101 protein-coding genes, 1 tRNA gene and 1 pseudogene (1 of these 103 running past the window's edge) are annotated in these 115,343 nt (G+C 69.0%); 55 read left to right on the forward strand and 48 right to left on the reverse strand.

Annotated features, from left to right (window positions below; all coding sequences use genetic code 11):
* Positions 1-81: 81 nt before the first annotated feature.
* The gene (locus tag RS883_RS14820; RefSeq protein ID WP_315760954.1) at positions 82-858 is read right to left on the reverse strand and encodes a formate/nitrite transporter family protein; all 777 of its coding nucleotides are present in this window, start codon (positions 856-858) and stop codon (positions 82-84) included.
* 113 nt (positions 859-971) lie between these two features.
* On the opposite strand from RS883_RS14820, the gene flgM reads away from it, so the two are divergent.
* The 8 genes from flgM (at position 972) to RS883_RS14860 (ending at position 8,749) form a co-directional block, all read left to right on the forward strand.
* The gene (flgM, locus tag RS883_RS14825; RefSeq protein ID WP_315760955.1) at positions 972-1,280 is read left to right on the forward strand and encodes a flagellar biosynthesis anti-sigma factor FlgM; all 309 of its coding nucleotides are present in this window, start codon (positions 972-974) and stop codon (positions 1,278-1,280) included.
* Positions 1,267-1,572: a flagellar protein FlgN gene (locus RS883_RS14830; protein WP_315760956.1), complete on the forward strand. Its 306-nt coding sequence runs from the start codon at positions 1,267-1,269 to the stop codon at positions 1,570-1,572. Before flgM ends, RS883_RS14830 begins: the two co-directional genes overlap by 14 nt.
* A gap of 171 nt (positions 1,573-1,743) precedes the next feature.
* Positions 1,744-2,637 carry a lytic transglycosylase domain-containing protein gene (locus RS883_RS14835; RefSeq protein ID WP_315760957.1) on the forward strand — a complete coding sequence of 298 codons (894 nt, stop codon included), beginning with the start codon at positions 1,744-1,746 and terminating at the stop codon, positions 2,635-2,637.
* Positions 2,637-4,715 carry a flagellar biosynthesis protein FlhA gene (flhA, locus tag RS883_RS14840; RefSeq protein WP_315760958.1) on the forward strand — a complete coding sequence of 693 codons (2,079 nt, stop codon included), beginning with the start codon at positions 2,637-2,639 and terminating at the stop codon, positions 4,713-4,715. The genes RS883_RS14835 and flhA overlap by 1 nt, the downstream gene beginning before the upstream one ends.
* Positions 4,712-5,440, forward strand: coding sequence for a sigma-70 family RNA polymerase sigma factor (locus RS883_RS14845; RefSeq protein WP_409977354.1), 729 nt, complete (start codon positions 4,712-4,714; stop codon positions 5,438-5,440). Before flhA ends, RS883_RS14845 begins: the two co-directional genes overlap by 4 nt.
* A 444-nt stretch (positions 5,441-5,884) precedes the next feature.
* The gene (locus RS883_RS14850) at positions 5,885-6,631 is read left to right on the forward strand and encodes a TonB family protein (RefSeq protein WP_315760959.1); all 747 of its coding nucleotides are present in this window, start codon (positions 5,885-5,887) and stop codon (positions 6,629-6,631) included.
* 123 nt (positions 6,632-6,754) lie between these two features.
* Entirely contained in the window at positions 6,755-7,687 is a 933-nt protein-coding gene (locus RS883_RS14855) for an alpha/beta hydrolase (RefSeq protein WP_409977355.1), read from the forward strand.
* A gap of 45 nt (positions 7,688-7,732) precedes the next feature.
* Positions 7,733-8,749, forward strand: coding sequence for a LacI family DNA-binding transcriptional regulator (locus RS883_RS14860; protein WP_315760960.1), 1,017 nt, complete (start codon positions 7,733-7,735; stop codon positions 8,747-8,749).
* Between the two features lie 107 nt (positions 8,750-8,856).
* On the opposite strand, the gene RS883_RS14865 is transcribed toward RS883_RS14860, so the two are convergent.
* Both RS883_RS14865 and RS883_RS14870 read right to left on the reverse strand, forming a co-directional pair.
* On the reverse strand, positions 8,857-10,473 hold the full coding sequence (locus RS883_RS14865) for a glycoside hydrolase family 43 protein (protein WP_315760961.1): 1,617 nt from the start codon (positions 10,471-10,473) through the stop codon (positions 8,857-8,859).
* Positions 10,470-11,711: an MFS transporter gene (locus tag RS883_RS14870; protein WP_315760962.1), complete on the reverse strand. Its 1,242-nt coding sequence runs from the start codon at positions 11,709-11,711 to the stop codon at positions 10,470-10,472. The genes RS883_RS14865 and RS883_RS14870 overlap by 4 nt, the downstream gene beginning before the upstream one ends.
* Before the next feature lie 345 nt (positions 11,712-12,056).
* Between RS883_RS14870 and RS883_RS14875 the strand changes: the two genes are divergently transcribed.
* From RS883_RS14875 to RS883_RS14890, 4 genes are all read left to right on the forward strand, one after another.
* A complete protein-coding gene (locus tag RS883_RS14875) occupies positions 12,057-15,035 on the forward strand; it encodes a TonB-dependent receptor plug domain-containing protein (RefSeq protein WP_315760963.1) in 2,979 nt (992 codons plus the stop codon).
* Between the two features lie 124 nt (positions 15,036-15,159).
* A complete protein-coding gene (locus RS883_RS14880) occupies positions 15,160-16,581 on the forward strand; it encodes an aldehyde dehydrogenase (protein WP_315760964.1) in 1,422 nt (473 codons plus the stop codon).
* A 241-nt stretch (positions 16,582-16,822) separates the two neighbouring features.
* A complete protein-coding gene (locus tag RS883_RS14885; protein WP_315760965.1) occupies positions 16,823-18,508 on the forward strand; it encodes a carboxylesterase/lipase family protein in 1,686 nt (561 codons plus the stop codon).
* Positions 18,509-18,606: 98 nt separating this feature from the next.
* The gene (locus RS883_RS14890) at positions 18,607-19,245 is read left to right on the forward strand and encodes a GntR family transcriptional regulator (RefSeq protein ID WP_315760966.1); all 639 of its coding nucleotides are present in this window, start codon (positions 18,607-18,609) and stop codon (positions 19,243-19,245) included.
* A 202-nt stretch (positions 19,246-19,447) separates the two neighbouring features.
* Here the strand turns inward: RS883_RS14890 and RS883_RS14895 are convergent, their stop codons facing one another.
* Positions 19,448-22,156 carry a TonB-dependent receptor domain-containing protein gene (locus tag RS883_RS14895; RefSeq protein WP_315760967.1) on the reverse strand — a complete coding sequence of 903 codons (2,709 nt, stop codon included), beginning with the start codon at positions 22,154-22,156 and terminating at the stop codon, positions 19,448-19,450.
* Positions 22,157-22,173: 17 nt separating this feature from the next.
* Complete coding sequence (locus RS883_RS14900; protein WP_315760968.1) at positions 22,174-23,934, reverse strand: CocE/NonD family hydrolase; 1,761 nt, start codon at positions 23,932-23,934, stop codon at positions 22,174-22,176.
* A 197-nt stretch (positions 23,935-24,131) separates the two neighbouring features.
* On the opposite strand from RS883_RS14900, the gene RS883_RS14905 reads away from it, so the two are divergent.
* The 9 genes from RS883_RS14905 to RS883_RS14945 are packed head-to-tail and all read left to right on the forward strand — an operon-like array spanning position 24,132 to position 34,604.
* On the forward strand, positions 24,132-25,247 hold the full coding sequence (locus tag RS883_RS14905) for a CapA family protein (protein ID WP_315760969.1): 1,116 nt from the start codon (positions 24,132-24,134) through the stop codon (positions 25,245-25,247).
* A complete protein-coding gene (locus RS883_RS14910) occupies positions 25,237-25,716 on the forward strand; it encodes a TRAP transporter small permease (protein WP_315760970.1) in 480 nt (159 codons plus the stop codon). The genes RS883_RS14905 and RS883_RS14910 overlap by 11 nt, the downstream gene beginning before the upstream one ends.
* A complete protein-coding gene (locus RS883_RS14915) occupies positions 25,716-27,026 on the forward strand; it encodes a TRAP transporter large permease (RefSeq protein WP_315760971.1) in 1,311 nt (436 codons plus the stop codon). The genes RS883_RS14910 and RS883_RS14915 overlap by 1 nt, the downstream gene beginning before the upstream one ends.
* Positions 27,014-28,054, forward strand: coding sequence for a 2-hydroxyacyl-CoA dehydratase family protein (locus RS883_RS14920; RefSeq protein WP_315760972.1), 1,041 nt, complete (start codon positions 27,014-27,016; stop codon positions 28,052-28,054). Before RS883_RS14915 ends, RS883_RS14920 begins: the two co-directional genes overlap by 13 nt.
* Positions 28,054-30,168 (forward strand): CaiB/BaiF CoA-transferase family protein, encoded by a 2,115-nt coding sequence (locus RS883_RS14925; RefSeq protein WP_315760973.1) that lies wholly within the window; start codon positions 28,054-28,056, stop codon positions 30,166-30,168. The genes RS883_RS14920 and RS883_RS14925 overlap by 1 nt, the downstream gene beginning before the upstream one ends.
* Positions 30,165-31,454, forward strand: coding sequence for a 2-hydroxyacyl-CoA dehydratase family protein (locus RS883_RS14930; protein WP_315760974.1), 1,290 nt, complete (start codon positions 30,165-30,167; stop codon positions 31,452-31,454). Before RS883_RS14925 ends, RS883_RS14930 begins: the two co-directional genes overlap by 4 nt.
* Positions 31,451-32,491, forward strand: coding sequence for a TRAP transporter substrate-binding protein DctP (gene dctP / locus RS883_RS14935; protein WP_315760975.1), 1,041 nt, complete (start codon positions 31,451-31,453; stop codon positions 32,489-32,491). Before RS883_RS14930 ends, dctP begins: the two co-directional genes overlap by 4 nt.
* Complete coding sequence (locus RS883_RS14940) at positions 32,488-33,681, forward strand: CoA transferase (RefSeq protein WP_315760976.1); 1,194 nt, start codon at positions 32,488-32,490, stop codon at positions 33,679-33,681. The genes dctP and RS883_RS14940 overlap by 4 nt, the downstream gene beginning before the upstream one ends.
* A gap of 11 nt (positions 33,682-33,692) precedes the next feature.
* Positions 33,693-34,604 carry a hypothetical protein gene (locus RS883_RS14945; protein ID WP_315760977.1) on the forward strand — a complete coding sequence of 304 codons (912 nt, stop codon included), beginning with the start codon at positions 33,693-33,695 and terminating at the stop codon, positions 34,602-34,604.
* 105 nt (positions 34,605-34,709) lie between these two features.
* Here RS883_RS14945 and RS883_RS14950 read toward each other — a convergent pair whose 3' ends face one another.
* The 4 genes from RS883_RS14950 to RS883_RS14965 form a co-directional block, all read right to left on the reverse strand.
* Entirely contained in the window at positions 34,710-34,958 is a 249-nt protein-coding gene (locus RS883_RS14950) for a hypothetical protein (protein WP_315760978.1), read from the reverse strand.
* Between the two features lie 398 nt (positions 34,959-35,356).
* The gene (locus RS883_RS14955; RefSeq protein WP_315760979.1) at positions 35,357-36,040 is read right to left on the reverse strand and encodes a 2OG-Fe(II) oxygenase; all 684 of its coding nucleotides are present in this window, start codon (positions 36,038-36,040) and stop codon (positions 35,357-35,359) included.
* A gap of 74 nt (positions 36,041-36,114) precedes the next feature.
* Positions 36,115-37,257, reverse strand: coding sequence for an RcnB family protein (locus RS883_RS14960; protein ID WP_315760980.1), 1,143 nt, complete (start codon positions 37,255-37,257; stop codon positions 36,115-36,117).
* A gap of 106 nt (positions 37,258-37,363) precedes the next feature.
* Positions 37,364-37,918, reverse strand: coding sequence for a (2Fe-2S)-binding protein (locus RS883_RS14965; RefSeq protein ID WP_315760981.1), 555 nt, complete (start codon positions 37,916-37,918; stop codon positions 37,364-37,366).
* A gap of 97 nt (positions 37,919-38,015) precedes the next feature.
* Here RS883_RS14965 and leuC point away from each other — a divergent pair, with 97 nt between their 5' ends.
* The 11 genes from leuC (at position 38,016) to RS883_RS15020 (ending at position 46,779) form a co-directional block, all read left to right on the forward strand.
* Positions 38,016-39,455 carry a 3-isopropylmalate dehydratase large subunit gene (gene leuC / locus RS883_RS14970; protein WP_315760982.1) on the forward strand — a complete coding sequence of 480 codons (1,440 nt, stop codon included), beginning with the start codon at positions 38,016-38,018 and terminating at the stop codon, positions 39,453-39,455.
* Positions 39,456-39,488: 33 nt separating this feature from the next.
* Complete coding sequence (locus RS883_RS14975) at positions 39,489-39,623, forward strand: hypothetical protein (RefSeq protein WP_315760983.1); 135 nt, start codon at positions 39,489-39,491, stop codon at positions 39,621-39,623.
* 66 nt (positions 39,624-39,689) lie between these two features.
* Positions 39,690-40,505: an N-acyl homoserine lactonase family protein gene (locus tag RS883_RS14980; protein WP_315760984.1), complete on the forward strand. Its 816-nt coding sequence runs from the start codon at positions 39,690-39,692 to the stop codon at positions 40,503-40,505.
* 2 nt (positions 40,506-40,507) lie between these two features.
* Positions 40,508-41,140, forward strand: coding sequence for a 3-isopropylmalate dehydratase small subunit (leuD, locus tag RS883_RS14985; protein ID WP_315760985.1), 633 nt, complete (start codon positions 40,508-40,510; stop codon positions 41,138-41,140).
* Positions 41,103-42,101, forward strand: a complete 999-nt coding sequence (locus tag RS883_RS14990) for an NADPH:quinone oxidoreductase family protein (RefSeq protein ID WP_315760986.1) — start codon at positions 41,103-41,105, stop codon at positions 42,099-42,101. Before leuD ends, RS883_RS14990 begins: the two co-directional genes overlap by 38 nt.
* A 78-nt stretch (positions 42,102-42,179) precedes the next feature.
* Positions 42,180-42,503: a DUF1476 domain-containing protein gene (locus RS883_RS14995; protein ID WP_315760987.1), complete on the forward strand. Its 324-nt coding sequence runs from the start codon at positions 42,180-42,182 to the stop codon at positions 42,501-42,503.
* Between the two features lie 3 nt (positions 42,504-42,506).
* Positions 42,507-42,743, forward strand: coding sequence for a BolA family protein (locus tag RS883_RS15000; protein WP_096343839.1), 237 nt, complete (start codon positions 42,507-42,509; stop codon positions 42,741-42,743).
* 5 nt (positions 42,744-42,748) lie between these two features.
* On the forward strand, positions 42,749-43,078 hold the full coding sequence (grxD, locus tag RS883_RS15005; RefSeq protein WP_315760988.1) for a Grx4 family monothiol glutaredoxin: 330 nt from the start codon (positions 42,749-42,751) through the stop codon (positions 43,076-43,078).
* A 41-nt stretch (positions 43,079-43,119) separates the two neighbouring features.
* The gene (locus RS883_RS15010; protein ID WP_315760989.1) at positions 43,120-44,424 is read left to right on the forward strand and encodes a glycosyltransferase; all 1,305 of its coding nucleotides are present in this window, start codon (positions 43,120-43,122) and stop codon (positions 44,422-44,424) included.
* Between the two features lie 259 nt (positions 44,425-44,683).
* Positions 44,684-45,052 carry a BlaI/MecI/CopY family transcriptional regulator gene (locus RS883_RS15015; RefSeq protein WP_315760990.1) on the forward strand — a complete coding sequence of 123 codons (369 nt, stop codon included), beginning with the start codon at positions 44,684-44,686 and terminating at the stop codon, positions 45,050-45,052.
* Positions 45,049-46,779, forward strand: a complete 1,731-nt coding sequence (locus RS883_RS15020) for a M56 family metallopeptidase (RefSeq protein WP_315760991.1) — start codon at positions 45,049-45,051, stop codon at positions 46,777-46,779. The genes RS883_RS15015 and RS883_RS15020 overlap by 4 nt, the downstream gene beginning before the upstream one ends.
* Before the next feature lie 73 nt (positions 46,780-46,852).
* Here RS883_RS15020 and RS883_RS15025 read toward each other — a convergent pair whose 3' ends face one another.
* A complete protein-coding gene (locus RS883_RS15025) occupies positions 46,853-47,068 on the reverse strand; it encodes a hypothetical protein (protein ID WP_315760992.1) in 216 nt (71 codons plus the stop codon).
* Positions 47,069-47,083: 15 nt separating this feature from the next.
* The gene (gene tgt, locus RS883_RS15030) at positions 47,084-48,241 is read right to left on the reverse strand and encodes a tRNA guanosine(34) transglycosylase Tgt (RefSeq protein ID WP_315760993.1); all 1,158 of its coding nucleotides are present in this window, start codon (positions 48,239-48,241) and stop codon (positions 47,084-47,086) included.
* A 98-nt stretch (positions 48,242-48,339) separates the two neighbouring features.
* On the opposite strand from tgt, the gene RS883_RS15035 reads away from it, so the two are divergent.
* From RS883_RS15035 to RS883_RS15065, 7 genes are all read left to right on the forward strand, one after another.
* On the forward strand, positions 48,340-48,501 hold the full coding sequence (locus RS883_RS15035) for a hypothetical protein (protein WP_315760994.1): 162 nt from the start codon (positions 48,340-48,342) through the stop codon (positions 48,499-48,501).
* Positions 48,502-48,786: 285 nt separating this feature from the next.
* Positions 48,787-50,544 (forward strand): single-stranded-DNA-specific exonuclease RecJ, encoded by a 1,758-nt coding sequence (gene recJ / locus RS883_RS15040; protein WP_315760995.1) that lies wholly within the window; start codon positions 48,787-48,789, stop codon positions 50,542-50,544.
* 59 nt (positions 50,545-50,603) lie between these two features.
* Positions 50,604-50,678: transfer RNA gene (locus RS883_RS15045), tRNA-Glu, on the forward strand.
* A gap of 131 nt (positions 50,679-50,809) precedes the next feature.
* The gene (locus RS883_RS15050; protein WP_315760996.1) at positions 50,810-51,043 is read left to right on the forward strand and encodes a DUF6180 family protein; all 234 of its coding nucleotides are present in this window, start codon (positions 50,810-50,812) and stop codon (positions 51,041-51,043) included.
* Positions 51,044-51,422: 379 nt separating this feature from the next.
* Positions 51,423-52,097: a spermidine synthase gene (locus tag RS883_RS15055; RefSeq protein ID WP_315760997.1), complete on the forward strand. Its 675-nt coding sequence runs from the start codon at positions 51,423-51,425 to the stop codon at positions 52,095-52,097.
* Positions 52,098-52,236: 139 nt separating this feature from the next.
* Positions 52,237-52,377 carry a hypothetical protein gene (locus RS883_RS15060; RefSeq protein ID WP_315760998.1) on the forward strand — a complete coding sequence of 47 codons (141 nt, stop codon included), beginning with the start codon at positions 52,237-52,239 and terminating at the stop codon, positions 52,375-52,377.
* Positions 52,378-52,597: 220 nt separating this feature from the next.
* A complete protein-coding gene (locus RS883_RS15065; protein ID WP_315760999.1) occupies positions 52,598-53,287 on the forward strand; it encodes a DUF2490 domain-containing protein in 690 nt (229 codons plus the stop codon).
* 19 nt (positions 53,288-53,306) lie between these two features.
* On the opposite strand, the gene RS883_RS15070 is transcribed toward RS883_RS15065, so the two are convergent.
* The 5 genes from RS883_RS15070 to RS883_RS15090 form a co-directional block, all read right to left on the reverse strand.
* Positions 53,307-53,534 carry a hypothetical protein gene (locus RS883_RS15070; protein ID WP_315761000.1) on the reverse strand — a complete coding sequence of 76 codons (228 nt, stop codon included), beginning with the start codon at positions 53,532-53,534 and terminating at the stop codon, positions 53,307-53,309.
* Positions 53,535-53,575: 41 nt separating this feature from the next.
* On the reverse strand, positions 53,576-54,589 hold the full coding sequence (locus RS883_RS15075; protein ID WP_315761001.1) for an anion permease: 1,014 nt from the start codon (positions 54,587-54,589) through the stop codon (positions 53,576-53,578).
* A 6-nt stretch (positions 54,590-54,595) separates the two neighbouring features.
* Complete coding sequence (locus tag RS883_RS15080; RefSeq protein ID WP_315765162.1) at positions 54,596-55,723, reverse strand: DUF47 family protein; 1,128 nt, start codon at positions 55,721-55,723, stop codon at positions 54,596-54,598.
* A gap of 100 nt (positions 55,724-55,823) precedes the next feature.
* Positions 55,824-56,144, reverse strand: a complete 321-nt coding sequence (locus tag RS883_RS15085) for a hypothetical protein (protein ID WP_315761002.1) — start codon at positions 56,142-56,144, stop codon at positions 55,824-55,826.
* Positions 56,145-56,168: 24 nt separating this feature from the next.
* Positions 56,169-56,393, reverse strand: coding sequence for a hypothetical protein (locus RS883_RS15090; RefSeq protein WP_315761003.1), 225 nt, complete (start codon positions 56,391-56,393; stop codon positions 56,169-56,171).
* A 121-nt stretch (positions 56,394-56,514) separates the two neighbouring features.
* Between RS883_RS15090 and RS883_RS15095 the strand changes: the two genes are divergently transcribed.
* The 6 genes from RS883_RS15095 (at position 56,515) to RS883_RS15120 (ending at position 61,973) form a co-directional block, all read left to right on the forward strand.
* The gene (locus tag RS883_RS15095) at positions 56,515-57,351 is read left to right on the forward strand and encodes an exonuclease domain-containing protein (protein ID WP_315761004.1); all 837 of its coding nucleotides are present in this window, start codon (positions 56,515-56,517) and stop codon (positions 57,349-57,351) included.
* A 151-nt stretch (positions 57,352-57,502) separates the two neighbouring features.
* Positions 57,503-58,270, forward strand: a complete 768-nt coding sequence (locus RS883_RS15100) for an SDR family NAD(P)-dependent oxidoreductase (protein ID WP_315761005.1) — start codon at positions 57,503-57,505, stop codon at positions 58,268-58,270.
* A gap of 98 nt (positions 58,271-58,368) precedes the next feature.
* Positions 58,369-59,199 carry a glycosidase gene (locus RS883_RS15105; protein WP_409977419.1) on the forward strand — a complete coding sequence of 277 codons (831 nt, stop codon included), beginning with the start codon at positions 58,369-58,371 and terminating at the stop codon, positions 59,197-59,199.
* Positions 59,200-59,307: 108 nt separating this feature from the next.
* The gene (locus RS883_RS15110; RefSeq protein ID WP_315761007.1) at positions 59,308-59,520 is read left to right on the forward strand and encodes a hypothetical protein; all 213 of its coding nucleotides are present in this window, start codon (positions 59,308-59,310) and stop codon (positions 59,518-59,520) included.
* 477 nt (positions 59,521-59,997) lie between these two features.
* Positions 59,998-60,666 (forward strand): response regulator transcription factor, encoded by a 669-nt coding sequence (locus RS883_RS15115; RefSeq protein WP_315761008.1) that lies wholly within the window; start codon positions 59,998-60,000, stop codon positions 60,664-60,666.
* A complete protein-coding gene (locus RS883_RS15120) occupies positions 60,663-61,973 on the forward strand; it encodes a HAMP domain-containing sensor histidine kinase (protein WP_315761009.1) in 1,311 nt (436 codons plus the stop codon). The genes RS883_RS15115 and RS883_RS15120 overlap by 4 nt, the downstream gene beginning before the upstream one ends.
* Positions 61,974-61,992: 19 nt before the next feature.
* Here RS883_RS15120 and RS883_RS15125 read toward each other — a convergent pair whose 3' ends face one another.
* A complete protein-coding gene (locus RS883_RS15125) occupies positions 61,993-62,787 on the reverse strand; it encodes a ThuA domain-containing protein (RefSeq protein ID WP_315761010.1) in 795 nt (264 codons plus the stop codon).
* Between the two features lie 130 nt (positions 62,788-62,917).
* On the opposite strand from RS883_RS15125, the gene RS883_RS15130 reads away from it, so the two are divergent.
* The 5 genes from RS883_RS15130 to RS883_RS15150 all read left to right on the forward strand — a co-directional run bounded on the left by RS883_RS15130 (position 62,918) and on the right by RS883_RS15150 (position 69,396).
* Positions 62,918-66,472, forward strand: coding sequence for a hydantoinase B/oxoprolinase family protein (locus RS883_RS15130; protein ID WP_315761011.1), 3,555 nt, complete (start codon positions 62,918-62,920; stop codon positions 66,470-66,472).
* A complete protein-coding gene (locus RS883_RS15135) occupies positions 66,472-67,125 on the forward strand; it encodes a DUF969 domain-containing protein (RefSeq protein ID WP_315761012.1) in 654 nt (217 codons plus the stop codon). The genes RS883_RS15130 and RS883_RS15135 overlap by 1 nt, the downstream gene beginning before the upstream one ends.
* On the forward strand, positions 67,122-68,060 hold the full coding sequence (locus RS883_RS15140) for a DUF979 domain-containing protein (RefSeq protein ID WP_315761013.1): 939 nt from the start codon (positions 67,122-67,124) through the stop codon (positions 68,058-68,060). Before RS883_RS15135 ends, RS883_RS15140 begins: the two co-directional genes overlap by 4 nt.
* Positions 68,044-69,051: a DUF2891 domain-containing protein gene (locus RS883_RS15145; protein ID WP_315761014.1), complete on the forward strand. Its 1,008-nt coding sequence runs from the start codon at positions 68,044-68,046 to the stop codon at positions 69,049-69,051. The genes RS883_RS15140 and RS883_RS15145 overlap by 17 nt, the downstream gene beginning before the upstream one ends.
* 84 nt (positions 69,052-69,135) lie before the next feature.
* Positions 69,136-69,396, forward strand: a complete 261-nt coding sequence (locus tag RS883_RS15150; RefSeq protein ID WP_315761015.1) for a hypothetical protein — start codon at positions 69,136-69,138, stop codon at positions 69,394-69,396.
* Positions 69,397-69,522: 126 nt separating this feature from the next.
* On the opposite strand, the gene RS883_RS15155 is transcribed toward RS883_RS15150, so the two are convergent.
* The 7 genes from RS883_RS15155 to RS883_RS15185 all read right to left on the reverse strand — a co-directional run bounded on the left by RS883_RS15155 (position 69,523) and on the right by RS883_RS15185 (position 78,819).
* Positions 69,523-70,569, reverse strand: coding sequence for a LacI family DNA-binding transcriptional regulator (locus RS883_RS15155; protein WP_315761016.1), 1,047 nt, complete (start codon positions 70,567-70,569; stop codon positions 69,523-69,525).
* Between the two features lie 3 nt (positions 70,570-70,572).
* Positions 70,573-72,069 carry a tryptophan halogenase family protein gene (locus RS883_RS15160; RefSeq protein WP_315761017.1) on the reverse strand — a complete coding sequence of 499 codons (1,497 nt, stop codon included), beginning with the start codon at positions 72,067-72,069 and terminating at the stop codon, positions 70,573-70,575.
* Positions 72,066-73,082, reverse strand: coding sequence for a cupin-like domain-containing protein (locus RS883_RS15165; protein ID WP_315761018.1), 1,017 nt, complete (start codon positions 73,080-73,082; stop codon positions 72,066-72,068). The genes RS883_RS15160 and RS883_RS15165 overlap by 4 nt, the downstream gene beginning before the upstream one ends.
* Entirely contained in the window at positions 73,075-73,779 is a 705-nt protein-coding gene (locus tag RS883_RS15170; protein ID WP_315761019.1) for a SapC family protein, read from the reverse strand. Before RS883_RS15170 ends, RS883_RS15165 begins: the two co-directional genes overlap by 8 nt.
* Positions 73,779-75,308 carry a tryptophan halogenase family protein gene (locus RS883_RS15175; RefSeq protein ID WP_409977420.1) on the reverse strand — a complete coding sequence of 510 codons (1,530 nt, stop codon included), beginning with the start codon at positions 75,306-75,308 and terminating at the stop codon, positions 73,779-73,781. The genes RS883_RS15170 and RS883_RS15175 overlap by 1 nt, the downstream gene beginning before the upstream one ends.
* A gap of 72 nt (positions 75,309-75,380) precedes the next feature.
* Complete coding sequence (locus RS883_RS15180; protein ID WP_315761021.1) at positions 75,381-78,404, reverse strand: TonB-dependent receptor; 3,024 nt, start codon at positions 78,402-78,404, stop codon at positions 75,381-75,383.
* A 175-nt stretch (positions 78,405-78,579) separates the two neighbouring features.
* Entirely contained in the window at positions 78,580-78,819 is a 240-nt protein-coding gene (locus RS883_RS15185) for a hypothetical protein (protein WP_315761022.1), read from the reverse strand.
* A gap of 187 nt (positions 78,820-79,006) precedes the next feature.
* On the opposite strand from RS883_RS15185, the gene RS883_RS15190 reads away from it, so the two are divergent.
* Entirely contained in the window at positions 79,007-80,200 is a 1,194-nt protein-coding gene (locus tag RS883_RS15190) for an MFS transporter (RefSeq protein ID WP_315761023.1), read from the forward strand.
* Here the strand turns inward: RS883_RS15190 and RS883_RS15195 are convergent.
* Together RS883_RS15195 and RS883_RS15200 are read right to left on the reverse strand one after the other, a co-directional pair.
* Positions 80,197-80,697 carry a DNA starvation/stationary phase protection protein gene (locus tag RS883_RS15195; protein ID WP_315761024.1) on the reverse strand — a complete coding sequence of 167 codons (501 nt, stop codon included), beginning with the start codon at positions 80,695-80,697 and terminating at the stop codon, positions 80,197-80,199. The two genes, RS883_RS15190 and RS883_RS15195, sit on opposite strands and share 4 nt — an antisense overlap.
* 98 nt (positions 80,698-80,795) lie before the next feature.
* Entirely contained in the window at positions 80,796-81,365 is a 570-nt protein-coding gene (locus RS883_RS15200; RefSeq protein ID WP_315761025.1) for a hypothetical protein, read from the reverse strand.
* A 150-nt stretch (positions 81,366-81,515) separates the two neighbouring features.
* Between RS883_RS15200 and rpmG the strand changes: the two genes are divergently transcribed.
* Positions 81,516-81,683, forward strand: a complete 168-nt coding sequence (gene rpmG, locus RS883_RS15205) for a 50S ribosomal protein L33 (RefSeq protein ID WP_315761026.1) — start codon at positions 81,516-81,518, stop codon at positions 81,681-81,683.
* 90 nt (positions 81,684-81,773) lie between these two features.
* Here the strand turns inward: rpmG and RS883_RS15210 are convergent, their stop codons facing one another.
* The 7 genes and pseudogenes from RS883_RS15210 to RS883_RS15240 all read right to left on the reverse strand — a co-directional run bounded on the left by RS883_RS15210 (position 81,774) and on the right by RS883_RS15240 (position 91,586).
* Complete coding sequence (locus tag RS883_RS15210) at positions 81,774-82,520, reverse strand: Crp/Fnr family transcriptional regulator (protein ID WP_315761027.1); 747 nt, start codon at positions 82,518-82,520, stop codon at positions 81,774-81,776.
* Between the two features lie 98 nt (positions 82,521-82,618).
* Positions 82,619-84,132: pseudogene (rpoN, locus tag RS883_RS15215) on the reverse strand (RNA polymerase factor sigma-54).
* Positions 84,133-84,210: 78 nt separating this feature from the next.
* The gene (gene lptB, locus RS883_RS15220) at positions 84,211-84,987 is read right to left on the reverse strand and encodes an LPS export ABC transporter ATP-binding protein (protein ID WP_315761028.1); all 777 of its coding nucleotides are present in this window, start codon (positions 84,985-84,987) and stop codon (positions 84,211-84,213) included.
* A 160-nt stretch (positions 84,988-85,147) separates the two neighbouring features.
* On the reverse strand, positions 85,148-86,332 hold the full coding sequence (gene metK, locus RS883_RS15225; RefSeq protein ID WP_315761029.1) for a methionine adenosyltransferase: 1,185 nt from the start codon (positions 86,330-86,332) through the stop codon (positions 85,148-85,150).
* Between the two features lie 69 nt (positions 86,333-86,401).
* Positions 86,402-87,973 carry an apolipoprotein N-acyltransferase gene (gene lnt / locus RS883_RS15230; protein ID WP_315761030.1) on the reverse strand — a complete coding sequence of 524 codons (1,572 nt, stop codon included), beginning with the start codon at positions 87,971-87,973 and terminating at the stop codon, positions 86,402-86,404.
* A 239-nt stretch (positions 87,974-88,212) separates the two neighbouring features.
* A complete protein-coding gene (locus tag RS883_RS15235) occupies positions 88,213-90,279 on the reverse strand; it encodes a S9 family peptidase (protein ID WP_315761031.1) in 2,067 nt (688 codons plus the stop codon).
* Positions 90,280-90,287: 8 nt separating this feature from the next.
* Entirely contained in the window at positions 90,288-91,586 is a 1,299-nt protein-coding gene (locus RS883_RS15240; protein ID WP_315761032.1) for an APC family permease, read from the reverse strand.
* Positions 91,587-91,654: 68 nt separating this feature from the next.
* Here RS883_RS15240 and RS883_RS15245 point away from each other — a divergent pair, with 68 nt between their 5' ends.
* A complete protein-coding gene (locus tag RS883_RS15245) occupies positions 91,655-93,451 on the forward strand; it encodes an aminopeptidase P family protein (RefSeq protein ID WP_315761033.1) in 1,797 nt (598 codons plus the stop codon).
* A 218-nt stretch (positions 93,452-93,669) separates the two neighbouring features.
* On the opposite strand, the gene pgi is transcribed toward RS883_RS15245, so the two are convergent.
* The 9 genes from pgi to RS883_RS15290 all read right to left on the reverse strand — a co-directional run bounded on the left by pgi (position 93,670) and on the right by RS883_RS15290 (position 106,054).
* Entirely contained in the window at positions 93,670-95,154 is a 1,485-nt protein-coding gene (pgi, locus tag RS883_RS15250) for a glucose-6-phosphate isomerase (protein WP_315761034.1), read from the reverse strand.
* A 55-nt stretch (positions 95,155-95,209) separates the two neighbouring features.
* Positions 95,210-96,250 carry an alanine racemase gene (locus RS883_RS15255; RefSeq protein ID WP_315765164.1) on the reverse strand — a complete coding sequence of 347 codons (1,041 nt, stop codon included), beginning with the start codon at positions 96,248-96,250 and terminating at the stop codon, positions 95,210-95,212.
* A 163-nt stretch (positions 96,251-96,413) separates the two neighbouring features.
* Positions 96,414-98,039 carry an MFS transporter gene (locus tag RS883_RS15260; RefSeq protein WP_315761035.1) on the reverse strand — a complete coding sequence of 542 codons (1,626 nt, stop codon included), beginning with the start codon at positions 98,037-98,039 and terminating at the stop codon, positions 96,414-96,416.
* Positions 98,040-98,228: 189 nt separating this feature from the next.
* On the reverse strand, positions 98,229-101,006 hold the full coding sequence (locus RS883_RS15265; RefSeq protein ID WP_315761036.1) for a valine--tRNA ligase: 2,778 nt from the start codon (positions 101,004-101,006) through the stop codon (positions 98,229-98,231).
* Positions 101,007-101,041: 35 nt separating this feature from the next.
* The gene (locus RS883_RS15270) at positions 101,042-102,655 is read right to left on the reverse strand and encodes a histidine kinase famiy protein (RefSeq protein ID WP_315761037.1); all 1,614 of its coding nucleotides are present in this window, start codon (positions 102,653-102,655) and stop codon (positions 101,042-101,044) included.
* A 61-nt stretch (positions 102,656-102,716) separates the two neighbouring features.
* The gene (locus RS883_RS15275) at positions 102,717-103,223 is read right to left on the reverse strand and encodes a DUF2497 domain-containing protein (protein WP_315761038.1); all 507 of its coding nucleotides are present in this window, start codon (positions 103,221-103,223) and stop codon (positions 102,717-102,719) included.
* Between the two features lie 35 nt (positions 103,224-103,258).
* Positions 103,259-104,854 (reverse strand): TolC family outer membrane protein, encoded by a 1,596-nt coding sequence (locus RS883_RS15280; RefSeq protein ID WP_315761039.1) that lies wholly within the window; start codon positions 104,852-104,854, stop codon positions 103,259-103,261.
* A gap of 68 nt (positions 104,855-104,922) precedes the next feature.
* Positions 104,923-105,609, reverse strand: coding sequence for a protein-L-isoaspartate O-methyltransferase (locus RS883_RS15285; protein WP_315761040.1), 687 nt, complete (start codon positions 105,607-105,609; stop codon positions 104,923-104,925).
* A gap of 151 nt (positions 105,610-105,760) precedes the next feature.
* Positions 105,761-106,054: an Hpt domain-containing protein gene (locus RS883_RS15290; protein WP_315761041.1), complete on the reverse strand. Its 294-nt coding sequence runs from the start codon at positions 106,052-106,054 to the stop codon at positions 105,761-105,763.
* A 77-nt stretch (positions 106,055-106,131) separates the two neighbouring features.
* Here RS883_RS15290 and RS883_RS15295 point away from each other — a divergent pair, with 77 nt between their 5' ends.
* Positions 106,132-108,417, forward strand: coding sequence for a hypothetical protein (locus RS883_RS15295; protein WP_315761042.1), 2,286 nt, complete (start codon positions 106,132-106,134; stop codon positions 108,415-108,417).
* Positions 108,414-109,187 (forward strand): DUF1080 domain-containing protein, encoded by a 774-nt coding sequence (locus tag RS883_RS15300; protein WP_315761043.1) that lies wholly within the window; start codon positions 108,414-108,416, stop codon positions 109,185-109,187. The genes RS883_RS15295 and RS883_RS15300 overlap by 4 nt, the downstream gene beginning before the upstream one ends.
* A gap of 168 nt (positions 109,188-109,355) precedes the next feature.
* Here RS883_RS15300 and RS883_RS15305 read toward each other — a convergent pair whose 3' ends face one another.
* The 6 genes in view from RS883_RS15305 to RS883_RS15330 are tightly spaced (at most 57 nt apart) and all read right to left on the reverse strand, a layout consistent with a single transcriptional unit that may run on beyond the window.
* Positions 109,356-109,619 (reverse strand): DUF1467 family protein, encoded by a 264-nt coding sequence (locus tag RS883_RS15305; protein ID WP_315761044.1) that lies wholly within the window; start codon positions 109,617-109,619, stop codon positions 109,356-109,358.
* A gap of 8 nt (positions 109,620-109,627) precedes the next feature.
* Positions 109,628-111,268 (reverse strand): ribonuclease J, encoded by a 1,641-nt coding sequence (locus RS883_RS15310; RefSeq protein WP_315761045.1) that lies wholly within the window; start codon positions 111,266-111,268, stop codon positions 109,628-109,630.
* A gap of 57 nt (positions 111,269-111,325) precedes the next feature.
* Positions 111,326-112,120 carry a type III pantothenate kinase gene (locus RS883_RS15315; protein ID WP_315761046.1) on the reverse strand — a complete coding sequence of 265 codons (795 nt, stop codon included), beginning with the start codon at positions 112,118-112,120 and terminating at the stop codon, positions 111,326-111,328.
* 13 nt (positions 112,121-112,133) lie between these two features.
* On the reverse strand, positions 112,134-112,778 hold the full coding sequence (locus tag RS883_RS15320) for a biotin--[acetyl-CoA-carboxylase] ligase (RefSeq protein ID WP_315761047.1): 645 nt from the start codon (positions 112,776-112,778) through the stop codon (positions 112,134-112,136).
* Positions 112,779-112,831: 53 nt separating this feature from the next.
* A complete protein-coding gene (gene nuoN, locus RS883_RS15325; protein WP_315761048.1) occupies positions 112,832-114,277 on the reverse strand; it encodes an NADH-quinone oxidoreductase subunit NuoN in 1,446 nt (481 codons plus the stop codon).
* Positions 114,277-115,343, reverse strand: the 3' portion of a protein-coding gene (locus RS883_RS15330) for an NADH-quinone oxidoreductase subunit M (protein ID WP_315761049.1). It continues 541 nt past the right edge of the window; the window shows 1,067 of its 1,608 coding nt (coding positions 542-1,608); its start codon lies off the right edge, out of view — the gene reads right to left on this strand; its stop codon occupies positions 114,277-114,279. Before RS883_RS15330 ends, nuoN begins: the two co-directional genes overlap by 1 nt.

The following is a 115,343-nucleotide window of genomic DNA, read 5'->3' on the forward strand; positions in this document are numbered from 1 at the left end:
TTTCATCCAGCCAAGTTGTCCAGCAAGAGCGATGTCTGCAAATGGGCGTAAGCAGACATCCGGCTTACAGATGCCAGCCCTTCACCGCCCACCCAACTGCGCATGCCCGAACGCCAGCGCCACGCCCATGCCGCCGACGATATTTCCCGCCGTCGCCAGCGCCAGGTTGCGCCACATCCCCGCTATCGTGATCGCCCCGCCGTCCTGAAGCAACCAGCCGATCGTCAGCAGCGACTGGTTGGCGATCAAGTGCTCCAGCCCCGCCGCGACGAAGACGGTGATCGGGCCGACGATCGCGACGATCTTGCCCGCGACCGACTGGGCGCCCATCGCCATCCATACCGCCAGGCAGACGAGCATGTTGGCGAGCACCGCCGACGCCAGCAACGCGACCATGTCCTTGCCGACCTTGGTCGTCGCGGTCTCGACCGCCGCGGCGGCGACGCCGTCCTCCACCCCTGCCCCGCCGCCCGCCGCGACGAACAAGGCGGCGACGAGGACGCTGCCGACCAGGTTGCCGATCCAGACGATCGTCCAGGCGCCCAGCATCCGGCCGATGCCCACCTCGCCGCGCTCGGCGGCGAGCACGAACATCGTGTTGCCCGTGAACAGCTCGGCACCGGTGATGCTGACCAGGATCAGTCCAACCGAGAAGGCGAGGCCCGACAGGAGCTGCGTTGCGCCCGACGCTGGCCCGCCGCCCGCCTGTGCCACCAGATAGCCGATCGACCCGAACGCGATGAACGCGCCCGCCAATACGGCTAGCAGCGCCATCCGCATCGGCGGCGCCTCCGCCTTCTTCTCGAACGCGTCGGGCGCCTTCTTGGCGATGTCGGGTCCGATCGCGTCGTCGCTCATTAAAGGCTCCCTTCCGGCTTGATCCAGATGAACGAAGCCCGCGTGATTTCGCGCCCTAATTTTTTCCTAAAGTCCCGCGCACACCGGTCGTTACCCCCATTTGTCAGGCACGCATGGAAAGCGAATTGACGATGGTGGACCCAATCGGTTCGAAGTTCGGCAACGTGGCGGCGGCAACGCCGGTCTCGCCGTTGCGCCCGGTACAGCGCGTCGCGAACGCGACGAAGCAGGCGGAGGCGAGCGTCGCCGCCGCCTCGCTGGTGACGGCGCGCGACCTGGCGGCCAAGCCGCCGGTGGACGCGGACCGCGTCGCCCGGATCAAGAAGGCGGTCGAGGACGGCAGCTTCCCGATCGTGCCCACGACCATCGCCGACCGCCTGCTCGCCTTCAAGCTCAACTGGAAACCCGATGAACCGGCGTGACGCCCTGATCCAGGTCATCGACTGTCTTCATGCCGAGATCGCGGCACTGAAGACCAACGACGCGCGCGCGCTGGAGCGGGCGACCGCGGCCAAGCTCGGCCATATCGACACCGTCGCCGCGTGCGAGCACGAGCCGATGACCGACGAGGTTCGCGCGCTGGCGCAGGAAGCGCAGCGGCTGAACGAGACCGCGCGCATCTACGTCAACCTGATGGCGGCAAATGTCCGCCGCCGGCTGCAATCGCTTGCCGGCCAGACCGTCGCGCCATACGCGGTGGGGGCGTACGCGTAATTGGTTAGATTGCCGTTCGTGCTGAGTAGGGACTGAGCGAAGGCGAAGGCCCGTATCGAAGCAGCCCTTCGATACGCTGTTTCGACAAGCTCAACAGCTACTCAGGGCAAACGGTTTCGGTTCTGGCACGCCCTTTGCTGATGCTCCCGCACACACGGGGGCAATACCGCAATGAACATGCGTGCCGCAGCGGCGGCGGACATTCCGATGACGTCCAGCCCGCATTCGGCGATCGCCGAGGCGAGCCGGCGCACGGGCATCGACTTCTCCTACCTGCTCGGTCAGGCACAGATCGAAAGCGGCATGCGCGCCGGCGCCCGCGCGCGCACCTCCTCGGCGACCGGCCTCTACCAGTTCATCGAACAGAGCTGGCTGGGCGTGATGAAGGAGCATGGCGCCGAGCACGGCATGGGCTGGGCCGCCGACCGGATCCAGCGCGGGTCGAACGGCCGCTATTACGTCGCCGACGCCGGCACCCGCCAGACGATCCTGGGCCTCCGGAGCGATCCCCGCGCCGCATCGCTGATGGCCGCCGAGCACGCCGCCGACAACAAGGCGGAGCTCGAGAACCAGCTCGGCCGCGAAGCGACGGGCACTGACCTCTATATGGCGCATTTCCTGGGCATCGGCGGCGCCAAGAAGTTCCTCGGCGCGATGCAGGCCGCGCCCGACCGCACCGCCGCGTCGATGTTCCCCGCCGCCGCGCGCGCCAACCGCACGATCTTCTATGCCGAGGGCGGCCGCCCCCGTTCGCTCGGCGAGATCTACGACCGCTTCGCCGGCAAGCTTGACCGCGGCGCCGAAATGGCATCGCGCGCGCTGCCGGACGGCATGCAGCTGGCGCAGGCCGACACCAGCCCGCGCATTCCCGGCCTCGACGTCATCCTCGGCAACGAGGCGGAGGGCGGCGACGACACCTGGCTCGAGACGACACTCGCCAACCTCAACGTCGTGCGCGGCCGGTCGCCCGCGGGTGAGCGCACCGCGTCCGCGGCCAGCGCCTATCGCCCGACGCCCGAAACCGCGCGTCTCGCCTATCTCATGCTCGCACGGCTGGGGGCCTGATGTTCGCTTCCTTCGCAAAGGGCGGCGTTGCCGGCGCCACGCGGTCGATGGCGCTGCCGGGCGCGATCCTGCTGCTCGTCGTGCTGATGGTCGTGCCGATCCCGGCGGCGCTGCTCGACGTGTTCTTCATTGCCAACATCATGCTCAGCCTGGCCGTGCTGATGGTGGCCCTGAACGCGCAGAAGCCGCTCGACTTCTCGTCCTTCCCTACCGTCCTCCTCTTCGTCACCCTTTTCCGCCTCGGCCTCAACGTCGCCTCGACGCGCGTCGTGCTCGTCCACGGGCATGAGGGCGAGGCGGCGGCGGGCCATGTGATCGAGGCGTTCGGGACGTTCCTGATCGGCGGCGACTATGTCGTCGGCATCCTCGTCTTCGCGATCCTGATGATCATCAACATGATCGTCGTGACCAAGGGTGCGGGCCGCGTGTCCGAAGTGTCGGCGCGCTTCACGCTCGACGCGCTCCCCGGCAAGCAGATGGCGATCGACGCCGACCTCAACGCCGGGCTCATCACCCCCGACGAAGCGCGGGCACGCCGCGTTGAGGTGTCGACCGAGGCCGATTTCTACGGCTCGATGGACGGTTCGTCCAAGTTCGTGAAGGGCGATGCCGTCGCCGGCCTGCTGATCCTGGCGATCAACATCGTCGGCGGGCTGATCCTGGGCGTCGTCAGCCACAAGCTGTCGGTGTCCGAAGCCGCCTCGCACTATATCCTGCTGGCGATCGGCGACGCGCTCGTCGCGCAGATCCCGGCGCTGATGCTCTCGATCGCCGCCGCCGCGATCGTCACCCGCGTCACCTCCAGCCACGACCTGTCGGGCCAGATCGGCAGCCAGTTCGCCTCGCACCGTACCTGGACGCCGGTGGCGGCGATCCTGGGCCTGCTCGGTCTGCTGCCCGGCATGCCCGCGCTCGTCATCCTGCCGGCCGCGGCGGCCGCCGGATACGGTGCGTGGCGCCTCAAGAAGATCGCCGACCGCCCGCCCCCGCCCGAGGCGCCCGCCCCTGCGCCCGACCTGTCGCGGATCGGCTGGGACGAGGTGGTCGACGGCATGCAGGTCACGCTCGACATCGGTTACGGCCTCGTGCCGCTCGTCGACGAGCGCAAGGGCTCGCCGCTGATGAGCCGGATCACCGGCGTGCGCCGCCAGCTGTCCAAGGAACTCGGCTTCGTCGTGCCGCAGGTGCGGGTGCGCGACGACATCAACCTGGCCCCCTTCACCTATCGCATCGTCGTCGGCGGCGTCGTCGTCGGCGAGGATCAGGTGAGCCCCGACGAGATGCTGGCGCTCAACACCGGCACCGGTGTCGGCCAACTGCATGGCAAGGCGGCGAAGGACCCGACCTTCGGCCTCGACGCCACCTGGATTGCCGCGGGCGATGCGGATGCGGCAACGGGCATGGGCTATCTGGTCGTTGATCCCGGCACCGTGATCGCCACGCACCTCAACCACCAGTTGATCCAGCATGCCGCCGACCTGCTCGGCCCGGACGAGGTCCAGTCGCTGCTCGACGGCCTGAAGGAGCGCGCCGGCGCGCTGGTCGCCGCGCTCTGCCCCGCGCCGCTGCCGCTCACGACGCTGACGCAGGTGCTGCGCGGGCTGCTGGCCGAGAACATCCCGCTCAAGGAGTTCCGCCGCATCGCCGCCGCGATCGCCGTCGCATCGCAGCGCACGCTCGACGCCGACGAATTGATCGAGGCGATCCGGCCCGAGCTCGGCGCGCTGATCGTCCAGAAACTGTGCGGCGTGCGCGAACCGCTTCGCGTCATGACGCTGGAGGGCCAGCTCGAAGCGCTTCTGGGTCAGGCGATGCGCGCCGACGTCCATCGCCGCCACACGATCGAGCCCGATCTCGGCCGCCGCATCGTCGACGCGCTCCAGCACGCCGCCCAACCGCTGATGGCCGAGGCCAAGCCCTTCGCCCTCGTCGTCCAGCCCTCGATCCGCGTCGCGATCCGCAAGCTCGTCCGGTCCTGCCTGCCCGACACCCCGGTGATGAGCTTCTTCGAAGTGCCCGAGGACAAGGCGGTCGAGGTCGTCGCCGTGATCGGCGCGCCGGGGGCGCTGCCGGCATGAACGACATGACGCCCTTCACCTATGCCCGCACGACCCCGCCCGCGGTGCGCGACGTCGAGGCCCAGGTCCGCGCCGAACTGCCGATGGTCCGCCGCGTCGCCTGGCACGTCCATGGCAGCATGAGCAGCATCGTCGAGGTCGAGGACCTCGTCCAGATCGGCATGATCGCCCTGGTCGAGGCGGCACGCAGCTTCGAGGATCGCGGCGAGACGAGCTTCCGCAACTTCGCGATGACGCGCGTGCGCGGCGCGATGATCGACGAGCTCCGGCGCCAGGCGACGCTGACCCGCGGCGCGATGAAGCGGCGGCGGCGCTATCAGGACACGCTCGCCGCACTGACCCACGCGCTGGGCCGCGCGCCGCGTGAGGAAGAGGTCGCCGAGCGGCTGGGCGTGACGATCGAGAAACTGCGCCTCGATTACGCGACGGCAGAGGCGGTGCGGTTCGATTCGATCGACGAGGTCTATTCGGACGAGCTGTCCTGGTTCGCCGACGACGAGGCCGATGCGTTCACCGCACTCGCCGAGATGGGCACCCGCGACGCGCTCGCCCGCGCCATCGCCGACCTGCCCGAGCGCGAGGCGCTGGTGATCCAGCTCTATTATGTCGAGGAACTGAACCTCGAGGAGATCGGCCAGGTGGTCGGCGTCGGTGCCGCACGCATCTGCCAGATCAAGGCAAGCGCGCATGCACGGCTGAAGAAGGCGCTCAAGGGCCGCGTCTGAAATCCACGTCTCGCCAGTGACATAGGCGGGCTCTAGGCTCTCACCCGAACTGAGTCGGGAGGGTGCGTGTCCAATCCTGCGATCTTCGTCGTCGTCGTCGCCGCGTTCGTCCCGCAGGCCGTCGCCCCGCTCGTATCCCCGATGTTCGATGACAATCGTCAGCCGGCACTCGCGCCAGTGCAGCTGACCCGCTGGCTACCCGGCCCTGTTCGCTGCGCCGGGCAGGAAGTGACAGGGACGCCGATCCGGCGCCCGAACAATCTCTTATTCTATCCACGCGCGTTGGTTCGGCCCGATACGGTGACGCTTCGGTTTGTCATATCATCGGATGGGCGACCGCTTTCGATTGATCGTGAAGGCGCGGGCGTCCCGGCGATTGCGGACGATGCCGCTGCCGCCCTAGCTGCCAGCCGCTTCGCCCCGCGCGAACGTCGCGATTGCACCGTGACCTACTCGCCGCAGCAGAGTCCGCTCGATGAGGCGCCGGTCGAGGATCTCGTCTCCTACACCATCTCGCCGCGAACCGGCCGCCTGCCCCAGGCCGGCTGGAACCGGCTAAGACCCGAGGGGAATTGCGCCGACCGCCCCCGTCCCGCCGCGCTGACCCGCGTGATGCCCGACTTCCCTAAGGTGGCGGCGACGCCGGGCGTTCAGGACTGGTCGCTCGTCGCCTATGACACCGATCGATCGGGCAAGCCGATCAACGTCCGCTCGTCGATGGGCACCGGCAACCGGGCGCTCGACGCCGCCGCGATCAAGGCGATGCGCGCGTCGCGCTTCTCGGGCGGCGCGCGGACGGGGTGCGTCTATCCCTATTGGCGCAGCGCCGGCACGCTCGCCGCGCCGCCGATGCGCGAGGCGATCGCCGATTCCCCGCCGAGCTGCCCGGATGGCCGCGACTGGACGCAGCCGCCGACGCTCCGCTTCCCCGAACCCTATCGCCGGCGCCGGATCGAGGGCTGGGCGATCGTCCGCTACGACGTCGCGCCCTGGGGCCAGATCGGCAATGCCTCGGTCATCGAAGCACAACCCACCGCCGACTTCGGTCGCCAGGCGACACAGATCCTAAGCCAGGCGCGCCTCGCGCCGTCGGCGCAGGGCCGCACGGGGTGTGTCGACCGCGTCAAGTTCGTGATGGCGCCGACAGACGCGCCGCCGGCCGATGCGGACGATGCGGCGCGGTTCTACTGACACGATTGTCCCTGCCCTTGAGGCAAAAGCCGCGCCGGTACCGACCTCGAATCGCGATGACAGCCGGCGCGCATTTTTGTAGGAGTAAAGAACAACAATCGAAATCGATGACGGGAGAGCATGATGAAGGGGTTCGGAAACAGGCTGCGGCTGGTCGCGGCGGGGCTGATGCTGGCGGCGGGGACGCCCGCGCTCGCACAGAACGACAAGATGACGCCGATCGCCATCCCGGCGCAGCCGACCGCGATCACGCTCGACACCGGCGAGCTGCCGGGCGCGACCGCCAAGGAATCGTGGCACAGCCAATATGGGAGCGTGTTCGCGCGCAACGTCACCGTCGCGACGCTCACCCCCTTTCTGCCCGACCCGGCCAAGGCGACCGGCGCCGCGGTGGTCGTGACCCCCGGCGGCGGCTTTCGCACATTGTCGATGGAGAATGAGGGCTGGGACGTCGCCAAGGCGCTGGCCGCGCAGGGCGTCGCGGCGTTCGTGCTCAAATACCGCCTGAACCAGACGCCCGCCGACATGGCCGGGTTCGAGCGGTCGATGACGCAGATGTTCTCGGCCGCCGCGCGTCCCGCCAGCCGCCCCAGCCCGGAGGCGGCGATGGCGAACCTCGCGCCCCAGATCGCCGACGCCCGCGCCGCCTTCGCCCTCATCCGCCGCCGCGCGGGCGAGTGGAAGATCGATCCCGACCGGATCGGCATGGTCGGCTTTTCCGCAGGCGCGATGCTGACGATGGCGACGGCGCTGCGCGGGCAGGATGCCAAGCCCGCCTTCCTCGGCAACATCTATGGCCCGCTCGGCGCGATGCCGGCACCCGCCGATGCGCCGCCGATGTTCGTCGCGCTCGCCGCCGACGATCCACTGTTCGGCGAGCCGCAATATGGCCTGATCGACGCCTGGCGGACTGCCAAGCGCCCGGTGGAATTCCACCTCTACGAAAAGGGCGGCCACGGCTTCGGCATGTACCAGAAGGCGACGACCAGCACCGGCTGGTTCGACGCGTTCAGCAAATGGCTGGGCATGCACGGGTTCCTGGCACCCAAGCGTTGAACATCCGCTTGTCCGGCCGCGCATCTTCGCACTAGACGCGCGGCCGTGAAGAACGGAACTCGCGGCGCGCGCGGCGCGACGATCATCGACGTGGCGGCCGAAGCGGGCGTCTCGCCGATGACGGTGTCGCGCGTCATCAACGGCAAGAGCGGCGTCGCAGCGGAAACCCGCGCGGCGGTCCAGCGCGCCATCGACGCGCTGGACTATACCCCCAACGTCGCCGCGCGCAGCCTGGTCACCTCGACCGAGCTGCGCGTCGGCGTGCTCTATTCCAATCCCAGCCGCGCGTTCATGAGCGAGTTCCTGACCGGCGTGTTCGAGGAAGCCTCGACGCGCGGCGCGCGCATCATCCTGCTGCGCGGCGAAGCGGGACACGCGCCGCCGCTGTCGGCGATCGAGGACCTGGTCGAGACCGGCGTCGCCGGGTTCGTGGTCGCCCCGCCGCTCGGCGAATCGCTGCCGGTGCTCGGCATCCTGCGCCGCGCGGGCTGTCCGATCGCGGCGGTGGGCGCGCACAGTGTCGCGGGCGCGATGTGCGTGCGGATCGACGACCGGCTCGCCGCCTACGAGATGACGCGCCACCTGCTCGCACTCGGCCATCGGCGACTGGGCTTCGTGCTCGGCAATCCCGACCAGGCGGCAAGCGCCGAGCGCATGGCCGGCTTCTACGCCGCGGTTCGCGAGGCGGGCGGCGTCGACGTCCGTGTGGCGCAGGGCGACTTCAGCTATGCCTCCGGCCTTGCCGCGGGCGAGCATCTGCTGAGCGCCGAGCGGCCGCCGACGGCGATCTTCGCGAGCAACGACGACATGGCCGCGGCAGTCGTGTCAGTCGCGCACCGTCGCCATCTGGACGTGCCGGGCGAGCTGTCGGTGGTCGGCTTCGACGATACCACCGCGGCAGTGACGCTATGGCCGCCGCTGACGACGGTCCACCAGCCCGTCCACCGTCTGGCCGCCGAAGCGATGGCGCTGGTGCTGAGCGACGGCGCCGCGGGCGAAGGCGGCGACCGCATCCTCGAACACGAGATCGTCACGCGGCAGTCGGCGGCAACGCCGGCCTAGCCGTGCTCCCGCGACTCTCTTCCCGTTCGTCCTGAGCTTGTCGAAGGGCGTGTAACAGGCGCCACGCTTGCGGCCCGTGCTTCGACAGGCTCAGCACGAACGGATCGCTAGTCCAAGCCCTCGTACTTGAAGAACGCGAAGTCTGCCGGCGTTCCCCGCCCGCTCATATCCTGACACGCAACCCCGACGAACGTGCCGGTGAAGTTGGGCAGGCCCGGCAGCGTCGCCTCGTCCGACAGGATGCTGGCGTCGAGCGCCTCGCCCGCCGGTTGCCAATTGCCGCCCTCACCCGCGCGCCAGAAGAACCGGAGCGTCACGTTCTCGACCTCCAGCGACAGCTCGACAGGGCCCTCCGGCAGCGTCGCGAGCATGCTCATGCCGACCGTCCCGCCGGCAACCTCCGGCGAGGCGCTCATCAGCTGGAGCGTGCGCTCGTCGCCGTCGCGGCTGATGTGGAGGTAGTGGAACTTGGTGCTGTTGTAATAGGCGATCAGCCCGGCCGCGGCCTGGAAATCGCGGGGTTCGAACTCGATGCGAGTCGATGCGCGATAGCGGAAGTCGGTCTGGCGGCGGGCGACCAGCGCCTGCTCGAACTGGCTGCCGACGGTGTCGCGGCCGTAGAGGCGCAGGAACCCCGGCCGCTCGGTCAGGCTGAACAGCCGCGCAGGCTCGGGCGTGCGCAGCCATTGCAGCGGCTGCGGCAATTCGGGCCCATCGAAGCCGCCGTCCCATTCGGGCTCCGACCAGGGCGCAGGCTCGAGTGCGGGTGCCGGCGGCGCCGGATCGGGCTCGGCATCGCCGGCGATCGTATAGAGCCAGCCATCCTCGCCCCAGCGCATCGGCTGGATCGCCGTCTCGCGGCCCAGGATGCAGCGTTCGCTCGACCCCACCGGACGGCCGCACAGATAGGCGATCCACGGCGTCCCGTCGGCAAGCTCGACCAGATCGCCATGGCCCGCCCGGGCGATCGCGCCCTCGCGCCGGCCATTGGCGGTCAGCACCGCGCCGTCGGGATGCACCTCGTACGGGCCGAGCAGGTCGCGCGAGCGTGCCATGACGACGGCATGGTTCCAGCCCGTGCCTCCTTCGGCGACGAGCAGATGGTACCAACCGTCCCGCTGATAGAGGTGCGGCCCCTCGGTAAACCCGCGCTCGGTCCCCTCGAAGATCATGTGCGGCTCGCCCACCAGCGCGGCGGCGTCGCGATCGTATCGCTGGATGACGATCCCGGCGAACCGCCCGCGACCGGGGCGGTGGTCCCACAGCATGTTCGCGAGCCAGGTCGTGCCGTCCTCGTCGTGGAAGAATGCCGGGTCGAAGCCGCTGGCGTTGAGGAAGACCGGGTCCGACCACTCGCCGTCGATCGTGTCGCAAGTGACGACGAAGTTACGGAAATCGCGCAGCGACACGCCGGTGGCGCCGTCCACGGTCGTCGTGCCGTAACGCTTCACGTCGGTATAGACGAGCCAGAACCGCCCATGTGCATAGGTGAGGTCGGGCGCCCAAACGCCGCACGAATCGGGGTCGCCGCGCAGGTCGAGCTGAGTCGGTCGCATCAGCGGGCGCGAGACGACTCGCCAGTTCACGAGATCGCGGCTGTGGTGGATCTGCACGCCCGGAAACCACTCGAACGTCGAGGTGGCGATATAGAAATCGTCGCCCACGCGCACGATTGAGGGATCGGGGTTGAAGCCCCGAAGGATGGGATTGCGAATGTGGCTCATCGCGGCTTGCGTACCAGCGTCCAGAGGAGAAGCGCGCCGATCAGATCGAGCACGCCGAGGATGACGAAGAAGGGCTCGTAGCCGACATCGTCGACCATCTGACCCAGGAGAAGCGAGAAGACGAGCACGCCCAGATTGCCCGCGAACCCCGCGAGGCCGGCGGCGGTCGCGACCTCGCTGCGGCGGAAAAGGTCGCTCGCCATGGTGATAACGGTGACCGACAGCGTCTGGTGCGCAAAACCGCCCAGGCACAGCAAGGCGATCGCGACATAGGGGTTGGTAACGATACCAACGAACGCCATGCCGGTCATCATCACCGCACCCACGGTGAACGCCCAGCGGCGAGCGTCGATCAGCTCGATCCCGCGCCGCTGAAGGAACGCGACGATCGCTGGCCCGAACAGACAGCCAAGGTCGGCGGCCAGAAAGGGCAGCCAGGCGAACAGCGCGATCTGCGTCAGATCGAAGCCGCGGACACGCGCCAGATAGAGCGGCATCCAGAAGCTCAGCATGCCCCAGACGGGATCGGCGAGCATTCGCGGCAGCGCGATCCCCCACAGGTCTCGGCGACGCAGCAGCGCCAGCATCCGCGGCTTGTCGCCGCCCGCCAGCCGAGCTTCCTGACCGCTGAGGATATAGTCGCGCTCCGCTGCGCCGAGCGCGAAATGGCGCTGCGGCGAGCGGAACCACAGGAACCAGAACAGCGCCCAGACCAGCCCGATGCCGCCGGCGACGACGAAGGCCAGTCGCCAGCTTTGCGTCATCACCGCCCAGGCGACGAGTGGCGGCGCGAACACCGCGCCGAACGATGCGCCGATATTGTAGATGCCGCCCGCGACGCCGCGCTCCTTGGCGGGAAACCATTCGGCGATCAGCTTCTGGCCCGCGGGCTGCGCCGATCCCTCGGCCAGGCCCAGCGCGCCGCGCAGCACCGCAAAGCCCATCCACCCGCTCGCGAACGCATGCGCCATGGTGATGAGCGACCAGGCGGCGACGAACATCGCAAATCCGGCGCGCAGGCCGATCGCATCGAGCGCGTAACCGGCCAGCGGCTGGAACATGACGCCAATCTGGAAGGCGCCGGTGATCCAGCCATATTGCTCACTCGAGATGCCCTGCTCGGTCAGGATCACGGGCGCGGCAACGCCCAGCACCGACCGCGCCAGATAGTTGATGACCATGGCGCCGACGAACAGCGCGATGATCGTCCACCGCAGCCGTGGAATCGTCCTCGTCATCAACCCCTCCGTTAACGTCATCATCGATTCGCATGCGCAAATCGCTGCTGACGCCTACCCTGTCGACCTGCCGCTAAACTGCGGAAGCCGCGCTTGTTATGGCTTTTGCGTCACGCCGTGCCCTCGCCGTTCATCCAAGTATAGTCGGACTATTGACATTGGCAACGCGCCTTCGCATGAAGCCAATGGTAGCGTTATCTATTCGGACGCGGCAAGCATCAAAATCGCTTGGCAAGCCCGGGTATCATATCGTATATGATCTGTGTTCGTTGCTGCAGGAGGGCGGCTTCGAGCGCTGCGGCAACCGCCGTCAACAAGGCCCTAAGGGTCACAGGGAGAGATATCATGGCTGTTCGAACAACCGATCGCTTCGGTGCGCCGTGGCGCCGCCTTGGCACCGCCAGCTTCGCCGCCCTCGCCGTCTGCATGATCGCCGCGCCAGCCTACGCGCAGGACGCCGCCGCGCCGGCCCCGGCCGAGCCGCAGGCGCTTCCGCCCGCCGAGCAGACCGACAACAGCGGCGCCGCACAGGACATCGTCGTCACCGGCTCGCGCATTCAGTCGAGCGGCTTCAACGCTCCGACGCCGACCACGGTGATTGGCGAAGAACAGATCGCCGCCAACGCGCAGCCGAACGTCTTCACCACCATCGCCCAGCTCCCCTCGCTTCAGGGTTCGAGCGGCACGCAGACCAACACCTTCTCGACCTCGAGCGGTCAGCAGGGCCTCAGCTCGTTCTCGCTGCGCGGCGTGGGCGCGATCCGCACGCTGACGCTGCTCGACGGCCAGCGCGTCGTCGGTGCGAACGTTACCGGCGTTCCCGACGTCAGCCTGTTCCCGCAGCTGCTCATCAAGCGCGTCGACGTCGTGAACGGCGGCGCGTCGGCTTCCTATGGTTCGGACGCGGTCGGCGGCGTCGTCAACTTCATCACCGACACCCGCTTCGAGGGACTGAAGGGCAACGTCCAGGGCAGCATCACCGACTATGCCGACGACGAGACCGTCCTCGTCCAGCTGGCCGGCGGCAAGAGCTTCCTGAACGACACGGTGCACCTGGTCGTCAGCACCGAATATGGCAACGAGGCGGGCGTCGGCCCCGGCCCCTACGGCATCGGCCTGGCCGGTGGCCGCGACTGGTTCACGCAGCGCACGCTCGTCAACCGCAACATCACCAACGACGGCAATCCGCAGCTGGTGCTGCGCGACTTCGCGCAGTCGATCGGCTTCACCAAGTACGGCCTCATCACCGCCGGCCCGCTTCAGGGCATCGCCTTTGATGAGGCGGGCAACCCGTTCCAGTTCCAGTACGGCTCGAACGGCGTGCCCGTTCGCGACGCTGCCGGCACCGTCCGCGGCTGCGACTTCGGCTTCTGTCAGGGCGGCGACGTCTCGGGCAACGTCGACTCGGGCCGCTCGATCAAGTCGAGCATCGAGCGCCTGAACGCCTATACCCGCCTGGGCTGGGACTTCGCGCCGAACAACGAGCTGTATGTCAGCGTCAACATTGGCCAGGTGAAGACGCAGAACCAGCCGATCAACGGCCAGAACCGCCCCAACCTGACGATCCAGTGCGAGAATCCGTTCGTGCCGCAGATCGTCCGCAGCCAGTGCGCCGCGGCCGGCATCACCAGCTTCCGCTACGGCACCAGCAATGCCGCGCTCGGCAGCACGCAGGTCCATACCGATCGTCGTCAGTATCGCTTCGTCGGCGGCGCCAAGGGCAAGCTGCCCGTGTTCGGCGGCGACTGGAACTACGACATCTATTTCGAGCACGGCACGAACTACACCGACATCGACGTCGACAACATCCACCTGTCGCGCCGCTTCAATCAGGCGATCGACGCGATCAGCTTGAACGGCACGATCGTCTGCCGCGACCCCGTCGCCCGCGCCAGCGGGTGCCAGCCGCTCAACATCATTGGCGGCAATCCGTCGGAAGCGGCGCTGCGCTATGTCCAGCCGGAGAACGGCCCGTTCCAGCGGACGCGCCAGACGCAGGACGTGGTCAGCCTGAACTTCTCGGGCCAGCCCTTCGACCTGTGGGCCGGCCCGGTATCGTTCGCGTTCGGCGGTGAGTTCCGTCACGAATACTACCGGGTCTACGGCGATCCCTATGGCGGCGGCGTGGGCAATGCGCCTGACAACGCCAACTACCCCGTCGATCCGGTGCTGCTGCCGGGCGGTGCCAACTGGTACGCGGGCAACTACTATCCCGGCACCGGCGCCTACAGCGTCCGTGAGGCGTTCGTCGAAGTCGACCTGCCGATCATCAACTCGGACGGGCTGGGCCGCGCGAACATCAACGGTGCGGCTCGCGTCACCGACTATTCGACCTCGGGCACCGTCTGGGCGTGGAAGATCGGCGGCACCTGGGAGCTTCCGATCGAAGGCCTGCGCATCCGCGGCGTGACGTCGCGCGACATCCGCGCGCCCAACCTGTCGGAGCTGTTCGCTGCGCCCGTCACGACGACGCTGCCGAACTTCTTCGACCCCTTCAACAACCGCAACGTGCTGGCGCTGCAGTACACGGTCGGCAACCCGGCGCTCACGCCGGAGCTGGCGCGGAACACCACCGCGGGCATCGCGCTGTCGAACCCGTCGTGGCTGCCGGGCTTCAGCGCCTCGTTCGACTGGTACAAGATCAAGATCGACGACGTCATCGGCAGCCTGGGTGCAGGTGACATCGTCAACTACTGCTTCGGCAACATCCTTCCGCAGACGTGTAACTCGTTCAACCTGAACAACCCGAACGGGCCGAACTTCATCAACGTGCAGTCGTTCAACTTTGCGTCGATCGAGACCGAAGGCTTCGACATCGAGGCGAGCTACCAGTGGCGCAATCCGCTGGGCCTGCCGGGTCAGTTCGTGCTGCGCGGCCTTGCGACGCACGTTGCCAAGTATGTCAGCGACACCGGTCTGCCCGGCACCATCCCCAGCGACTCCGCCGGCCAGAACTTCGGCGCGACGCCGAACTGGAAGTGGCTGGTCACGCAGAGCTACTCGAACGACCAGTTCTCGCTGCTGCTCCAGGAGCGCTGGTTCACGAGCGGCGTCATCAACACCAACTATGTCGAGTGCGATCCGGGCAGCTGCCCGATCTCGACGCCGATCCGTCAGACGATCAGCCCGCAGGACAACTTCGTCCCCGGCGCCTTCTACATGGACGTGGGCGGCACCTATAACCTGACCGAAGAGGTCACCGCCTATTTCAAGGTCGACAACCTGTTCGACGAAGATCCGGCGCTGTCGCCCTTCTTCTCGAATCCCGCACTCTACGATGCGCTTGGCCGCACGTACCGGGTGGGCGTCCGCTTCAAATTCTGAGCCCCCGCCGCACGGCGAACCTTGGAGGGTGGTCGCGCTTCGGCGCGGCCACCCTTTCTTCTTGGGCGCTTGCAGGCGGATCAGCGCGGAGTTATGACCCATAACAAATAACGCGAGAGGACTCATGACCGAGCTTGCCGAAGCGCCTGCGCGCACCTTCGATCGCCTCAACCCCGTCACGGGCGAAGTCGCCACCACCGCCAGTGCCGCCACGGTCGCCGACGCGAACGCGGCCGCCGAAGCCGCCGCGGCCGCCTTCCCCGCCTGGAGCGCACTCGGCCCCAACGCCCGCCGCGCGGCACTGACCAAGGCCGCCGACGCGCTCGCGGGCAAGGCCGACGCCTTTGTCGACGCGATGATGGGCGAGATCGGCGCGACCGAGGGCTGGGCCCGCTTCAACCTGATGCTCGCGGTCGGCATGGTGCGCGAGGCGGCCGCGCTGACGACGCAGATCGGCGGCGAAGTCATCCCCTCCGACAAGCCGGGCTGCATCGCGATGGCGATCCGCGAGCCCGTCGGCGTGATGCTCGGCATCGCGCCCTGGAACGCACCGATCATCCTGGGCGTGCGCGCGATCGCCGTGCCGCTCGCCTGCGGCAACACCGTCGTCCTCAAGGCGAGCGAGCAGTGCCCGCGCACCCACTCGCTGATCGCAGAGGCGTTTGCCGAGGCACTGCCGGCGGGCGTCGTCCAGATCGTCACCAACGCTCCCGCCGATGCGGGCGAGATCGTCGGCGCGCTGATCGACAACCCGCATGTGCGCCGCATCAACTTTACCGGCTCGACCGCGGTGGGGCGCATCATTGCCAAGCGCGCGGCCGAGCATCTGAAGCCGGTGCTGCTCGAACTGGGCGGCAAGGCGCCGCTGATCGTCCTCGACGACGCGGACCTGGACGAGGCGGTCAAGGCCGCGGCGTTCGGCGCGTTCATGAACCAGGGCCAGATCTGCATGTCGACCGAGCGGATCATCGTCGTCGATGCCGTGGCCGACGCCTTTGTCGAGAAGTTCGCCGCCAAGGTCGGGACGATGCCGGTCGGCGACCCGCGTGAGGGCAAGACCCCGCTCGGCGCCGTCGTCGACGCCAAGACCGTAGACCATGTCCGCAGCCTGATCGCCGATGCGGTCGGTGCGGGCGCGGTCCAGGTCAATGGCGGCGAGGCGAACGGCGTGCTGATGCCCGCGCACGTCATCGACAAGGTGACGCCGGAGATGAAGCTGTTCCGCGACGAGAGCTTCGGCCCCGTCGTCGGCGTAATCCGCGCGCGTGACGAGGCGCATGCGATCGAGCTTGCCAATGACACCGAATACGGCCTGTCCGCCTCGGTCTTCACGCGCGACACCGCGCGCGGCCTTCGCGTCGCCAAGCGGATCAAGTCGGGCATCTGCCACGTCAACGGTCCGACCGTGCACGACGAGGCGCAGATGCCGTTCGGCGGCGTCAAGGCTTCGGGCTATGGCCGCTTCGGTGGTCGCGCGGGCATCGACGCCTTCACCGAGCTGCGCTGGATCACGATCGAGACCGAGCCCGGGCACTACCCGATCTGAGATTAGCCACCAACGCACCCGTGCTCCCGCCTGCGCGGGAGCACTCACCCTTGTTCGTCACCCCGGACTTGTTCCGGGGTCCACCTTTCCGCAAGCCAAGCCGCCGCTGAGTTCGCGGGTCCGTGGACCCCGGAACAAGTCCGGGGTGACGATAGAACGGGTATTTACTCCGACACAAACCTAGCGCCCCACCCCCGCATCTGCCATGCTGATCCTATAGGATAGCAACGGGAGAGGATGGATGAAGCGGACGGGCATGAACCTCGATCGGCGGGCATTGCTCGGCGCGGCGCCGGCTGGCCTGCTGCTCGCGAACGCCGGCGTCGCCGAGGCGTCGGACAGCGTCAAGGTCGGCGCGCACAGCGGCCCGGGCGGCGCCTCCACCCCCCGCAACGCGATCGCCCGCACCCGCTACGGCCCCGTCCGCGGCTTCATCGCGGGCGACGTCTACCACTTCAAGGGCATCCCTTACGGCGACGACACGGGCGGCGCCAATCGCTGGCTGCCAGCCAAGGCGCCAAAGCCCTGGACCGATCCGTACATGGCGCTCACCTATGGCGCCAACTGCCCGCAGGGGCTCCACAACTTTCGCGCGATCGAGCACACCTTCCTACAGGACTGGGACGACGGCTTCCTCGGCGAGGACATGCTGAAGCTCAACGTCTGGACCCCTGCCCTTACCGGCAACCGCCCGGTGATGGTCTATTTTCACGGCGGCGGCTTCGCCTTCGGCTCGGCCTATGAGCTGCCGAGCCACGAGGGTGCGCAGATGGCGCGCAACCACGACGTCGTGCAGGTGTCGGTCAACCACCGCCTCAACGTGCTCGGCTTCTTCGATGTGTCGGAGCTTGGCGGCGATCCCTATGCCGACAGCGTCAATGTCGGGATGACCGACCTGACCGCCGCGCTCGCCTGGGTGCAGGAGAACATCGCTTCGTTCGGCGGCGATCCCGACAAGGTGATGATCTATGGCCAGTCGGGCGGCGGGTCCAAGGTGACGACGCTGCTCGGCATGGAGAGCGCCAAAGGCCAGTTCGGCCGCGCGATCGTCATGTCGGGCGGCGGCGGCAACATCCCGAGCGGCGACCAGTCGCGCGAGTTCGCCCGCGCCGTCATCAAGCGGCTCGACATCGGCAGCGGCCGCCGCGCGATCGAGGCGCTCCAGAAGATGGAGTGGGCCAAGCTCAACGAGGTCGGCAGTGCGGTGGCGGGGGAGATCAACGGGCCCAATCGCGGGCTTCCCGGCCCCGGCGGCCCACCGCCGGTCACGCCGCGGGTCGGCTGGGGTCCGACGATGGACGGTCGCTCGATTACGCTGCGCAGCTACTACGACGCCGCGCCCGATGCGTCGCGCAGCGTCCCCGTCGTGATCGGCGGGACCAGCGAGGAGGGCATGCGCTTTAGCCAGAACCCGACCGAGGCCGAATGGCGCGCCCAACTCGCGCAGTCGATGGGCGAAACGCGCGCGGGCGCGCTGGTCGACGCGATGAAGAAGGCTCATCCGGAGAAAGCGATCCGGACGCTGAGCTACGGCGTGCAGGGACTCACCATGCGCAACAACGTCCAGCGCATGGTCCGCCTGAAGCACGAAAAGGGCGGTGCGCCCGTCTATCAGTATCATTTCCAGTGGCAGTCGCCGCAGCTCGACGGGTTTGCCGGTGCGTGGCACACCGCCGAGCTCGCCTTCTTCTTCGACAATACCAAGCGCTGCGAGCAGGGGACGGGCGACACGCGGGAGGCGCGCGCGCTGGCGACCAAGTGCGCGCGATCATTCGCCAATTTCGCGCGGACCGGCAATCCCAGCCAGCCGGGCCTCGCCTGGGCGCCGACCGATCCGGTACGATGCCAGACGATGGTGTTCGACAATCGCTGTCGCATGGTCGACGACCCGGAGGGCGCCGCACGGCGCATCCTGCTGACGACCTGAACCCGACGGTCCGCCGCCCGCGCTTGCTTGGGCGGCGCCGATCGTGACATTGTGGGCCGATGGAGGAAGCTTCATCCCTGTCGGCCCGCAGTGAGGCGGTGAGTTCGCGTGACGTCGTCGAGTGGCTGCGCGACCGGATCCGCCGTGGCCGCTTCGTCCCCGGACAGCGTCTGATCGAGGCGGACGTGATCCGCGAGACGGGCGCGTCGCGCAGCCGCGTGCGCGAGGCGATGCAGCGGCTCGAGTCCGAAGGCCTGCTCGTTATCGAGGAGTTTCGCGGCGCCTCGGTCAAGCGCTTCGGCATTGACGAGCTGCGCCAGATCTATCGCGCGCGCATGGCGCTCGAGGGGATGGCGGCGCACGACTTCGCAGCGTTCGGCTCACCCGAGCTGAAGGCACAGCTCGGCGACCTGCAGGAGGCGCTGAACGGCTGCGAGCACGGCGCCAACCACGAGCAGTTCGCCGCGCTCAACGACGAATGGCATCGCCTCATCATCGACGGCGCCGACAACGAATATATCCGCGGCTTCCTGGAGCGGCTGCGCGTCCCGCTCTATCGCCTGCTGTTCCAGAGCTTCTACGCCTCTGACCGCATCGACCTTGCCAATGCCGGCCACCGGCGCATCACCGCGGCGATCCTGGCGAACGATGCCGATGCCGCCGAGCGCCTGATGCGCGACCACATCGCCGAAGGCCTCGACGCGCTGAGCGCGCTCGACACCGAATTCCACCGGTAGGGGTCACTCGTTCGGTCACCCATTCCTAGCTTGTTCCCCGGCGAAGGCCGGGGTCCAGTTGGGAAGGCCCGTGCTGCGTAGCTCAACGTCTAACCGAAACGTGCCTCAACCGGCCCCCGGCCTTCGCCGGGGAACAGAGGCAAGAAAAACCCCGGCACGATGGCCGGGGTCAAGTTGGGGAAGTCCCTGAACGGCTTGGCGGTCACCAGGTCTTGCGCAGGCTCACCGAGATGAGGCGACCGATCGGGTTGGCGACGGTCGCATCATACCCGCCGCTGCCGTTGCCGGAGGGCGCGAGGTTCACATAGGGCGGCTTGCGGTCGAACAAGTTCACCGCCTCGATCCCGAAGGTGAAGCCGTTGTCGAAGAAGCCCGACGCCTGGGGGTCGCCGACGACGAAATTGACGCCGAGATCAAAGGTGGTGAACGACTTCACGTCCTCCACCGGCGTGATGAGGATGTTCTCGTATCCGCCGACATGCGTGACCTGAAGCCGGGCGCTGACGTCGTCCAGATCCCAGACCACCGATCCGCGGGCGCGGAAAGTGAGCGGGTTGAAGATCGTGTTGCGTCGGTCGCGGGCGACCCCGTCGGGCGTCACCGACAGCTTGTATTCGGTCAGATAGGTGCCGTTGGCGTTGAGCGTGAACGCCCCCGCGCCCGCGGTCTCCAGCCGGTACATCGCCTGGAAGTCGATACCCTTGGTCGTCGAACGGCCCAGGTTGAAGTTGCGCCCGTCGATATAGAGCGTGACCGGCGACGGCGGCACGCCCAGGATCGGGATGCCCGAGCCCGTCAGCCGCGCGACCTCCGCCGCTGCCGCCTCGCCGCGGAAGATGATGCCGGTGCCGGCGAAGTCCGCCTCGTTGCCGAGCAGAGTCAGGTCGGAGAGATAGCCCGCGACCTGCCCCTCATACAGGACGTCAAAATAGGTGAGGCTGAGCTTGGCATTGGGCGCGGGCTCCCAATCGGCACCCACGGTCCAGGTCGTCGCTTCCTCCGGCCCCAGGTCCAGGTTCGGCCCCGAACGGGCAAGCCCCGTCACCAGCGCCGAACCCTGCGTCGGGTCGACATAGCGCTGAACGAACAACGCGTTCGAATTGCCATAGATCTGCGAGAAGATCGGTGCGCGGAACGACGTGCCATAGCTGCCGCGGAAGGTGAGCCCGCGCACCGGCGACCAGATCGCGCCGAACTTCGGATTGGTTGTCGAACCGACGTCGCTGTAGCGGTCGTGGCGGATCGCGGCATTCAGGATCAGCCGCTCGAAGCCCGGCGTCGCGTTGGCCGCGCCGAAGATCGGCACGTTGAGCTCGCCATAGAAGCTGTCGACCTGACGATCAAACGTCCGGAAGGTGAGCGCCGAAGTCGGCGCGCCGCGCTGGCTACCCAGGTCAGTGACGATCTCCTGCCGTTCATAGCCCGCGGCGAAGCGGATGTCGTTGCCGCCCAGCTTGAACAGCGGACCATCCAGATTGGCCTGATAGACGGTCAGCTTGTTGAACGTCGGCGCGTAGAACACCTGGTCCGAGATTGCGTCGAGCACCGCTTGGCTGGTCCGGCCGAGGCCAAACGGATCGAACGCCGTTGCCGGGTTGCTGCTGGCCAGCGCGGCGTTCAAGGCGGCGTTGTTGATGCCGTTGCGGCTGTCGGAGATGTCGCGCGTCTTGCCGTGGCTGACCTGCGCGTTGAGGCGCCAGTCCCAGGGCAGCTTGACGCGGAGGCCGCCTGTCACCTGCCACGTCTCGGTAAAGCCGAACGAGGCGTCGCGCTCCAGATCGTCGGCGAAGTTGTAGCGCACCTGCACCGAACTGGGGTTGGTCCCCGGCGGCGCGACGAAGAAGGCGTTGGTGTTGGGCACCGTCAGCGTGCCGACCGCATAGGCCGGGTTCCGGAAGAACTCCCGGTGCGAGAAATAGCCGTCCGCCAGCACCGTCAGCCAGTCGGTGATGTCCTGGCTGAACGTGCCCGCCACGCTGTGATAGTCGGTCTGCGGGAACAGGTCCTGACCTGCGGCAGCCTCGCAGCGATTGGCCGTGCCGGCGACCAGAGCGCCCGCATTGGCCGGGGTGACGCCGCCCTGCGGGATCGCATAGCTGACGCCGCCCGCGACGATGTTGCCGGGCGTGCATTCCTGGACGCGATAGTCGCGGCCGCCGAAGCGGCGCTGGTCGCTGGTGAAGAAGTCGCGATCGTCGCCCGACAGGTTGGAGCGATAGACGCGCTCATAGGCGAGCATCGCCTGGCCGCCGGTCCAGCGCTTGCCGAGCGCGATGCCGTACTGCTCCTCGTGGAAATTGTCGGCAACGCCCATCCGCGCCAACGCCTCGATCCCGTCGAGCGAGCGGCGCGGGATCAGGTTGACGACGCCCGCCACCGCATCCGACCCATAGATGGCGGACGAACCGTCGGCGACGACCTCGACCCGCTCCAGCGCCAGCGTCGGGATGATCGACGGGTCGGCCGAGCGGCTGTTGCCGACGACCCGGTGCCCGTCGACCAGCAGCAGCGTCGCATAGGGGCCGATGCCGCGCAGGTTGACGCTGTTGCCATAGGTGATGTTGCTGTTGCCGCCCGACTGGCCGCGCGAGTTTTCGGAGACGCCCAGGTCGAATACCTGCGGCAGTTCACGCAGCAGGCGGTCGGTGGTGACCGCGCTCGACGCACGGATTGCGCCGCGGTCGAGCGTCAGCTGCGGCGATCCTGCCGCCGCCACGCCGCGGATGCGCGTGCCGGTGACGACGATCTCGCCGTCATTGGGCGACGCTTCCCGCTGGGGCGCGGGCTCGGTCGAGGTGTTCTCCGCCTCGTCCGGCACCGCTTCCTGCGCGAGCGCGGGCATGGCCGCCAGCATCGCGATCGCCGCCGTTCCGAGCCGGAGCGCGGCCGGCATTCCCTTCAGATCTCGCATGTGTCTCTCCCCTCGTCTTATTTCGTGGTCGCGAAGCGGATCGGCTGCAGCGCCGGCACCTCGACGCGGGTGGCGCGTCCGCGCTCGATCGTCATCGTCTCGGCGGGCTTGCGCTCGATCTCGGCGATGTTGCGCTGGCGCGGATCGGCGCCGCGGATCGAGAAGCGCAGGCGATGACCGGCCCGGAACCGCTTGGCCGTGGGCGACAGCGCGATGGCGAGATCGTATGCCTCACCCGGCTTCACCGGCATGACGTCCGCCTGTCGCCCCGAATGCCAGGGCAGGCCAAGCGTGTCGTAGGGCGCCTTCGACAGCTTGCGATTGGCGAGCGCCAGGCGACCGAAGGCGACGTTCTCGGCCTTCCCGTCCGGCGCGACCTCCTCAAGGAACACGAAGACGTTGCCCGCGGGCTGGTCGCTCGACACGCGGACATGCGCGATCGGGAAACCGGTGACGGTGACGTCGGCGGCGAGCGGCGGACTGGTGTAGGTCAGCCCCTTTTCGTCCAGCACCGCGGGCCAGAAGGGGAAATATTCCTTGCTCGCCACATCATAGTCGGTGGTGAAGGCGTCGCGGCCGGCAGCGCCTGCGCCCATGCCGAGCATGCCGTCATTGGCCGACCGCACCGTCCCACTCTTGCCGCCGACGGCATAGAGCGCGGTCCGCGTCACGCCAACGCCGGGCAGCGTGTCGCTCTCCACCCAACGCTCCGCCTCCGGCGCGTCGAGCACCCACCAGCGATAGCGCTTGGTGCGGTCGATGCCGCTGTCGAGCCCCTTCAGATGCTTGTCGAAGAAGGCGCGCTGGACCTGGCCCAGATCGACGCCCGGCGGCGGCTCGCAATGGCTGCCGGGGCCCATGAGGAGTCGCCCGTTGAGGTTCGCGGCGGCGATGATGACCTGCGCCGCGGGCTCGTCATGCCAGGTCGCCCAATTGTAGAAGGCGATGCCCGAGCGCTTGAGCGTGTCGAGATAGGTGTACGGCCCCACCTCTTCCCAGAAGCGCGTCTGCGTATAGCGCGACACGCTGTCGCGATGGGGCATGGTGTTCCAGAGAAGCGCCATCGGATCGTTGGCGGCATGCTGAGCGACCGCGGCCTTGAGCAGGCTGCCGTCCTTGTCCTCGTCGAGCGGCAGTGTCGCGAGATCGACCGACAGCGGGTCTTCGGGCCGAGTGTTGAACTGGCCGGTGATGCCGCCCGCGCGCACGAACTCGTATTTGTCGAAATCGCTGGCGCCCGCGAACACCGCCTTCAAATGCGGCGGCGCGGTGCTGGCGGTCTGGACCGTAGTGCCCCCCAAATACGAGCAGCCGGTCATTCCGACCTTGCCGCTGGACCAGGGCTGCGCCGCCAGCCATTCCACCAGATCGCGGCCGTCCTGCGCCTCGGTCCGATCCTGCATGCCGCGGCGACGACCGAACGAAGCGCCCTTGCCGCGAATGTCGGCGACCGCGACGACATATCCGTGGTCGGTCATGCCCTTCAGCCCGAGCTCGGCCGACTGTGCGGTCTCGACGATCTTGCCGTCCTTGTCGCGGAAGCGCCCGCGATAGGGGGTGAAGGCAAAGATGACGGGCAGCTTCTCCGCCACCGGACGCCCATTCACCGCGGGGCGATAGACATGCATCGCCAGCCGCGTGCCGTCGCGCACGGCGATATAGCGCGAGCTTCGCACGACTTCGGAATAGCGCGGCGGCGCCTCCTGCGCAGCCGCAAGCACCGGCGCGGCAACCAGCAGCGCGGCAAGCGTGGCGTTCCGGCTCGACAGGCCCAGCATCGCTCTCCATCCCGAACTTGCCCGCGTTGGCGCGGGTCGTCGTGCCGCGAAAAAGCGGCGTCGGGCAGCGTGATGAGCTAGGTCGACAGGATTGTCAACAAAATGGTTGACGCTCAAACCTGTGATCTTTAGCGCTGCCGTCAGTAGAGCAGCGGCGCCCTTTGTCATGCAAGGGGAAGCACGCAGGGCGGGAGCGGATGGTGGCGACAGGCGAGGCACGCGAGAGGCTGAAGCTGGTACTGGCCGGCGACCTCGTGCTCGACGAACCCGATCCCGATCACTGGCTGTCGGGGATCGCGCCGGCGTTCCAACGCGCCGACCTCAGCATCGCGCATCTGGAAGTCCCGCATACCCATGCGCCCTCCTCGTTCGACGGCGACGTGCCGGCGCCCGGCGCCGACCCTGCGCACCTGTCCGCAATCGCGCGGGCGGGCATCGACATGGTCTCGCTCGCGGGCAACCACATGGCCGATTGCGGCGCGGCGGGGATCGCCGACACGATCGCCGGCCTGGATGCGAGCGGTATCGCCCATGCCGGCGCCGGCGCGACCCTGACCGCCGCCCGCGCGCCCGCGGTCATCGAGCGCAAGGGCTGGCGCATCGGTTTCCTGAGCTACAACTGCGTGGGGCCGGCAGCGGGCGTCGCGACCGCCGATTGCGCGGGCTTCGCATCGCTGCCGATTGCCACGTCTGACGGATCGCCGGTCGCCCCCGCCGCCGATCTCGTCCAACTGACGTTGGAAGCGACCGAGATCCTCGCTGCCGATATTGCCGCGCTCCGCCGCGAGGCCGACCTGATCGTCGTGGCGCTGCACAAGGGGATCGTCCACACACCCGCGCGGCTCGCCCCCTATGAGCGGCCGGTCGCACACGCCGCGATCGATGCAGGCGCCGACATCGTCGCCGCGCACCACGCGCACATCGTCCGCGGGATCGAGCTTTATCGCGGCAAGCCGATCTTCCATGGCCTCGGCAACGCCTGCGTCGTCACGCGCGCGCTGTCGCCCGATCAGGACCATCCCGCCCGCGCCGAATGGGCGGAGCGGCGCAAGCGGCTGTTCGGGTTCGAGCCCGACCCCGCCTATCCCCTTGCCCCCTTTCACCCCCAAGCGGTCAACGCGATGTTAGGGACGGTCGAGATCGAGGCGGACGGGACGCTGCGCACCGGCATGATCGCCGTCGACGTGCTACCGCCCGGCCGACCGGTGTTGGCGACGGGTGCGCGCGCTGTCGAAATTCACGACTATGTCGCCGCGATTGGGCGAGAGGCAGGCTTGCCCCCTGCCCCGCTGTTGCTGGAGGGTGCGGCATGAACGCCGATCCCGCGCCCACCACCCCACCGTCCGCCTGCTCAGCATCGTCGGCGGCGTCGCGCTGCTGTTCGCGATGGCGGTCGACGTAGTTTCCGTCATCGGCCGGCACATCAAGCTGCCGCTGCTCGGCTCGATCGAGCTCGTCCAGGCCGCGGTTGTCGTGTCGGCGAGCGCCGGGATGATCGTCGCCACGATCGCGCGGTCGCATGCGGTCGTCCATCTCGTCGTCGATCGGCTGTCGCCCGGCGCGAAGGGCGTGGTCCTGCGCGTGGCCGCCGCGCTGTCGGCGCTGTTCTTCCTCGCGCTCGCGATCGGCAGTGGCTGGGTCGCGGCGGACATGATGGGCGGACATGAGGAGAGCGAGTTGCTCCACATCCCCTATGCGCCGCTCCGCTTCGTGCTCGTCGCCGCGACGCTGACGGTCGCCGCGATCTTTGCCGCGCAGGCGATCGGGCGGGTGCGCCGATGATGAGCTTCGCCACCCCCGCGACCGGCATGGCCGGGGTCGCGATCCTGTTCCTCCTGCTGCTCGCGGGGGTGCCGATCGGGGCTTCGCTGGGCCTCGTCGGCGTCGCGGGCCTCGCGATCGTGCTCGGCGGACTGGAGCCGGCGCTCATCAAGTCGAGCGTGACGCTCCTTCATGCCGCGACCAGCTACGAGCTCGGCACGCTGCCGCTGTTCCTCCTGATGGCGCATCTGTGCTTCTCGGCCAATGCCAGTCGCGACCTGTTCGACGCCGCCGCGTCGTTGATCGGGCATCGCCGCGGCGGCCTTGCCTCCGCATCGGTCGGCGGCTGCGCGGCGTTCAGCGCGATCAACGGATCGAGCCTCGCCACCGCCGCGACCATCGGTCTGGTCGCGCTGCCGGAGATGCGGCGGCGTGGCTATTCGGATGCGCTGGCGACGGGCAGCGTCGCGGCGGGTGGGACGCTCGGCCAGATGATCCCGCCCTCGGGCGCGCTCATCGTGTTCGGCATCATCGCCGAACAGTCGATCGGCACGCTGTTCACCGCCGCGCTGATCCCCGGCATTACCCAGTTCCTCTTCTACCTCCTCGTCATCGCGCTGATCGTCCGCTGGAAGCCCGACCTCGCCCCGCCCAGCGAGCGCGTGCCCTGGCCGCAGCGCTGGGCCGCGCTCGCGCGTGTCGCCGACGTGCTCGCGCTGATCGCGCTCGTGATCGGCGGCATCGCGATCGGCTGGTTCACCCCGACCGAGGCCGCGTCGATCGGCGTCGCCGGCGCCATCGCCATCTCGGCCTTTCGCCGCCGTCTCACCTGGGCATCGATGCGCACCGCGATGGAGGAGACGCTGCGCACCAGCGGGCTCATCTACATCGTCGTCGTCGGCGCGTTGATCTTCTCGGTGTTCGTCAGCGCCACCGGATTGGCCGACTCGCTGGGCGATGCGGTCAAGTCGGCGGGCGGTGGGCCGACGATGACGCTCATCATCATGGCGGTGCTGCTGCTCCTGCTCGGCTCTGTCCTCGACGGGCTGGCGCTGATGCTGCTGACGACGCCGATCCTGCTGCCGATCGTCACCAGCCTGGGACTGTCGCCGATCTGGTTCGGCATCTTCCTCGTCCGCGCGATGGAGATCGGGTTCGTCCACCCGCCGATCGGCATGAACCTCTATGTCATCCAGCGGATCGCCGGCGACGTGCCGATCGGCCGCATCTTCCGCGGCGTCATGCCCTTCCTCGTGTCGGACCTCATCCATTTGCTGCTGCTGATCCTGTTCCCCGTCATCGCCCTGGGCCTGCCGCAATGGCTGAGCTAGACACCGCGGTCGCGGCGATCCTCGCCGATCCGATGGCGCACGCGCGCAAGGCGCCGCGAGCGATCGGCTTCGTCGGCGACGTGCCCGCCGACGTGCTCGCCGCGCCCGGCCTCACCGCCGTCCATCTGCCCTGGCGTGTCGCCGAACCCAGCGAACGATCGCAGCAATGGGTGGAGCCAAGCTTCGGTCCGCATGTCTGGGCGATGATCGAGGATTGGGCCGACGGCGCCTATGACTTCATGGAAGCGGTGGTGTTCGGCCGCGGCGACGACAGTGCGCAGCGGCTCTATTACTATATCTGCGAACTCCAGCGTGTCGGCGAGCTCAAGGGGCCACGCCCGCTGATCTGGGACGCCGCATTCATCCCACGGCCGTCGAGCGAAGCGCACGCCGCACGCGCGGTCCGCAAGCTGGCGGAGCAGCTCGGCGTGGATGACGCCGGTCTTGCGGAAGGCATCGTCAACGCCGACCACCGCCGCGAGTGGCTCGCCGCGGCACAGGCCTCGCGCGTCGGCGACGGCGCCCGCTACGAACGCCTTGCCCGCGCCAGCCTCTATGCGCCGGTCGAGGACCTGCCGCTGCCCGAGGCCGGCACCGCCGCGACCGGACGTGTGCTCCTCGCCGGATCGGCACCCGCCGACGACACGCTCCATGCCGCGGTCGATGCGACCGGCTGGGCGATCGTCGCGGAGGATCACCCGCTCTCGCTCGCCCGGCTCGGCGCGCCGATCGGCGACGCGAGCGACCCCGCCGCCGCCATCGCCGCGCATGCGCGCGCCGCCTCGGCCGCCAAGCGCGGCTTCGGCGACCGCGCTGCGCACATCGTCACCGCCGCTCGGGAGGCGAAGGCAGACGCCGTCATCCTGTGGCTGATCGAGGAGGAGGAGGCGCTGTCCTGGCACCTTCCCGCCCAGGCGGCCGCGCTCGATGCCGCCGGCATCCCGCACCTCATTCTCACGCGCCGCGCCTGGCATGGCCGCGACGGTGCCGGCGACACGATCGCCCGCTTTCTCGAAGGACTGACCTGATGACGTTGCTCGCCGGCCGCCGCGTGCTCGCGCTCGGCACGATGGAGGGGCGTCCGCTGTGGCGCTACCTCCAGTCGCTGGGTGCCGAGTCGACCGAGCGGCTTGAGGACGCCGATTTCCTGATCGACGATGCCGGTCCCGACACCGCCGCCGCGATCGGCTGGCCGCGCGATCGGATCGAACGCGAGTTGCCCGCTCTCGTCCACGTCTCCGTCACCCCCTTCGGCAGCCACGGCCCGCGCCGCGACTGGCGCGGCAGCGAGCTCGTCGCCTCGGCGATGGGCGGCACGCTGCGCCTGACCGGCAATCCCTACCGCCGGCCGGTCAAAGAAGCGCTCGACGCCTGCGGCTTCCATGCCGAGATGATCGCCGCGGCGGGCGCGATGGCGGCCCATCATGCACGGGTCGCGCACGGTCACGGCCAGCATGTCGACGTGTCGGTGCAGGAGGCGGCGTTCAACCGCGGCGTCAGCTCGATCGTCAGTTGGCAGTTCGACCAGCGCAAGCTGGCGCGGAGCGGCGGCGCGCTCAACTATGGCCGCGCGACGGTGCGGTGCATCTGGCCGCTTGCCGACGGGCATTGCTTCCATTCGCTGATGACCGGCCGCTTCGGCGCGCCCGCCAATCAGGGGCTGTCGGACTGGATCGACGAGGTCGGGATGCCCAACCCGCTCGCCGGCACCGATTGGCTGAAGTACAACCGCTCGACGCTCGACCCTGCGATCCGCGCCACCTGGGAGGCGGCGATCGAGGCGTTCTTCTCGACCCGCACCAAGGCGGAGATCGCGACCGAGGGCCGCCGCCGCGGGATCAACGCCTGTGTCGTCGCGATGCCCGCCGATGTGCTCGCCGATCCGCATCTCGCTGCTCGCGACTTCTGGACCGAGGAAGCGGGGGCCAAGCTGCCGCGCCGCTATGTCGCGCTCCGCGACGGTCCCGCCGCAGCCGTTCGCCCGGCCGCAGAGGCAACGCGCCCCGGCCCGCTCGCGGGCGTTCGCGTGCTCGATTTCTCCTGGGCGCTGGTCGGGTCGATCACGTCGAAGACGCTCGGCGATCTGGGGGCCGAGGTGGTGAAGGTTGAAAGCCGCACCCGCCCGTGCCTGTCGCGCATCGACGTCCAGGTCGCCGCCTCGCGCGCCGACAGCTTCGACGACAAGCCGTGGTTCGCGCACCTCAACAGCTCGAAGCACAGTCTGGCGCTCGACGCCAAGCGGCCCGAGGCGATGGAGGTGCTGGGGCCGCTGATCGACTGGGCCGACGTGGTGGTCGAGAATTTCTCGCCGGGCACGATGGCCAAGCTCGGCCTCGACTATGACGCGATCGCCGCGCGCAATCCGGGCATCGTGATGGTGTCGGGCAGCGTCTATGGCCAGACCGGGCCGCTCGCGCACGAATGGGGCGTCGACGGGACGGGCGGCGCACTGTCCGGCCGCACCGCGCTGACCGGCTGGCCCGATCGCGATCCCGTCGTGCCGGGGGCGGTGCCTTATGGCGACGTCATCGTCCCCTTCGTCATGGCCGCCAGCGTCGCCGCCGCACTCGCCCGCCGGCGCGAAGGCGGCCCCGGCTGCCACATCGACGCGTCGATGTACGAGATTTGCGTCGAGCAGATGCGCGGCGCCTTGATGGCCGAACAGCGCGGTACGCCGCCGCACCGCATGGGCAATGCCGACCCCGATTGGTACGCGCAGGACGTCTATCCGACGATCGGCGAGGATCGCTGGATCGCGATCGGCGCGCGGGACGAAGCCGAATGGCGGACGCTCACCGGCCTGGCGGGCGGCGAGGACATCGCCGCCTGGACCGCCGTTCAGGAGGCGCATGCGCTTACCGACCAGCTCCAGCAGCTCGGTCTCGCCGCCGGCGTCGTGCAGGATATCGAGGAGTTGATGGTCGATCCGCAGCTTGCCGCACGCGGCGCGCTGGTGACGCTCCCCCATCCCGCGCTTGGGGCTTTCGGCCATGTCCGCACGCCGATCGACTTCTCGCGCGACAAGCCCGAACCCTTCCGCGCGCCCGCGATCGGCGAACATGCGCGCGACATTGCGGTGGATCTTGCCGGCATGGCGCCCGACCGCTTCGAAAGCCTGATGGCCGAAGGACTGTTCCGATGACCACCGCAGCCACCGGCCAGCGCAGCCGCAAGCTGCTCGCCTGCACCGCCGACGCCACCGCCTATCAAAAGGCGTTCGGCGCCGACCTCAAGCGGCGCGTGGTGGACGAGGGCGAGCCCTTCGTCGTCGCGCAGGCGGATACCCCGCACGAGATCTTCCACGCGATGGACATCCCCATCGTCAGCAACCAGTGGTGGTCGGCCTACATCTCCGCCAAGCAGCTGTCCGGCCGCTATTTCAAGGCGCTGACCGACAAGGGCTATCCCGAGAACAGCTGCAAATACTGCTCGCTCGGCCTTGCCTGCACGCTCGCCGACGATCCGGCCAGCGCGCCCTGGGGTGGGATGCCGAAGCCGACGATGCTCGTCGCACGGCTCACCTGCGATTGCATCCAGGGGGTGTTCGGTCATTGGGCAGAGGCGCTCGGCACCGAGTTCTTCCCGATGGAGGCGCCCGCCTGGGAGGACAAGGACCCCGCCTGGTTCGCCTCCTCGCGGACCGAGTGGGAGCGGGTCTATCAGCCCGACCGCATCGCGCTGATGGTCGACGAGCTGCACGAGATGATCGCGGTGCTGGAGGCGCGCACCGGCCGCCGCTTCGACATGGACCGGCTCGAAGCGCTGATGCACCGCATCAACGAGCAAGAGGGCTATATTGCGGAAGCGGCGACGATGATCGGCGCCGCCCGCCCCTGCCCCGTCGGCATCACCGACCAGATGCCCAACACAATGATCCCGCAATGGCATCGCGGTTCCGACTGGGCGGTGGCACATGCCAAGCGCTTCCGCGACGAGGTTGCCGAGCGCGTCGCCGCGGGCGCGGCGGCGAGCGACAATGAGCGCATTCGCCTGATGTGGATCGGCGCCGGACTGTGGCACGATCCGGGCTTCTATCAGGCGCTGGAGGCGCGGCTGGGCGCGGTGTTCGTCTGGTCGATGTACATGCCCTTCGCCGGCCCGCAGTATATCCGCGAGATGAAGGGCAAGCCGATGGAGGCGCTCGCCAGCCGCATCTGCTCGATGAACGAGGTGCTGCACCTGCCGCCCTGGATGAACGGCTGGATGGTGAGCGAGGCGGAGCGGTGCGGCATCGACGCCGCGGTCGTGCTGATGCCCCCGCGCAACCGGCTGTCGCAATCGGGGACCAACCTCACCATCCGCGCGCTCAGGGCAGCTGGCGTGCCCGTCCTCGCGCTCGATGCCGACATGGTCGATGCGAGCAAATGGGACCATGACCGCGTCGTCGGCCAGGTCGAGGACTTCCTTCGCGAGGCCGACCTCGCATGAAGCGGGCGGGCCTAGTCCTTGCCGCGGCGCTGGCGCTCGCCGGGTGCGGCCGTGCGGCGCCGCCGGGCGTGACCGAGCTGGTCTATGCCTCTCCCTACAGCCCGCGCCATCCGTTCAGCCGCGCGGACCAGGCGTGGATGAAGTTTGTCGAGCAGCGATCGGGTGGGCGCATCCGCATCCGCCCCAACTGGTCGGGGGGGCTCCTCTCCTCCGAAGAGTCGATGACCGAGCTTCGCCACGGCGTTGCCGATATCGGCCTCGTCACGCCGATCTATGTGAAGGGCGGCGCGCATCTGCTGCGCACCCAGACCGGCCTCTATTCGGGCGTTCGCGCGATCGAGGATCAGGTCGCGCTCTATCGCTGCATGGCGGCGACCAGCCCGCAGATCCAGGGCGAGCTTGCCGGCCTCCACATTCTCGCGGTCCAGGGCGGCGTGCTGCCGGGGATCGTCACGCGTGACCGGCCCGTGCGCTCGATCGCCGACCTGCGCGGCCTGCGCATCCGCGCGCCGGGCGAGCTCCTGCCTGTTCTGCGCGAGCTAGGCGCCGATCCCGTCAACATGCCGATGGGCGACGTCTATTCGGCGATGGCCAAGGGCGTGATCGACGGCGTGATCGCGCCCGAGGACACGTTCAAGTCGCTGCACCTGGCCGAGATCGCCAAGCATTTCGCCAGCCTCGACATCCCGCGCGGCGCCTATCCCGCGCGCGCGATCAGCGACAAGCGCTGGGCCGAGCTGTCGCCGGAGGTGCGCCAGGTGCTGAGCGAAGGCACTGCCGTCTGGGAAGCCGCACTTGCCGACGAGAACCGGCGCGAACAGGAGGCCGGGCGCAAGCTTGCCGCGGAAGAGGGCGTCGCGTTCACGACGATCCCGGCGGCCGACCAGGCGCGGTTCGCCCAAGTCTATACCCGCGATACGCTTCGCAATGTCGAGAAGCTGCAGCGGCTTGGGATCGACGGGATGCCGACCGCACGGCTTGCGGCGGCGAGTATCGGGCCGGGGGGCCGTGTCGCGTGCAGGGGGACTATCGCATGAGCCAGCCGCTTGCCGGCATCCGCGTTGCCGACTTCACGCATGTCATGGCGGGTCCGTTCGCCACGCACCTGCTGCGGCTGCTCGGCGCCGAGGTCATCAAGATCGAGAGCCCCGGCCGCGGCGACGCGATGCGCTATTACGGCGCCGACCGCGCCTATGACGGGATGGCGCCCGCCTTCATCGGCGTGAACTGCGGCAAGAAGTCGATCGCGCTCGACCTGAAGGACCCCGACGAGCTGGAGCTCGCGCGCGGCATCGTCGACCGATGCGACGTGCTGGTCGAGAATTTTCGACCGGGCGTGATCGGGCGGCTGGGCCTCGGTTACGAGGACGTGGCCGCGCGCAACCCGTCGATCGTCTATTGCTCGATCTCGGGCTACGGCCAGTCCGGACCACTGCGCGATTGGCCCGCGATCGACAACATCGTCCAGGCGACCAGCGGGATGATGAGCCTAGGCGGCAATCCCGGCGACCCGCCGATGCGCGTGGGCTTTCCCGTCGTCGACACGCTGACCGGCCAGACCGCGGCGTTCGCGATCCTGGCGGCATTGCTCCGGCGTGAGCGTGGCGGCGGCGCGGGCGAGTTCATCGACGTGGCGATGCTCGACGCCAGTATCGCGTTCATGACCTCCGCGGTGGTTCCCTTCCTCGTCACCGGCACCCCGCTCGAGCGGACGGGCAATGTCGGCTATAGCGGTCAGCCCACGGCCGCCTTGTTCGAATGCGGCGACGGGCGGCTGGTGTCGCTGGGCGTCGTCCAGCAGGCGCAGTTCGAGGCGCTGGCGCGCTTCCTCGACCGCACCGACTGGCTGGCCGACCCGCGGTTCGGCGACCCCGACCTGCGCCGTGCCAATGCCGCCGACATGCAGGCCGAGCTCGACGCCGAGCTTCGCCGCCGCCCCGCCGCCGAGTGGGAGCAGGCGATGAGCCTCAAGGGCATTCCCTGCGGCATGGTCCGCGGCGTCGACGAGGCGGCGATGCTGCCGCATCTGGCCGGGCGCGGTGCCAAGCTGCCCGTCACCATCGCCGGACTGCCCGGCGGCAACGAGGCGGCCGAGATCGTCAACGCCGGCTTCTCAATGCGCGAAGACGGACCGCGCGTCGATCAGCCACCGCCGCGGCTCGACGAGCATCGCGCCGAAGTGCTCGACTGGCTAGGATCGAACGAGCGCCGCCGCGCCAACGGGTGAAGGGGAGAAAGATGAAGAGGTTGCTGACCGCATCGCTGATGATGCTCGCTTTGCCCGCGGTCGCTCAGGACGCGGCGCCCAAGCCCGAGCCGGTGACGACGCCGGGCTCGGGTCGCTGGCCCGCCAGATTCGAGCGGGCGGCGAACCTGCCTGACCATGTCGTCTATCGCCCCGGCGACCTGTCGGCGCTCGGCAAGCGCAAGCTCGGCGTCTATGTGTTCGGCAATGGCGGGTGCAGCGCGGACGGGACGAGTTCGCGCAACCACCTGCTCGACATCGCCTCGCACGGCTATCTGGCGATCGCGCCGGGGACGATCCCCGATCCGGCCGCCCGGAAGGAGGCGCCCACCGCTCGCCCGCCGGGCCAGCTGTCGGCACAGACTCCGGCTTCCTCGCTAAAGGCGGCAATCGACTGGGCGGTCGCGGAAAATGGCCGCGCGGACAGCCCCTATCGCGGACGCATCGACACGTCGCGCATCGCCATTTCGGGCTTCAGCTGCGGCGGGCTTCAGGCGCTGATGAACGCGGACGACCCCCGCGTGAAGACGATCGTCGTGATGAACAGCGGCGTCTTCAACGAAGGCGGCAGCCGGATTACCGGGATCGAGGTGGGCAAAGACGCGGTCGCGCGGCTGCGCGGGTCGGCGCTCTACGTCCTCGGGGGCCCGAGCGACATCGCCTATGCCAACGGCATGGACGATTACCGCCGGATCGCGGGCATCCCGGCCGCGGTGGTCAACATCCCCGTCGGCCATGGCGGCACGTACATGCAGCCCAATGGCGGCGTTGCGGCGGAGGTGGTGGTCGCCTGGCTCGACTGGCGCCTGTGGGGCGACAAGGCGGCGGCGGCAAAGTTCGTGGGCGCGGACTGCGGCTTCTGCCGAGACCCGCGCCTCACGATCGAGCGGAAGAACATCCGCTAGGCAGTTGTACCCCGGCGAAGGCCGGGGTCCAGTTGGGCAACCTTCGTTGGCTGTCCCATCCGGGCCTTCCCGACTGGACCCCGGCCTTCGCCGGGGTACGGCGGGTCAGCGCAGCGTGATCGGATCGACGCCCTGCTGGGCGATCCACTCGCCGCGCGTCTGGCAGACATTGTGGGCGATGCGCGAGCCGGTCAGCTGGACCTTGGCGCAGACCTTCTCGTCGGCGGCGACCGCGGCGGGCTTTGCGGCGGCGGTGACTTCCTCGGCGCTCGCGACGCCGGCGCAGAAGGTGGTGCCGGCGACCAGGCTGAGGGCGGCGAAGGCGGTGGTGGCGGCGATCGAACGGATGGTCATGGTGCTTCTCCCTACAAGTTCAGGCGATGCGCCTGCTTGTCCGGAGCTTTGCGAGGACCGTGCCAAGTTCGGTGAATGACGGTTTTCTGCGGCTTTCACGATGCCGGCGAGGCAAACTTCGCAAAGTTCGCCACCCGCTCCGCCAACGACTGGCGCATTTCGCCGACCAGCCTGTCCGCAATCGACCGCGTCCCCGTCCGGATTCGAACAGCGCAATCTTAAATCCTCCCCCGGCGGGGGAGGGGGACCGTTGCGCAGCAACGGTGGAGGGGTAGGTGGCCGCATGAGACGAGTTCGCGACCGGGCGCGTGCGGCGACTACCCCTCCACCATGCTTTGCATGGTCCCCCTCCCCCTCCGGGGGAGGAACTCAGCACCTCTCCCCTCCAGCGAAGGAACTCAAGCCGCCTTCAGCCACCTTCCTTCGCGGAACCACTTGGTGAAGATGTATTTGGTGCCCTCGACCACCGCCATCCCCTCGTGCAGCGTCGCTTCGTTGGGGGCGCCGTCGAGCTTCATGTTGTTCCAGATCAGCAGCATCCGCTTGCGCGGCGGGATGCGGATGCCCGCGTGCGGGAACCAGGTCGCCCCGCCCTCCTCGACCTCGTTGAGATAGGCCATCGCTGTCCAGGTGCGCTGCCCGCCCTGCGTCTGCATCGCGGCCCAATAGGGCTCGCTTTCGTGGAAGAAGTCGTGGTGCGCGCGGAACTGCTGGCCGGGGGCGTAACGCTGGCCCTGCATCGTCTCGCCATGTTCGGGCGCGATACCGAGCAGGTCGGCGACGCGCTCGTCGATCGGCTGAATGAGCGGCGAATAGCGGTCCATGTCGCAGCTCTCGCTCGTGCGAAAGCCGGGGTCCTTTGCCTGGCTGAGCAGCGTTGACGGCCGCCGTCCGGAATCGATCACGCGGATCAGCGTCGCGCATTCCTCGTCGGTGAGGAAGTCGAGCACGTAATAGACCTGCGCGACCTCCAGCGGCACCTTGGTGACGCGCGGGTTCGCCTCCAGCTTGGCCGCGGTGTTGAGGCCGAAGGTGCGGCGCGCGGGGCTTGGGCCGCCGGGGGATTTCGCTGCGGTTGCCATGCCGCTTTCCTGCCGCGCCGCCCGCCCAAAAAGCAAGAGGCCGGCGCGTTCCCGCACCGGCCTCTCGCCATCACTTACCAGAAGATGTCGTATTCGACATCGACGACTTCGCCGGTCTCCAGATCGACCAAAAGCGCATCGTTGTAATAGCGCACCCAGCGATACGGCCCATCGGCATCGGGCAGGCGATAGCTGAACGGATCGTCGATCCAGTAATCGGGCGCGAACAGCACGCTGCTCAATGTGAAGCCGATCCCGAACCGGCGATAGCCACCATAATAGCCGGACGGCGCATAATAGCGCGGCAGGCGATACAGGTTGCGGTTCGACTGGCGATAGCCGCGCCAGTCGTACCGCTGGTCACGCCGCCAGTCCCGGTCCCAGCCGCCGCGATTGTAGCCGCCGACGTTCCAGCCGCTCCGATCGCCGCGATTTCGGTTCCAGTCGCCGCGGTCGCGATCGCGACCCCAATTGTTGTCGCCATACCAGCGCCGGTCGCCCCGGTTCCACTGGCCGCGGCGATCGCCGTCGCGGCGCCCATCGCGGTCCACGCGCTCCTGGCGCTCGCGCAGAAAGCGGTCGCGATCGGCGGCGTTGCCGGGACGCCCGTCCCCGCGGTTCCAGTCGCGGCCGGCACGATCCTGGCGTTGCTGGATCCAGCGGTCGCGCTCGGCCGCGGCGCCGGGGCGCTGCCAGCCGGGCTGGCCGGGGCTGGTGCCCTGTGGTGCCTGTCCCTGCCATTGCGGGCGATCAGGACGTTGCCCTTCCGGCCGGCCGGCAAAGCCGCGACGCGGGTTATCGGTGCCGCGCGGCTGATCGGCACGCTGCCAATCGCCGCGCGGGCGATCGGGGCGCTGCCAGCCGCCCGCCTGTGCGCCCGCGCCTGCCTGGACACCGGCACCACCGTCACGGCGCCAGCCGCCGACGCGCGCACCCGCCTCGACACCAGGCGCCGGGCGCACATTGCCGAAGCGGCGGCCGCCGTCGCCCTGCGGCCGCTCGGGCCGTTGGAAGGCGGGGCGTGGCTCGCTGCGCTGGAAGTCGGGGCGCCCGCCGAGCGCCACGCCGCTGTCGCGCTGGCGTTCGGCGCGGGCGGCGGCGCGCGCACCATTGTCGGCGCGGCGCCACTCGCGCCCGCCGCCCTGGTCCTGCGCGATGGCCGCGGCCGGCAACAGTGCGGTGGCGGCGGCAAGCGCGAGCATCAACTTACGCTTCATCTTCGAATTCCTCCGGCGGGGGCCCGACAAGCCGGAGCGCCCCGCATGCAACACGAACTATGCCAGATGCGGTGAGCGGTTGCTGAATTGCGCTGACAGCAAATCGTCAGCTTTGTGGACGGCGAGTCGGCGCGGTCAGCGCGGGCACGCCGCGTGCCGCATCGCGGGCATCGGTCCCCGGCGGCGCGACGGGCGCGACCGTCTCGTCCCCTCGCTCGATCGAGGCCGCCCGGCGGACGGCGTCGACCAGGCGCGGCTGGATGCCGCAGCGGCAATGGTGCGACATCGCGCGCCGGATCGCCTCCTCGTCGGGATCGCGCACCTCGCGGATCAGGACCGCCGCTGCCATCACCATGCCGGGGATGCAAAAGCCGCATTGCGACACGTTGGCGGCCAGGAACGCCTGCTGCACCGGATGGTCGCGGTCGCGGGCGAGGCCCTCGATAGTGGTGACGAAGCTTCCTTCGATCGCGCCGATCGCGACGGTGCACGACCGCACCGCGCGCCCGTCGATGTCGACCGTGCAGGCGCCGCACTCCCCCGTCGAGCAGCCGATCTTGGTCCCGGTCAGGTTCGACGCGTCGCGCAGCGCATAGGCAAGCGGCGTGTCGGGCGACAGCGCATACTGGATCGGCTGGTTATTGACGGTCATCCGGGTCATGATGCGGCTCTAGCGCAAGCCAATGGGCGTCCGCCAGCGCGACACAAAGTTGCTCGGCGACTTGCGATTCAGCAGCAAAAGGTTAAAGGCGCGCGCCATGGCCAGCAAACCCCTCACCCTTTACGAGAAGATCTGGGCCGACCATCTGGTCGAGCGCCGGGACGACGGCACCTGCCTCATCTATATCGACCGCCACCTGGTGCATGAGGTGACGAGCCCACAGGCGTTCGCCGGGCTGCGCGCCGCCGGTCGCCCGGTCCGCCGACCCGAGCTGACGCTGGCCGTGCCCGATCACAACCTGCCGACAACGCCCCGCGTCGATGCCGCCGGCCGGCGCCTGCCGATCGCCGATCCAGCAAGCGCGCAGCAGCTCGACATGCTCGAGCGCAACACCGCCGAGTTCGGCGTCCGCTACATCGGCGCGACCGATGCAGAGCAGGGCATCGTCCATGTCGTCGGCCCCGAACAGGGCTTCACCCTGCCCGGCACGACGCTCGTCTGCGGCGACAGCCATACTTCGGCACACGGGGCGCTCGGCGCCCTCGCGTTCGGGATCGGGACGAGCGAGGTCGAGCATGTCCTCGCGACGCAGACATTGCTCCTCCAGCAATCGAAGACGATGGAGGTGCGCGTCGACGGCACGCTCGGCTTCGGCGTCAGTGCCAAGGACGTGATCCTGGCGATCATCGGCCGCATCGGCGCGGCGGGCGGTACCGGCCATGTCATCGAATATACCGGCGAGGTGATCCGCGGCCTGTCGGTCGAGGGGCGGCTGACCGTCAGCAACATGTCGATCGAAGGCGGCGCGCGCGCCGGCCTGATCGCGCCCGACGAGACGACCTTCGCTTACCTCAAGGGCCGGCCGATGGCGCCCACGGGCGAGGCATGGGACCGCGCCGTCGCCTATTGGCGGACGCTGCCGACCGATCCCGGCGCCCGCTATGACGCGCGCGTCGTGCTGGACGGCAGCGAGATCGCGCCGTCGCTCACCTGGGGCACCAGCCCTGAGGATGTCGTGCCGATCACCGGCGTCGTGCCCGAGCCGGAGAGCTTCGCCGATCCGTCCAAGCAGGCCGCCGCGCGCAAGTCGCTCGACTATATGGGCCTGACCCCCGGTACGCGGATGCAAGACGTGGGGATCGAGCACGTCTTCATCGGCAGCTGCACCAACAGCCGCATCGAGGATCTGCGCGCCGCAGCCGCCGTCGTCGAAGGGCGCCGCATCGCCGACCGCATCCGCCAGGCGCTGGTCGTCCCGGGCTCGGGCCTGGTCAAGCGACAGGCGGAGGCCGAGGGGCTCGACCGCATCTTCACCGAGGCGGGGTTCGAATGGCGCGAGCCCGGCTGCTCGATGTGCCTGGCGATGAACCCCGACAAGGTGCCCGCGGGCGAACGTTGCGCTTCCACCTCGAACCGAAATTTCGTAGGGCGCCAGGGACCGGGGGCGCGAACGCACCTGGTCTCGCCCGCGATGGCGGCGGCGGCGGCGGTCACGGGACGGCTGACCGACGTGCGCGATCTGGTCGCGGGCGGATAATGGCCGGGGACATGCCCGGGGAGGGTCGTTGGTATGCGTCGAGTGATGGTCCTGCTGATCGCGGGCACCGTAATGTCCGGTCTGGCCGCGGCCTATGCCTCATCGGGCAAGGTCCGCACCAAGGGCGACGCGCCCGTCCAGCAGGCGAGCACAGTCGCCGAGGGCTGACGCCCACGCGTGACAGACGAAGCGATGGCTGGCACATCCGCCCCGGTTCAAAGGGGAATTGATGCCATGCGCCTGATCGCCGCCATCCTGATCGCCGCCGCCACGATCGGCGCGGCGCCGCTACAGGCCCCTTCCGGCGTCCGTCTGTCCGCCTTCGAATGCGGCAGGCTGGTCCAGCCCGACCTTGGCCGCTTCAACGACACCATGCTGTTCGCTGGCGAGCGGCGCGAGTTCGCCGCGGGCTGCTTCATCGTCCGCCACCCCAAGGGCGTGCTGCTCTGGGATACGGGCCTCTCGGCCGAGATGGCGGCACGTGCGCCCGACCGGATGACCGCCGGCCAGCCGATCGCGGAGCGGTTGAAGGCGCTGGGCCTCACCCCTGCCGACGTCACCCATGTCGGCATCAGCCACTATCATGCCGACCATACCGGCGGCGCCCGCGCCTTTCCCGACGCGAACCTCCTGATCGGCGCAAAGGACTGGGCGGCCGTCCAGGCGATGGCAGGCGACGACCCGCAGCGCGCCGCGCTCAAGCCCTGGACCGATGGTCCCGCCAAGGTGACGCCCGTCACCGGCGACCGCGACGTGTTTGGCGACGGCAGCGTGATGATGCTGACGATGCCCGGCCACACGCCCGGCCATTCGGCGCTGCTGGTCAGGACGGCGCGCAACGGCGCGGTGCTCATCAGCGGCGACCAGTATCACTTCCGCGAGAACCGCCCGGTGCGCGGCGTGCCCACCTTCAACGCCAGCCGGGCCGAGACGCTGGCAAGCCACGATCGCTTCGAAGGCATCGCCAAGAACCTGAAGGCGCGCGTCGTCATCCAGCACGATCCGCGCGACCTTGCCGCCCTACCCGCTTTCCCCAAGGAACTCGACTGACCATGCGAGCCGTCACCCGCGTCGAGGGGCGCGCCTATCCCTTCGGTGCCAAGAATATCGACACCGACATCATCATCCCCGCGCACTGGCTGAAGACCGTCACGCGAGAGGGGCTGGGCAAGGGTGCGTTCGAGGCGCTGCGACGTGAGCCGGGCAATTTGTTCGACGACCCTGCATATGCCGGTAGCCCGGTCCTGATCGCGGGCGAGAATTTCGGCTGCGGCTCCAGCCGCGAACATGCCGCCTGGGCACTGGACGACATGGGCGTTCGCGCCGTGATCGCGCCGAGCTATTCGGACATCTTCTCGGGCAATGCGGTGAAGAACGGCATCGTCCCGGTCGTCTTGCCGCAGGACGCGATCGACCGGCTGGTCGAGGTGGCGCGTGAGGGGGCGGCCGTCACCGTCGATCTGGAGACGATGAGCGTCACCACCCCCTATCAAGACCGCTTCCCCTTCGACATGGATCCCTTTCGCCGACAGTGCCTGATGGAAGGGCTGGACGAGATCGGCATCACGCTGGCAAAAGATACCGCGATTTCGAATTTCGAGGCGACCGTTCGTGAGAGTCGCCCGTGGATCGCGGAAGGGAGCCGAAATGCGGGCGTTGCTGTCGAGGGTGCCGGGCGGACCTGAAACTCTGGAACTGGCCGAGCTGCCCGATCCGGCACCCGGCCCCGGACAAGTCGTCGTCGCCGTTCGCGCCTGCGCGATCAACTATCCGGACGTCCTCATCATTGAGGACAAGTACCAGTTCAAGCCGCCCCGCCCCTTCGCCCCCGGCGGCGAGATCGCCGGCGTGGTCGAGGCGGTCGGCGAGGGCGTGACCGGCTGGGCACCGGGCGACCGGGTGATCGCGGTGATCGGCAATGGCGGCCTGGTCGAAAAGGTCGCGGTTCCCGCCGCGCAGCTCCACCGCCTGCCCGACGGGCGCGACTTCGCCGAGGGGGCGGCGCTGCTCCTCACCTATGCCACCACGATCCACGCGCTCGCCGATCGCGGGGGATTGGCCAAAGGACAGACGCTGCTGGTCCTCGGTGCCGCGGGCGGCGTCGGGCTCGCCGCGGTCGAGCTCGGCAAGGCAATGGGCGCGCGCGTGGTCGGTGCCGTCTCGTCCGAGACGAAGGCAGCGGCGGTGCGAGAAGCCGGCGCGGACGACGTCATCGTCTATCCGCGCGGCCCCTTCGACAAGGAAGCTTCCAAGGCGCTGGCCGAGCAGTTCAAGGCGGCGGTCGGGCCGAAGGGCGCGGACGTGATCTACGACCCCGTCGGCGGCGACTATACCGAGCCGGCGCTGCGCGCGATCGCGTGGGAGGGGCGCTATCTCGTCGTCGGCTTCCCTGCCGGCATCCCCAAGCTGCCGCTCAACCTGACGCTTCTCAAGAGCTGCGACGTCTGCGGCGTCTTCTGGGGCGCGTTCGCCGCACGCGATCCCAAGACGAATGCCGCGCATGTCGAGCGTCTGCTGGAAATGTGGGAGGCCGGACGCATCGCGCCGCGCGTCACCCAGCGCTTCCCGCTGGCCCGCGGCGGCGAGGCGATCGCGGCGCTGACGACGCGCGAGGTGGTCGGCAAGGTCGTCGTCGAAACGACCTGACGTAGCCGCCCGTTGCGGAGCCGCAACCGCCCCCCTATCTCGCCCCTCACAGAAGCGTAACGAAGGGGCCGAGACCAGATGACCACGTTCGACGACCGCGAGCGCGCATTCGAAGCGAAGTTCGCGCGCGATGAGGAAATGCTCTTCCGCGTCGTCGCACGCCGCAATCGCCTGGTCGGCCAGTGGGCCGCCGGCTTGATGAAGCTGACGCCCGAAGAGACCGAGGCCTATGCCAAGGCGGTGGTCCAGGCCGATTTCGAGGAAGCCGGCGAAGAGGACGTGATCCGCAAACTCTATGGCGACCTGATCGCCGCCAATATCGACGTCGACGAGGCCGCGGTGCGCAAGGCCCTGGAGGACCAGACGGTCGAGGCGCGTCGCCAGCTGCTAGAGGCACCCTGATCCATGCCGATGGCGGCCGAAGAGATCGAGGCGCTGATCCGCGCCGAACTGCCCGATGCGGAAGTGACGATCACCGACCTGGCGGGTGACGGCGACCATTATGCCGCGCACGTCGTGTCGGGCGCGTTCAAGGGCTTAAGCCGGGTCAAGCAGCACCAGACCGTGTACGCGGCGCTGGGCGGCCGGATGGGCGGCGTGCTCCACGCACTCCAGCTCACCACCGCCGCGCCAAAGGAGTGACAGTGATGACCGATGAAGTGCAGGCGCGGTTGCGCGAGATCGTCCAAGCCAATGACGTGGTGCTGTTCATGAAGGGCAGTCCGCTGTTCCCCCAGTGCGGCTTTTCGAGCCGAGCGGTGGCGATCCTCAATCACCTGAACGCCGATTTCGAGAGCGTCGACGTGCTTCAGGATCAGGGGATACGCCAGGGGATCAAGGCGTTCAGCGACTGGCCGACGATCCCGCAACTCTATGTCCACGGGGAATTTGTCGGCGGCTCGGACATCATGATGGAGATGTACGAGTCGGGCGAACTCCAGACGCTCCTGGGTGAAACCGGCGCGGCGCAGGCCTGAATTCGGGGGCCGCGCGCCCGCCAACAGACGAGGGGGGCGTGATGCTCCAGCAGACCGGCGCCGCATTCGCGGCGGAGGGTCGGTTGCGCGCGGGCGCGCCGCTGATCCTGTGTGACCTGACGCAGAGCTACTCCCCCGCCGGCGGCGGCGGGATCAGCACGTATCTGCGCGAAAAGCGTGACTATGTGCTACGCGAGACGCCGCACCACCTGCTCCAGATCGTGCCGGGGCCAGAGGATCGGGTGACGGTCAACGGCCGCCACATCTTTGCGGAGGTCGGCGCCGATCCCGTGCGCGGCAGTCCCAATTACCGCTTCATCCTGCGCACCGGCATCGTCCGAAACCTGCTCGCACAGTATCGGCCCGACGTAATCGAGTCGCTGTGCCCCTGGGTGCTGCCCTGGACGGCGATCCATCACCGCCGCGCCTTTCCGGAAACGACACTGGTCGCGGGCTATCGCACCGACTTTCCCAACGCGCACGTCTATCGCGTCGGCGCGGAGAAGTTCGGCGAGACGCTGGGGCGCGGGCTGCGTTGGCTGTCCTATGGCTATGCCGAGATCACCTATCGCGAGTTCGACTGGGTCTACACGCTGAGCGAGGCAGCGCGGCAGCCGCTTGGCGAGCGTGGCATCCATCAGACGTCGGTCCTGCCGCTCGGCGTCGACACGACGCTGTTCAGTCCGGCTCGCCGCGACGCGGGCTATCGCGCCGAGCTCGGCCTACCGCCGGGCGATGGTCCGCTGCTCGCCTATGCCGGCCGCATCGACAACGAAAAGCGCGCCGATCGGCTGGTCGACATGTTCCGCCGCCTGCCGCCGGCGCTCGGCGCGGCGATGGTGATGATCGGCGACGGCAAGCTGCGCGAGCGGCTGGTCGCCGAGTCCGCCGGGCTGCCGATCGCCTTCCCCGGCTTCGAAAATGGCCGGGCCGAGCTCGCCCGTGCGCTCGCCTCGTCGGACATCTACGTCTCGGCGATGGCGGACGAGACGTTCGGCGTGTCCGTGCTGGAGGCGCAGGCGTCGGGGCTTCCCGTCGTCGGCGTGACCGGCGGTGCGATGCCCGACCGGGTGCCCGCGGGGTTGGGTCTGCTCGGCCCCGTTGACGATGTCGAGACGATGGCGCGCAACGTCGCGGCGCTGTGGCACGGCGATCCGCACGGAGCGGGCCGGCGCGCGCGCGCGATGGTCGAGGCGAAGTTCGGCTGGGATCGCACCTTCGCGCGCCTGTTCGACGACATCTATCCCGCCGCGATGGCGGTCAGCGCCGATCGCCAGGCACGCCGCCAGGCGAGCCGCTTCGCCTCGGCGCGGCCCGCGCTGCCTGCGGGGTTGGTGGCTGCCTGAACCATCCGGGTGGGCGGGCGTCCGATGAGGACACCCGCCCGGTTTGAAGCGTCGGACAGGACGCGTCGGATGTGCCGGTGAGGTTGCATTTGCCGTGCCAGACGTGCCGACCCGCGGAAATCCGCACGTTCGTTCGTTAACGCGCGTCCACCATCACGCTGGATTGTAAACGCTGCCGACAGCCGCGCTCGCCGCTTAACGATCCCGCTTGACTACAAGCGTAATCAGTACGATTACAGCCGTAGTCGAGAGGGAAGTGATGACCGAGCGAATCAGCGATGCCGAACATGCGGTGATGGAGGTCCTGTGGGACGAGAGCCCGCTGACCGCGCAGGAAGTCGCCGAGCGGGTACCCGCCGATCGCGACTGGAGCGTCAACACCGTCAAGACGCTGCTCGGCCGGCTCCTGGGCAAGAACATCATCGCGCATGAAGAGGACGGCCGCCGCTATCGCTACCGGCCGCTGGTCGCGCGTGAGGACTACGTGTCGGGCGAGTCGAAGAAGCTGATCGACCGGCTGTTCGGCGGCCGCCTGACGCCGCTGGTCGCGCACATGGCGGAGCGCGACGAACTCACCCGCGACGACATCGCCGAGATCGAGGCGCTTCTGAAGGAACTCAAGCAATGATCGCCTGGGCCATCGAAACCTTCGTCGCGACCTCGCTCCTGATGGCGCTGGTTCTCGTCATCCGCGCGCCCGTGCGCCGCGCGGTCGGGCCGCAGATCGCCTATGCGCTCTGGGCGCTTCCCCTGCTACGGATGCTGCTGCCGCCGATGCCCGCCGAGTGGCGCGAGGCGGGCGTGGCGCCGGTCGCGTTGGCGAGCGAGGCGCTGGCCTATTATGTCGACCTGCCCGTCGCGGTCGACGCGACGCCCCAGGCGGGCCTGCCCTGGGCGACAATGATCGTTGCCACGTGGATCGTCGGCGCCCTGGGCTTCGTCGCCTGGCATCTCATCGCCTATTCGCGCTTCTGCAACCGGATGAAGGCGGGCGCCCGCCGCCAGGCCTCCCTCGTCGGTGGGCGCGTGGCGATGATCGAGAGCGACGGTGCCGCCGGCCCGCTCGCCTTCGGCATCTGGCGCAAATACGTCGCCTTCCCGGCCGACTTCGCCGAACGGTACGACGAGCTCGAGCGCGACCTCGCGCTCGCGCACGAGCTTGGCCACCATGCCCGCGGCGACCTTGCCGCCAATTGGGCGGCGCTGGCGATGCTCGGCTTCCACTGGTTCAATCCGCTCGCGTGGCGCGCCTTTCGCGCCTTTCGCGCGGATCAGGAAATGGCCTGCGATGCGCTCGTGCTCGCCGGTCGTCACGCGGCGCTGCGCCATGCCTATGGCCGCGCCATCGTCAAGAGCGCGCATGGGGGCGCGGTCTCGGCGGCATGTCACCTTCACACCGTCAACGAGATCAAAGGTAGACTCCGCATGCTGACCCAGCACCAGAAACCCCGCCCCCAGACTGCCCGCGCCGGGTTCGCCGGCATCGCCGCGCTGACGCTCACCGGCCTCGCCCTCACCGCCTCCGGCACCCGCGCGGCCGAGAATCTGAAGGCGAAGGTCGAGGACAAGATGGGCGTGTCGATCGACGATATCGAACTGCCACAGCTTCCGCTCCCGCCCGAGCCCGCGGCGGCGCCCGAGGCACCCGCCGCGATCGCAGCCCCCGAAGCCACCGAGGCGCCCGCCGCCCCCCGCGTCATCCACATCAGCAAGGACGGCAAGCGCACGGTCATCGTCCGCCGCGGCGATCCTGCCGACGCGGCCGAGGTCGCCCGCCTGACCGCCGACGCGCACCGCATGGCCGATGCCGCGCGCCAGGCCGGCGAAGGCGCGCGCCGCGCCGCGCTGGCGATCCGGGTTCCGCTGGTGCGCAGCGAACGCTGCGGCGGCAATGGCCCGACAAGCTATCATCAGAGCAGCGCCGACGGTCGCACGCGCGTGACGATCATCTGCACCGATCGGATCGAGCGCGATGTCGCCAGCGCCAACGACGCCCAGCGCAACGCCGCGCTGATCGAGCGCCAGGCCGAACGTCAGGCGCGCCTCGCCGAGCAGAGCGCCGCCTGGGCCGAGCGTCGTGCGGAGTCGAACGCGCGTCTCGCCGAGAAGCGCGCCGAACTCAGCGCGCGGCTGGCGGAGCGGAACGCGGAACGCTCACAGCGTCTTGCCGAGCAGCATGCGGAGCGCCTCGCCTTTGCCAGCAGCACGCGCGGGATCGTGATCGCCCGCAGCTCGATCCGGAGTGCCCGCTCGGCGATCCTTGCCGACCGCGACCTGACCCCCGAACAGCGCGATCAGGCGCTCAAGGGCATGGACGAGGCGCTGGCCGAGATGGAGCGCGACCACGGAGAATAAGGGCGCGGCGGGCGCCTCCCCCAACCCGTACCGAGATGACGAATGAGATCGGTCGCCGCCGGGCGACCGGTCCTCACCCCTTCTTCTTGGCACCCCGGTTGGAATAGATCAGCGCCGCCGCGAGCGCAGCCGAGCCGATGCCGATCCCGGCGACCGTCGCGATCGGCCACTTCTTCGCCTCGGCCGGCGGCGGGTTGGCGTCGGTGGCGGAGCGGCGATCCTTGACGCGCTTGGCGTCCTTGGCCGCGGCCATGATCTCGTTGTCGGGCACGTCGTCGCTGTCGGCCATGTCCTCTCCTCGTCTCTAGCCTGTCGTAACGCCTGTCGGCGCCGGCCGCTCCGCCAGATAGTCGCGCCGAAACGCCGCGGCGAAGTCGGCGAGCGTCCCCGCGCGGATCGCCGCGCGCAGATCGGCCATCAGCGCCTGATAGAAATAGAGATTGTGCTCGGTCATCAGCATCGCGCCCAGGATCTCGCCCGCGCGGACCAGATGGTGGAGATAGGCGCGGCTGAACCCGCCACACACCGGACAGGCGCAGGCGGGGTCGAGCGGCCCCTGGTCCTCGCCGAATTTCGCATTGCGGATGTTGATCGGGCCGTTCCGCGTGAACGCCTGGCCCGTCCGCCCCGAGCGCGTCGGCAGTACGCAGTCGAACATGTCGATCCCGCGCTCGACCGCACCCACGATGTCGTCGGGCTTGCCGACGCCCATCAGGTAACGCGGCTTGGCCGGATCGAGCTGGCCCGGCGCATAGTCGAGCACGCCGAACATCGCTTCCTGCCCCTCGCCGACCGCCAGCCCGCCCACGGCATAGCCATCGAAGCCGATGTCCTTGAGCGCGTCCGCCGACGCCCGGCGAAGTCTCTCGTCCAGCGCACCCTGCTGAATGCCGAACAAGGCCGCTCGCCCGGCATGCTCGCCGCCGGCGTCGAACGCCTCGCGGCTGCGCCTGGCCCAGCGCATCGACCGCTCCATCGCCGCGGCCTGCACGTCGCGGGTCGAGGTCGTCGGCACCAGTTCATCGAACGCCATGACGATGTCGCTGCCCAGCAGCCGCTGGATCTCGATCGACCGCTCCGGACTGATGAGGTGCCGCGCGCCGTCCAGGTGGCTCTTGAACGCCACGCCCTCTTCGCTGCGCTTGGTCAGTTCGGCGAGGCTCATCACCTGATAGCCGCCGCTGTCGGTCAGGATCGGCCGGTCCCAGCCCATGAACTGGTGCAGCCCGCCCAGCCGCGCGACCCGCTCGGCGGTGGGTCGCAGCATCAGGTGATAGGTGTTGCCGAGCAGGATGTCGGCGCCCGATGCGCGGACATCGCTGGGCTTCATCGCCTTGACGGTCGCCGCGGTGCCGACCGGCATGAAGGCGGGCGTGCGGATCGTGCCGCGCTGCATCGCGATCTCGCCCAGGCGCGCGCGGCCGTCGGTCGCATGGATGGTGAAGGCAAAGCGCGGCGGCATGGGGCAGGCCTCATGCCCGCCCCGCGCCCGCTTGCCAAGCCGGGAGGGAGCCTGTGCCGCCATCCGGACGTTGGAACGCGGTCAAGGAGAGGCGAGCGATGACCGAACCCACCCATCCCGGCGACCAGGCCGAACCCGGCACCCCCGGCACCGGCGAGAATCTCTGCCCCGATTGCGGCGGATCGGGCCGGCTGAGCGGCGGCGACTGCCCGACCTGCGACGGCACCGGCCGGGTGGTCGAGGGGATCGGCGGAGCGTAGGACGAGGTCGTTCCCGACCTTACCTTGTACGCCGGCGAAGGCCGGGGTCCAGCTGCGGCACGTTGGCTGGAACGCGCAACCTGAGCCTCTCCCGTGCTCTCGCGAAGGCGGGAGCCCAGAGCCAAGCAGCGCAACGTCAGATAACCCTGGGCTCCCGCCTGCGCGGGAGCACAGCTTGCGGTGAGCCTTCCCAACTCGACCCCGGCCTTCGCCGGGAAGGTGCCATGTCAGGATCGAAGGCCATCCCCCTTTAACCATCCCCCCGCCCGCGCTAATCGCTAGCCGATGCTCCCCGTCTGTAACGTGTCGCGCTCGATCCTCGGCCAGCCCTGGCATTGGCGCGGGCTGGCGGGCGATACGCTGGACGCCGGCTTCGTCGCCGACGATCTGGTGACGCGGCTCCTCCTCGCCCGCGGTTGCCCGCGCGAGGCGATCGAGGCGCATCGCACCCCCTCGATCCGCGGGTTCATGCCCAACCCCTCGATCTTCCGCGACATGGACGTTGCCGCGCGCCGCTTGGCCGACGCGGTGCAGGCGCGCGAGCACGTCGCGGTGTTCGGCGACTATGACGTCGACGGCGCGACGTCGGCGGCGTTGATGATCCTCGTCCTGCGCGACCTCGGCCTCGAAGCTCGCCCCTACATCCCCGACCGGCTGATGGAGGGCTATGGCCCGTCCGCCGAAGCGCTCGTCCGCCTGGCCGAGGAAGGCGCCAGCCTCATCGTCACCGTCGATTGCGGCGCACAGGCGTTCGAGGCGCTGGCGAGCGCAAGCGCCGCGGGCACCGACGTCGTCGTCGTCGACCACCACAAATGCTCGAGCCTGCTGCCGGAGGCGCATGCGGTGGTGAACCCCAACCGCCTGGACGAAGGCGAAGGCGCCGCGCACGGCCATCTCGCCGCGGTCGGCGTCGCCTTCCTCCTGTGCGCCGCGTTGCTCCGCGAACTGCGCGCCCGCGGCTTCTTCGCCGAGCGGCCCGAGCCCAAGCTTCTCGACCGCCTAGACCTGGTCGCGCTCGGCACCGTTGCCGACGTCGCGGCGCTGCGCGGTCTCAATCGCGCGTTCGTCGCCCAAGGGCTCAAGGTGATGACGCGCCGCGCCAATCCCGGCCTCGCCGCGCTTGCCGATGCCGCGCGGCTGACCCGCGCGCCGACCTGCACCGACCTGGGCTTCGCGCTCGGCCCACGCATCAACGCCGGTGGCCGCGTTGGCCGCGCCGATCTCGGCGTCCGCCTGCTCACGACCCGCGACCCGAACGAGGCACAGGCGATCGCCGCCGAGCTCGATCGCCTCAACGAGGAACGCCGCGCGATCGAGGGCGAGGTGCAGACCGCGGCCGAGGCGATGTGCGGCGGCGATTGCGCGATCGCGGTCGTCTCCGGCGAGGGCTGGCATCCGGGCGTGATCGGCATCGTCGCCGGCCGCCTCAAGGAGCGGCTCGGCCGCCCCTCGCTCGTCATCGCGGTGGGGGAGGACGGCATCGGCAAGGGATCGGGCCGCTCGATCCCCGGCGTCGACCTGGCCGCGGCGGTGCTCGCCGCCAAGGAAGCCGGGCTACTGATCGCCGGTGGCGGCCATGCCGCCGCGGCGGGCGTCACCGTGCCGCCAGGCGGCGTACCCGCGCTGGCGGCGTTCCTGGAAGAAAAGCTCGCTGCCGCCGTTACGCGCGCGCGCGAGGATCGGGCGCTGCTGCTCGACGCGGTGCTCGCGCCCGGCGGCGTCTGTGCCGATCTGGTCGACGCGATGGAGGCGGGCGGCCCCTATGGCATGGGCTGGCCCAGCCCGCGCGTGGCCGCCGGTCCCGTGCGCATCGTGCGTGCAGACCGCGTCGGCAACGGCCATGTCCGCGCGATCGTCGCGGGCGAGGACGGCCGCAGCCTGAAGGCAATGGCGTTCCGCATGGCCGACACCGATCTCGGCGCCGCCCTGCTCGGCGCGCCGCCGCATCGCCGCCTGTGGCTGGCCGGCCGGGCCAAGCGCGACGACTGGAGCGGCAAGGCGGTGGCAGAGCTCCACATCGACGATGCCGCCTGGTCCGATTGATCCAATCGCAGGGCTTGACCGCCCCGCCCGCCTCCCCTAATCGCGCGGCCTGCCCACGCGGCCCCTTCGTCTAGCGGTTAGGACGCGGCCCTTTCACGGCTGAAGCACGGGTTCGATTCCCGTAGGGGTCACCATCTTCCTATCGGAAGCGCGGATTTCCGCCGCTCTGGCGCGTTTCGTCGATTTAGTAGCCGTCCGGTGATACAAATAGGGTGGCAAGCGTACGCCGACGGCGAAGCTGAGCCTGGCGACCTGCGGCAAGTTGGTGGCCGATGTCGCCCGCCAGTCGAAGCTGAACGTCGATGTCCAAAGCTTTCCGGGCCAGCTCGTGATCGTGAAAGGCGGCCGGACGGGCGCCGGTGCGTTCGTGGTCCAATGCATCGCCGTCGACGGCAAGACGGTGAGCGTGGTGCAAGGGATCGACTATCAGAACAGGAAGGCCGCCATCGGTCAGATCGCCGACCGCGCCTTTGCAGCGATCAAGGGCGCGATCCGCTAGGCTTGGCTGGTGCATGCGGCGTCGGTTCGCCGCAGCCGCCACAATGCTGACACGCGATGTGGGTTCAGGCGGCACCGAGGCGGGCGTGCTCCATACGGACAGCAACCAGGAGCGCGCCTTCCTTACCGCCGGTCCGCTCGGCGCTAACGGTGAGCCGACACGGCGATGGCTTGATCGTTCAGCGACAGATACCATGCGCGAATTGCTTTGCTAGGGCCTGAAGAATGACAGCCTCAACCGCATCCGGCGCCGCAGAGATCGTCGCAGTGCGCCGCCAAACGAAAGTCGGCCCAAATACGGCCGCTTGCCGGCCGACTGAGGAGACTATGATGCGGGCCGATGACGCCCGCTATGCGGTCTTCAGGCTTGGAACGCGCGAATGATCCCCCGTGAGCTGATCGGCGTCGCCGACGTGCCGGGCGGTCCGCCGCTCAGGCTGTTCAAGCGCAACGACGATTTCATGATCGTGCTCGAGCGTAACGAGCTGATGAGCACGCGGATGAGTGGCTCGGAAGTGGCGCTCGGTACGCTGACCTGCGCGCGCATCGCCGGCATCCGGGCGCCGCGCGTTCTGATCGGCGGCTATGGGATGGGGTTCACGCTTCGAGCAGTGCTGGGCCGGCTGGGCGCGGATGCGGAGATCGTCGTCGCCGAGCTCGTGCCCGGCATCATCGAGTGGGCGCGTGGACCGATGGCGGCGCTGACCGACGGCTGTCTCGACGATCCGCGGGTGAAACTGGAAATGGGTGACGTGCGGGCGTTGATCCGCGGCACGGTCGGCGGCTTCGACGCGATCATGCTCGACGTCGACAACGGCCCCGATGGCCTGACGCGCGAGGCCAATGGCGGCCTGTACGCCTCGGCTGGCCTTGCCGAGGCCCGGCGTGCCCTTCGTCCCGGTGGAACGGTGGCGGTCTGGTCGGCGGCGCCGGACCCGGCGTTTACCAACCGCTTGATCAAGGCGGGCTTCTCGACGGACGAGGTGCGCGTTCGCGCCCGTGAGAATGGCAAGGGCGCGACGCACGTCATCTGGCTGGCGAAGACGAAGCCATAGTGGAATTCGCGGGCGGCCAGTCCTGCCACGGCCACCGCCCCCATCGTGACGATCTGGATAACGGAAAATAAAGCACTGCCGCGCCATCTTCCGGCGCATGACAACTCAGGCTTTCGCAGCGGTCGGACTTTTCAGCGCCATGGCGGTCGGCACCGGCGCCATCTTCAGCTCCGTGATCGAGCTCGTTCGCGATGGCTGGAGCCTGCGGCAGGGCTTGTCGGTGTCGCTGACCGCCACCGGAACGCTCGCCGTCGTCGCGTCGATCTGCGGCGTCGCCTAGGCGGCCCTTCGCGCTCGGGCCCTTCCGTGCAACCTTCTGCCGATCGCACGGCAACGAACGCTGGTTCTGATGCGCGATCGCGCGGGTTCCAACTTCTTCGTAGCTGACCACCAAGCGCCAGCATGCGCGTACGGCGCAACATGACTTGAGAAGAGCCCTCGGCGGCTCACTTCTATTGCCAATTGATTTTCAGCGGACTTCGGCGCAGGCGCGCGAGCCGATGCGCCTTCTCTCGCTCGCCACCGGCCTTGCCGCCCTGTTCATCGCCGCACCTGGCTGGGCACAGCAGGATGACCTTCAGGCATGGGAGCAGCTCAACGTCGTCCTGCCCGTCGCCAAGGGTGTTCGCGTCACCGGCGAGCAGATCGCGCGGACCAGCGACCGCCAGCAGGGCGTCTATACCACCGAATACGGCGTCCTGGTCGGCATCCAAATCGCCAAGGGTATCGAACTCGGGATCGGTTACCGCCATGTCGGTTTCTTCAACGCCAATACTGCCGCCGATGAGGATCGCGTCCGCCAGCAGATCGTGATCTCGCGCGGTCGCTTCGCCGGTCGGCTGCGGCTCGACGAGCGCTTCAATCCGGGCGGGGCCGAAATCGGCTTCAGGGTACGTCCGCTCGTCCGGTACAATCTGCCGATCGGCCGGACGCGGCTGTCGCTGTTCGGCAGCCACGAGAGCTTCATCCTGCCCAACAGCACCGTCTGGGGGCAGCGCGCGGGCTATGAGCGGATGCGCAACATCGCAGGGATCAACGTGCCGATCGGCAAAGCGCTGAGCGCAGACGTCGGCTATCTCAACCAGTTTCGCCCCGGTCGCGGCGGGGCGCGGTCACAGATGGATCATGCGTTGTCGCTCCAGCTGACCGTCAACCTCGACAAGCTGGGCGTGCCGATGCTCCACGACTGACCGCGCGAAGTCCCGCGGCTCACACGTCCAGCAGCGCGCGGAGTTCGAGAATGGCCTTTCCGCTCCAGGTCCGATCGGAACAGACGATCGAGTAGGGCCAGAGCACCTTGTCCGGATCGCTCAGCGCGATGCGGACCATCTTCACCAACGGCCCTCTGCCGATCTCCTCGGCCGGATGGAGGTGAAGCTCTTCGATCCAGTGCGCACGAGACCGCAGCAGCTGCGCCGGCGTGTCCGCTTCGGGCATGGTTCCAGCCGAACTGCGCTCCACCGTCAAACCGGTGTGCCCTAGAACAACAGCGTGAGCGAGTAGAACAGCGCGCCGACCGCCGCGGATGCCGGAATCGTGATGATCCAGGCCGCGACGACGTTCTGCGCGACACCCCAGCGGACCGCCGACGCGCGACGCGCCGTACCCGCTCCGATGATGCTGCCCGTAATGGTGTGGGTCGTTGACACCGGGATGCCGAGCAGCGACGCGGTGAACACCATGATCGATCCGCCCATCGACGCGCTGAAACCCTGGTGCTGGGACAGCTTGGTGATGCGGCTTCCCATCGTCTCGATGATCTTCCAGCCGCCGCTCAACGTGCCGAGGGCGATCGCAATGTAGCAGGCGATCGCCACCCAATGGGGGACGTGAAACTCACCGGACAGATAACCCGTCGAATAGAGGAGGACGGTGATGATCCCCATCGTCTTCTGGGCGTCGTTCAGGCCGTGGCTGATCGAATAGGCCGCCGATGAGAGCAGATGCAGAAAGCGAAAGCTCTTTTCGGCCGTACGGTTCTTGGCTCGTGCGAATGCCCAGCTCGTCACCAACATGATGAGCATCGCCAGCAGCATGCCGAGCAGCGGCGAGAGAATGATCGCGATCAACGTCTTGTTGAGGCCCGTCCACTGGATCCCGGTGAAACCGGCATGAGCCACACCTGCGCCCACGATGCCCCCCACGAGCGCGTGGCTTGAGGAGGATGGGATACCCTTGAGCCAAGTCACGACGTTCCAGAACATCGCGCCGACAAGGGCGCCAAAGACGACCGCCGGGGTCACCAGATCCCTGTCCACCAATCCTTGGCCGATCGTCTCCGCGACCTTGTGCAGCTCTGGAAAGCCGAGCGTCAGGAAATAGGCGGCGAAGTTGAAGAAGGCGGCGAACGCGACCGCCTGCACCGGCCCGAGCAATCGGGTGGCGACGACCGTCGCAATGGCGTTTGCCGCGTCATGCAAGCCGTTCAGGAAGTCGAACGCAAGCGCGACCAGGATGAGGCCGACCAGCAGCGGAAAGGCAAGTTCATGCATCGGACGTCAGGCGTGATCGATGACGATACCGTCGATTTCGTTGGCGACATCTTCCAGCGCGTCGACGATCCGCTCCAGATGCTTGTAGATTTCACGCGCGACCACGAATTTGAGCGTGTCGCTGGCGCCATATGCCTTGAACGCTCGCTTGATACCGGCGTCGTGGATCTCGTCCGCGTGCCCCTCCATGCGAACCAGTCGCTCGGTGAGCTCGTGCAGGCGCCCCCCATTTTTCGCCACGTCGCGCAGCAGCGGCATGGCTTCGGCGGTGAGCCGCGCGGCATCGACGATGATCGCCGCCATGTCGCGCATCTCGGGCTCGAACGCCGTCACCTCGTAAAGGTCGACGGCGCCCGCGGCGGCCTGCATCTCGTCGACGGCATCGTCCATCGCGCCGATCAAGCTGGTGATCGCGCTGCGATCGAAGGGCGTGAGGAACGTCTTGCGAACCGTCTGGAGCACTTCCCGGATGATGTTGTCGGCATCGTGCTCACGCTCCATGATCTCGCGGATGTGATCGGCCGTCGCCCCGCCATTCTGCTGAAAGAGCCGGGCGAGCGCGTCCGCTGCGGCCGTGATGGTGACGGCATGCGCTTCGAACAGCTCGAAGAAGTTGCCCGTCTTTGGAAGCAGCCGCTGAAACCAGCCGAACATGTTAGCAGTCCTCGAATGTTGAGCAGCGGCGGCGAACATCGTCCCGCGGCGGGTGGCGGCGACGAACTCGCGCGCGTCGAATGACCGGATGAGGTCGCGCAGATCGGGTTCCTCGACGGCATCGGCCGCTTCGGCGAGCGAGAACCAGCGGCGCTCCCGCTGATGCTGCTCCTTCCACTGCGAAAGCTCCGCCGTCACCGCGAGCGGAAACACCTCGACATCGGCCATCAGAGACGCACCGTTGCCACGGCGCTTGCGGTACCGATAGTTGCCGAGCGGCGTGGGGCACGCCGCACCGACGACGCCCGCCTCCTCCTCGGCTTCGTTCGCCGCCGCTTCGTGCGCGGTCATACCCGGCGACACGTTACCCTTGGGGATGACCCAGCGACCGGTCCCCCTCGACGTGACCAGCAACACGCGCACCGGCGCGTCGATCGCGGAACTTTCTGAACGATATGGCAGAGCAGCAATCTGGCGAATGAGGCGTCTCCTCGCGGAGGCGCATGCCTCATTTCACCAGTCGAGACAATCGCGTGAAACCGCTGCCGCCACCCGTGCGCACCGAGGGGGGCGGATGACGTCAGTTCCCGTCGGCGTCGACCATGAAGATCATGGGCCGGCCGCGAGACATCGGGTCCCAACCGGCCGCTAGCGCCGATCGGATGCCGCGGGTGATCGTCGGATCGTCGAGCTGAAGGCGGCCGCGCGGCAAGCCCCTGAGCAGCCGCTTGGGCGCCGGAAACTCGATCAGGGCTTCGCGCTTGGCATCACGCTGCCGAAGCGCGATGGTCATCCCCTTCCAGCCCTCGTCGTCCGAAAGATGCGGCTCACGCTCAAGCTGCCAGTCATAGGTGACGCCGTCGACCTCGACCGCGCCGCTGTTGCTTTGAGAACGTGCCATTTGTCCTCCTAGCATGCAGCAGCCTCAATGCACGCCCTGCCGACGCGCCCCGGCGATCATGCGACGGGCGATCTGCCGCACCGCCTCATCATCCTTGTCGGCGCCATCGGCCGGGTCGCCGAGATGGTCGAGGCTGGCTTCCAAGAAGTCGAGCAAGCCAGGATGGTTCGCCTCGACATACTCGATCAGCTTGAACAGGAGATGCTCGGTTGCGATCTCGCGGCGGCGGGTCTGGATGGCATCGGTCATGTACGCAGGCTCCTTGGTGCGACACGTCCAACGCCGCGCGGCAGCATACGGGCGCAGGATTTCCGCTCCGAAACATGACGATGCAATGGCGCGACCCGCGCGTGGTGGATAAGAGGCATTGGTGAACGCCTCTTCGCAAGCCGACCGTGCACCCGACTTCGTTGTCATCGACGTCGAGACTGCCTGCTCACGGACGAGCAGCATCTGCCAGGTCGGTATCGTCGGCTTTCGCGATGGGCAGGAGGTGTTCGCCTGGGAAACGTTGCTGGATCCCTGCGACGAGTTCCATGCGGGAAACACGAGGATCCACGGCATCGCCGCCCACCATGTGGTAGGCCAGCCGATCTTTGCCGATGTGCACGCGACGATCGACGCCCATCTGACCGGCCGCATCACGGTCGCGCATTCGTTGTTCGACAAGGGAGCGATCGCCGCCGCCTGCCGCCTGCACGACCGGACGCCGATCGAGACGCGGTGGCTGGACAGCGTCCGCGTCGCGAGAGAGGCATGGCCCGATCTCGAGAACCACAAGCTGGGCAACCTCGCACGCTTCCTGAGCGTCCCGCATCGTCACCATGATGCACTGAGCGATGCGCGGGCCGCAGGCTGGGTGATCGTCCGCGCCATCGAGCACACGGGCACGTCGCTCGCCGAGTGGATGGCGCCGCCCCGCCCCGTCGGACCGGCGCCGCGGGCAGCCGCCGACGGCCCTTATCTTGGCGAGCGGATCGCCATCCTGGGTCAGCCGAGGGATGGCCCGATCGCACATGCCATCGCTGCGCTTGGCGGCACCATCCATTCGTCCGTCGGCCTGACCACGACGATGCTCGTGGTGGCGCGTGCCGAGCCGTTCGGCCGGTCGGTCCTCGCAAACGCCGGCTATCGCCGCGCCTTGAAGGCGATTGCCGATGGCCGACGCCTCCGCATCGTGTCCGCGCAGGCACTCGGACTGGCCTAGAACCCGTTAGCTCGCTCTAGAGCATCGGCTGGCCTGAGGCCGATGCATCTCCGCCCGAGCGCCCTCGGCTATAGAGGCGATCATCATTCCGTGAACCAAAACAGCTTCAACAATCGTTGGTCGTGCGCAGATCAGCGATGCGGAGGGGCGAGTGACAGGTCGAACGATCGTCGTGACCGGCGCGGAGTCGGGTATCGGTGCGGCATGTGCGACGGCATTCGGGGCCGCCGGTGATCGTGTCGCAGTCCTCTACTTCGCCGACCATGCCGCGGCCGAGGTGACGATCGCCGCGGTGCGCAGCGCCGGGGGCGAGGCGATGGCCGTGCAGGCCCATGTCGATGACGAAGCCTCCGTCGACGCCGCGTTCGCCGCGGTCGAGCGCGCCTGGGGGCCGGCGGACGTGCTCGTCAACTCGGCGGGCGTGAACATGACCGGCGTTGCCGTTCGCGAGATGACGCTCGATCATTGGCGGCGCATGATCGACACCGACCTGACCGGCGCGTTTCTCGTCTCGCGCCGCTTCCTGGCCGGGCGCGGTCAGGCGGTCGCGGATGCCGCGATCATCCACATCTCCTCGATCCATGCCTATGCGGTGCGCGCGGGCGGTGCCGACTATTGCGCGGCGAAGGGGGGGCTTTCTAATCTAGTCGAGACGGTTGCGATTGAGGAGGCGCGGCGGGGCATCCGCGTCAATTCGATCGAGCCGGGCATGATCCTGACACCCATGAACGCACGCGCGCAGCAGGACGATGCCTATCGCCGCACGCTGGAGGCCAACATCCCGCTCGGCCGCGCGGGCAAGGCGGAGGAAGTCGCCGACCTCGCCGTCTTCCTCGCATCCGACCGCGCGCGGTACATCACCGGTGCGCGGATCGTCATCGATGGCGGGCTGTCGCTGATGCAGGCGCTGGGCGCGTGACGGCGGCGGAGAAGGACAAGGTCGTCGATTTCGACGTGCCACTCGACTTCAACGTCAAGCGGATCGAGCCGGTGACGCTCGGCGGCCCGGCGGCGCTGATGGGCCGCGACCTGATGAGCCCCTATGTCTGGCGCGAGGCCGACGGGCGCTGGGGCATCATGGTTCGCGCCGTGACCAAGGCGGGCGAGCCGATGGTCGATACGGGCCAGATCTGGGCGGGCTGGAGCGAGGACGGCGTCAACTTCGCGATGCTCGACGCCCCCTCGATCGTGCCGGGCCCAGGCGACCACGATGCCGGCGGCGTGGAGGATCCGACGGTCATCCGGCGCGATGACGGCTATGTCGTCTATTATTCGGGCGTGCTCGCCGACCACGCGCATGGCGAACTCTCCTATGCGACCGGGCCGTCGCTCGACCGACTGGTCAAGAGCGGGGTCGCGCTCGCCTCTTCGAAGTCCGAGGGTAACACCAAGGAAGCGACGATCGACCGGACCGCCGATGGCCAGTGGCGGCTGTTCTACGAATATGCCGCGGACGAGGCGTCGCGCATCGGCCTGGCGAGCGGCCCAGACATCGCCGGTCCGTGGACCGAGGCACCCACGCCCTTCCTGCCGCGCGTGGATAGCTGGGACGACTGGCATCTTTCGACGGGGCCGCTGCTCACCGACGATCCGGCGCGGCCGGTGATGTTCTATAACGGGGCGACGCGGGACGCGCGGTGGCGGATCGGCTGGGCGGCGTTCGATGCCGAGTACACGCGCGTGGTGGCGCGCGGGCTGCAACCGCTGCTGACGCCGCCCCCGGCCGACGATCGCGGCGCCACCGACATCGCCTTTGCCGCCTCCGTTGTGGTCGAGGATGGGCAGATCTGGCTCTATTACTCGCTCGAAGATCGCAAGCTCGCGCGGGCGCTGATCCGCCGAAGCTGACGCGCGTAGGGAGCCGCGCGGCGGGACGCGCGGCTCCTGTCGGACGATCAGCCTTGCGGCGGGATCGGCGCGGCAGGCGGCTGTGCCTGGCCGGGGGCGGAGGCGGCGGTGCGACGCCGTTGGCCGCAGGTGGCGGGGGCGGAGGCGGCGGTGCAACGCCATTGGCCGCAGGCGGCGGGGGCGGCGGCGGCGCGCCGTCCGGCCCGGCGGGGCCACGCGGTCCCGGTGCGCAGCCCGCTGGCGGCGGTGGCGGCGGTCCGCCGTCGCGACCCGGCCCGTGGGGGCCGGCCGGCCGCGGCGGCCGCGGACCGACTGCCGTGACCTCGCCATTCTGAGCGACGACATAGCTGGCGCGAAGCTGCCCGTCGTCGAACCGGCCCTGCACCATCACCGGCTCACCCCGGCGCACCAGCCCCTGTGCCTCGCGCCCGGCCGCGACCATCGCGCGGCCGCCATCGTCCTGGACGATGAAGCGGTCGCCATAGACCTCGGCCACCCGGCCCTTGACCGTGACGAGGCCGCTTTGCGTCGCCAGCTTGGCGATCGGCGTGCGCACGGTCGGCGCCATCTCGATCGCAGGGCGCGTCACCTGAACCGCGCCCGCGCCGCCGGCGGCGCCCAGCCCCACCAGGATCGCCGCGCCCGCGACCATCGCCGCGCGGCTGTTCTTCCACTTGTCGAAACCGACCATCGATCTGCTCCTTGCTTGTCGATGCACCGGCTCTAGGCCACGCTTGCCGCCGCCCCGCTGAACCCGGCGGTTCAGTTTCGGTTTAAGCGGCGGAGGTAGCCGGCCCCATGCGCATCCTGCTTGTCGAGGACGATCCCGATCTTGGCCCCGCCATCGCCCGCGCGTTGCGGGCCCAGCAGTGCGCGGTCGACCTGTTCGCCGATGGTGTCGACGGCGGCCATGCGGGTGCGACCGAGGCTTATGACGCCGCGGTGCTCGACCTTGGCCTGCCGGGACAGGACGGCATCACCGTGCTTCGCCAATGGCGCGCGGCGGGGCGGCCGATGCCCGTGCTGATCCTCACCGCGCGAGAGGCGTGGTCGGACAAGGTCGCCGGGTTCAAGGCGGGCGCCGACGACTATCTGGTCAAGCCCTTCCGGGTGGAGGAACTGGTGATGCGGCTGCGGGCACTGGTGCGCCGCGCCGCCGGGCACGCCGCGACCCGGCTGGAATGCGGCCCGCTCGCCTTCGAGAGCCAGACCGGGCAGTTCGAGCTCGATGGCCTGCCGCTCCGGCTGACGGCGCTGGAGTGGCGCGTGCTGTCCGCACTGATGCTGCGCAAGGAAGCAGTGATCGAGCGGCTGGACCTGCTGGAGCGTGTCTATGAGGGCGATGCCGATGTCGATTCGAACAGCCTAGAGGTGATCGTCGGACGGCTGCGCAAGAAGATCGGCTCGGCGCTGATCGAGACGGTGCGTGGCCGCGGCTATCGCCTGACCGCGAGTGCGCTGGGATGAGGCTGCTGCCCCGCTCGCTGTTCGGTCGCATGTTCGCGCTGTCGCTCCTGGCGACGCTGGCCGCCTTGGTGGTCGCGGGGTTTGCGATCGGCGGCGTGCTGGAGCGGTTCGTGATCGGCGGCGTCGATGCGCGGCTTCGCGACCGGCTGGTGGCGCTGGAGAGCGCGGTTCGGGACGACGGCTCGCTCGACCGCGCGCAGCTTGGCAGGGTGGCCGCGCGGCTTCGCTCCGGCGAGCCTTGGCAGGTCGTCGCGGTGGCGGGCACCGTCGGCGGCGGCGGCGATCTGGCGAAGATCGACACGCCGCCCGGTCACAGACCCCCGCGGCCGTTCGAGGACGAAGCAGCACCGTTCGAAGGGCGGATGCGCGACGGTACCCGGGTGCATGGGTTGTCGACAACGGTGGCGACCAGAACGGGCGACGTGCGCGTCCTCGTCGCGGTGCCCCGCTCGGAGATCGACCGGCCGGTGCTCGCCGCGCTGACGCCGCTCGCCGCGTCACTCGCGATCCTGGGCCTGGCGCTCGGCGGCGCGGCGCTGGTGCAGTTGCGCTTCGGCCTGCGCCCGCTGGCGACCCTGCGCACCGCGGTCGAGGCGATCCGCCGCGGACGCGCGTCACGCGTGCCCGAGGACGTTCCCGACGAACTCGTCCCCCTCGCACGCGAACTGAACGCCCTCGCCGCCGACAGTGCGGCGGCGCTGACGGGGGCTCGGGCGTCCGCCGCCAATCTCGCGCATGCGCTCAAGACCCCGGTCGCGACACTGTCGCTGCATGTCGGCGACGATCCGGTGGCGCGCGCGCAGCTTCAGCGGATCGAGGCGACGCTGCGCCATCACCTGGGCCGCGCGCGCGCCGTCTCGGTCGACCGGCGGGCCACCACCGTGCTCGCTCCTGCGCTCGCCGATCTGGTCGCGGCGATCGTCGCGCTGCATGGCGACCGCGTCCGCGTTTCTCTGGATGTGGCCGAAGACCTTGCCGCGGCGATCGATCCGCAGGACCTGGACGAGCTCGCCGGCAACCTGATCGACAATGCCGCGCGTCATGCTGCGGCGAATGTCACCGTCAGCGCCCTGGCGCGCGACCGGGACGTCCAGCTCGCGGTGGCGGACGATGGTCCCGGCATTCCGGCGGCGGATCGCGATCGCGCCACCGCGCCGGGCATCCGCCTAGACGAGCGCGCCGATGGTCACGGCTTCGGCCTCGCCATCGCGCGCGAGCTGGCCGAGCTCTACGGCGGCACGCTCATGCTGGCCGATTCACCCGAAGGCGGATTGCTCGCGACCGTTACCTTGCCGATCGCGCGTTAGGCGCAGCGCGCGACCCCGGTCAGCGCGCCGCCCAGCGGATCGCGTTGGTCAGGATCAGGCGGTAATTGGGGTCGTCGTAATTCTCTGGATTGTGGCCCATCGCCGAATAGACGACCCGCCCCTTGGTGCGCGGATTGACCCAGATCACCGGATGCACCGCGCCCATCTTGAGCTTGTCGCCGGGGCGATAGCTCGCCTCGTCGATCCGCGCGAGGATCGTCATGCCGCGCGTCGCCGGATCGACGTCGAACGAATACCATTCGTCGGCGGGCTTCCACGGCAGCTTGACCCCCGCCATCACTGGGTGGCGCGGCTGGTCGATCAGCACGCTGGCCGGCTGGATATGGTCGGGGCCGTTGGGGTGGCCGGTAAAGGTCGCGCCGATGATCGTGTCGAAATACCAGGGCGCCTTGTGGCTGTTGTCGCCCGCGGCATGCAGCGCGACGATGCCGCCGCCGCGCGCGACGAAGCGCGCCAGCGCCTCTCGCTGCGGCGCGGTCATGAAGTCGCCGCTCGCGCTGTTGAGCACCACGACCGAGAAGTTCTTGAGGATCGCGTCGTCGAACACCGCGGCGTTCTCGGTCGTGAAGCTCGGGCGCTTCAGATCCTTGGCGATGCCGGCGATCACCTCGTTCGAATGCGGAATATGCTCCAGGTGGCGCCACGCATTGGTCTTCGACACGATCAGGACGCCGCGCTGGATGCCGGCGGGGACCGCGGGCGGCACGCTGTCATAGGTCGGCTTGGGCAAATGCGGATTGGGCGCGGTCTGCGTCAGCGCCGCCAGCATTGCGACCGCCAGAACCTTGAGCATCCGTCCCTCCCCTCGTCACCGATATCGTCGTTGCGACAGCGGGTTATCGCAGCAGCAGGGGCCGCGCAATCGGTGAGCGCCCGATGCGCGGCCTTGAACGCCCGCACCGATCGCGGCATGCCCCCTTCCGATGAATGGACGCTGGCAGTTCTGGGTCGATCGCGGCGGCACGTTCACCGACGTCGTTGCGCGCGATCCGGATGGGGGACTGCGCACCGCCAAGCTGTTGTCGGAGGATCCCGGCCGCTATGACGATGCGGCGGTGGCGGCGATCCGGCAGCTGACGGGGGCAGGCGACGGCCCGCTGCCGCCGCTCGACCTGCGCATCGGCACGACGATCGCGACCAACGCGCTGCTCGAGCGCAAGGGCGAGCCGGTGCTGCTGGCGATCACGCGCGGGTTCGGCGACGCGCTGGTGATCGGCACGCAGGACCGTCCGGACATTTTTGCACGCGACATCCGCCGCCCGCCCCCGCTCCACGCCGCGACGATCGAGATCGACGAGCGCGTGACGCATGGCGGCGAGGTGCTGGTGCCGATCGACACCGATGCGGCGCGGCGAGCGCTTCATGGCGCGTATGACAAGGGGCTGCGCGCCGTCGCGATCGTGCTGATGCACGGCTATGCGCATCCCGCGCACGAGCAGGCGCTGGCGGCGATCGCGCGCGAGACCGGCTTTGCCGAAGTCGTCGCGAGCCATGAGGCGGGCGCGCTCATCAAGCTGATCGGGCGCGGCGATACCGCGGTGGTTGACGCCTATCTCTCACCAGTGCTGCGCCGCTATGTCGACCGGCTGACGGCGGCGCTGGGCGAAAACACCGCGCCGCTGTTCATGCAGTCGAGCGGCGGCCTCGCTCCCGGCCACAGCTTTCGCGGCAAGGACGCGATCCTGTCGGGACCGGCGGGCGGGATCGTCGGCATGGCGCAGACCGCGCGCGCGGCGGGGTTCGATCAGGTCGTCGGCTTCGACATGGGCGGCACCTCGACCGACGTATCCCTCTATGCCGGCCGCTACGAGCGCGACAATGAGGGGCAGGTCGCGGGGGTGCGCATCCGCGCGCCGATGCTGCGCATCCATACCGTCGCGGCGGGCGGCGGATCGATCTGCGGCTATGACGGCGGGCGGCTGTTCGTCGGGCCGGCATCGGCGGGGGCGGTGCCGGGCCCGGCCTGCTATCGCCGCGGCGGGCCGCTGACGCTGACCGATTGCAACGTGGCGCTGGGCAAGATCCAGCCGGCGCATTTCCCCGCGGTATTCGGTCCGTCAGGCAACGAGCCGCTTGATGCCGAGGCCTCGCTCGACCGGCTGGAGCAACTCGCGGCCGAGGTCGGGCGGCCGGCGGACGAGGTTGCCGAGGGCCTGATCGCCATCGCCGTCGCCGACATGGCCAACGCGATCCGCGCCGTCTCCGTCGCCCGCGGGCACGACGTTCAGCGCTTCGCGCTCGCCTGTTTCGGCGGCGCGGGCGGGCAGCATGCGTGCCTCGTCGCCGACGCGCTGGGCATCGACCGTGTGCTCGTCCACCCGCTGGCGGGCGTGCTGTCGGCCTATGGCATGGGCCTCGCCGAACGCAGCGCGGTGCGCGAGCGAACGCTGGCGCTGCCGATCGAGGATGCCGCGGCGCTTGCCGAGGCTGCCGACGCGCTGACCACAGCCGCGCGCGAGGGGCTGGCCGATGCCGCCGGCGCGATCCGCATCGCCGCGACCGCGCATCTGCGGACCGCCGGTGCCGACAGCCCGATCGAAGTCCCGCTCGGCTCCGAGCCCGCGATGCGCACGGCGTTCGAGGCGGCGTTCCGCGCGCGCTTCGGCTATCGCCCGACCGGCCCGCTGATCGTCGACATGCTCCGGGTCGAGGCGATCGCCGCCAATGACGGCGACGTCCCCGCCCCGCCCCCGCCGCCGACCGAGAGCGCGCCGCCGATCGGCCACGCGCGCGTCCGCATGGCGGGCGAGACGCACGATGTCGCGATCCATGCGCGCGCCGCGCTTGCCGAGGCGAGCGAGATCGCCGGGCCGGCGCTCGTCATCGACGCCAACTCGACGACGGTGGTCGAGCCGGGCTGGCGCGCCGCGATCGATATGGCGGGGAACATCATCCTCGCCCGCACCGCGCCGCGCGCCACGACGGCGATCGGCACCGCCTATGATCCGCTCAGGCTCGAAATCTTCGCCGGCCTGTTCATGTCGATCGCCGAGGAGATGGGCGGCGCGCTCCGTCACTCCGCCTCCTCGGTCAACATCCGCGAGCGGCTCGATTTCTCCTGCGCGCTGTTCGACGGCGCGGGCAACCTCGTCGCCAATGCGCCGCACATCCCCGTCCATCTGGGATCGATGGGCGAGAGCGTGAAGACGATCCTGCGCCGCCGAGGTGCGGATGGCCGCGGGATCCGGCGCGGCGACGTCTATGCGCTCAACGCGCCCTATGACGGCGGCACGCACCTGCCCGACATCACCGTCATCCAGCCGGTGTTCGTCGGGACCGGCGACACCCCCGACTTCTTCGTCGCGGCGCGGGGACACCATGCCGATGTCGGTGGCATCACGCCCGGATCGATGCCGCCCGACAGCCGCACGATCGAGGACGAGGGCATCGTCTTCGACAACGTCCTGCTGGTCGAGGATGGCGTGCTGCGCGAGGGCGAGGTGCGCGACCTGCTCGCGTCCGGTCGCTGGCCCGCGCGCAACATCGACATGAACCTTGCCGACCTCGCCGCCCAGGTCGCCGCCTGCGCGCGCGGGGCGGAGGGCCTCACGCGGGCGGCGGAAGAACACGGGCTCGGCACCGTCGCCGCCTATATGGGGCATGTCCAGGACTATGCCGAAGCGGCGGTGCGGCGGCTGATCCCGACGCTGGCGGAGGGCGACTTCGCCTATGAACTCGACAGCGGCGCGGTCGTGCGCGTCGCCGTTCGCCGCGCGGGCGACGCGCTGTCGATCGACTTCACCGGCACCAGCGACCAGCAGCCGAGCAACTTCAATGCGCCGCTGGCGGTGGTGCGCGCCGCGGTCCTCTATGTCCTGCGCACGCTGATCGACGTGGCGGTGCCGCTCAATGATGGCTTCCTCCGCGCGGTCCTGCTGACGGTGCCGGAAGGATCGATGCTCAACCCGCGCGCGCCCGCCGCAGTGGTCGCCGGCAATGTCGAGGTGAGCCAGGTCGTCACCGACGCGCTGCTCGGCGCGCTCGGCGCGATGGCGGGGTCGCAGGGGACGATGAACAACCTGACCTTCGGCGACGCGGCGCACCAATATTACGAGACGATCGCCGGCGGATCGGGCGCGGGGCCCGGCTTCGACGGCACCGCGGCGGTGCAGACGCACATGACCAACAGCCGCCTGACCGATCCCGAGGTGCTGGAGGCGCGCTTCCCCGTGCTGGTCGAGGCGTTCGCGATCCGCCACGGATCGGGCGGCGCCGGCGAGAGCCGCGGCGGCGACGGCGCGGTGCGGCGGCTGCGCTTCCTCAAGCCGCTGCGCGCGGCGATCCTGTCCAACCGCCGCCGCGTGCCGCCCTTCGGTCTTGCCGGCGGCGAGCCCGGCGCGACCGGCGCCAACCGCATCGAGCGTGTCGACGGGACGGTCCAGCCGCTCGGCGCCACCGACGCCGCGGCGATGGGCGTGGGCGACGTGCTGGTGATCGAGACGCCGGGCGGCGGCGGCTTCGGGCGGGCGGCGGACTGATGCTCGTCCTGTCGGGCATCGCGGTGATCGTGCTCGGCTTCCTGCTGCGGTTCAATCCGTTGCTCGTCGTGGCGGTCGCGGCGGGCGTGACGGGGATCGCCGCGGGGCTCGACCCGCTCGCGATCCTCGCGGCCTTCGGCAAGGCGTTCAACGACGCGCGCTACGTCACCGTCATCTACATCGTCCTGCCCGTCATCGGCCTGCTAGAGCGGCACGGGCTCCAGGAGCGGGCGCGCAGCCTGGTCGCGGCGATGCGCGGCGCGACCGCCGGGCGGCTGCTGATCGGCTATCTCCTGTTCCGCCAGGTCACCGCCGCGCTCGGCCTCACCTCGATTGCCGGGCCGGCACAGACCGTCCGGCCGCTGGTCGCGCCGATGGCGACCGCCGCGGCCGAGAAGGAGGGCGCGGAGCCGAACGACGAACAGGTTGCGGCGATGGCGGCGGCGACCGACAATGTCGGGCTGTTCTTCGGCGAGGACATTTTCATCGCGATCGGATCGATCCTGCTGATGAAGGGCGTGCTGGAAGGGTACGGCATCGTCATCGAGCCGCTGCACCTGTCGGTCTGGGCGATCCCGACCGCGATCGCCGCGTTCCTGATCCACGGGGCGCGGCTGCTGTGGCTCGACCGCCGGTTGAAGCGGGCGTCGTGATCGGCCTGCCCTTCATCTATGGCGTGGCGGGGCTCGTCTTCCTCGCCTTCGCCGCATTGAGCGCCGTCGATGCGAGCCACCCGAAGCGCTTCGGCAATGCCGCCTTCTATGCGCTGATCGCGTTGAGCTTCCTCGCCGGCGATCGGCTGGGCGATATCGGCAACGGCGTGCTCGTGCTCGCGCTGGTCGGGATCGCCGGCGCGGGCGGCGTCGGTCGCGGCACGCCCGCGACGACGAGCGGCGAGGAGCGCGCGGCGGAGGCGGCGCGGCGGCGCGACCGGCTGTTCCTGCCTGCGCTCGTCATTCCCGTGACGGCGCTTGCGGGTACCTTCGCGTTCAAGGCGATGCCGGGGCTGGTCGATCCGAAGCAGGCGACGTTGGTCGCGCTGACGATCGGCGCGGCGCTGGCGCTTCTCATACTCTATCTCTGGCTGCGGCCCCGGCCGGCCACGCCGTTTCAGGAAGGGCGGCGCCTGATGGACGGGATCGGCTGGGCGGCGGTGCTGCCGCAGATGCTGGCGAGCCTGGGCGCGGTGTTCGCGCTGGCGGGCGTGGGCGAGGTCGTCGGCGGGCTTGCGGGCGCGGCGATCCCGGAAGGGAGCCGGCTGGGCGCGGTGATCGCCTATGGGCTCGGCATGACGGCGTTCACGATGGTGATGGGCAATGCCTTTGCCGCGTTTCCGGTGATGATGGCGGCGATCGGGATGCCGCTTCTCATCCGTCAATATGGCGGCGATCCGGCGATCGTCGCGGCGATCGGCATGCTCGCGGGGTTCTGCGGCACGCTGATGACGCCGATGGCGGCAAACTTCAATCTCGTCCCCGCGGCGCTCCTGGAGCTCAAGGATCGCAATGCGGTGATCCGGCGACAGGTGGCGACCGCGCTTCCCCTGCTGGTGGTCAATATCGTGCTGATCCATGTCCTCGCCTTCTGACCTCACCCCCGATATCGCCGCCGGGTTCGCCCGGCTGACGCTCGGCCATCTGGGCCAGCCATGGCCGTACAAGCTCGACCATGTGATGACCGGGCCGGACGACGTTCGCGCGCCTGCCGAGCTCCACCCGATCTTTCACGGCAGCTTCGACTGGCATAGCTGCGTCCATGGCTGGTGGCAGGTGCTGCGCATCGCCCGCGCGTTTCCCGACCTGCCCGTCGCGGCCGAGATCCGCGCGCGTGCCGACACGATGCTGGTACCCGCCAACGTCGCGGGCGAGCTCGCCTATCTCGCGCGTCCGGCGAGCGGCGGGTTCGAGCGGCCCTATGGCTGGGGATGGCTGCTCGCGCTCCATCATGAGGCGTCGCGCCACGACGCCGGCTGGGGCGCGGCGCTGGAGCCGTTGGCGCGGGCCTTTGCGGCGCGCTTCCACGCCTTCCTGCCCAAGCTCACCTATCCCATTCGTGTCGGTACCCACTTCAACACCGCCTTTGCACTGACGCTCGCGCGCGAATGGGCGCTGGCGTTCGACGGGGCGCTGGTCGAGCGGATCGACGATCGCGCGCGCGGCTGGTTCGGCGGCGATGCCGATTGCCAGGCGTGGGAGCCGGGCGGCGACGAGTTCCTGTCGCCCGCCTTGTCGGTCGCGCTGCTGATGAGCCGGGTGGAGCCCGACTTCGCGCGCTGGTTCGACCGCTTCCTGCCGCGCGCCGCCGATCGCCAGCCGGCGAGCCTGTTCACCCCCGCGCATGTCAGCGACCGCAGCGACGGCAAGATCGCGCATCTCGACGGCCTGAACCTCAGCCGCGCCTGGGCATGGACGGCGATCGCCGATGCGCTGGGCGCGGACCATCCCGCCACCGTTCCCACCCGCGCAGCCGCATCCGGGCATCTGGCGGCGAGCATCGATCACCTGGCCGACGACTATATGGGCACGCACTGGCTCGCCAGCTTCGCGCTGCTGGCGCTCGGCGGCGAGACGCGCACTTAATCCTATCGACTTAGTGGTTCATGCGCGATACGACGCGCTGCTCGCGAACGGGGTCACCGACCCGGTGAGCGCAAAGGAGACGCCATGAAGAAGACTGTTTTCGCCGCCATCGCGCTGTCCTCGCTGACGCTGGTGGCTTGCGGCGGCACGCCGTCGGGCAACAGCACGGTCGAGAATGTCGGTACGGTCGACGACCTCAATACCACGGAAACGCTGGACGAGACGACGTTCGGCAACGACACGACGCTCAACACCGGCGACCTCAACACGCTGGGCCCGATCGACGATCCGGCGCTGGCGAACGGCGCGGGTGCGCTCGACAACACGACCACCAACGCCCTCTGACATAGCCGCGCTTCGGGCATCGCGACCGCTTCTTTATTCCCATTAGATAAATGGGTGTTATAAGCGGTGCGTGCCTAGAGCTCCCAGGCAACTCCTGCCCGGCGGATCACCGCCGGGCATTTCTTTTCAAGCTCGCGGCGGCGCCGTCGATGCGCGTACCGTCAGGCTCGCGGGTACCACCTCGGGCGTCGGATCGGCCTCCCCGCCCGCCTGTTCGGCGATGATCCGTTCGGTCGCGCGCGCGGCTACCTCGGCGATCGGCTGGACGATCGCGGTCAGCGGCGGATGGGTGAAGCGGACGATCGGGGTGTCGTCGAAGCTGACGATCGACAGGTCGCCGGGCACCGCCAGCCCCCGCTCCCGCGCGACCTCCAGCGTCGCCAGCGCCATGCGGTCGTTGCTGGCGATGATCGCGGTCGCGCCGCGTTCGACCAGCAGCCGCGCCGCCGCGAGGCCCGCCTCATAGCCGAAGTCGCCGCGCGCCATCAGGTCGTCGGTCGCCAGCCCCGCCGCCGCCATCGCCGCGCGCCAGCCCTCGATCCGCCAGCCGCTCAGCTCATAAGCCTCCGGCCCGGCGATGAAGCCGATCCGCGCATGGCCTAGGCCCGCCAGATGCTCGGTCGCGAGCCGCGCGGCGCGCTCGTCGTCCATCGTCAGCGCAAAGCCGTAGCCGTCGCGCAGTGATCCGATCCGCGCGACGCTGACATGCTGCGCCTCCAGGAGCTGGAGGATCAGCGGATTTTCCGAATGCGGCGGGGTCAGGATCACGCCGTCGGGCCGCAGCGCCGCGAGCGCCGCCGACAGCTCGCGCTCGATATGATCGCTGTGCGTGTCGACCAGCTCGACCAGCAGGCGATAGCCATGCTCGGCCGCCTTCACCATGCCGCCCAGCATCATCTGGTCGACCCAGTCGGTGCCCTGCCGCTCACGCCAGTCGGCGATCGTCCGCTCGCGATCGTTGAGCGCCAGGATCAGGTAGGAGCGCGAGCCGCCCATCCGCTGCGCGGCGATCGAGGGGACATAGCCCAATTTGTCGATCGAGGCCTGGACGCGCTCGACCATTTCGGGCCGGACGGTTCCCTCCTTGTTGATGACGCGGCTGACCGTCTGGAGCGAGACCCCCGCATCCGCCGCGACATGCTTGATGGTGACCGCCAGCCGGCGCCTGGCCATCGGTCAGGCGGCCCGGTCGGCGGGCTCGGCGGCCCCGCAATAGCGCGTTACATAGGCGCCGTGCGCGGGCAGCGTCGCGACCGTCTGGGCCACGCGATCGCGCACCGAGGCCAGGAAGCGGGCGAGCTCGTCGTCGGTCAGCTTGGCGGCGATCGGGTGCCAGGACCGCGGCATGATCCCCTGCCCCATCATCACCTGCACCCAGCTGTTCTCGGCGAACAGCTCCTCGTTCTTGCGGAACACGCGGCCGGTCTCGCGGAACAGCGCGATCTTCTGCGCAAGCGTGTCTGGCACGTCCATTGCCGCGCACTGGCGCCAGAAGGGCGCGTCGCGGCGGTCGGTCGCCTTGTAGTGCAGGATCAGGAAGTCGCGGATCTGCACCATGTCGGTGAGCTGCTGCTCGTTGAACTCGGCCACGTCGCTGGGATTGACGGGGCCGAGCGGCAGCATCCGGATCAGCCGCAGGATCGCTCGCTGGATGAGGTGAATGCTCGTCGATTCGAGCGGCTCCATGAACCCGCCCGACAGGCCGATCGCGATGCAGTTGCGCATCCACTGCCGCCGCCGCGCACCGGTCACGAAGGACAGGTGATTGGGCTCGGTCAGCACCCGCCCCTCGACATTGCCGAGCAGGCGATCGAGCGCCTGGTCGCGGCTCAGGTAACGGCTGCACCAGACGATGCCGTTGCCGGTGCGATGCTGGAGCGGGATGCGCCATTGCCAGCCGGCATCATGCGCCATCGCGCGCGTGTACGGCGCCGGCGAGCCGACATTCTCGGTCTGGATGGCGATCGCGCTGTCGCAGGGCAGCCAATGCGTCCAGTCGTCATAGCCCGCGTGCAGCGCGCCCTCGATCAGCAGCGCGCGAAAGCCCGTGCAGTCGAGGAACAGGTCGCCCTCGACCCGCTGGCCGTCCTGAAGCCGGAGCGCGGCGATCTCGCCGCTCGCGCCGTCCAGCTCGACCTCAGCGATGCGGCCCTCGATCCGGCGCGTGCCGTCGCCCTCCGCCATCTTGCGCAGGAAGCGGGCATAGAGGCCGGAATCGAGCTGATAGGCATAGTTGAGCGCATTGTCGGGCAGATGCGCGAACCGCCCCTTCAGCGCGGCGACGAGTTCGAGACAATAATCGTCGTAGGGCGCCGCCTGGCCCCGTTCGAGCCCGCTCAGCCAGTAATGCTGGAAGCCGGCGGCCCAATGATCCTTGCCGGTCAGGCCGAAGGAGTGGAAATAGCGGTCGCTCCCGTCGCGCCAGCCGTCGAACAGGATGCCCAGCTTGAACGTCGCCTGCGTCGCGCGCATGAACTCGGCTTCGTCGATGCCGAGCAGGCGGTTGTAGGTGACGAGCGGCGGGATCGTCGATTCGCCCACGCCGACGGTGCCGATCGCTTCCGATTCGACGAGCGTGACCGTCACCGCGCGGCCCATGGTGCGCGCGATCGCGGCGGCGGCCATCCACCCTGCGGTGCCGCCGCCCGCGACGACGATCCGGCGCGGACTCATCGCGACAGCCTCCGCAGGAGATATGCCCGCAGCCTTCCGGCGACTTCGGCGGTCATCGAGCCGAGGATGCCGCGCGATCCCTCGGGGATGTGCGCCGCCGCATCGCCGCTCTCGAAGACATAGGCGTCGTACATCGCCCGCCAGTGCGCGCGCTGGTCGGCGGGCAGGTCGCGGATCGCCAGCATCGCGTGGTTGAGCGCATCCTGCGGGTCGCCCATCCAGCGCGGGCTGTCGCGCCACCAATAGTTGAGGAGGATGTTGAACGCCTCCAGCGCCTCGACATGATGCCACCACAGCGCGGGGATGTAGAGCGCGTCGCCCGCCGCCAGTTCCGCCACCTGCGCCGCCGCGAGCGCGTCGGCAAAACGCGGGAAGCGGTCGAGGTCGGGGGCGTGGAAGTCGACCATGCTGATCGCGCGGCCGGCGGGCGTGTTGTCGACGGGTCCCAGATAGAGGTTGGCGAACTGCTCGCGCGGGAACAGCGTGAAGCGCCGGCGGCCGGCCGCGACGCAGGCCAGATTGTGCGGCAGGTCGTTGTGCGCGGCGATGCGCGTGCGCGTGCCGATCCAGATGCTCGCGGTGGGCTGGCGGTCGCCCAGGTCGACATGGTTGGCGGCGTGGAGCCCGTCGAAATAGTCGTGAACGTCGATCGAACCGAGATAGATCGCCGGTCCGGCACCGCTCGCCTCGCCTTCCTCGATCCGGGCGAAGATCTCGGCCAGACCCGCGTTCATCATGCGGAAGTTCATCGCCATCGCGGCGTCGTAGAACAGCCGCCCGTCGCCCTCGCCGCCGACCGACACCGGGAAGGCGCGCTGGCGGGCCTGGGCGAGGAGATAACCGCGCGCTTCCGCCGCCGAACGCTGCGCCGCCTGAACGAGCGGCCAGTCGGCGACGAGGCCGCGGACGACGAACGGCGTCGTCGCTTCGCGCAGCGCCGCGTCGAGGTCGCCGGCCGCGATCTCGCGCACCGCGATCAGTGCCGCGAAGATGCCGGGATCGGCGTCAGCCACCGACAAGCCGGTTCTTGCGCGCGATCAGCCCGGACATGTTGGTGAGCGAGGCGAGCGCCATGAAGATCGGCATCAGATGCCCCTCGCCATGCAGCTCGCCCAGCACCGCGGCGTCGAGGCTGCGCAGCCGATCCTCGTCGATGACGTGATAGCCGATCAACCGGTGCTGCGCGCCGCTTTGTAGCGTGACGTCGAGCGTCAGCGGCTCGAGCAGCTCGTGCCGGCGGAGCGCCGCAAAGAAGGCGGGTGCGCGTGCATGGCCGCTGTCGAGCGCGCGCAGCTTCTCGATCGCGGCCTCCAGATAGGGCGTCGGCGCGCCGGCATCGTCGAAGACGCGGACGCCCGCCGGATCGATGCGCGCGCTGTCGGCGTCGAGATGGACCTGCCCCTGTCCCTCGGGCGTGCGGCCGATCAGGAAGGGGCGGATCTCCATCGAGAGCGGCAGCGCGCCGGCATCCCAGCGATCGCCCGCCAGATAGAGGTTCTCGCCGGTCTCGAACCCGAACAGCGCCAGCGCGTCGAAGCGGTCGGTGGCGAGGTCTAGGCGGAACAGGATCGGATAATCGTTCTGGACGCGCCGGAACTCGTCGGGAACGACCACCGCGCTCATGATCGCATCGCCCCACCCGGCGCCATGCTGGGTGGCGACGCGAAGCTCGCGGTGGTGGGCGGGATCGAGGATCGTGTGGTTGGCCATCATCGTGCTTTTGCGAGGGGCGGTGCGGCGCGCAAGCCGTCGAGATAGGCGCGCTGCGTCGGAAGGCTGGCGACGAGCGTGCGCGCGCGCTGGCGCTGCTGCGCGATCCGCGCGGCGACTTCATCGGCATCGGCCAGGCGCATCGCGCCCGATGCAGGCGGCGCCGCGCCCATGCCGTAGAGGACATATTGGTGGCTGGCGGCGGGAAACAGCTCGTCCACGGCGTCGAAGTCTGCAGGCATCGGCGGGCGATCGCGCCAGAGGTCGAGCCACTCGGCAAGCCGCGGGGGCACGCTCGCGGGATCGCGATGCGCCTGCCAGTAGGGTTCGGTGCGCTCGCTGAGCACATAATGAAGCTTCAGGAACTCGACGATGCGGTCCCAGCGCGCACGAAACCGTGCGTCGAAGCGGCGGGCGATCGCGGGTATCGCCGCGTCGCTTGCCGGAAAGTCGTCGATCAGCGCGTCGAGCGACAGTTCGATCAGCACGATCGCCGAGGCTTCGAGCGGCTCGAGGAACCCCGCCGACAGACCGATGGCGAGGCAGTTGCCGACCCAGAACCGCTCGCGATGGCCGGAGCGGAAGCTGAGCCGGCGAAAGGCGAGGCTTGCGGGATCGCAGTCGGGCGCGGTGCGCGCGAGATAGCCGGTCAGCACCGCCGCCGCCTGATCGTCGCTCATATGGGCGGCGGCATAGACGCAGCCGACGCCGCGGCGCGCGGGCAGGCCGACGTCCCAGATCCAGCCGGCCTCGTGCGCGGTCGCGTCGGTCTGTGCGGCGATCGGCGATCCGGGCGCGACCGGCACCTGCACCGCGAGCGCGCGATCGTTGAAGAGGATGTTCGACCGGTCGACAAAGGGCACGCCGCAATGGCCGCCGATCAGCAGCGCGGCATGGCCGGTGCAGTCGATGAACAGGTCGCCTTCGATTCGGCCATGCTCGCGCGTCTCGACCGCGGCGATGCGATCGCCGTCGCCCACCACGCGCTCGACACGGTCGGCGATGTGGCGCACGCCCAGCTTCTCGGTGGCATGGCTGCGCAGCAACGCGGCGAAGCGGCCGGCATCGAGATGATAGGCGTAGTTGAGCGCGCCGGCATAGTCGGGCATCGCCGACTGGCGCGGCGCGAGGCCGGCATCGCAGACCGCGGGCTGCGCGCAGACGGCATCGGCAAACGCGCCCTGTCCGCCCCAGGCGGCGGCCAGCGTCCTCGCCTCCCCCTCCACCGGCGGGGTGAAGGGGTGGTAATAGGCATCGCTGCCATTGCGCCAGCCGATGAAGCGCGATCCCTGCTTGAACGCGCCATCGCACGCGGCGAGGAAGTCGGGCTCGGCGATGCCGATCCGCGACAAAGTGCGGCGCATCGTCGGCCAGGTACCCTCGCCCACCCCGATCGTCGGGATGTCGGGCGCCTCGATCAGCGTGACGTCGAGCGCGGCCGGCGTGGCCGCGGCGGCAAGCCGGCACGCGGCCAGCCAGCCGGCGGTGCCGCCGCCGACGATCACGATCCGCTTCACCGGTTCCGCCACTGGCGTCCGCTCCTCATCGCCGCGACTGTGCCGCGGGGCGGCGACAAACGCCACCCCGCCCCCCTTGGCCTCTTAGAAGGTGAAGCGCAGGCCACCCATGTAGCGGGCGTATCCCGGCTGAGCGAAGGTCACGAAATTCTCCGACCGGCGATGCCCGCGGCGATTGGAGCCCGTGATGTTGATCCCTTCCGCGAACACCGTCAGCCCCCTGATGAACTCCCAGCTCGCGCTGGCGTCCACCTGGCCGTAATCCTCGACATAGGTCGGATCGAACGCGCCGCCGGCATAGAAGCCCTCGCGCCAATTGTACGCGACGCGGGCCTGGATGCCGTTCTTATCATAATAGGCGACGGCGTTGGCGGTGTCGCTCAGGCCGACCAGCGCGAACTGGCCTTCGTTGGGGTCCAGCGCATTGTCGTACTGCGTGTCGCCGTTGACGATCGTGTAGTTGAGCAGGACGCCGAAGCCCGTTTCCCAGAACCGGTGCTGGATGGCGAATTCCCAGCCGTTGATGTTGGCGGTCTGATCGCTGTTGAAGGGCTGGGTGATCTGGAAGTTGAACAGGTCGTCTTCGGGCAGGCCGAAGATGTTGCCGGTCAGATAGGTCTGGCCGCCTGCCTCGGTCGTGCCGGTGACCTGCGACGAGGTGGGATAGGTGCGCAGGATATAGTCGCGGATGCGCACCGCATCGGTGGTGCCGAGCGCCGCCACCGCCGCGCGATAGCGCGGACCCGACCCCGGGTTACGCAGCCCGAATGCGGACTGGTCGACCTGGGTGTTGCCGATGAAGTTGCTGACATCCTTGTTGAAATAACCGACCGAGATGTAGCTTTCGCGGGTGTAGTACCACTCCGCCGACAGGTCGATGTTCTTCGCCTTGTAGGGGACGAGGTTGGGGTTGCCGAGCCGCCCGGTGCCGCCGCCGATGCGCGGGTTCGAGTCGAGCTCGAGACCGCCCTGAAGGCTGGCATAGTCGGCGCGGGTGATGGTGTGGCTGTACGACGCGCGCAGCTTGACGTTGCGCACGGGCTCGATGTCGAAGTCGATCGCGGGCAGCCAGTTGGCGTAATTGCCACGGAACGTCGTGAACGCGGATTCGGGCGCGTAGGTGAGCGCGAACTCGTTGGCGCCCGTCCAGCGCGTGCCGGTCGGCACCGGCACCAGCGCCGAGGAATTGACGTTGGTCTGATCGTAGCGGACGCCGGCGATGATGTGCGCGGGATTGCCCGCCACGTCGAAGCTCGCATTCGCCTGGATGAAGGGCGAGATCGTCTTCTCGCGGATGCGCCGGTCGACGGTGTAGTTGGCCAGGCAGGTTCCCGGCTGGACCGTCCCCGTCTGCGGGTTCGAGCAGATATTGTACTGCCCGCGCAGGAACTCGGCCATCTGCTCGAAATTGAACGTGTAGATGGCGGGCGGCAGGCCGTCGCTGCCGCTGAAGCCCTTGAACTTGTCGGGCAGGCTCACCCGGTTGAAGAAGTCGTCGGGCACCGCCGCGGCGCCGAACGACTGGCCGCGCGGATCGACGCCGCCCCAGGTCTCGTTCTGGATGAAGCCGTAGGCCGAGCGGACATTGTTGTCGACGAACGAGAAGCCGGCGTCGATGCTGTCGAGGAAGCCGCCGTCATGATCGTAATGACCCTTCAGCTGCACCTGATCGATCGTGTCCTTGAAGTACGCGTTGCGGAACGCGTTGCCCGTCGGCGTGATGAGCGCCGGGTTGAGCGGGTCGATCCCCGGATACATGTCGTAGCTGATGACCGGCAGCTTGCCGGTGAAATCGACGCGCTGCGACCGTACGCCGAAGATCGCGCCGCCGATCGAGGTGCTGGTGCCGTATTCGTTGGTCGGCTTCGACTCGGCGGTTGAGTGGTGGACGTCCAGAGACACGGTGACGCCGCCCGGCGCATCCCAGGTGAGATTACCGCCCAGCGACTTGTTGATCGACTTGTTGGCGGTCAGCGACTGCGAATAGGACAGGTCCTTTCCAGGATCGAACTGCTCGGCATAGAAGACCGGGCCGGCAACGGGGCCGTCGGTCCACTCGCTGGACGTGTTGCCGAAGTTGAACCAGATGCCGACGCTGCTGTCGCGCACCTCGACCCGGTTGGACGAATAGGTGAAGTCGACCGTGGCGGTCAGCGTGTCGGTCGGCTTGGCCTGAAGCACGACCTGGCCGTTGATGCGCTCGCGATCGATGTCGAGCAGGTCGTAGGCGGCGCTTTGCGGCACTTCATAGACGTCGGTCGGGCCGGGGCGATTGGTGATCCGCTCCGATCCCGGCGTGCCCGGCTGCGGCAGCGTGCCCCAGTTGTTCTCGGACCCCAGGAACCCGTCGCGGAAGCCGACGCTGGCGGAGTTCACGCTCGCCTTGCGGCGCTGGTAGGTGCCCGACAACAGGATGCCGAACGTGTCGTCGCCAAAGGTCTTCGAAACGATGCCCGACACTTCGGGCGTGATCGGGTTGCCCTCGTTGCGCGAGGTGTCGAGCACCCCTCGCGCCGCGACCGAGCCGCGGAAGCCGGGGCGGTCGAGCGGGCGCGGCGTGCGGATGTTGATCGTCGAGCCGATGCCGCCAGAGGGGACGGCGGCGCGGCCGGTCTTGTAGACCTCGACCGCGGCGATGCCTTCGGACGCGAGATTGGCGAAGTCGAACGAGCGTGAGTTCGGCGCGCTGGCACCGTCGCCCAGCGTCGAGGTCGGCATCTGGCGACCGTTCAGCGTGACGAGGTTATATTCGGGGCCGAAGCCGCGGACGGTGACGGTCGAACCCTCGCCGTTCGAGCGGTCGATCGACACGCCCGTGATGCGCTGAAGCGATTCGGCCAGGTTGGTGTCGGGGAACTTGCCGATATCCTCGGCCGAGATCGCGTCGACGACGCCCTGCGCGTTGCGCTTGATGTCGACCGCTTCGCGCAAGCTGGCGCGGATGCCGGTCACGACGATGTCGTCTCCGGGCTGCTCGGGCGACGCGGCGTCCTGAATTTCGGAAGGTCCGGGGGCGCCGACCGTGGCCGCGGCGTCCTGTGCATTGGCGACCGCGGGCACCAGGCCCAGCACCAGCAACGAAGCCCCAGTCGCGAAACGCGAAATCATGCGAGCATGCGTGCTCAACATCCCGTCCTCCCCCTTTTCAGCGTGCCAAGCGCACGTCTCTGAGAACGTTCACTCAGCCGGATTATCGTGGATGTCAAGCGCGCTAGCCGCCGCGGACGGATGTTAGCGGTAAAATTGTGAACGTTCTCCGGCGGCGTTGCCGAGCGGCAACTTCCTACAGGCAATTGCCGGTGGCGCAGGCGGCCAGGATCACGCCGGCCACGGCCACGGGGTAGAGCGCGAACGGTGCGGTCGCCAACAACCACCAGGCGTTGTGGCGCCTGATCGCGAGCACCGTACACGCGACCCACACCGCCACCGCGACCCAGACGAGCCACGCCCAGCCACCGAAGGCGAGCTCGAGCCAGCCATGCTCCAACTGCGTTTGCCAGACCGGCACTATCGCTGCGATCACCACCGGTGTGATCGTCAGCAGCAGGGATGGCCGGTCAGTCGCGCCGCTCATGAACTCGTTCGCTTCCTCGTCTTGGAAACGGTCGTCTCGTAGGATTTCAGCAGGCCATCCAGAGACGACGCGTTCCAAGAGGCACCCGACCACGCAGTCGATACCGTTTCGATCCGAGAAGCCGTAAGGCGAGGCAATGGCAGCGCCCTCCCCCGTTCCGGCACACCGATCCGCGGCGTTCCTCGGCCTGTATGCGCTGGCGAGCGCCGGCGGGACCGTGGCGTGGCTGCCGTTGTTCACGCTTCTGCTGCCGATGCGAATCGAGGCGGTGGCGGGGGACGCGCGGATCGGGCTGGCCACCTTCGTTGCGGTCGCCGGCGCGATCGTCGCGAGCGCGGCGAACATCGCCGCCGGCTGGGCAAGCGACCGATCGGTCGAGCGCGGCGGTGGACGGCGGCGGTGGGTGGCGGCGGGACTCGCGGCGCTCGTCCTGGCCTATCCGATGATCGCGCTCGCCGCGACGCCGGTCGCGATCCTCCTTGCGGTGCTGCTCGTCCAGGTCGCGGTCAACCTGCTGCTCGCGCCGCTCCTCGCGATCATGGCAGACGAGGTGCCCGACGCGCAGATCGGTTTCGCCAGCAGCCTGCTCGCGTTCGGCGCGCCGCTCGCCTCGGCGTTCCTGGCGCTGCTGGTGGCGATGCCGGACCTCGGCATGGCCACGCGATTGATGGTGGTGCCGGTGGCGGCGATCCTGCTGACCGCGCCGTTCCTGATCCTGAAGGCAGCGCCGCGTGCGGGCGAGCCGGTGCGGTCCACCCCGCCCCCACCCCGCGACCTTGCCATTGCCTGGTTCGCGCGGCTGCTGGTGCAGATCGCGGGCAACGTCGTCGCGCTCTATCTCTTCTATTATCTGCGCGGTGTTGCGGCGGGCCAGTCGGCGGAGAGCGTGGCGGCGCGGACGGGCCAGCTGCTGACGATCGTCAACCTGCTGGCGATCCCGGCGGCGCTGCTGTGCGGGCGACTGTCGGATCGCACCGGGCGGCGGCGGACGATCCTGTTCGGCGCAGCGGCGGTCGCGGCGGCGGGGCTGGTGGCGATGGGGACGGCCGATCACTGGCTGGCGGGTGCGATCGGCTATGCGGTGTTCGCGATCGGATCGGCGGTGTTCGTCGCTCTCCACGCTGGCTTCGCGATGCTGCTGCTGCCGAGCGCACGGCGGCGCGGCCGCGACCTGGGGTTTCTCAACCTCACCAACACCGCGCCGTCGATCATCGGCCCGCCGATCGCGTGGCTGCTGATCGGGCCGGAGGGGTTCGGCACCGCGCTGATCGCGCTCGCCGCGCTCACCCTGGCGGGCGGCGCGGCGATGCTGGCGGTGCGGGGAAGTTAACCCTTGCGGCTGGCCTCGAACAGGAACCAGGCGCGCTCCTCGGCCTGGTCGGTCCAGTCGTCGAGGATGCCGCTGGTCGCGTTGTCCTTGGCCTCGTCGACGATGTCCTTGGCCTCGCGCAGCAGCGCGACGAGTTGGAGATTGTCCTCGCGCAGCTCCGCCAGCATGTCGGCGGCGGGGACGAAGTCGGCGTCATTGTCCTTGATCGACTGGCGCCGTGCGATGTCGCCGATCGAGCGCAGCGTCGTGTTGCCGGTCTTGCGCACGCGCTCGGCGATCGCGTCGGTGGTGGCGAGGATCTGTGCCGCCTGATCGTCGAGCATTAGGTGATAGTCGCGGAAGTGCGGACCGGAGACGTGCCAGTGGAAGTTCTTGGTCTTGAGATACAGCGCATAGCTGTCGGCCAGGATGCCGTTCAGCGCATCGGCGACGGTCTTGGCATCGTTCGACTGGAGATCGGTTGGCGTCTTGAGCGCGGGGGCGGGATTGTCGGCCATGAGGGGCTCCTTCGGGCAAGGTCGGTTCGGCTGCATAACGAGCTTGCCCGGCGATTTCTCCCCGGCGCTTGGACGCAATCCTCGATCGCGGTGATCGATCAGATCAGCCGTAGCGCGCCCAGCGCGGTAACGATGCCGGCGATCAGCAGCAGCGCGCCGCCGACCGCACCGATGGCCCTGAGCGGCAGGCGGCGCCATGCGCGCTCGCCCAGCATCGCTGCGGCAACGCCGGCGACCGCGGCGCCGGCGGCGGCGCCGATCCCGGCCAGGATCGGGCTCGACCCCGCCGCCGCCGCGCCGAACGCGACGAACTGCACGCGTTCGCCAAAGGCCAGGATGAAGGTGCCCGCCAGCGACGTGGCGAAGGCTCCGATCGTCCAGCCCTCAAGCCGGTCGCGCGGCGGCTTGGCCGGCATCAGCGCGCCTGCGCCCGCAAAGATCAGCGACAGGGCGAGCAGCAGGCTGCGCGCATTGGAATTCATCAGGTCGCGCACGGCCAGCGCCCCCGCCACCGCGATCGCCATCACCGCCGCCTGCGCCAGGACGATGCCGGCGAGCACGCCCGCGCGCGGGCCGAAGCGCTCGCCCAGGATCGCCGCCAGCCATGCGGGCCGGTCGACCGCACCGGCAAGCAGCGCGGCGACAAGGGCGGTGAGCAGGCTGTCCATCGCCGTTCCCCTGCCCCGGCGCGACTTGCAAAGCCGTTAAGTCGGCGACCGACGCTTGACGCCCGCGCGGGAATCATGCATGCGCCGCGGCCTGACGGCGGCGCGTGCGCGTGCCGCCTTTCGCTTTTTTGCTGTTACGGGAATTGGGCCATGGCCAAGCCGACCACTGTCAAGATCCGGCTGGTGAGCACCGCCGACACCGGTTTCTTCTATGTCACCAAGAAGAATCCGCGCAACCAGACCGAGAAGATGAGCTTCCGCAAGTACGATCCCGTCGCGCGCAAGCACGTTGAGTTCAAGGAAGCCAAGATCAAGTAATCGCTGCGGCGGCGCGCCGCGCCGCCCGTTGCGTTGCTTCGGCATGGCGGGCCGCCCCCATCGGGCGCGCCCGCTTTTTGCATGCGCGCGTCAGGCGGCGGCGGCACCCGGCTGGGCGATCTCGACCAGGTGGAGATAGCGCGGCTCGAACTCGCCCGCCGCGCGCAGCCCTGCCCGATCGACGATCTGGACCTGTCGTCCCCGCCGCGCGATCAGCCCGTCATCCTCCAGGCTGCGAAGCATCCGGTTGACGTGGACGGGCGTCAGGCCAGTCACGTCGCCCAGTTGCTCCTGCGTCCAGGGCAGCAGCAGCGTGTCGGGCGCCGCCAGCCCCACCGCCTGAGACCGGACCGCCAGTTCGCACAGCACATGCGCGACGCGCGTCCGCGCGTCCCGACGGCCCAGATTGGTCATCCATTCGCGCGCGATCGAGGCCTCGACCAGCGCCTCCGTCCACAGCGCCCTGCCGAAGTCGCGATGCTCCAACGCGAGGTCGCGCAGGATGTCGCGCTCGATCGCGGCGACGCGCAGCGGCGTCAGCGCCTCGACATCATGGTCGGCGATGTCGAGGAACAGGTGAGCCAGGTCGAGGAAGTCGCCGCGGATCTCGATCGCCGCGATCTGTCGTCCGCCCGACCGCGTCGTCTTGCTGCGGATCGCCACGCCGTCGAGGACGATGCTGCACTGAGCGGCCGGCGGGCCGCCGTCACGGACGATCTGCGCGCCGGCCGGAATGTCCCGGAACACGAACGGTGCGGTCTCGATCGCGACGCAGGCCGCCTGCGACAATTGCGATCGCAACTTGAGCTTCGTGAGGACGAGAGAGTGGACGTTCACCGGCGATCCTTCGACTGCGCTGACATGATGACGCATGGGTAACGAAATAGCTCCGATCCCAACATTGTATAGATTGGCTCTTGGGCCGGGGTCGCTGTTCAGGCCGCGCCTGCGAGCGCCTTTTGACGGCGACGCTGAACCGAGCTGCCGATCCCCATCGACTCGCGATACTTGGCGACGGTACGCCGGGCGATGTCGAAGCCCTTGGCGTTGAGCAGCTCGACCAGCGTGTCGTCGGACAGGATCTTGCGCGGGTCCTCCGCGGCGATCAGCGCCCGGATCGCGCTCTTGACCGCCTCGGCCGACACCGCGTCGCCGCCATCGGCCGACTGGATCGCGCTGGTGAAGAAATATTTGAGCTCGAACAGCCCGCGCGCGCAGCTCAGATATTTGTTGCTGGTGACGCGGCTGACGGTCGATTCGTGCATCTCGATCGCCTCCGCCACGCGCGCGAGCGTAAGCGGGCGCAGATGCGCGACACCGGGAGGAAGAACGCCTCCTGTTGCTTCACGATCTCGCTCGCGACCTTGATGATCGTCCGCTGGCGCTGGTCGAGCGCCTTGACCAGCCAGTTGGCGCTGGCGAGGCAGTCGGACAGCCAGGACTTGCCCGCCTTGTCCTTGCCCGCGCTCCCCGACAGCTCGACATAATAGGCGCGGTTGACGAGCACGCGGGGCAGCGTCGCTGCGTTGATCTCGACCGCCCAGCCCGAACCGCGCCGCGCGACGAACAGGTCTGGCGTGACGCTCTGCACCGGATCGCCGCCATAGCGGCAGCCGGGCTTGGGATCATAATCGCGAAGCTCGCGGATCATGTCCGCCATATCCTCCTCGTCGACACCGCAGATACGGCGAAGCTGCGCGATCTGGCCGCGCGCGAGGAGGTCGAGATTATCGATCAGCCGCGCCATCGCGGGATCGTAGCGATCGGCATCCCTGGCCTGGAGCGCGAGGCATTCGGCGAGGTTGCGCGCACCGACTCCGGTCGGGTCCAGCGTGTGGATGACGCCCAGCACCCGCTCCACGTCGACCAGCGGCACGCCCAGCCGCTGCGACACGTCGAGCAGGTTGGCAGTCAGGTATCCGCACTCGTCGATCTGATCAATCAGGTGCGCGGCGACGAACAGGTCGCCGCCGGACAGCACAGCCCCCGCCTGCGCGAGCAGATGGTCCTGAAGGCTCTCGCCCGCGGCGGCGAAGCTGTCGAAGTCGAGCCCCTCCCCCTCTCCGCCCCCCGAACCCGTGCCGGCCATGCCGAGGCCGCCGTCGAGCCCGCCGACCGAATCGCTGGCGCTATCGTGATGGAAGGACTCGGTGCCAAGGTCGACGTCCAGGCTCGCCTCGCCCGACCCGGCACCCATCGCCAGCAGCTCGTCGGCCTGAGCGGGCTCGTCACGCGCGGCGGGGGCGTCGTCCGGCGCCTCGCGCTCGCCGCCGCTACCGCCATCATCCTCGCGCATGGCTTCGAGCAGCGGGTTCTTCTCGATCTCCTCGGCGAGAAAGCCCTCCACCTCCAGGTTCGACAGCGCGAGCAGGCGGATGGCCTGCTGCAGCTGCGGCGTCATGACGAGCGATTGCGTCTGCCGCAAGTCGAGGCGCGGGGCGAGGCTCATGCGACGGCCACCGACGCTCTCCCCTTCCCGGAAGGGAAGAGTGCACGTTGCGCCAAGAGGGAAACGCCCGACATCGCCCTACAGCGAGAAGCTCTCGCCCAGGTACAGGCGGCGGACATTGGCGTCTGCGACGAGTTCGGCGGGGCTGCCCGTGAACAGCACGCGGCCGTCGTAGATGATGTACGCACGATCGACGATTTCCAGCGTCTCGCGCACATTATGGTCGGTGATGAGCACGCCGATGTCGCGTTGCTTCAGATCCTTCACCAGGTCGCGGATGTCGGCGATCGAGATGGGATCGATGCCCGCGAACGGCTCGTCGAGCAGCATGATCGACGGGTCGGCGGCGAGCGCGCGGGCGATCTCAGCGCGGCGGCGCTCACCGCCCGACAACGCCATTGCGGGCGCATCGCGCAGGCGGGTCAGGCCGAACTCGTCGAGCAGCCGGTCGAGCTTGGCCTGGCGCGCGGCCTTGTCGGGCTCGGCGAGTTCGAGCACGGCGGAGATGTTCTTCTCGACCGTCAGCCCGCGGAAGATCGACGTTTCCTGCGGAAGATAGCCGAGGCCCAGGATCGCGCGGCGATACATCGGCAGCGCGGTGATGTCCTCGCCATCCAGCATGATGCGGCCCGAATCGGGCTTCACCAAGCCCATGACCGAATAGAAACTCGTCGTTTTGCCCGCACCGTTGGGGCCGAGCAACCCGACCACCTCGCCGCGCGCGACGTTCATCGACACGTCGGTCAGGACGACGCGCTTGTCATACGCCTTGGCAATGGAAACGACCGCCAGCCCGGTGTCGCTGGGCACTTCGACGACGGTCGGCACGGCCTCGATCGTGGTGACGTCGTCCATGGCTATTGTCGCGGCTCCCGTTGAAGGCCGCCTTTTCGCGCCTTTCCTGCCGCTTGGCAAGGTTCGTGCATAGCTTTGCGGAAGAGCGTTGCGGATGGGCGGCAGCATGAAAAAGGGGCCGGTCTCCCGGCCCCTCCATCGATCAGCGATGCAGCTTCGTTCAGCCGAGCTCGGCCTTGAGCGCGTCGACCAGGTCGGTGCGCTCCCAGGTGAAGCGATCGCCCTCTGCCTTGCGGCCGAAATGGCCATAGGCGGCGGTGGGCTGATAGATCGGCTTGTTCATGCCGAGATGCGTACGGATGCCCTTCGGCGTCAGGCGAACGAGCTTGGGCAGCACCGCCTCGATCTTCGACTCGTCGACGGTGCCGGTGCCGTGCGTGTCGACATAGAGCGACAGCGGCTCGGCGATGCCGATCGCGTAGGACAGCTGGATCGTGCAGCGCTTGGCGAGGCCCGCCGCGACCACGTTCTTGGCGAGATAGCGCGAAATGTACGCAGCCGAACGGTCGACCTTGGTCGGATCCTTGCCGCTGAACGCGCCGCCGCCATGCGGGGCCGCGCCGCCATAGGTGTCGACGATGATCTTGCGACCCGTCAGGCCCGCGTCGCCGTCTGGCCCGCCGATCTCGAACAGCCCGGTCGGGTTGACGTAGATCTGCGAGGGATCGGTCGGCATCCAGCCGCTGGGCAGCACGTCCTCGAACACCGACAGGACATAGTCGCGCAGCGTACGCTGGCCCGCGTCGTTCGACAGCGCCTTGGTATGCTGGGTCGAGACGACGAGCGCGGTCGCGCCGGTCGGCACGCCATTCTCGTACTTCAGCGTCACCTGGCTCTTGGCGTCGGGCTCGAGGAAGTCGACGACGCGGGCGTGGCGGTCGGCGGCCATCTTCTCGAGGATGCGGTGCGAGTAATAGAGCGTCGCCGGCATCAGGTCGGGCGTCTCGTCGCACGCGAAGCCGAACATGATGCCCTGGTCGCCGGCACCCTCGTCCTTGTTGCCGCTCTCGTCGACGCCCTGCGCGATGTGCGCGGACTGGCCGTGGAGGTGGCAGGCGAAGTCGGCGGTCTGCCAGTGGAAGCCGTGCTGCTCGTAACCGATGCGGCGGACGGTATCGCGCGCGGCCTGCTCGATCTCGGCCAGGCTGGGGAACGCGTCCTCGCTGGCGCGCACTTCGCCCGCCAGCACGATGCGCTGCGTCGTCACCATCGTCTCGCACGCCACGCGCGCGACCGGATCGCGCGCCAGGAACAGATCGACGACCGCGTCGGAAATCTGGTCGGCGACCTTGTCGGGATGGCCTTCGCTGACCGACTCGGAGGTGAAGAGGTAATTGTCGCGCATGCTTTCCCCGTGGGTTGGCACCGGCGCAGGGGCCGGACTTCAAGATATAAAGCTATGGTTATATCGGCCCTAGCCCGCACGGCGGCGGATGGCAATCGCCACCGCCAGCATCGCGAGCGCGACGATCAGCGCGGCGAGGTTGCCGACGCGGGCGAAGATCGTCGGCGGCAGCGCCCCGGGGATCGGCACCTCGATCGCGCCCGCGCGCCGCATCCCGATCGTCGCCACCAGCCGTCCCTGCGCATCGATCACCGCCGAGATGCCGGTCGGGGTCGAGCGGATCACGGGCAACCCCTCCTCGATCGCGCGCAGCCGCGCCTGCGCCAGATGCTGCGGCGGGCCCCAGGCACCGAACCAGGCGTCGTTGGAGGGATTGAACAGCATGTCCGGCCGGTTCGCGCGATCGACGACTTGGCCGGAGAAGATGATCTCGTAGCAGATCTGCATGCCGACGACGCCGAAGCCGGGCACCTCGATCGTCCGCGGTCCCGGTCCCGGCAGATAGTCGATCTCGCCCGCGACCAGCCGCGACAGGCCGATCGGCTCCAGGATCGAGCGCATCGGCAGATACTCGCCATAAGGCACCAGATGAGCCTTGTCGTAGCGGACCGGCCCCAGCTTGCCCGCCGGATCGAGCGCGAAGATCGCGTTGCCGGCGCCAAGCAGCTTGCCCTGGGGATCGAACTCCAGCGCGGTCGAGCCGATCAGCGCCATGTCGCGCGGCCCTAGCAGCGCGGCGATGCGCCCGCGCGTCACCGGCGCCGTGCCCTTATAGTACCAGTCGGCGGGATAGCCGTCCTCGAGGTAGAAATTCACCGCGCCCTCGGGCCAGACGATGAGGCGCGGGTGGCGCTGCGGCCGGCCCGACTGGTCGATCATCGCCTCCAGGATGCGCAGGTCGTAATTGCCGTCCTGCATCGCCTCCTGGCCCACATTGGGCTGGACGACGCGGACGCGCGGCGTGTCGGGACCACTGCGCACCGGCAGCGGCTGGGCGGAGGCGAAGATGCCCGCGAGCAGCAGCCCGGCGGCGGCGACCAGCGGCATCCGCCAGCGCCGCCAGCCGACCAGCAGCATCAGCGAACCCGCGATCGCGACGGTGATCCCCGACAGTGCATAGGTGCCGACGAACGCACTCACGCGCGCGATGCTGATGAGCGGCAGCCAGATGACCGCCACGGGGTTCCAGGCATAGCCGGTGAACATCGTCGCGCGCAGCCATTCGGTGGCGATCCACGCGGCGGCGAAGACGAGGACGTAGCTGCCGCCCGGCGCCGTCGTCCCGTCACCCGCCGAGCGCGGGCTCGCCAGCCGCCAGGCGAGCCCGGCCGCCATCGCGGGATAAACGGCGAGATAGAGCGCGAGCAGGACCACCGCGATGTAGCCGAGCACCGGCGGCATCTTGTCCTGATAGTCGAAGGCGTGCTGGATCCAGTTGTTGCCGACGGTGAAATGCGCGACGCCAAACGTCCAGCCGCGCAGCAGCGCCGCCTTGAGGCTGGGCGCCTCGTGGACGAGCCACGTCAGTACCGCGAGCGCGGCGATGGTGACGGGAAAGAGCTGGAGCGGTGCGAAACCGGTTGCGGACAGCGCTCCAGCGACGAGGAGAGTCCAATAGGGGCGTTGCGCGAAGCGGCTCATCTATCATCCGTTCGTTTCGAGCGTAGTCGAGAAACGCTGATTACGCGGTTTTTGGCCGTTTCTCGACTTCGCTCGAAACGAACGGCCGAGGAGGGCGACGAGGAGCGTGATTTAGCCGCAACCTTCCCCCCTCCCGCCTGCGGGAGGGGTTGGCGGAGGGCCTGGCCGCGAGCGCCAACGCTTAAGAAGAAGGCCCTCCCCTAGCCCCTCCCGCAGGCGGGAGGGGGATTGACTTGCATTCATCCTTCGACGGGCGTTTCCACGCCGAGCTGCCAGAGCACGAAGGCGTTCTCCTCCGCCGCTTCCTTCAGGCTCTCCCAGCGGCCCGACTTGCCGCCATGCCCCGCGCCCATCTGAGTCTTGAGCACGAGGATGTTGTCGTCGGTCTTCATCGCGCGGAGCCTGGCGGCGAACTTGGCCGGCTCCCAATAGGTGACGCGCGGGTCGTTGAGTCCGCCGCCGATCCAGAGTGGCGGATAGGCCTGTGCCTTGACGTTGTCATAGGGGGAGTAGCCGCGGATCAGCTCGAATGCCGCTGCATCCTCGATCGGGTTGCCCCATTCGGGCCACTCGCCCGGCGTCAGTGGCAGCGCGGCATCCATCATCGTGTTGAGCACGTCGACGAACGGCACGTCGCAGACGACCACGCCCCATAGATCGGGATCGGAGTTGATGACCGCGCCCATCAGCTCACCGCCAGCCGACCGCCCGGCGATCGCGATGTTGCCGGCCGAGGTGAAGCCGCGCTCGATCAGCCCCTTCGCCACGTCGACGAAGTCGTTGAACGTATTGGTCCGCTTCTCGAGCTTGCCGTCCAGATACCATTGCTGGCCGAGGTCGTCGCCGCCGCGGATGTGCGCGATCGCGAACGCGACGCCGCGGTCGAGGAAGCTCATCCGGCTGGTCGAGAAGCCCGGCGGCACGGCATAGCCATAGGCGCCGTAAGCATAAAGGTAGAGCTTGCCCGACCCGTCGCGCGGGAAGTCCGCGGGATAGACGATCGAGCACGGCACCTCGGTCCCGTCGCGCGCGGTGATCTTCAACCGCTCGGTCGCATACTTGGCGGGATCGTAGCCGGAGGGGATCTCCTGGACCTTGAGCACCTCAAGCTCGCCGGTGCCGACATGATAGTCATAGACGGTGCCCGGGGTGACCATCGATTCGTAACCGAGCCGCAGCGTCTGGACCGCATATTCCGGATTGTCGCCGACCCCCGCGACATAGCTGGCCTCCGGAAACGGAATGCGCGTCGGCTCGCCGCCCGAATAAGGATGGAGCTCGATCTGATCGAGCCCGTCCTCGCGCCCCTCGACCACGAAGAAGTCGCGGAAGCAGGCGACGTCGGTCATGTAGAATTGGCGGCTCGGTGCGATGCGCTCGATCCATTCGGACGGCTTGTCGAGGCTGGCGGTTACCAGCCGGAAATTGGGATCGACGTCGTTGGTGTGGATGAAGAGCGTGCCGTCGTGCTCGTCGACATCATATTCGCGACCGACCTGTCGCGGCGCGACGCACAGCAAGGGCGCGGTCACGTCGTCGGCGGGGAGGAGATAGACTTCGCTCGTCACATGATCGCCCGCGGCGATGACGATGAAGCGCTGCGACTGGGTCTCGCTCACCCCGACGCGAAAGCCCTCGTCGGCCTCGCGATACAGTTCGGTCTCCTCCGTTTTACCCAGCCGGTGGAGCATGACGCGGTCGGTGCGCCAATGCTCGTTGGCCGGCGTGTAGAGCAGGCCTGTGCCGTCAGCGGTCCACACCAGCGCGCCGAGCGTGCCGGGGATCACGTCGGCCAAATGCTCGCCGGTCGCCAGATCCTTGATCCGCGCCTCGAACCGCTCCGACCCGTTGTCGTCGATCGCATAGGCCATCAGCCGCCCGTCGCGGCTGATCGACAGCGCGCCCAGGCGGAAATATTCCTTGCCCTCGGCGAGCGCTGGTTCGTCCAGGATCAGCTCGTCGGCGCCGCCCGCGACCGGTTTGCGCCACCAGCGCCGATACTCGCCGCCCTCCTCGAAATCGGACCAGTAGAACCAGTCGCCATCCTTTTGCGGGACGGTTGCCTCGTCCTCCTTGATCCGGGCGCGCATCTCCTTGAACAGCGTGTCGGCGAGCGGCTTCAGCGGCCCCATCACCGCATCGTGATATTCGTTCTCGGCCTCCAGATAGGCGAGCACGCCCTTGTCGGTGACCTCCGGATAGCCGGGGTCGCGCAGCCACGCATAGGGATCGTCGATCGTGTGGCCATGGGCGGTGAAGCTGTGCGGACGCTGCGCCGCGATGGGCGGCTGGGGGAGAGCGGTCATGCCCTTCCCTAGCCGCGGGCGTCACGCCGCAGCAAGGGGACGATCACCGCCATCAGCAGCGCCATCGCCGCGATCGCCGCAGCGCTCGTCGCCGGATCCTCGACGACGAAGGCGATCGCGAGCGCCAGGTTGATCGCGCCCGAGACGAGCGCCGGCAGCGGGAACAGCGGCATCCGCCACGGCCGCTGGAGACCGGGCTCGCGCCGCCGCACGACGATCGCCGCCACGTTGACCGCCACGCCCACCAGCGCGAGCAGCACGACGCTGAACGCGAGCAGCGTCTCATAGACGCCGACCAGCGCCAGCAACGCGCCGCCGATCGCGGTGGCGGCGAGCGCCGCGCGCGGCGTCCCGCCCTCCGCCACGCCCGCCAGCGAGCGCAGGTCGAAGCCGCGCCCGATCGCGAACAGGATACGCGGCAGGAACATCAGCATCACGCCCAGGATCGTGACGAGCGACACCAGCGACACCACGGTCATCGCCGTGTCCGCCCGCGCGCCGAGCACGCGCCCGGCGGCATCAGCGGCGACCAAAGTCGAGGTCGCCATCTCGGCCGGCGTCAGCACGTGGAGCATCGCGGCATTGAGGCCGACGAACACCGCCGTTACCAGCGCGATGCCGATGAAGGTGCCGCGCACCAGCTGCCGCGGATTGCGCAGTTCCTCGGCGAAATAGGCGGCGCCGTTCCAGCCATAATAGGTGCCATAGATCGCCCGGAACGCGCCGATCGCCGCGACCAGCGTGATCGCGCCGCCCTGAACCGGCTCGGCCGCGACAGCATCGCCGCGCGCGAAGGCGAGCGCGGCGATCAGTGCGAGGAACAGCACCGCCTTGATCGCGCTGCCCACCTCCTGCGCCGCCGCTGCCGCGCGCGTGCCGCGCCATTGCAGCGCGAACATCGCCGCGATCATCAGCACCGACACGACCGGGATCGGCAGCCCGCCATCGGCGCCCAGCCGGTGGAGATATTCGGCGAACACGACGGCGATGAACGCGACCGCGCCCAGATTGCCCAGCCAGTCGGCAAGCCCCGCGGCCAGCCCCGCCACCGGCCCGAACGCGCGCCGCACGAATGCGTAGGGCCCACCCGCCTCGCCGATCGAGGTCGCCAGCTCGACCGTGGAACAGGCATCGACCGCGGCAATCAGACCGCCCGCCAGCCACAACAGCAGCATCAACTGTGCGTCCGGCACCGACGCGGCGACCAGGCCGGGCGTGCGCAGGATGCCCTGCCCGATCGTCCCGCCGACCACCGCCGCCACCGCAAACGCCGCGCCCAGCACGCGCAGCAATCTCGTCCCGCTCATCGGCCGTCCCCCTGCCTCGACTTAGGCTGCGTGGCGGCGGTAAGGGAAGCGGCAAAGGAGCATCCCCCATGTCGACCCATGCCGATCGCCTCGCCGCGCTTCGCGAACAGCTTGCCCGCCAGTCGCTCGACGGCTTCGTCGTGCCGCTGACCGACGAGCATCTGTCCGAATATGTTGGCGCCTATGCACAAAGGCTCGCTTGGCTGACGGGGTTCGAGGGGTCGGCGGGCACGGCGGTGGTGCTGCCGGCGGAAGCGGCGATCTTCACCGACGGGCGCTACACGATCCAGGTGCGCGAGCAGGTGTCGGCCGATCACTGGGCCTATGTCGGCGTGCCCGCGACGAGCGTGTCGGGCTGGCTGGCCGAACACGCGCCTGAGGGTGCGCGGATCGGCTACGATCCCTGGCTGCACACCCGCGCCTGGGTGGAGGAAGCGCGCCGCGCGCTGGCGGCCAAGGGCGCCGAGCTGGTGGCGATCCCGGCCAACCCGATCGACGCGGTCTGGGCCGAGCAGCCGAGCCCCTCGCCCGCGCCGATGTCGGCTTATTCCGACGCGCTTGCGGGCCGCAGCTCGGCCGACAAGCGCGGCGAGATCGCGCAGTGGCTGGAGGACAAGCGCGCGGATGCGGTGGTGCTGTCGGCGCTCGACGCCATCGCCTGGGTCTTCAACGTCCGCGGCGGCGATGTCGAGAGCACGCCCGTTGCACTCGCTTATGCCATCGTCCACGCCGACGCGACCGCCGACCTCTTCGTCGCCGAGAGCAAGCTGACCGACGAGGTTCGCCGCCATTTGGGCAACGCCGTCCGCCTTCATGACCGGGCGGCGTTCGGCGATGCGCTCGGCAACTTAGCGGGCAAGCGCGTCGTCGCCGATCCGGCGGGATCGGTCGCGGCGGTGTTCGACGCGCTCGACGCCGGCGGCGCGACCGTCGTGGCGATGCGCGATCCGGTGACGCTCGCCAAGGCGATCAAGAACGCCGCCGAGATCGCCGGCCACGACGCCGCCCAGCTGCGCGACGCGGGCGCGATGGTGCGCTTTCTCAAGTGGATCGAGTCGGAAGCGCCTAAGGGCGACCAGACCGAGCTCTCCGCCGCCGCGAAGCTCCGCGAGTTTCGCGAGGGGACCGGCGCGCTGCAGGACGTGTCCTTTTCTTCGATCTCCGCGACCGGTCCGCACGGGGCGATCCCGCACTATCATGTGACGGAAGAGTCCAACCTGCCGATCGAGCGCGGGCAGCTGTTCCTAATCGATTCGGGCGGCCAGTATCTCGACGGCACCACCGACATCACCCGCGTGGTGCCGGTGGGCGATCCGACCGCGGAGATGCGCGATCGCTTCACGCGCGTGCTCAAGGGGCACATTGCGCTCGCCGTCGCGATCTTCCCCGAGGGGACGGTAGGCGCGCAGCTCGACAGTTTAGCGCGCCGGCCTTTGTGGGAAGCGGGGCTCGACTATGCGCATGGCACCGGCCACGGCGTCGGCGCCTATCTGTCCGTGCATGAGGGGCCGCAGCGCATCGCCGCGCCCAACTATCCCGGCGGCGGACCGGCCGAGCCGCTGAAGGCTGGCATGATCCTGTCGAACGAGCCGGGCTATTACAAGGCGGGCGATTACGGGATTCGTATCGAGAACCTGATCCTGATCGAACCGCGTGAGGTGCCGGGCGCGGACCGGGCGATGCTCGGTTTCCGCACGCTCACCTTCGTGCCCATCGAACGCGACCTGATCGAGCCGGCGCTGCTGACGCCCGAGGAGCGCGGGTGGCTGGACACGTACCATTTCGAGGTGCTGGCGAAGGTCGGCCCGACGCTGGATGCGGAGCATCGGGCCTGGCTCGAGGCAAAGTGCGCGCCGATCGGTTGATCTACTCCGTCACCCCGGGCTCGACCCGGGGCACCCCTACCCCCGTTCGTGCTGAGCCTGTCGAAGCACGTGTCGCAAGCGGTCCGCCTGTTACACGTCCTTCGACAAGCTCAGGACGAACGGTGGAAGTTTGGCCGTGCTCCCGTGAAGGCGGGAGTCCAGAGCCAAGCAGCGTTGTCGCCTGTGACCCTGGGCTCCCGCCTCCGCGGGAGCACAACTCAGCCCAGCGCCCGCCGGATCAGCGCTTCGGTCGATGCGTCGAGGTCCTGGTCGCCCGCATCCGCCGCGCGCGCCATTTCCTTGCCGAGCTCGACCCCGAACTGATCGAACGCGTTGATGCCGAGGATCGCGGCGTTCACGAACGTGCGGTGCTCGTAAAAGGCGATCAGCGCACCCAGCGTCCGCGGGTCGAGCGTGTCGAGCAGCAGCGTCGAGGACGGCCGGTCGCCCGGATAGGCGCGCGCCGCATCCTCATGCCCGCGGCCCTTCATCAGCGCCGCGCCTTGCGCGAACGCGTTGAGCAGGAGCTGGCGGTGATGCTGCTCGTCCTGCGTGTCCGCCGCCTCGATCACCGCGAGGAACTCGACGGGCACGACGTGCGTGCCCTGGTGGAGGAGCTGGAACACCGCATGCTGCGCGTCGGTGCCGACGCCGCCCCAGATGATCGGCGCCGACGGGCGATCGAGCGGCACGCCCTCCGCAGTCACGCCCTTGCCGTTCGATTCCATCTCCAGCTGCTGGAGATAGTCGGGCAGCAGACGCAGCCGCTCGTCATAGGCGAACACCGCGCGGGTCGAGAGGCGGCGGACCTGCGTGTAATAGAGGTCGGCAAAAGCGGCGAGTACCGGCGCGTTCTCGGCAGGCTCGGCGAAGCGGAAATGGCGGTCCATCTCGGCCGCGCCCTCCAGCAGTTCCTCAAACGCGTCCCAGCCGAGTGCCATCGCCGCGGGGAATCCGATCGACGACCATAGCGAATAACGGCCGCCGACGCTGTCGCTGAACGGCAGGATGCGCGTCTCGTCGACGCCCCATTCGACCGCCTTTTCGGGGTTTGCGGTCAGCGCGATCACGCGGCCATAAGGATCCTCGACCCCCGCCTCGGTCATCCAGGCGAGCGCGCTTTCGGCGTTGAGCATCGTCTCGGTCGTGGTGAAGGTCTTGGACGCGACCGCGATGATCGTCGCGTGCGGATCGAACTCGGCCATCGCCGCCTCGATCGCCAGGCCGTCGACGTTGGAAACGATCGCGACGTCGTAGTGCATTCCCTCCTGCCCCAGCGCGCCGACGAGCAGGTCGGGGCCGAGCGCCGAGCCGCCGATGCCGATGTGGAGCACGTGCTGGATCGGGCCGAACGCTTCCGCCTCGATCGCGTCGATCACCGCGCGCATGCGGGCGTGCTGCGCCTTGGCGCGCGAGACGCTGTCGGCCGCGCCCTCGCCGCGTTCGGCGGTATGCTCGACTGCGCGGCCTTCGGTCACGTTGACGACGTCACCGGCGAACAGCGCGTCGCGCTTGGCCTTGAGCCCCGCTTCCTCCGCCAGCGCGGCGAAGTCGGCGATCAGCTCGGGCGTCAGGTGCGTCTTCGACCAGTCGAAATGGATGCCGGCAAGGTCGAGGGTCAGCGCGTCGAGGCGATCGCCCTTCTCGAAGAGCTCGTTCAACGTGGGCCGCGGCGCGGCTTCGATCTTCGACCAGTCGGGCATGGGCTTCTCCTTCGGCAGGCCCGCCCTCTAGCGTGGCGGGGGCGTCGGCAACACCCTATTCGTCGCGCCAGACGCGCTCGAACCGCTGGCCGAGCCCCGTCAGCAACTCATATTGCGAGCGCCCCGCCGCCTCGGCCCAGGAAGGCAGGTCGATGGCGAAGCGGACAGGGTCGCCCTCGCCGATCAGGGGCGCGGCGCTCGCATCGAGTGCAATCAGGTCCATCGACACGCGCCCGACGATCGGCAGCGCCGCATCCTCGAAGCTCGCCGACAATCCGCCGAGCGCGCGGGGGAAGCCGTCGGCATAGCCCAGGTTGACGATCGCGACCGGCGTATCGGCTGGCGCGGTCCAGGTGGCGTTGTAGCCGACCGTGGCGCCCGCGGGCACCAGCCGCCGCTGGAGCACCTCCGCCTCGATCGCCGCGACCGGGCGGATGCCACCGAGCGCCGCGCAGGGTACGCCGCCATAGAGCGCGAGGCCGGGCCGCGTCAGGTCGAAGCCATAGCCGTCGCCAAGCGCGATCCCCGCCGAGTTGGCGAGGCTCATCCGCCGCGCGCCGGTCCGTACCGCGAGCGCGGCAAAGGCGGCGCGCTGGCGCTCGTTCATCGGCGACGCTTCCTCGGCGCAGGCGAGATGGCTCATCAGCGTCTCGACGGTCAGCCCGTCGAGCAGGCCGATCTCGGCCGCGGCGATGCCCAGCCGGTTCATGCCGGTATCGACCATCACGTCGCACGCGCCGCCACCCGCCGCCCGCCAACGCGCGATCTGATCGGGCGTGCTCAGCACCGGACGCGCGGGGAGCGACCCGGCCGCGGCCATGTCGCCCGCGCGGGCGCCGTGGAGCACCGACAGCGACAGGTCGTTCGCGGCGACGATCGGCGCGAGCGCGGCCGCCTCGCCCCAGGTCGCGACGAAGAAATCGCGGCAGCCCGCGCGCGCCAGCCGCTCGATCACGCCCGCCGCGCCCAGGCCATAGCCGTTCGCCTTGACCGCCGCGCCGCACGCCGCGCCCGGCTGCATCCGCGAAAGCAGGCGCCAATTGTCGGCAAGCGCCGCGCCGCTCAGGACCAGGCGCGATGGCGGGGAAAGCTCGATCACCCGGCCCCGCTAGCGCGTTCGCGGGGCGGGTGGAAGCCGGAGCACCGCGAGCTTGTGCCCCGGCGACGGCCGGGGCTTAGTTGGGAGCGGCGCGTTGGGGAGCGCAGCGCCCATCGCTTCAGCCTTCCCAACTGGCCCCCGGCCTTCGCCGGGGTACGGATCAGTCCGTGACCTCGGCCTTCAGCGTTTCCTTGAGGCCCAGCGCCACGACCACCAGCGCCATCGCCGTCACCGCGAAGGTGTACCACAGCCCCGCATAGGGATCGCCCGTCTTGGCGACGATATACTGGCTGATGAACGGCAGAAATCCGCCGAAATAGCCCGTGCCGATGTGATAGGGGATCGACATCGACGAATAACGGATGCTGGGCGGGAACATCTCCGACAGCACCGCCGCCACCGGGCCATAGGTCGCACCCGACAGCGCCGACAGGCCGACGATCGCGACCAGGATGATGGCGAGGTTGCCGCCCGTCGGCACCACCTTGTCGAGCTTGTAGCCCGCCTCCGACAAGGCGGCGTCGAGGCCGGCGGGGCTGATGTCGCCGACCGGCACGCCGCCGATCGACACCGCGACGCTGGTCGCGGGTGCCTTGCGATAGGCGACGCCCTTCTTCGACAGATGATCGAGCACCTGCCCGCACGCATCCGCCTGCTTCGCGACAAAGGGATCATAGGCGCAGCGCGGGCCCGCGACGATCACCGGCGCGCGCTCGGCCGCGTGGGCGAGGCCGGGGTTCGCGGCCCCGCCGATCATCCAGAACAGCGGGAACAGGAACAGGAGCGTCGCGATCAGCCCGATGACGATCGGCGGCTTGCGCCCCACCCGGTCCGAGATGCGCCCGAACAGGATGAACCAGAACAGCCCCGCCGCCGCGCCGCCGCCGGTGATGAGCTGCGCCGTCGTCTCCTCGACGCGCATCGGGCCGGTCAGGAACGACAGCACGCTGAACATCGCGGTGTACCAGACGACGGTCAGCCCCGCGGCGATGCCGAACAGTGCGACGAACAGCCGGCGCTTGTTGCCGGGATAGGTGAAGCTCTGGACGAACGGATTGCCGGCAAGCTTGCCCGCCGCCTTCATCGCCTTGAACACCGGGCTTTCCGACAGCTTGAACCGCATCCACAGCGATACCGCGAGCAGCAGGATCGAGAAGATGAAGGGCAGGCGCCAGCCCCAGTCCAGCCACGCCTGCGGCGTCATCGACGCCTTGAACCCCAGGACGACGATCAGGCTGAGGATGAAGCCGCCCGCGACGCTCGCCTGGATGAAGCTGGTATAGAAGCCGCGGCGGCCCGGCGGCGAATGTTCGGCGACATAGATCGCCGCGCCGCCATATTCGCCGCCCAGCGCCAGCCCCTGCGCGATGCGAAGGAGGATGATGAGCGCGGGCGCGGCCAGCCCGATCGAGGCGGCCGATGGGATGAAGCCCACCCCCGCGGTCGCCACGCCCATCAGCGTGATCGTGACGAGGAACGTGTACTTACGACCCAGCTTGTCGCCGAGATAGCCGAACAGCACCGCGCCGAGCGGCCGGAACCCGAACCCGACCGCGAACCCCGCCCAGGCGAGCAGCGCCTGCATGACCTCCGACCCCGCGGGAAAGAAGGTGCGGCCGATGATGCCCGACGCGGCAAGCGTGCCGTAGATGAAGAAGTCGTACCACTCGAACACGGTGCCGAGCGACGAGGCGGTGATGACGAGGCGGATGTCCGACGCGCTCGGCTCGGCGGCCACGTCGGCGCCATCCACCTGCTCGATCGTCGCGCCGTCGTTCGAAGCCATGCCGTCCCCTGCCCTGTCGTTTTCCCCGGTTTAGCGCCGCGCACGCGCCGGGCAAGCTGGGGTTTGGCTCAGCGCAGACTCAACCCTTCTTCGTCGCCCCGGACTTGATCCGGGGTCCCGCTTCTCTTCGTCAGTCATGAGAGAAGGAACAAGCGAGACCCCGGCTCAAGGCCGGGGTGACGATCGGGATTACCCCAACCGCGCCAGCGCCGCGCTCAGCCGCTCGGCCTCCGCGCGCTTGTCGGCATGGTCGGCGCGCGCCTTCTCCACCGCTTCCGGCTTGGCGCGTTCAACGAAGCTCGCGTTCGACAGCCGGCCGGCGAGCGCATCGCGCTCCTTCTCCGCCGCCGCGATCGCCTTGGCGAGCCGCGCACGCTCGGCGTCCAGATCGATGACGTCGCCGATTGGCAGCATATAGGTCGCGCCGTCGACCACGACCTGAAGCGAGCCGCCGGCCGGCACCTCTCCCGTTGCCGGCTCCACGCGCGCAAGCCGCGCGAGCGCCGCCGCCTGGCGATCCAGCCGCTCGGCCGTTCCCGCATCGACGCCGGCTACATGCATCGGCAGCTTGGCCCCCGGCGGCACGCCCAGTTCGGTGCGCGCCGCGCGCACTTCGCTCACCAGCCGGATTAGCCAGTCGATCTCCGCCCGCGCCGCCGGATCGAGCGCGCGCGCGTCGGGCATCGGCCACTTAGCGACGATCAGGTCGTGCTGCCGCTCACCCAGCGCATGCCACAATTCCTCGGTGATGAAGGGCATGAACGGGTGGAGCATGACGAGAATCTGGTCGAGCACCCAGCCGGCGACCGCCCTGGTCTCCTCGTCGATCGTGCCTCTCTCGTCTCCGCTCGAGACAGGCTTGATGAGCTCCAGATACCAGTCGCAGAAGCGGCTCCACACGAACTGATAGATCGCGTTCGCCGCCGCGTCGAAGCGCAGGTCGGCAAGCGCCAGGTCGAGCGCCTGAACCGTCTCCACCGTCTCGGCGACGATCCACTTGTTGACCGCGTGGGCGGCGGCGGGCGGCTCCAGCGTCGCCGACGCGCCGATCCCGTTGGCCATCGCGAACCGCGTCGCGTTCCACAGCTTGGTCGCAAAGTTGCGGTAACCCTCGACCCGCTTCTCATCCATCTTGATGTCGCGGCCCTGGCTTTCCATCGCCGCCATGAAGAAGCGCAGCGCGTCGGCGCCATAGCGGTCGATCAGCCCGAGCGGGTCGACGGTGTTGCCCTTCGACTTCGACATCTTGGCCCCGTCCGCCGCGCGGACGAGGCCGTGGAGATAGAGTTTCCGGAACGGCACATCGCCCAGGAAATGCATCCCCTGCATCATCATCCGCGCATCCCAGAAGAACAGGATGTCGAACCCGGAAATGAGGATGTCGTTGGGATAGCGACCGGCGAGCCTGCTCCCCCTCCCGCTTGCGGGATGGGGCTGGGGGGTGGGGTCGGCCGCGGACGCCGCGTGTGCGGCCTGCCCACCCCCGGCCCCTCCCGCAAGCGGGAGGGGGGCATCATCCGGCCAGCCCAGCGTCGCGAACGGCCACAGCGCGGACGAGAACCAGGTGTCGAGCACGTCCGGATCGCGGGTCAGGGCCACGCCCTCGCCCGCGGCTGCCTGCGCCTCGGCCTCGGTTTCGGCGACGAACACGCCGCCATCCTGGGCATACCAGGCCGGGATCCGGTGCCCCCACCAGAGCTGGCGCGACACGCACCAGGGCTGGATGTTCTCCATCCAGTTGAAGAAGGTCTTCTCCCACGTCTTGGGTACGATCTCGACGCGGCCGTCGCGGACCGCTTCGATCGGGCCCTTGGCCAGCGTGGCGGCGTCGACATACCATTGGTCGGTCAGCCACGGCTCGATCACCACGCCCGACCGGTCGCCGAACGGCGTCTGGATCGTGCGCGGCTCGGCGTCGTGCTCGGCGCCTTCCTTGTCGACATGGGGGATCAGAAAGCCCTCGGCCTTCAGCCGCTCGACCACCGCCGCGCGCGCCGCGAACCGGTCGAGACCGAGGATGTCTGCGGGGACGAGGCCGTCGGCGGTCTGGCAAATCGCCGCCTTGGCATCGAGCATGTTGAGCATGTCGCGCGCCTCGATCCCGGCGCGGCGGCCGACCTCGAAGTCGTTGAAGTCGTGGCCCGGCGTGATTTTGACCGCACCCGAGCCAAGCTCGGGATCGGCATGCTCGTCGGCGACGATCGGGATCAGCCGGCCGGTGATCGGCAGGCGCACCTTGCGGCCGACCAGCGCCGTATAGCGCGCATCGTCCGGGTGCACCGCCACCGCCATGTCGGCCAGCATCGTCTCGGGCCGCGTCGTCGCGACCTCGATATGGCCCGATCCATCCTCCAGCGGATAGCGGATGCGCCAGAAGCCGCCCTTCACCTCGCGCGTCTCGACCTCCAGGTCGCTGATCGCGGTGCCCAGGCCCGGGTCCCAGTTCACCAGCCTTTTGTCGCGATAGATCAGCCCCTGCCGATGCAGGTCGACGAACACCTTGAGGACGGCGCGCGAGAAGCCCTCGTCCATGGTGAACCGCTCGTTCGACCAGTCCATCGAGCAGCCGAGCCGGCGAAGCTGGCGCGTGATCGCACCGCCGCTCTCGGCCTTCCATTCCCACACCTTGTCGACGAACGCCTCGCGGCCCAGGTCGGTGCGCTTGACGCCGTCCTGAGCCAGGTTGCGCTCGACCACCATCTGCGTGGCGATGCCGGCATGGTCGGTACCCACCACCCAGCGTGCGTCCTTGCCCTGCAAGCGCGCGTGGCGGACGAGTATATCCTGGAGCGTGTTGTCGAGCGCGTGGCCGATATGGAGGCTGCCCGTCACATTGGGCGGCGGGTTGACGATCGTCCAGGGCTCGGCACCGGGGCGATCGGGGCGAAACAGCCCCTCGCCTTCCCAATGCGCGTACCAGCGCGCTTCGATGGCGGCGGGGTCGAAAGTCTTGGGCAAGTCGGTCATGCCGCCCGTCTATCCGAGACGGCGGGGATGACAAGTCAGGCGATGCCGTTCGGCCCTTCGAGCAGCTGCTTCATCTTGAGCGCCAGGTCGGCACGCCGATACGGCTTGCGCACCAGTTCGAACGCGCGGCTATCTTCGTCGAGCGCGCGGTCGGAATAGCCGGTGGTGAGGAGCACCGGCAGGTTGGGGAACTCGCGTCGTACGGTCTGCGCCAGCGCAACCCCGGACATGCCGGGCATGACGATGTCGGTGAAGACCAGCGCAAAGTCGGCGCCGCCGCGCAGCACCTCCAACGCACGCGTCGCGGTGTCGACATGCGTGACGCTGTAGCCCAGATCCTCCAGCATCGCCGCGCCGAGCTCGGCGACCTGCGGCTGGTCCTCGACCATCAGGATCGTCTCGCCGCCGCCGCGCTGGCGCACCATCGGCACGCTCTTGCCCTCGACCATGCCGCGCGCGCGGGGGAAATAGAGGGTGAAGCGTGCGCCGCCCTCGGCCAAATTTTCTGCCGACACGCCGCCGCCCGACTGGCGCATGAAGCCATAGACCATCGACAGGCCCAGGCCCGTCCCCTTGCCCACACCCTTGGTGGAGAAGAAGGGGTCGAAGATCTTGTCGAGATTCTCCTCGTCGATGCCGCGGCCCGAATCGGTGACCGACAGCACGACATACTCGCCCGGTTCCAGGCCCGGCGCCGGCGGCTCGCCCTGGATCACGACATTGTCGGTGCCGATAATGACATGGCCCGATCCGTCCATCGCGTCGTGCGCGTTGGACAGGAGGTTGAGCAGCGCCATCTCCGCCTGCACCGGATCGATGCGGCTGTTCCAGAGATTGTCGGTCAGCTGGCGCTTGACCGTGATATCGGCGCCCAGGTTGCGGTCGATGATCGGACCGAAGTCCATGACCAGGGTGTTGAGGTTGAGGAGCCGGTCGCGCAGCTCCTGCTTGCGCGCAAAGGCGAGCAGCTGCTGCGTCAGCGTCGCGCCGCGATTCGCCGCCGCGCCGATCGCCTCGATCGCCCGGCGCGACGATCGATCGTTCGCATCGATCCGCCCGTCGAGCAGGTCGACATAGCCGAGCACGACCTGAAGCAGATTGTTGAAGTCGTGCGCGATGCCGCCGGTCAGCTTGCCGACCGCCTCCATCTTCTGCGCCTGGTGAAGTGCCTCCTCGGCCTCCTTGCGGCGCGAGATGTCGAGCTGGCTGCCGAAGAAGTAGATCAGCTTGCCGGCGGCATCGAACACCGGCGACACGAACAGCGCGTTCCAGAAGGTCGAGCCGTTCTTGCGATAATTGAGAACCTCGACTGCCACCTCTTCCTGGCGGGCGATCGCGTCGCGCACCTGGTCGATCACCGACCGGTCGGTTTCCGGCCCCTGAAGGAAGCGGCAATTATGTCCGACGATGTCGTCGAGCGTATAGCCGGTCATCTTCACGAACGCCTTGTTGCAGAAGACGATCGGATTGTCGGGCCGATTGGGATCGGTGACGATCATCGGCATCCGCGTCGTCTCGACCGCGGCGAAGAAGATGTCGTGACGCGCCTCACCCGGCGTCGACGCATCGCTAAGATGCGGCGGCGGGACATGCAGCTGTCCGGGGATCATCGTGTCCCCGGGCACCTTATCCAGGTCGTCGTCACTCATTCCGGGCCGAACCTTTGACGACCGCGATGGTTGCGCGCAAGCCTGTTTAACCTGAGTGTGTCTAGCCTTGCTGGCGCCCGACGATCCGCTCGATCTCTCGCGAAACCATCGTCTCCACCACCCGCGGCAGGTTGGCGTCCAGCCACTGGCTGAGCATGGGCTTGAGCATTTCGCGCACCATCCCCTCCAGCGTGTCGGAGCCGGCGACCTCCGGCTTGACGATCAGGCGGGACAGCGCCTCGAGCTGGCCGCGCGTCGCCTCGGCCGCGCGGGCGGAAAGAATCGCGGCATCGGTCGTGGCGGTCGAAAAGGTCGCGCGCTGCGGCTCGGGCCGGGCGGCCTCGGGCGCCGGCGCCTCGACCCGGGGCGGCTCGGGCGCGGCGACGGGCTGGTCGAGTTCGAGCACCGTCTCGGGCGCATCGTCCTCGTCGGTGGCGGGTTCGGGCGTGGGTGCAGGGCGGCCGATCCGCCGACCGCGCGGCGACTGCGGGTCGCCTTCCTCGGCGATGATCCGTTTGATCGAGGACAGGATGTCCTCCATCGACGGTTCGTTGCTCAAATCCCCCATCGCACCCCTCGCCGCCCGTTCGACACCGGCCCCTGTCAGCGCGGCGTCGTGACGTCACCTGACGGATTGGCGGGGTTCGTGTCAACGGGCCGCTGAAGCTGCGGCTCCAGCGGACGGGTGACGAACGGCGTCTGCGCGGGGGCGTCGACCGTCCGCGTGCCCTGTGGCCGCGGCGCCGGTTCGTCGTCGAAGTCGAACCACGCTTTGTCGACGCGCTCATAATCGGTGAGCGGATTGAACAGCGCCCCGCCGTCCAGCCCCAGGTCCTCGGCCTCCGCCCGGCCCATCGCCGCCAGCAGCGCGAAACCGGCGACATAGGCATCGCGCCGCGCGCTCACGAGATTGACCTGGCTGTTGAGCAATTCCTGCTCGGCATTGAGCACTTCGATGATCGTGCGGTTGCCGACGCTGTTCTCGGCGCGCACACCCTCCAGGCTGAGGCGGTTGGCTGCGACCGCGGCCTCCGACGCCTCGATCACCCGCTGCGACGACTGCCAGTTGGCGAAGGCGGTGCGCGCCTGCGCGATCACGCCGCGCTCGGTCGTCGTGACCTGTTCGATCGCCTGGCCTTGGCGCGCCTGCGCCTGCCGCACCTGTGCCGCCGGGCGACCGCCCTGATAGATCGGCAAGGTGACGGACACGCCGGCCTGCGCCGACGTGCCCGACTGCGGCACGCTGGTCCCCACCACCGACGACGGCAAGGTGCCGAGATAGTTGAAGTAGCTTCCGCCCGCGACGAGGTCGGCCTGCGGCAGCCGCGTCGCGCGCGCCGCCCGCACGTCCAGCCCGGCGGCATCGCGAAGGCGCTCGGCAGCCTCCAGCGCGGGATTGTTGTTGAGCGCGGTGCCCACCGCCGCCTGCGGGTCGGCCGGCAGGTTCGGCAGCGGCGGCGGCGGCGCAAGCTCGCCCGGGACCGCGCCGACGACCTGGAGGTAGGTTTCGCGGCTGGCGATCAGCCGCGCCTCGGCCTGCCGAAGCTGACCGATCGCGCCCGACAGCCGCGCTTCGGACTGGGCGACGTCGGTGCGGGTCAGGTCGCCCACCTCGAACCGGTCGCGCGTCGCCTGAAGATTGACCTCCAGGCTTCGGACGTTCTGGCGGTTGAGCGACACCGTCGCCTCATCGCGGATCACGTCGTTGTAGGCGGCGACGACGTCGGTGAAGAGATTGGCCTCCGTCGTGCGCAGGTTCGACCGGCCGGCGAGCACGCGCGTCTTGGCGGCGGCGACCGAGTTCTTGATGCGTCCGCCCGCGAACACGTTCTGGCTGAGCTGCGCGTCGGCGGTCAGCGCCTCGTCGGGCTGGAGAAAGGCGTTCTGCCCCTGGACGAGGAAGCTGGTATAGCCGCCGCGCACGCCCAGGTTCGGCAGCGCGTCGGCGCGCGCCAGCGGTACGCCTTCGTTGGTGGCGCGCAGGTTCGCGCGCTCGCCGGCCAGGACTGGGCTGTCGGTATAGGCGCGGACGAGCGCATCGCGCAGCGTCGTCGGGGTCGCGGCCGTGGCGGGCGCAGGCTCGGGCGGCGGCGCGGTCGGCGGCAGCGGCGCGACGTTCTGCGCGCTGGCCGTGCCGGCCGCGATCACCGGGCTGCACGCCGCCATTCCGGCCAGCAGGGCCAGTCGAATCCCCCTCATCATCCCGTCTTTCCGTCTGGGGCGCCTGCCCGGTCGACCCGACCGGATCGGCGCGCCTGTTCTAGGGTCTAGTTACCGAAGCTGAACCCGCGCGGCTTCTCGAACCCGGGCAGGATCGTGCACACGCAATCGGCGAAGTCGACCAGGCCGAAGCCCGTCACGCCGCGCGCGCCGGTCGCCAGCCGCGTGATGCCGCGATCGACCAGTCCGGTCGCCAGCCGCGCGCCCGGCCGCGCCTGCTCCACCAGCGCCTCGGGCACCTGCTCGACTGCGCCGTCGATGACGATCAGGTCATAGGGCGCGCCAGCGGCCCAGCCGGCGTTGAGCGGCCCCTCGACCACCTGGACATCGCCGACGCCGGCAAGCGCCGTGCGTGCGTGCGCCACGAGTTCGGGCACTTCCTCCAGCGCGACGACTTCGCGCGCCAGCTTGGCAAGAAGAGCCGCGGCATAGCCACCGGCTGAGCCCACCAGCAGCACCTTGTCGCCGGGCTGCACCCGCGCCTCGGTCAACAGGCGACCGGTCGCGAGCGGATTGTTGTGACGGCGCCCGCCCGGCAGCTCGACCATCGTGTCGGCATAGGCGAAGCGCGCCGCCCGCGCGGGCAGGAAGCGCTCGCGCTCGACCTGCGCCATCGCCGCGACGACGCGCGGATCGTTGACCGCGCTGGTGCGCAGCTGGCTCGACACCATCGCGCTCCGCAACGCCTCGCTGTTCTCGAGCACCGTAGCCGCATCAAGGGTGGTCGTCATCATGCCCGCCTTTTCGCACAACCGTATTAGTCGCGCAATACACTAGTTGATCCCGCCGCTTCTATCGCGGCAAAACCTTGGCGCCAAGCTGTTGCACCGAAAGCGCGATGATCGTCGGCGGTGTCCGATTCCGGGCGGGCGCCCGGTGCCGCCGTCAGAGCCGCTCGACCGCGCGGCGCAGGCGGCGCAGCGTCGGCAGGTCGCCGGGTGCCACGCCCGCCGCCTCGCCCGCCATAGCCATCAGGCGAATGGCGCCGAAGCTTGCCGCCAGCCCCTTCAGCCGCCACGCTCCCTGTCGCCACGCCTCGCCATCCTCGGCAGCAATCATCGCGGAAAGCGCGCGCTTGGCGCTGTCGAGAAAGGCTTCGCGCAGCTCGGCGATCAGCGCGGGCTCGTCGCCCACCGCCGCTGCCAGGGTCGCATCGATCGCTCCGGGGTCATAGGCCATCGTCGGCAACGCTAACCCACGGAACGTTAAGGCATGGTTTCGCTCGCGACACGGCGCGTTTGTGGTAAACAGGGGGCATGAACGGGGGTTCGCGCATCATCGATTTCCACGCCGACCGCGAGCCGATCGCGCCGGACGAGGCCGACATCCTCCCCTTGGAGCGCGAGGCGATGCTCGACGCGCCCTATGAAGCGCCCCCACCCTCCACGCTCGCCCGAGTCGCGACGGGGACCGCGATCGTGCTAGGGCTCGCCTGGATCGGCTGGTGCGGGTGGCTGCTGGCAAAGCCGGGTCCGTTCGCGCTGATGCCGGTGGCAACGATTCAGCTCGCCGCCGCGATCGCCGCGCCCCTCGCGCTGCTCGCCATCCTGTGGCTCGTCGCGCGCAGCACCAGCGAGCGCCAGGCCCGACGATTCGCCGGGCTGCAGACGGCGATGCGGGTCGAGGCCGAACAGTTCGAGGCGCGCATGGCCTCGCTCTCCGCACAGATCGGCGCCGATCGCGCCGCGCTCGACGAGCATATGCGTGAGCTGATGGCGACGGGCGACAGCGCCACCGCGCGGATGCAGGCGGTGTCGAACGCGATGACCACCGAAGTTGCCTCGATCCACGCCGCCGCGCGCACGCTGGGCGAAGCGACCGATACCGCGGGCAAGCGCCTGGCGATCCTGCTCGCCCAGCTTCCCAAGGCGCAGGGCGAGGTCGAGTCGCTGGCGCAGTCGCTGGACGGCATCGGCATGGAGACGGGTGAGCGCGTCTCGGCGCTCGATGCGCAGCTCGCCGCGCTAGCCGACCGCGGGCGTCATGCCGACGAGGTTGCGGGTGGCGCCGCCCAGCGCCTAGCCGCGCACATCGCGCGCATGGAGGCGACCAGCCAGAGCGCCGGCCAGCGGCTGGAGGAAGTCGCCGAGCGCACCTCCGCCGAAGTCGACGCGGTGCTCGACCGCGCGGCGGCGGCGATCGACGAGGCGCGCCGCGGCATCGCCGCACAGGGCGAGGCGACGACGGCGATGCTCGCCTCGAACCAGGCAGCGCTCGACAGCCATGCGCAGGCGGGGCTGGAGCAATTGCGCGAGCGGATCGGACAGGTCGAGGAGAGCATCGGCCGCATCGCCGACGCGCTCGACGCCGAGCACGCGCAGGCGAGCGCGCTGTTCGAGACGCTCGACACCAATGTCGCGCGCGCCACCGCGCAGCTCGACCTGTTGCACGAGACGGGGAGCGCCCGCGCGCTGTCGCTGGCTCAGCAGGTGGCGACCGTCACCACCGGCCTCGACGCGATGCGCGAGGCGATGGCGGGCGGCGATGCGGTGGCCAAGGCGACGATGGAGACGGCCGAGGGCCTGCTCACCGCGCTCGACGCCGCGACCCGCGAGATCGACGAGACGCTGCCCGAGGCGCTTGCGCGGCTCGACGGCCGCGTCGGCGACAGCCGCCGCATCGTCGGCGCCGCCAAGCCCGAACTCCTCGCGCTCGTTACCGCCGCCGAGAGCACGCACGGCGCGATCGAGGCGATCAACGACGTGGTCGCGACGCAGCGCGACACGTTGGTCAAGCTGTCCGCCGCGCTGGTCGACGCGCTCGGCACCGGCAGCGACCGGATCGAGGGCATCCAGGCGACGATCGAGCAGACGATCGCCGATACGCGCGACTTCGCCGACGGCGCCGCACCCCGGCTGGTCGAGGCACTGGTGCGCATCCGCGAGACGGCCGGCGCCGCCGCCGACCATGCGCGCAGCACGCTGGGCGCCGTCATCCCCGAAGCGGCAGCACAGCTCGAACATGCCGCGGTCGAGCGGTTCGCGCACGCTTTCGACGATGCCGTCGCGCGGCAGCTCTCACTCCTCTCCCAAGCCGCCGACGACGCCGTCCGCGTCGCATCGCGCGCCGCCGACCGGGTGGGCGAGAAGACGCTCGCCATCGCCGAGGCGAGCGCCGCGGTCGAGGCGCGCATCGACGCCGCCGATGCCGCGCGCGGGACCGCCGAGCGCGAGAGCTTCGCGCGCCGCGTGTCGCTCCTGATCGAGGCGCTCAACTCCGCCGCGATCGACATCGCCAAGGCGATGTCCGCCGATGTCGCCGACACCGCCTGGGCCGCGTATCTGAAGGGAGACCGCGGCGTGTTCACCCGCCGCGCGGTCCGCCTGCTCGATCCCGCCGAACTGCGCGAGATCGCCGCGCTCTACGACGCCGACCCGGCCTTTCACGATCAGGTCAATCGCTACATCCACGATTTCGAGGCGATGTTGCGGCTGGTGCTCGCCCAGCGCGACGGGTCGCCGATGGGCGTCACGCTGCTGTCGAGCGATTCGGGCAAGCTCTACGTGGCGCTGGCGCAGGCGATCGAGCGGCTGCGGACGTGACCGCCCCGCGCCTGCTCGCGCCGCTGCTCCTCTGCCTGATCGGTGCGGCCCCGGTCGCCGAAGCGCGCTGGGAATCGATCTTCGACGGCAAGAGCCTGTCCGGCTGGACGCCCAAGATCACCGGTCAGGCGGTCGGCGAGGATGCGCGCGGCATGTTCGTCGTTCGGGGCGGCGCGATCCGCGTGTCGCATGCCAACTACCGGCGGTTCGAAGGCGAGTTCGGCCATCTGTTCTGGAAGGCACCGCTCAAGGCCTATCGCCTCAGGCTCGAATACCGGCTGTTCGGCACCCCGCTGCCCGGGATCGAGGTCTGGCAGAACAGCAATTCGGGCGTGATGCTCCATGCCCAGGCGCCCGGCACGATGGGCCGCGACCAAAAGTTCCCCGTCAGCCTGGAGATGCAGTTCCTGGGCGTCCCCCGTCCCGAACGCGAACCCACCGGCAACCTCTGCACGCCGGGCACGACCGTGATCTTCCAGGGCAAGCGCGACCCGCGCCACTGCATCCAGTCGACTTCGCCGCTGCTGCCGGTCGGCCGATGGACCCGCGCCGAGGTCGAGGTCCTGCCCAGCGGCCAGATCACGCACCGCATCGACGGCAAGGTCGTCCTGCAATACGCCGCGGCCGAGCTCGACCCCGAGGATGCCGATGCCAAGCCGCTGATCGCGGCGGCCGGCGGCACCCTCGCACTTCGCAGCGGCTATATCGCGCTCCAGAGCGAGGGGCACCCGGTCGAGTTCCGCAAGATCGAGGTGCAACGGCTGGATTGAGCCGGTGCTCTGATTCTCAATCCCCGTTCGTCCTGAGTAGCCGCTGAGCTTGTCGAAGCGGCGTATCGAAGGACAGGTATCGCGCAGGTGCTTCGAGACGGGCCCTCGACTTCGCTCGGCCCCTACCCAGCACGAACGGGTGGGGCGCGACATGCCAAGGCTGGGCGCCTACCGCCCCGTGAAATCGAGCATGTCGGCGGTCACCCAGCCATAGACGAAATTGGCGATGAACAGCGCCGTCAGCACGCTGCCCACCAACGTCGTCCACCCGACGATCCGCCACAGCGCGAACCGCACGGGCGCGCTGTCGGCCTGGCCGGGCACCTTCGCCTCCCCCGCCTCGTCGCTGGTGCGGGCGTGGAAGGGGAGGACGAAGAACAGCGATAGGAACCAGAACAGGAACCAGATCGCGAGCGCGGACTGCCAGCGCATGGCCGTGGTCAGGCGCCGATCGTCAGCACGTCGACGACGGGCTTCTTGCCCGTCCAGCGCGTGGCGACGCGGCGCGCGGCCAGGCGGATCGCCTCGCGCCGCTTGTCGGGATCGCGCTCGCCCTTCTTCACCGCCTCGACCACCGCATCCGCGACCTCGTCGAGGAACGGCTCACGCTCTTCCTCGACCGGCACGCCCTGGATGCGGATCTGCGGCTCGCCCAGCAGGCGGCCCTCGCGGTTGAACGCGACGGCAACCGACATCTGCCCGTAATTGGCCAAGCGCCGCCGCTCCGCCATCGTCGCGCCGTCGGCGGGCAGGATCACGTCGCCGTCGAGCGCGAGCCGGCCGACCGTCGCGAAGCCGATCCGCTCGGGCGCGCCGGGGGCGAGGCGGATGACGTCGCCATCCTTGTTCGAGATCGTCTGCGGGATGCCGTTCGCCAGCGCGAAGCGCGAATGCTCGGCCAGGTGGCGGACCTCGCCATGGACGGGCAGCAGGATCTGCGGCCGGATCCACTGGTACATCGCCTGGAGCTCGGGACGGCCCGGGTGGCCGGAGACGTGGACGAACGCCTGGCGATCGGTGACGAGGTCGACGCCCTGCTCCGCCAGCTGGTTCATGATCCGGCCGATCGCGACCTCGTTGCCAGGGATCTGCTTGGACGAGAAAATGACGCGGTCACCCTCCTGCAGGCGGATGGGATGGTTCTTGTCGGCGATGCGGGCCAGCGCCGCGCGCGGCTCCCCCTGCCCGCCGGTCGCGACGATCAGCACGTTGCCGCGCGGCAGCTTCATCGCGGTTTCCCAATCGACCGTCTCCGGGAAATCCTTGAGATAGCCGGTCGCCTTGGCCACGCGGACGATGCGATCGAGCGAGCGTCCGGCCAGGCACAGCCGCCGCCCCGTGTCGCGCGCGCACTGCGCCAGCGTCTGAAGCCGCGCCGCGTTCGAGGCGAAGGTGGTGACGACGACGCGCCGCCCCGCCGCTTCCTCGATCGCGCGGTCGAGGCCTTCGCGCACCTGCGCTTCGGAGCCCGACGCCTCGTTGTTGAAAACGTTGGTCGAATCGCAGACGAGCGCGAGCACGCCCTTGTCGCCGATCGCGGTCAGCTCCTCGGCGGTCGACGGCGTGCCGATGCCGGAGGTCTCGTCGATCTTCCAGTCGCCGGTATGGAGCACGCGGCCATGCGGCGTCTCGATCAGGAGCGCGTTGCCCTCCGGGATCGAGTGCGCGAGTGGCACGAAGCGGACCTTGAACGGCTTCAGGTCGACGCTCCCGCCCACCTCGACGATCTTGAGCTTCACCTGGTCCGCGACGCCCTCTTCCTCGAGCTTGCCGCGGATCAGCCCCGCGGTGAACGGCGTCGCGTAGATCGGCACGCCGAGATCGGCGGCCAAATAAGGCAGCGCGCCGATATGATCCTCATGCCCATGGGTGATGACGATGCCGACCAGATCGCGCAGTCGATCCTCGATGAAGCTGAGGTCCGGCAGGATCACGTCGATGCCGGGATAGGCGGGATCGGCAAAGGTCACGCCGCAATCGACCATCAGCCATTTGCCGGCGGTGCCATAGAGATTGACGTTCATGCCGATCTCGCCCGATCCGCCGAGCGCGACGAAAAGCAGTTCGTTCTTGGGTGTCACTTCGTTCCTGACTTTAGGGGCCTGCGGCCGCTACAGGGCCGCAACGCGGGGTGGGCCTCACTGGCCCGTTTGATCTCGGATATGGCGACGCTGCCACAGGATCGCCAGCCCCTGAATGGTGAGGTCGGGCTCGATCGCGTCAAAGGCATCGGTATGCCCGTCGAACAGCACGGCAAGCCCGCCGGTGGCGACGACGCGCGCCGGGCGACCGATCTCGGCGCGAAGCCGCGCGACCAGTCCCTCGATCATCGCGACATAGCCCCAGAAGATGCCGATCTGCATCTGGCTGACGGTGGTCCGGCCGACGACGCTGGGATCCTCCGGCGCCTCGATCGCGATGCGCGGCAGCTTGGCGGCGGCGGCGACGAGTGCGTCCAACGACAGGTTGATGCCGGGGGCGATGATCCCGCCCTTGTACGCACCCGAATAGTCGGCGACGTCGAACGTGGTCGCGGTGCCGAAGTCGATGATGACCAGGTCGCCATCATATTTCGCATGCGCGGCGATGACGTTGAGCGCGCGGTCGGCGCCGACATTGCCGGGCTCGTCTACATCGAGCGCGATGTCCCAGGGCAGATCACGGCCGGCGATGAAGGCGGGCGAACCGAAATATTTCTCGGCCAACACCTCCAGATTGTGGAGCGCGCGCGGGACGACGGTGCCGATCACGACGACATCGACGTCATCGCGAGTAAACCCCTCCAGCGCGAGCAGCTGATTGAGCCACACGACATATTCGTCGGCGGTACGGCGCGGGTCGGTGGCGATGCGCCAGCGCGCGCGGATCGCGCGGTCCTCATCGACCAGCGCGAACACGACATTGGTATTGCCGGCATCGATCGCGAGCAGCATCAGCAGCGCCTTCTCAGATCAGGAACACGTCGCCCGCGTGGATGACATGCGCGCGCCCGTCCGCCAAGCGCAGGCGAAGCGCGCCATCGGCGGCAAGGCCGTCGAACAGGCCCTCGACCGGCTCGCCGCCCGGGGCGTGCAGGCGAAGCGCGGTGCCGACACCGTGCGCGCGGGTAAGCCAGGCCTCGCGGATCGCCGCAAGCCCCTCTCCCCGCCACCGCGCAAGCCAGCGGGCGAACGCGGCCATGAGGGTGTGGGCGAACTCGGACGGGCTCACCGCGGCACCCAGGGACGCGGTCGGCCGGTCGGGCAAGTCGGGCGCGCTCGCGAGATTGGCACCGATGCCGACGATCACCACCGCCTCGATCCGCTCGAGCAGGATGCCGGCGAGCTTGGCGCCGCCCAGCATCAGGTCGTTGGGCCATTTGAGCCGGAGCGTTGCGGCATCGCGCAGATACGCGCCCGCCGCCTCGTGCAGCGCCACGCCGGCGACCAGCGACAGGCTGGCGGGCGGCGGGTCGGTGGGGCGCAGCCGGACGAGCGTGCTGCCGTGAAAGTTGCCGGCGGGTGAGGTCCAGGCGCGGCCCTGACGCCCCCGGCCTGCGGTCTGGCGATCGGCGCGGAGCCAGACGCCTTCCTCCGCGCCCACCGCCGCCATCCGGGCGAGATCGGCGTTGGTCGATCCCGCCTCGGCAACCTCGACGATGCGCGTCAGAACAGCGCCCGTGCCGCCGTCAGGCTCGCGGCGCTGAGCGCGGGGATCAGCAGGTACCCGACCGGCGAGATGAACACCGCGCTGGCGGCGATCAGACCCTTCTCGACCATGCTTTCGCTCGGTGCGAATGCCGGCGCCGCCTCGTCGAAGTACATCGTCTTGACGATGCGGAGGTAATAATAGGCACCGATCACCGACGCGGCGATGCCGATCACGGCGAGCGGGAAGAGCCCCGCCTGGACCGCGGCATCGAACACCGCGAACTTGGCATAGAAGCCGAACAGCGGCGGAATGCCCGCCAGGCTGAACATGAACATCGCGAGCGCGAGCGCCAGGCCCGGCCGCGTGCGCGACATGCCCGACAGGCTGGCAATGTCCTCGACCGGCTGGCCGTCGGCGCCGCGCATCTGAAGCACGACGAGGAAGCTGCCCAGCGTCATCGCGACATAGATCGTCATGTAGACGAGCACTGCGGCGATCCCGCTCTCGGTCCCGGCCGCGAGGCCGATCAGCGCGAAGCCGATATTGTTGATCGAGGAGTAGGCGAGCAACCGCTTGATGTTCTGCTGATTGACCGCGGCGACCGCGCCCAGGATGATCGACGCGAGCGCGGCGAAGATGACGATCTGGCGCCAGTCGGCGGTCGCCGGCCCCATCGCCTCGATCGCGATCCGCAGGCTGAGCGAGACGGCGGCGACCTTCTGCGCGCTGGCGAAGCTCAGCGTCACCGGCGTCGGCGCGCCTTCGTACACGTCGGGCGTCCACATGTGGAACGGCACCGCCGCGATCTTGAAGGCGAGACCCGCGAACACGAACACCAGCCCGAACAGCAGACCCAGCGACCCCTCGCCCGCATAGGCGGCGGCGATGCCCGAATAGAGCGTCGTGCCCGAGAAACCGTAGACGAGGCTGATGCCGTAGAGGAGGATGCCGGAAGCGAGTGCGCCGAGAATGAAGTATTTCAGCCCCGCCTCTGCCGAGCGCTGGTCGCGGCGCATGAAGCTTGCCAGCACATACGCGGCAAGGCTCTGGAGCTCGAGCCCGACATAGAGGGTGAGGAGGTCGGCGGCCGACACCATCATGCCCATGCCGACCGCCGCCAGCAGCATCAGCACCGGATATTCGGGGCGAAGATCGTCGCCCGAGGTGTCGGCGAAGAAGCGCGGGGCGATCAGGATGGCGACGCCGCTGGCAATATAGATCAGGACCTTGGCAAAGGCACCGAACGCATCGGCGCGCCACAGGCCGTCGAACGCCTCACCGCCGGACGAAGCGGGCCCGACGAGCGCGATCCCCGCGCCCACCAGCACCGCCACCGACGCGATCGAGATCGCGCGGGTCGAGGCGGGACCGCCCCAGGCGGCGGCGAGCATCAGGACGAGCGCGCCCAGCGTCAGCACCAGCTCGGGCAGGATGAACAGCATCTGCGTTGCGTACGACATCAATGGCCTCCGCCATGCGCGGCGGCGGGCGCGGCTTCGCCGCCCTCGGCCGCTTCGCCGCCATGGCCCGTCACTTCTTCCACCCGGCGCTCATGCGCGGCGATCGCTGCGGGCGTGCCCTTGGTCGGCGCGGAGTCCGTCCCCGGATTGCCGCGGTTCACCCGCTCCAAGAGCGTCGCCACGTCGGCGCGCATGGGGGCGAGGAAGCTCTCGGGATAGACGCCCATCCACAGCACGACGGCGGCGACGGGCGCGAGCAGCGCGATCTCGCGGACGCTGAGGTCGGGCATCGCCCGGACCTCGTCCGACTTGATCTCGCCCCACACGACGCGGCGATAGAGATAGAGCATGTACGCCGCGCCCAGGATGATGCCCGTGGTGCACAGGAGCGCGATCCACGTTGACACCTGATAGGTGCCGGCGAGGCTCAAGAACTCGCCGACGAAACCCGACGTGCCAGGCAGGCCGATCGAGGCCATGGTGAAGAGCAGGAACAGGATCGCATAGCGCGGCATGTTGTTGGCAAGGCCGCCATAGCGCGCGATCTCTCGCGTATGCAGCCGGTCGTAGATGACGCCGACGCACAGGAACAGCGCGCCCGAGACGAGGCCGTGCGAGAGCATGACGATCATCGCGCCCTCGATCCCCTGCTGGTTGAACGCGAACAGGCCGATCGTCACGATCGCCATGTGCGCGACCGAGGAATAGGCGATCAGCTTCTTCATGTCCGACTGCACGAGCGCGACGAGGCTGGTGTAGATCACCGCCACCGCCGACAGCGCGAAGATCAGCCAGGTAAGCTGGCCCGACGCCTCTGGGAACATCGGCAGGCTGAAGCGCAGGAAGCCATAGCCGCCGAGCTTCAGCAGCACGCCCGCCAGGATGACCGAGCCCGCGGTCGGTGCCTGGACGTGCGCGTCGGGAAGCCAGGTGTGGACCGGCCACATTGGCATCTTAACCGCGAACGAGGCGAAGAAGGCGAGCCACAGCCAGGTCTGGACCCCGGCCGGGAAGTCGTACGCCATCAGGTCGGGGATGTAGGAGGTGCCCGCCGTGACGCTCATGT

Source organism: Sphingomonas sp. Y38-1Y (genome assembly GCF_032391395.1).
In the GTDB taxonomy this organism is placed as follows: Bacteria; Pseudomonadota; Alphaproteobacteria; order Sphingomonadales; family Sphingomonadaceae; genus Sphingomonas.

Bases quoted from the DNA above. Each gene is read 5' to 3' on its own strand.
- RS883_RS14820 (WP_315760954.1), bottom strand. From the start codon at position 858: ATGAGCGACGACGCGATCGGACCCGACATCGCCAAGAAGGCGCCCGAC.
- flgM (WP_315760955.1), top strand. From the start codon at position 972: ATGGAAAGCGAATTGACGATGGTGGACCCAATCGGTTCGAAGTTCGGC.
- RS883_RS14830 (WP_315760956.1), top strand. From the start codon at position 1,267: ATGAACCGGCGTGACGCCCTGATCCAGGTCATCGACTGTCTTCATGCC.
- RS883_RS14835 (WP_315760957.1), top strand. From the start codon at position 1,744: ATGAACATGCGTGCCGCAGCGGCGGCGGACATTCCGATGACGTCCAGC.
- flhA (WP_315760958.1), top strand. From the start codon at position 2,637: ATGTTCGCTTCCTTCGCAAAGGGCGGCGTTGCCGGCGCCACGCGGTCG.
- RS883_RS14845 (WP_409977354.1), top strand. From the start codon at position 4,712: ATGAACGACATGACGCCCTTCACCTATGCCCGCACGACCCCGCCCGCG.
- RS883_RS14855 (WP_409977355.1), top strand. From the start codon at position 6,755: ATGAAGGGGTTCGGAAACAGGCTGCGGCTGGTCGCGGCGGGGCTGATG.
- RS883_RS14865 (WP_315760961.1), bottom strand. From the start codon at position 10,473: ATGAGCCACATTCGCAATCCCATCCTTCGGGGCTTCAACCCCGATCCC.
- RS883_RS14870 (WP_315760962.1), bottom strand. From the start codon at position 11,711: ATGACGAGGACGATTCCACGGCTGCGGTGGACGATCATCGCGCTGTTC.
- RS883_RS14875 (WP_315760963.1), top strand. From the start codon at position 12,057: ATGGCTGTTCGAACAACCGATCGCTTCGGTGCGCCGTGGCGCCGCCTT.
- RS883_RS14880 (WP_315760964.1), top strand. From the start codon at position 15,160: ATGACCGAGCTTGCCGAAGCGCCTGCGCGCACCTTCGATCGCCTCAAC.
- RS883_RS14885 (WP_315760965.1), top strand. From the start codon at position 16,823: ATGAAGCGGACGGGCATGAACCTCGATCGGCGGGCATTGCTCGGCGCG.
- RS883_RS14895 (WP_315760967.1), bottom strand. From the start codon at position 22,156: ATGCGAGATCTGAAGGGAATGCCGGCCGCGCTCCGGCTCGGAACGGCG.
- RS883_RS14900 (WP_315760968.1), bottom strand. From the start codon at position 23,934: ATGCTGGGCCTGTCGAGCCGGAACGCCACGCTTGCCGCGCTGCTGGTT.
- RS883_RS14905 (WP_315760969.1), top strand. From the start codon at position 24,132: ATGGTGGCGACAGGCGAGGCACGCGAGAGGCTGAAGCTGGTACTGGCC.
- RS883_RS14915 (WP_315760971.1), top strand. From the start codon at position 25,716: ATGAGCTTCGCCACCCCCGCGACCGGCATGGCCGGGGTCGCGATCCTG.
- RS883_RS14920 (WP_315760972.1), top strand. From the start codon at position 27,014: ATGGCTGAGCTAGACACCGCGGTCGCGGCGATCCTCGCCGATCCGATG.
- RS883_RS14925 (WP_315760973.1), top strand. From the start codon at position 28,054: ATGACGTTGCTCGCCGGCCGCCGCGTGCTCGCGCTCGGCACGATGGAG.
- RS883_RS14930 (WP_315760974.1), top strand. From the start codon at position 30,165: ATGACCACCGCAGCCACCGGCCAGCGCAGCCGCAAGCTGCTCGCCTGC.
- dctP (WP_315760975.1), top strand. From the start codon at position 31,451: ATGAAGCGGGCGGGCCTAGTCCTTGCCGCGGCGCTGGCGCTCGCCGGG.
- RS883_RS14940 (WP_315760976.1), top strand. From the start codon at position 32,488: ATGAGCCAGCCGCTTGCCGGCATCCGCGTTGCCGACTTCACGCATGTC.
- RS883_RS14945 (WP_315760977.1), top strand. From the start codon at position 33,693: ATGAAGAGGTTGCTGACCGCATCGCTGATGATGCTCGCTTTGCCCGCG.
- RS883_RS14950 (WP_315760978.1), bottom strand. From the start codon at position 34,958: ATGACCATCCGTTCGATCGCCGCCACCACCGCCTTCGCCGCCCTCAGC.
- RS883_RS14955 (WP_315760979.1), bottom strand. From the start codon at position 36,040: ATGGCAACCGCAGCGAAATCCCCCGGCGGCCCAAGCCCCGCGCGCCGC.
- RS883_RS14960 (WP_315760980.1), bottom strand. From the start codon at position 37,257: ATGAAGCGTAAGTTGATGCTCGCGCTTGCCGCCGCCACCGCACTGTTG.
- RS883_RS14965 (WP_315760981.1), bottom strand. From the start codon at position 37,918: ATGACCCGGATGACCGTCAATAACCAGCCGATCCAGTATGCGCTGTCG.
- leuC (WP_315760982.1), top strand. From the start codon at position 38,016: ATGGCCAGCAAACCCCTCACCCTTTACGAGAAGATCTGGGCCGACCAT.
- RS883_RS14975 (WP_315760983.1), top strand. From the start codon at position 39,489: ATGCGTCGAGTGATGGTCCTGCTGATCGCGGGCACCGTAATGTCCGGT.
- RS883_RS14980 (WP_315760984.1), top strand. From the start codon at position 39,690: ATGCGCCTGATCGCCGCCATCCTGATCGCCGCCGCCACGATCGGCGCG.
- leuD (WP_315760985.1), top strand. From the start codon at position 40,508: ATGCGAGCCGTCACCCGCGTCGAGGGGCGCGCCTATCCCTTCGGTGCC.
- RS883_RS14990 (WP_315760986.1), top strand. From the start codon at position 41,103: ATGCGGGCGTTGCTGTCGAGGGTGCCGGGCGGACCTGAAACTCTGGAA.
- RS883_RS14995 (WP_315760987.1), top strand. From the start codon at position 42,180: ATGACCACGTTCGACGACCGCGAGCGCGCATTCGAAGCGAAGTTCGCG.
- RS883_RS15000 (WP_096343839.1), top strand. From the start codon at position 42,507: ATGCCGATGGCGGCCGAAGAGATCGAGGCGCTGATCCGCGCCGAACTG.
- grxD (WP_315760988.1), top strand. From the start codon at position 42,749: ATGACCGATGAAGTGCAGGCGCGGTTGCGCGAGATCGTCCAAGCCAAT.
- RS883_RS15010 (WP_315760989.1), top strand. From the start codon at position 43,120: ATGCTCCAGCAGACCGGCGCCGCATTCGCGGCGGAGGGTCGGTTGCGC.
- RS883_RS15015 (WP_315760990.1), top strand. From the start codon at position 44,684: ATGACCGAGCGAATCAGCGATGCCGAACATGCGGTGATGGAGGTCCTG.
- RS883_RS15020 (WP_315760991.1), top strand. From the start codon at position 45,049: ATGATCGCCTGGGCCATCGAAACCTTCGTCGCGACCTCGCTCCTGATG.
- RS883_RS15025 (WP_315760992.1), bottom strand. From the start codon at position 47,068: ATGGCCGACAGCGACGACGTGCCCGACAACGAGATCATGGCCGCGGCC.
- tgt (WP_315760993.1), bottom strand. From the start codon at position 48,241: ATGCCGCCGCGCTTTGCCTTCACCATCCATGCGACCGACGGCCGCGCG.
- RS883_RS15035 (WP_315760994.1), top strand. From the start codon at position 48,340: ATGACCGAACCCACCCATCCCGGCGACCAGGCCGAACCCGGCACCCCC.
- recJ (WP_315760995.1), top strand. From the start codon at position 48,787: ATGCTCCCCGTCTGTAACGTGTCGCGCTCGATCCTCGGCCAGCCCTGG.
- RS883_RS15055 (WP_315760997.1), top strand. From the start codon at position 51,423: ATGATCCCCCGTGAGCTGATCGGCGTCGCCGACGTGCCGGGCGGTCCG.
- RS883_RS15060 (WP_315760998.1), top strand. From the start codon at position 52,237: ATGGCGGTCGGCACCGGCGCCATCTTCAGCTCCGTGATCGAGCTCGTT.
- RS883_RS15065 (WP_315760999.1), top strand. From the start codon at position 52,598: ATGCGCCTTCTCTCGCTCGCCACCGGCCTTGCCGCCCTGTTCATCGCC.
- RS883_RS15070 (WP_315761000.1), bottom strand. From the start codon at position 53,534: ATGCCCGAAGCGGACACGCCGGCGCAGCTGCTGCGGTCTCGTGCGCAC.
- RS883_RS15075 (WP_315761001.1), bottom strand. From the start codon at position 54,589: ATGCATGAACTTGCCTTTCCGCTGCTGGTCGGCCTCATCCTGGTCGCG.
- RS883_RS15085 (WP_315761002.1), bottom strand. From the start codon at position 56,144: ATGGCACGTTCTCAAAGCAACAGCGGCGCGGTCGAGGTCGACGGCGTC.
- RS883_RS15090 (WP_315761003.1), bottom strand. From the start codon at position 56,393: ATGACCGATGCCATCCAGACCCGCCGCCGCGAGATCGCAACCGAGCAT.
- RS883_RS15105 (WP_409977419.1), top strand. From the start codon at position 58,369: ATGGGCCGCGACCTGATGAGCCCCTATGTCTGGCGCGAGGCCGACGGG.
- RS883_RS15115 (WP_315761008.1), top strand. From the start codon at position 59,998: ATGCGCATCCTGCTTGTCGAGGACGATCCCGATCTTGGCCCCGCCATC.
- RS883_RS15120 (WP_315761009.1), top strand. From the start codon at position 60,663: ATGAGGCTGCTGCCCCGCTCGCTGTTCGGTCGCATGTTCGCGCTGTCG.
- RS883_RS15125 (WP_315761010.1), bottom strand. From the start codon at position 62,787: ATGCTCAAGGTTCTGGCGGTCGCAATGCTGGCGGCGCTGACGCAGACC.
- RS883_RS15130 (WP_315761011.1), top strand. From the start codon at position 62,918: ATGAATGGACGCTGGCAGTTCTGGGTCGATCGCGGCGGCACGTTCACC.
- RS883_RS15135 (WP_315761012.1), top strand. From the start codon at position 66,472: ATGCTCGTCCTGTCGGGCATCGCGGTGATCGTGCTCGGCTTCCTGCTG.
- RS883_RS15145 (WP_315761014.1), top strand. From the start codon at position 68,044: ATGTCCTCGCCTTCTGACCTCACCCCCGATATCGCCGCCGGGTTCGCC.
- RS883_RS15150 (WP_315761015.1), top strand. From the start codon at position 69,136: ATGAAGAAGACTGTTTTCGCCGCCATCGCGCTGTCCTCGCTGACGCTG.
- RS883_RS15155 (WP_315761016.1), bottom strand. From the start codon at position 70,569: ATGGCCAGGCGCCGGCTGGCGGTCACCATCAAGCATGTCGCGGCGGAT.
- RS883_RS15160 (WP_315761017.1), bottom strand. From the start codon at position 72,069: ATGAGTCCGCGCCGGATCGTCGTCGCGGGCGGCGGCACCGCAGGGTGG.
- RS883_RS15170 (WP_315761019.1), bottom strand. From the start codon at position 73,779: ATGGCCAACCACACGATCCTCGATCCCGCCCACCACCGCGAGCTTCGC.
- RS883_RS15180 (WP_315761021.1), bottom strand. From the start codon at position 78,404: ATGATTTCGCGTTTCGCGACTGGGGCTTCGTTGCTGGTGCTGGGCCTG.
- RS883_RS15190 (WP_315761023.1), top strand. From the start codon at position 79,007: ATGGCAGCGCCCTCCCCCGTTCCGGCACACCGATCCGCGGCGTTCCTC.
- RS883_RS15195 (WP_315761024.1), bottom strand. From the start codon at position 80,697: ATGGCCGACAATCCCGCCCCCGCGCTCAAGACGCCAACCGATCTCCAG.
- RS883_RS15200 (WP_315761025.1), bottom strand. From the start codon at position 81,365: ATGGACAGCCTGCTCACCGCCCTTGTCGCCGCGCTGCTTGCCGGTGCG.
- rpmG (WP_315761026.1), top strand. From the start codon at position 81,516: ATGGCCAAGCCGACCACTGTCAAGATCCGGCTGGTGAGCACCGCCGAC.
- lptB (WP_315761028.1), bottom strand. From the start codon at position 84,987: ATGGACGACGTCACCACGATCGAGGCCGTGCCGACCGTCGTCGAAGTG.
- metK (WP_315761029.1), bottom strand. From the start codon at position 86,332: ATGCGCGACAATTACCTCTTCACCTCCGAGTCGGTCAGCGAAGGCCAT.
- lnt (WP_315761030.1), bottom strand. From the start codon at position 87,973: ATGAGCCGCTTCGCGCAACGCCCCTATTGGACTCTCCTCGTCGCTGGA.
- RS883_RS15235 (WP_315761031.1), bottom strand. From the start codon at position 90,279: ATGACCGCTCTCCCCCAGCCGCCCATCGCGGCGCAGCGTCCGCACAGC.
- RS883_RS15240 (WP_315761032.1), bottom strand. From the start codon at position 91,586: ATGAGCGGGACGAGATTGCTGCGCGTGCTGGGCGCGGCGTTTGCGGTG.
- RS883_RS15245 (WP_315761033.1), top strand. From the start codon at position 91,655: ATGTCGACCCATGCCGATCGCCTCGCCGCGCTTCGCGAACAGCTTGCC.
- pgi (WP_315761034.1), bottom strand. From the start codon at position 95,154: ATGCCCGACTGGTCGAAGATCGAAGCCGCGCCGCGGCCCACGTTGAAC.
- RS883_RS15260 (WP_315761035.1), bottom strand. From the start codon at position 98,039: ATGGCTTCGAACGACGGCGCGACGATCGAGCAGGTGGATGGCGCCGAC.
- RS883_RS15265 (WP_315761036.1), bottom strand. From the start codon at position 101,006: ATGACCGACTTGCCCAAGACTTTCGACCCCGCCGCCATCGAAGCGCGC.
- RS883_RS15270 (WP_315761037.1), bottom strand. From the start codon at position 102,655: ATGAGTGACGACGACCTGGATAAGGTGCCCGGGGACACGATGATCCCC.
- RS883_RS15275 (WP_315761038.1), bottom strand. From the start codon at position 103,223: ATGGGGGATTTGAGCAACGAACCGTCGATGGAGGACATCCTGTCCTCG.
- RS883_RS15280 (WP_315761039.1), bottom strand. From the start codon at position 104,854: ATGAGGGGGATTCGACTGGCCCTGCTGGCCGGAATGGCGGCGTGCAGC.
- RS883_RS15285 (WP_315761040.1), bottom strand. From the start codon at position 105,609: ATGATGACGACCACCCTTGATGCGGCTACGGTGCTCGAGAACAGCGAG.
- RS883_RS15290 (WP_315761041.1), bottom strand. From the start codon at position 106,054: ATGGCCTATGACCCCGGAGCGATCGATGCGACCCTGGCAGCGGCGGTG.
- RS883_RS15295 (WP_315761042.1), top strand. From the start codon at position 106,132: ATGAACGGGGGTTCGCGCATCATCGATTTCCACGCCGACCGCGAGCCG.
- RS883_RS15305 (WP_315761044.1), bottom strand. From the start codon at position 109,619: ATGCGCTGGCAGTCCGCGCTCGCGATCTGGTTCCTGTTCTGGTTCCTA.
- RS883_RS15315 (WP_315761046.1), bottom strand. From the start codon at position 112,120: ATGCTGCTCGCGATCGATGCCGGCAATACCAATGTCGTGTTCGCGCTG.
- RS883_RS15320 (WP_315761047.1), bottom strand. From the start codon at position 112,778: ATGGCGGCGGTGGGCGCGGAGGAAGGCGTCTGGCTCCGCGCCGATCGC.
- nuoN (WP_315761048.1), bottom strand. From the start codon at position 114,277: ATGTCGTACGCAACGCAGATGCTGTTCATCCTGCCCGAGCTGGTGCTG.